Annotated in this window: 102 protein-coding genes, 1 pseudogene and 1 riboswitch (2 of these 104 running past the window's edge); of the genes and pseudogenes, 61 read left to right on the forward strand and 42 right to left on the reverse strand. The window is 56.7% G+C overall.

Annotation, left to right across the window (positions count from 1 at the left end):
- The 6 genes from AC2FI8_RS07930 to AC2FI8_RS07955 all read right to left on the reverse strand — a co-directional run.
- On the reverse strand, window positions 1–521 hold the 5' portion of the coding sequence (locus tag AC2FI8_RS07930; RefSeq protein WP_496778289.1) for a trans-3-hydroxy-L-proline dehydratase. It extends 505 nt beyond the left edge of the window; the window shows 521 of its 1,026 coding nt (coding positions 1–521); it begins with the start codon at window positions 519–521; its stop codon lies beyond the left edge, outside the window.
- A gap of 9 nt (window positions 522–530) precedes the next feature.
- Window positions 531–1,769, reverse strand: coding sequence for an NAD(P)/FAD-dependent oxidoreductase (locus tag AC2FI8_RS07935; RefSeq protein WP_496778291.1), 1,239 nt, complete (start codon window positions 1,767–1,769; stop codon window positions 531–533).
- A complete protein-coding gene (locus AC2FI8_RS07940) occupies window positions 1,766–2,698 on the reverse strand; it encodes a 4-hydroxyproline epimerase (RefSeq protein ID WP_496778293.1) in 933 nt (310 codons plus the stop codon). The genes AC2FI8_RS07935 and AC2FI8_RS07940 overlap by 4 nt, the downstream gene beginning before the upstream one ends.
- Window positions 2,689–3,648, reverse strand: a complete 960-nt coding sequence (locus AC2FI8_RS07945) for a dihydrodipicolinate synthase family protein (protein WP_496778295.1) — start codon at window positions 3,646–3,648, stop codon at window positions 2,689–2,691. Before AC2FI8_RS07945 ends, AC2FI8_RS07940 begins: the two co-directional genes overlap by 10 nt.
- 134 nt (window positions 3,649–3,782) lie before the next feature.
- Window positions 3,783–4,841, reverse strand: a complete 1,059-nt coding sequence (locus AC2FI8_RS07950; protein ID WP_496766392.1) for an ABC transporter ATP-binding protein — start codon at window positions 4,839–4,841, stop codon at window positions 3,783–3,785.
- Window positions 4,838–5,644, reverse strand: a complete 807-nt coding sequence (locus AC2FI8_RS07955; protein WP_496778297.1) for an IclR family transcriptional regulator — start codon at window positions 5,642–5,644, stop codon at window positions 4,838–4,840. Before AC2FI8_RS07955 ends, AC2FI8_RS07950 begins: the two co-directional genes overlap by 4 nt.
- A gap of 150 nt (window positions 5,645–5,794) precedes the next feature.
- Between AC2FI8_RS07955 and AC2FI8_RS07960 the strand changes: the two genes are divergently transcribed.
- From AC2FI8_RS07960 to AC2FI8_RS08005, 10 genes are all read left to right on the forward strand, one after another.
- A complete protein-coding gene (locus AC2FI8_RS07960) occupies window positions 5,795–7,054 on the forward strand; it encodes an ABC transporter substrate-binding protein (protein ID WP_496778299.1) in 1,260 nt (419 codons plus the stop codon).
- 96 nt (window positions 7,055–7,150) lie between these two features.
- A complete protein-coding gene (locus AC2FI8_RS07965; RefSeq protein WP_170559897.1) occupies window positions 7,151–8,074 on the forward strand; it encodes a carbohydrate ABC transporter permease in 924 nt (307 codons plus the stop codon).
- A gap of 1 nt (window position 8,075) precedes the next feature.
- The gene (locus tag AC2FI8_RS07970) at window positions 8,076–8,924 is read left to right on the forward strand and encodes a carbohydrate ABC transporter permease (protein ID WP_058271994.1); all 849 of its coding nucleotides are present in this window, start codon (window positions 8,076–8,078) and stop codon (window positions 8,922–8,924) included.
- Window positions 8,925–8,946: 22 nt separating this feature from the next.
- Window positions 8,947–10,287 carry an alpha-glucosidase/alpha-galactosidase gene (locus AC2FI8_RS07975; RefSeq protein WP_496778301.1) on the forward strand — a complete coding sequence of 447 codons (1,341 nt, stop codon included), beginning with the start codon at window positions 8,947–8,949 and terminating at the stop codon, window positions 10,285–10,287.
- 26 nt (window positions 10,288–10,313) lie between these two features.
- The gene (locus AC2FI8_RS07980) at window positions 10,314–12,023 is read left to right on the forward strand and encodes an IlvD/Edd family dehydratase (protein ID WP_496778303.1); all 1,710 of its coding nucleotides are present in this window, start codon (window positions 10,314–10,316) and stop codon (window positions 12,021–12,023) included.
- A complete protein-coding gene (locus tag AC2FI8_RS07985) occupies window positions 12,023–12,790 on the forward strand; it encodes an SDR family NAD(P)-dependent oxidoreductase (protein ID WP_496778305.1) in 768 nt (255 codons plus the stop codon). Before AC2FI8_RS07980 ends, AC2FI8_RS07985 begins: the two co-directional genes overlap by 1 nt.
- A gap of 4 nt (window positions 12,791–12,794) precedes the next feature.
- The gene (locus tag AC2FI8_RS07990) at window positions 12,795–13,688 is read left to right on the forward strand and encodes a 2-dehydro-3-deoxygalactonokinase (RefSeq protein ID WP_496778307.1); all 894 of its coding nucleotides are present in this window, start codon (window positions 12,795–12,797) and stop codon (window positions 13,686–13,688) included.
- Window positions 13,685–14,290: a 2-dehydro-3-deoxy-6-phosphogalactonate aldolase gene (locus AC2FI8_RS07995; protein ID WP_496766368.1), complete on the forward strand. Its 606-nt coding sequence runs from the start codon at window positions 13,685–13,687 to the stop codon at window positions 14,288–14,290. Before AC2FI8_RS07990 ends, AC2FI8_RS07995 begins: the two co-directional genes overlap by 4 nt.
- A complete protein-coding gene (locus AC2FI8_RS08000; RefSeq protein WP_496778309.1) occupies window positions 14,287–15,147 on the forward strand; it encodes an SMP-30/gluconolactonase/LRE family protein in 861 nt (286 codons plus the stop codon). Before AC2FI8_RS07995 ends, AC2FI8_RS08000 begins: the two co-directional genes overlap by 4 nt.
- Window positions 15,144–17,060, forward strand: a complete 1,917-nt coding sequence (locus AC2FI8_RS08005; RefSeq protein WP_496778311.1) for a beta-galactosidase — start codon at window positions 15,144–15,146, stop codon at window positions 17,058–17,060. Before AC2FI8_RS08000 ends, AC2FI8_RS08005 begins: the two co-directional genes overlap by 4 nt.
- A gap of 37 nt (window positions 17,061–17,097) precedes the next feature.
- Here AC2FI8_RS08005 and AC2FI8_RS08010 read toward each other — a convergent pair whose 3' ends face one another.
- The 9 genes from AC2FI8_RS08010 to AC2FI8_RS08050 form a co-directional block, all read right to left on the reverse strand.
- Window positions 17,098–18,363 (reverse strand): ABC transporter permease, encoded by a 1,266-nt coding sequence (locus AC2FI8_RS08010; RefSeq protein ID WP_496778313.1) that lies wholly within the window; start codon window positions 18,361–18,363, stop codon window positions 17,098–17,100.
- The gene (locus AC2FI8_RS08015) at window positions 18,360–19,280 is read right to left on the reverse strand and encodes an ABC transporter permease (RefSeq protein ID WP_108859642.1); all 921 of its coding nucleotides are present in this window, start codon (window positions 19,278–19,280) and stop codon (window positions 18,360–18,362) included. The genes AC2FI8_RS08010 and AC2FI8_RS08015 overlap by 4 nt, the downstream gene beginning before the upstream one ends.
- Window positions 19,281–19,291: 11 nt before the next feature.
- Window positions 19,292–20,404 carry an ABC transporter ATP-binding protein gene (locus tag AC2FI8_RS08020; protein WP_496739067.1) on the reverse strand — a complete coding sequence of 371 codons (1,113 nt, stop codon included), beginning with the start codon at window positions 20,402–20,404 and terminating at the stop codon, window positions 19,292–19,294.
- Between the two features lie 118 nt (window positions 20,405–20,522).
- The gene (locus AC2FI8_RS08025; RefSeq protein ID WP_496766357.1) at window positions 20,523–21,647 is read right to left on the reverse strand and encodes an extracellular solute-binding protein; all 1,125 of its coding nucleotides are present in this window, start codon (window positions 21,645–21,647) and stop codon (window positions 20,523–20,525) included.
- 457 nt (window positions 21,648–22,104) lie between these two features.
- On the reverse strand, window positions 22,105–23,187 hold the full coding sequence (locus AC2FI8_RS08030) for an ABC transporter ATP-binding protein (RefSeq protein ID WP_496778315.1): 1,083 nt from the start codon (window positions 23,185–23,187) through the stop codon (window positions 22,105–22,107).
- Between the two features lie 3 nt (window positions 23,188–23,190).
- Complete coding sequence (locus tag AC2FI8_RS08035; protein ID WP_496778317.1) at window positions 23,191–24,846, reverse strand: alpha-amylase family glycosyl hydrolase; 1,656 nt, start codon at window positions 24,844–24,846, stop codon at window positions 23,191–23,193.
- 9 nt (window positions 24,847–24,855) lie between these two features.
- On the reverse strand, window positions 24,856–26,004 hold the full coding sequence (locus tag AC2FI8_RS08040; protein WP_496778319.1) for a carbohydrate ABC transporter permease: 1,149 nt from the start codon (window positions 26,002–26,004) through the stop codon (window positions 24,856–24,858).
- Window positions 26,005–26,008: 4 nt separating this feature from the next.
- A complete protein-coding gene (locus AC2FI8_RS08045) occupies window positions 26,009–27,016 on the reverse strand; it encodes a carbohydrate ABC transporter permease (RefSeq protein WP_170418733.1) in 1,008 nt (335 codons plus the stop codon).
- Window positions 27,017–27,082: 66 nt separating this feature from the next.
- Window positions 27,083–28,351: an ABC transporter substrate-binding protein gene (locus tag AC2FI8_RS08050; RefSeq protein WP_282169574.1), complete on the reverse strand. Its 1,269-nt coding sequence runs from the start codon at window positions 28,349–28,351 to the stop codon at window positions 27,083–27,085.
- A 216-nt stretch (window positions 28,352–28,567) separates the two neighbouring features.
- Between AC2FI8_RS08050 and AC2FI8_RS08055 the strand changes: the two genes are divergently transcribed.
- The 7 genes and pseudogenes from AC2FI8_RS08055 to AC2FI8_RS08085 all read left to right on the forward strand — a co-directional run bounded on the left by AC2FI8_RS08055 (window position 28,568) and on the right by AC2FI8_RS08085 (window position 34,496).
- Window positions 28,568–29,599 (forward strand): LacI family DNA-binding transcriptional regulator, encoded by a 1,032-nt coding sequence (locus AC2FI8_RS08055; RefSeq protein ID WP_058276651.1) that lies wholly within the window; start codon window positions 28,568–28,570, stop codon window positions 29,597–29,599.
- Between the two features lie 3 nt (window positions 29,600–29,602).
- Window positions 29,603–30,904: pseudogene (locus AC2FI8_RS08060) on the forward strand (GH1 family beta-glucosidase); the annotation flags it as partial.
- A 42-nt stretch (window positions 30,905–30,946) separates the two neighbouring features.
- Window positions 30,947–31,927 (forward strand): glucokinase, encoded by a 981-nt coding sequence (locus AC2FI8_RS08065; RefSeq protein WP_496778524.1) that lies wholly within the window; start codon window positions 30,947–30,949, stop codon window positions 31,925–31,927.
- A gap of 37 nt (window positions 31,928–31,964) precedes the next feature.
- The gene (locus AC2FI8_RS08070; RefSeq protein ID WP_496778321.1) at window positions 31,965–32,891 is read left to right on the forward strand and encodes a carbohydrate kinase family protein; all 927 of its coding nucleotides are present in this window, start codon (window positions 31,965–31,967) and stop codon (window positions 32,889–32,891) included.
- 17 nt (window positions 32,892–32,908) lie between these two features.
- Window positions 32,909–33,574 carry a D-lyxose/D-mannose family sugar isomerase gene (locus AC2FI8_RS08075; RefSeq protein WP_496778323.1) on the forward strand — a complete coding sequence of 222 codons (666 nt, stop codon included), beginning with the start codon at window positions 32,909–32,911 and terminating at the stop codon, window positions 33,572–33,574.
- A gap of 165 nt (window positions 33,575–33,739) precedes the next feature.
- Complete coding sequence (locus AC2FI8_RS08080; RefSeq protein WP_496778325.1) at window positions 33,740–34,015, forward strand: hypothetical protein; 276 nt, start codon at window positions 33,740–33,742, stop codon at window positions 34,013–34,015.
- A gap of 10 nt (window positions 34,016–34,025) precedes the next feature.
- Window positions 34,026–34,496, forward strand: a complete 471-nt coding sequence (locus tag AC2FI8_RS08085; RefSeq protein ID WP_496778327.1) for a phage holin family protein — start codon at window positions 34,026–34,028, stop codon at window positions 34,494–34,496.
- Between the two features lie 6 nt (window positions 34,497–34,502).
- Here the strand turns inward: AC2FI8_RS08085 and AC2FI8_RS08090 are convergent, their stop codons facing one another.
- Window positions 34,503–35,672 carry an acetate/propionate family kinase gene (locus AC2FI8_RS08090; RefSeq protein WP_058272065.1) on the reverse strand — a complete coding sequence of 390 codons (1,170 nt, stop codon included), beginning with the start codon at window positions 35,670–35,672 and terminating at the stop codon, window positions 34,503–34,505.
- Window positions 35,665–37,059, reverse strand: a complete 1,395-nt coding sequence (locus tag AC2FI8_RS08095) for a bifunctional enoyl-CoA hydratase/phosphate acetyltransferase (RefSeq protein ID WP_496778330.1) — start codon at window positions 37,057–37,059, stop codon at window positions 35,665–35,667. Before AC2FI8_RS08095 ends, AC2FI8_RS08090 begins: the two co-directional genes overlap by 8 nt.
- Window positions 37,060–37,253: 194 nt before the next feature.
- A riboswitch (cobalamin riboswitch) is annotated at window positions 37,254–37,459 on the forward strand.
- A 101-nt stretch (window positions 37,460–37,560) separates the two neighbouring features.
- Here AC2FI8_RS08095 and AC2FI8_RS08100 point away from each other — a divergent pair.
- The 13 genes from AC2FI8_RS08100 (at window position 37,561) to AC2FI8_RS08160 (ending at window position 49,914) form a co-directional block, all read left to right on the forward strand.
- Window positions 37,561–37,917 (forward strand): DUF1636 family protein, encoded by a 357-nt coding sequence (locus AC2FI8_RS08100; protein WP_496778332.1) that lies wholly within the window; start codon window positions 37,561–37,563, stop codon window positions 37,915–37,917.
- A complete protein-coding gene (locus AC2FI8_RS08105; protein WP_496778334.1) occupies window positions 37,914–38,699 on the forward strand; it encodes an ABC transporter ATP-binding protein in 786 nt (261 codons plus the stop codon). The genes AC2FI8_RS08100 and AC2FI8_RS08105 overlap by 4 nt, the downstream gene beginning before the upstream one ends.
- Before the next feature lie 10 nt (window positions 38,700–38,709).
- Window positions 38,710–39,660 (forward strand): ABC transporter substrate-binding protein, encoded by a 951-nt coding sequence (locus AC2FI8_RS08110; protein ID WP_496778337.1) that lies wholly within the window; start codon window positions 38,710–38,712, stop codon window positions 39,658–39,660.
- Between the two features lies 1 nt (window position 39,661).
- Window positions 39,662–40,675 carry a FecCD family ABC transporter permease gene (locus tag AC2FI8_RS08115; RefSeq protein ID WP_282119344.1) on the forward strand — a complete coding sequence of 338 codons (1,014 nt, stop codon included), beginning with the start codon at window positions 39,662–39,664 and terminating at the stop codon, window positions 40,673–40,675.
- A gap of 149 nt (window positions 40,676–40,824) precedes the next feature.
- On the forward strand, window positions 40,825–41,340 hold the full coding sequence (locus AC2FI8_RS08120) for a ferredoxin-type protein NapF (protein WP_496778339.1): 516 nt from the start codon (window positions 40,825–40,827) through the stop codon (window positions 41,338–41,340).
- Window positions 41,337–41,630, forward strand: coding sequence for a chaperone NapD (locus tag AC2FI8_RS08125; protein WP_496778341.1), 294 nt, complete (start codon window positions 41,337–41,339; stop codon window positions 41,628–41,630). The genes AC2FI8_RS08120 and AC2FI8_RS08125 overlap by 4 nt, the downstream gene beginning before the upstream one ends.
- A complete protein-coding gene (gene napA / locus AC2FI8_RS08130; RefSeq protein WP_496778343.1) occupies window positions 41,627–44,119 on the forward strand; it encodes a nitrate reductase catalytic subunit NapA in 2,493 nt (830 codons plus the stop codon). Before AC2FI8_RS08125 ends, napA begins: the two co-directional genes overlap by 4 nt.
- A 27-nt stretch (window positions 44,120–44,146) precedes the next feature.
- On the forward strand, window positions 44,147–44,965 hold the full coding sequence (gene napG, locus AC2FI8_RS08135) for a ferredoxin-type protein NapG (RefSeq protein WP_496778345.1): 819 nt from the start codon (window positions 44,147–44,149) through the stop codon (window positions 44,963–44,965).
- On the forward strand, window positions 44,962–45,879 hold the full coding sequence (gene napH, locus AC2FI8_RS08140; RefSeq protein ID WP_496778347.1) for a quinol dehydrogenase ferredoxin subunit NapH: 918 nt from the start codon (window positions 44,962–44,964) through the stop codon (window positions 45,877–45,879). Before napG ends, napH begins: the two co-directional genes overlap by 4 nt.
- Window positions 45,880–45,891: 12 nt before the next feature.
- On the forward strand, window positions 45,892–46,329 hold the full coding sequence (locus AC2FI8_RS08145) for a nitrate reductase cytochrome c-type subunit (protein ID WP_496778349.1): 438 nt from the start codon (window positions 45,892–45,894) through the stop codon (window positions 46,327–46,329).
- Between the two features lie 29 nt (window positions 46,330–46,358).
- A complete protein-coding gene (locus AC2FI8_RS08150) occupies window positions 46,359–47,060 on the forward strand; it encodes a NapC/NirT family cytochrome c (RefSeq protein ID WP_496778351.1) in 702 nt (233 codons plus the stop codon).
- A gap of 14 nt (window positions 47,061–47,074) precedes the next feature.
- Window positions 47,075–47,332: a hypothetical protein gene (locus AC2FI8_RS08155; RefSeq protein ID WP_108859619.1), complete on the forward strand. Its 258-nt coding sequence runs from the start codon at window positions 47,075–47,077 to the stop codon at window positions 47,330–47,332.
- A gap of 194 nt (window positions 47,333–47,526) precedes the next feature.
- Window positions 47,527–49,914, forward strand: coding sequence for a fatty acid cis/trans isomerase (locus tag AC2FI8_RS08160; protein ID WP_496778353.1), 2,388 nt, complete (start codon window positions 47,527–47,529; stop codon window positions 49,912–49,914).
- Window positions 49,915–50,228: 314 nt separating this feature from the next.
- Here AC2FI8_RS08160 and AC2FI8_RS08165 read toward each other — a convergent pair whose 3' ends face one another.
- Window positions 50,229–50,840 (reverse strand): TetR/AcrR family transcriptional regulator, encoded by a 612-nt coding sequence (locus AC2FI8_RS08165; RefSeq protein ID WP_496778355.1) that lies wholly within the window; start codon window positions 50,838–50,840, stop codon window positions 50,229–50,231.
- A gap of 747 nt (window positions 50,841–51,587) precedes the next feature.
- On the opposite strand from AC2FI8_RS08165, the gene AC2FI8_RS08170 reads away from it, so the two are divergent.
- The 7 genes from AC2FI8_RS08170 (at window position 51,588) to AC2FI8_RS08200 (ending at window position 59,286) form a co-directional block, all read left to right on the forward strand.
- Window positions 51,588–52,652 carry a hypothetical protein gene (locus AC2FI8_RS08170; RefSeq protein WP_496778356.1) on the forward strand — a complete coding sequence of 355 codons (1,065 nt, stop codon included), beginning with the start codon at window positions 51,588–51,590 and terminating at the stop codon, window positions 52,650–52,652.
- A gap of 208 nt (window positions 52,653–52,860) precedes the next feature.
- Window positions 52,861–54,279 (forward strand): MFS transporter, encoded by a 1,419-nt coding sequence (locus tag AC2FI8_RS08175; RefSeq protein WP_496778358.1) that lies wholly within the window; start codon window positions 52,861–52,863, stop codon window positions 54,277–54,279.
- 170 nt (window positions 54,280–54,449) lie between these two features.
- The gene (locus tag AC2FI8_RS08180) at window positions 54,450–54,722 is read left to right on the forward strand and encodes a hypothetical protein (RefSeq protein WP_496734766.1); all 273 of its coding nucleotides are present in this window, start codon (window positions 54,450–54,452) and stop codon (window positions 54,720–54,722) included.
- 18 nt (window positions 54,723–54,740) lie between these two features.
- The gene (locus AC2FI8_RS08185; RefSeq protein WP_496778360.1) at window positions 54,741–55,172 is read left to right on the forward strand and encodes a DUF2141 domain-containing protein; all 432 of its coding nucleotides are present in this window, start codon (window positions 54,741–54,743) and stop codon (window positions 55,170–55,172) included.
- 165 nt (window positions 55,173–55,337) lie between these two features.
- Window positions 55,338–57,110, forward strand: coding sequence for a DUF1800 family protein (locus AC2FI8_RS08190; RefSeq protein WP_496778362.1), 1,773 nt, complete (start codon window positions 55,338–55,340; stop codon window positions 57,108–57,110).
- A gap of 4 nt (window positions 57,111–57,114) precedes the next feature.
- A complete protein-coding gene (locus AC2FI8_RS08195; protein WP_496778364.1) occupies window positions 57,115–58,497 on the forward strand; it encodes a DUF1501 domain-containing protein in 1,383 nt (460 codons plus the stop codon).
- A 252-nt stretch (window positions 58,498–58,749) separates the two neighbouring features.
- A complete protein-coding gene (locus tag AC2FI8_RS08200; protein ID WP_496734772.1) occupies window positions 58,750–59,286 on the forward strand; it encodes a TetR/AcrR family transcriptional regulator in 537 nt (178 codons plus the stop codon).
- A 26-nt stretch (window positions 59,287–59,312) separates the two neighbouring features.
- On the opposite strand, the gene AC2FI8_RS08205 is transcribed toward AC2FI8_RS08200, so the two are convergent.
- The 3 genes from AC2FI8_RS08205 to AC2FI8_RS08215 all read right to left on the reverse strand — a co-directional run bounded on the left by AC2FI8_RS08205 (window position 59,313) and on the right by AC2FI8_RS08215 (window position 62,481).
- The gene (locus AC2FI8_RS08205; protein WP_496778366.1) at window positions 59,313–60,374 is read right to left on the reverse strand and encodes a 2Fe-2S iron-sulfur cluster-binding protein; all 1,062 of its coding nucleotides are present in this window, start codon (window positions 60,372–60,374) and stop codon (window positions 59,313–59,315) included.
- Between the two features lie 83 nt (window positions 60,375–60,457).
- The gene (locus AC2FI8_RS08210; RefSeq protein ID WP_496724809.1) at window positions 60,458–61,333 is read right to left on the reverse strand and encodes an ABC transporter six-transmembrane domain-containing protein; all 876 of its coding nucleotides are present in this window, start codon (window positions 61,331–61,333) and stop codon (window positions 60,458–60,460) included.
- A complete protein-coding gene (locus tag AC2FI8_RS08215; protein WP_496778368.1) occupies window positions 61,330–62,481 on the reverse strand; it encodes an aromatic ring-hydroxylating oxygenase subunit alpha in 1,152 nt (383 codons plus the stop codon). The genes AC2FI8_RS08210 and AC2FI8_RS08215 overlap by 4 nt, the downstream gene beginning before the upstream one ends.
- A gap of 326 nt (window positions 62,482–62,807) precedes the next feature.
- Here AC2FI8_RS08215 and AC2FI8_RS08220 point away from each other — a divergent pair, with 326 nt between their 5' ends.
- Both AC2FI8_RS08220 and AC2FI8_RS08225 read left to right on the forward strand, forming a co-directional pair.
- Window positions 62,808–63,872 (forward strand): patatin-like phospholipase family protein, encoded by a 1,065-nt coding sequence (locus AC2FI8_RS08220; protein WP_496778370.1) that lies wholly within the window; start codon window positions 62,808–62,810, stop codon window positions 63,870–63,872.
- A gap of 222 nt (window positions 63,873–64,094) precedes the next feature.
- On the forward strand, window positions 64,095–65,006 hold the full coding sequence (locus tag AC2FI8_RS08225) for a LysR family transcriptional regulator (RefSeq protein ID WP_496778372.1): 912 nt from the start codon (window positions 64,095–64,097) through the stop codon (window positions 65,004–65,006).
- Between the two features lie 28 nt (window positions 65,007–65,034).
- Here the strand turns inward: AC2FI8_RS08225 and AC2FI8_RS08230 are convergent, their stop codons facing one another.
- On the reverse strand, window positions 65,035–65,613 hold the full coding sequence (locus AC2FI8_RS08230) for a TetR/AcrR family transcriptional regulator (RefSeq protein WP_496778374.1): 579 nt from the start codon (window positions 65,611–65,613) through the stop codon (window positions 65,035–65,037).
- Window positions 65,614–65,806: 193 nt separating this feature from the next.
- On the opposite strand from AC2FI8_RS08230, the gene AC2FI8_RS08235 reads away from it, so the two are divergent.
- Window positions 65,807–66,994 carry an aromatic ring-hydroxylating oxygenase subunit alpha gene (locus tag AC2FI8_RS08235; RefSeq protein ID WP_496778376.1) on the forward strand — a complete coding sequence of 396 codons (1,188 nt, stop codon included), beginning with the start codon at window positions 65,807–65,809 and terminating at the stop codon, window positions 66,992–66,994.
- 174 nt (window positions 66,995–67,168) lie between these two features.
- On the opposite strand, the gene AC2FI8_RS08240 is transcribed toward AC2FI8_RS08235, so the two are convergent.
- Window positions 67,169–68,719, reverse strand: a complete 1,551-nt coding sequence (locus tag AC2FI8_RS08240) for a class I adenylate-forming enzyme family protein (RefSeq protein ID WP_496778378.1) — start codon at window positions 68,717–68,719, stop codon at window positions 67,169–67,171.
- 108 nt (window positions 68,720–68,827) lie between these two features.
- Complete coding sequence (locus AC2FI8_RS08245; RefSeq protein WP_496778380.1) at window positions 68,828–69,325, reverse strand: flavin reductase family protein; 498 nt, start codon at window positions 69,323–69,325, stop codon at window positions 68,828–68,830.
- A gap of 186 nt (window positions 69,326–69,511) precedes the next feature.
- Here AC2FI8_RS08245 and AC2FI8_RS08250 point away from each other — a divergent pair, with 186 nt between their 5' ends.
- Window positions 69,512–70,951, forward strand: a complete 1,440-nt coding sequence (locus AC2FI8_RS08250) for a coniferyl aldehyde dehydrogenase (RefSeq protein WP_496778382.1) — start codon at window positions 69,512–69,514, stop codon at window positions 70,949–70,951.
- 111 nt (window positions 70,952–71,062) lie between these two features.
- Here the strand turns inward: AC2FI8_RS08250 and AC2FI8_RS08255 are convergent, their stop codons facing one another.
- The 5 genes from AC2FI8_RS08255 to AC2FI8_RS08275 form a co-directional block, all read right to left on the reverse strand.
- A complete protein-coding gene (locus AC2FI8_RS08255; protein ID WP_496778384.1) occupies window positions 71,063–71,764 on the reverse strand; it encodes an ABC transporter ATP-binding protein in 702 nt (233 codons plus the stop codon).
- Window positions 71,764–72,528 (reverse strand): ABC transporter ATP-binding protein, encoded by a 765-nt coding sequence (locus tag AC2FI8_RS08260; RefSeq protein WP_496778386.1) that lies wholly within the window; start codon window positions 72,526–72,528, stop codon window positions 71,764–71,766. The genes AC2FI8_RS08255 and AC2FI8_RS08260 overlap by 1 nt, the downstream gene beginning before the upstream one ends.
- The gene (locus AC2FI8_RS08265) at window positions 72,525–73,811 is read right to left on the reverse strand and encodes a branched-chain amino acid ABC transporter permease (protein WP_496778387.1); all 1,287 of its coding nucleotides are present in this window, start codon (window positions 73,809–73,811) and stop codon (window positions 72,525–72,527) included. Before AC2FI8_RS08265 ends, AC2FI8_RS08260 begins: the two co-directional genes overlap by 4 nt.
- Window positions 73,808–74,764 (reverse strand): branched-chain amino acid ABC transporter permease, encoded by a 957-nt coding sequence (locus tag AC2FI8_RS08270; protein ID WP_109311132.1) that lies wholly within the window; start codon window positions 74,762–74,764, stop codon window positions 73,808–73,810. Before AC2FI8_RS08270 ends, AC2FI8_RS08265 begins: the two co-directional genes overlap by 4 nt.
- An 81-nt stretch (window positions 74,765–74,845) precedes the next feature.
- Window positions 74,846–76,090 carry a branched-chain amino acid ABC transporter substrate-binding protein gene (locus AC2FI8_RS08275; protein ID WP_496778388.1) on the reverse strand — a complete coding sequence of 415 codons (1,245 nt, stop codon included), beginning with the start codon at window positions 76,088–76,090 and terminating at the stop codon, window positions 74,846–74,848.
- Window positions 76,091–76,468: 378 nt separating this feature from the next.
- On the opposite strand from AC2FI8_RS08275, the gene AC2FI8_RS08280 reads away from it, so the two are divergent.
- The 11 genes from AC2FI8_RS08280 (at window position 76,469) to AC2FI8_RS08330 (ending at window position 88,727) form a co-directional block, all read left to right on the forward strand.
- Entirely contained in the window at window positions 76,469–77,302 is an 834-nt protein-coding gene (locus tag AC2FI8_RS08280) for an FAD binding domain-containing protein (RefSeq protein ID WP_496766281.1), read from the forward strand.
- The gene (locus tag AC2FI8_RS08285; RefSeq protein WP_496778390.1) at window positions 77,295–80,045 is read left to right on the forward strand and encodes a molybdopterin-dependent oxidoreductase; all 2,751 of its coding nucleotides are present in this window, start codon (window positions 77,295–77,297) and stop codon (window positions 80,043–80,045) included. The genes AC2FI8_RS08280 and AC2FI8_RS08285 overlap by 8 nt, the downstream gene beginning before the upstream one ends.
- Window positions 80,035–81,528 (forward strand): 6-hydroxynicotinate reductase, encoded by a 1,494-nt coding sequence (locus AC2FI8_RS08290; protein ID WP_496778392.1) that lies wholly within the window; start codon window positions 80,035–80,037, stop codon window positions 81,526–81,528. Before AC2FI8_RS08285 ends, AC2FI8_RS08290 begins: the two co-directional genes overlap by 11 nt.
- A gap of 6 nt (window positions 81,529–81,534) precedes the next feature.
- A complete protein-coding gene (locus AC2FI8_RS08295; RefSeq protein ID WP_496739110.1) occupies window positions 81,535–82,398 on the forward strand; it encodes a UPF0280 family protein in 864 nt (287 codons plus the stop codon).
- Window positions 82,391–82,972: an amino acid synthesis family protein gene (locus tag AC2FI8_RS08300; RefSeq protein ID WP_113788527.1), complete on the forward strand. Its 582-nt coding sequence runs from the start codon at window positions 82,391–82,393 to the stop codon at window positions 82,970–82,972. The genes AC2FI8_RS08295 and AC2FI8_RS08300 overlap by 8 nt, the downstream gene beginning before the upstream one ends.
- On the forward strand, window positions 82,969–83,550 hold the full coding sequence (locus tag AC2FI8_RS08305; RefSeq protein WP_113788526.1) for an amino acid synthesis family protein: 582 nt from the start codon (window positions 82,969–82,971) through the stop codon (window positions 83,548–83,550). Before AC2FI8_RS08300 ends, AC2FI8_RS08305 begins: the two co-directional genes overlap by 4 nt.
- A gap of 88 nt (window positions 83,551–83,638) precedes the next feature.
- Entirely contained in the window at window positions 83,639–84,853 is a 1,215-nt protein-coding gene (locus tag AC2FI8_RS08310) for an ABC transporter substrate-binding protein (RefSeq protein ID WP_496778394.1), read from the forward strand.
- Between the two features lie 67 nt (window positions 84,854–84,920).
- A complete protein-coding gene (locus AC2FI8_RS08315; RefSeq protein ID WP_496778396.1) occupies window positions 84,921–86,765 on the forward strand; it encodes an ABC transporter permease in 1,845 nt (614 codons plus the stop codon).
- Complete coding sequence (locus tag AC2FI8_RS08320; protein ID WP_496778398.1) at window positions 86,762–87,535, forward strand: ABC transporter ATP-binding protein; 774 nt, start codon at window positions 86,762–86,764, stop codon at window positions 87,533–87,535. The genes AC2FI8_RS08315 and AC2FI8_RS08320 overlap by 4 nt, the downstream gene beginning before the upstream one ends.
- Window positions 87,528–88,229 (forward strand): ABC transporter ATP-binding protein, encoded by a 702-nt coding sequence (locus AC2FI8_RS08325; protein WP_496778400.1) that lies wholly within the window; start codon window positions 87,528–87,530, stop codon window positions 88,227–88,229. Before AC2FI8_RS08320 ends, AC2FI8_RS08325 begins: the two co-directional genes overlap by 8 nt.
- 72 nt (window positions 88,230–88,301) lie before the next feature.
- On the forward strand, window positions 88,302–88,727 hold the full coding sequence (locus AC2FI8_RS08330; protein WP_108859585.1) for a MarR family winged helix-turn-helix transcriptional regulator: 426 nt from the start codon (window positions 88,302–88,304) through the stop codon (window positions 88,725–88,727).
- Here the strand turns inward: AC2FI8_RS08330 and AC2FI8_RS08335 are convergent.
- Complete coding sequence (locus AC2FI8_RS08335; protein ID WP_496778402.1) at window positions 88,722–89,834, reverse strand: CaiB/BaiF CoA transferase family protein; 1,113 nt, start codon at window positions 89,832–89,834, stop codon at window positions 88,722–88,724. The genes AC2FI8_RS08330 and AC2FI8_RS08335 overlap by 6 nt on opposite strands.
- A 269-nt stretch (window positions 89,835–90,103) precedes the next feature.
- On the opposite strand from AC2FI8_RS08335, the gene fdxA reads away from it, so the two are divergent.
- Both fdxA and AC2FI8_RS08345 read left to right on the forward strand, forming a co-directional pair.
- Window positions 90,104–90,433: a ferredoxin FdxA gene (fdxA, locus tag AC2FI8_RS08340; RefSeq protein WP_496778404.1), complete on the forward strand. Its 330-nt coding sequence runs from the start codon at window positions 90,104–90,106 to the stop codon at window positions 90,431–90,433.
- Between the two features lie 9 nt (window positions 90,434–90,442).
- Window positions 90,443–91,249, forward strand: coding sequence for a ferredoxin--NADP reductase (locus AC2FI8_RS08345; protein WP_496778406.1), 807 nt, complete (start codon window positions 90,443–90,445; stop codon window positions 91,247–91,249).
- A 75-nt stretch (window positions 91,250–91,324) separates the two neighbouring features.
- Here the strand turns inward: AC2FI8_RS08345 and AC2FI8_RS08350 are convergent, their stop codons facing one another.
- Both AC2FI8_RS08350 and AC2FI8_RS08355 read right to left on the reverse strand, forming a co-directional pair.
- Window positions 91,325–92,095: a crotonase/enoyl-CoA hydratase family protein gene (locus tag AC2FI8_RS08350; RefSeq protein WP_496778408.1), complete on the reverse strand. Its 771-nt coding sequence runs from the start codon at window positions 92,093–92,095 to the stop codon at window positions 91,325–91,327.
- Window positions 92,096–92,104: 9 nt separating this feature from the next.
- Complete coding sequence (locus AC2FI8_RS08355) at window positions 92,105–92,866, reverse strand: SDR family NAD(P)-dependent oxidoreductase (protein WP_496778410.1); 762 nt, start codon at window positions 92,864–92,866, stop codon at window positions 92,105–92,107.
- 208 nt (window positions 92,867–93,074) lie between these two features.
- On the opposite strand from AC2FI8_RS08355, the gene AC2FI8_RS08360 reads away from it, so the two are divergent.
- From AC2FI8_RS08360 to AC2FI8_RS08375, 4 genes are read left to right on the forward strand one after another with little or no spacing between them, the layout of a single operon-like run.
- Entirely contained in the window at window positions 93,075–94,919 is a 1,845-nt protein-coding gene (locus tag AC2FI8_RS08360) for a feruloyl-CoA synthase (RefSeq protein WP_496778412.1), read from the forward strand.
- Complete coding sequence (locus AC2FI8_RS08365; protein ID WP_496778414.1) at window positions 94,916–96,544, forward strand: acyl-CoA dehydrogenase family protein; 1,629 nt, start codon at window positions 94,916–94,918, stop codon at window positions 96,542–96,544. Before AC2FI8_RS08360 ends, AC2FI8_RS08365 begins: the two co-directional genes overlap by 4 nt.
- A gap of 16 nt (window positions 96,545–96,560) precedes the next feature.
- Window positions 96,561–96,974, forward strand: coding sequence for a Zn-ribbon domain-containing OB-fold protein (locus AC2FI8_RS08370; RefSeq protein WP_496778416.1), 414 nt, complete (start codon window positions 96,561–96,563; stop codon window positions 96,972–96,974).
- An 11-nt stretch (window positions 96,975–96,985) separates the two neighbouring features.
- Complete coding sequence (locus AC2FI8_RS08375; protein ID WP_496778418.1) at window positions 96,986–98,134, forward strand: acetyl-CoA acetyltransferase; 1,149 nt, start codon at window positions 96,986–96,988, stop codon at window positions 98,132–98,134.
- Between the two features lie 204 nt (window positions 98,135–98,338).
- Here AC2FI8_RS08375 and AC2FI8_RS08380 read toward each other — a convergent pair whose 3' ends face one another.
- From AC2FI8_RS08380 to AC2FI8_RS08425, 10 genes are all read right to left on the reverse strand, one after another.
- A complete protein-coding gene (locus AC2FI8_RS08380; protein WP_496766248.1) occupies window positions 98,339–99,508 on the reverse strand; it encodes an amidohydrolase family protein in 1,170 nt (389 codons plus the stop codon).
- Between the two features lie 287 nt (window positions 99,509–99,795).
- The gene (locus tag AC2FI8_RS08385) at window positions 99,796–100,932 is read right to left on the reverse strand and encodes an LLM class flavin-dependent oxidoreductase (protein ID WP_496778420.1); all 1,137 of its coding nucleotides are present in this window, start codon (window positions 100,930–100,932) and stop codon (window positions 99,796–99,798) included.
- 141 nt (window positions 100,933–101,073) lie between these two features.
- Window positions 101,074–102,843 carry an acyl-CoA dehydrogenase family protein gene (locus AC2FI8_RS08390; RefSeq protein WP_496778422.1) on the reverse strand — a complete coding sequence of 590 codons (1,770 nt, stop codon included), beginning with the start codon at window positions 102,841–102,843 and terminating at the stop codon, window positions 101,074–101,076.
- 12 nt (window positions 102,844–102,855) lie between these two features.
- Window positions 102,856–105,153, reverse strand: a complete 2,298-nt coding sequence (locus AC2FI8_RS08395) for a 3-hydroxyacyl-CoA dehydrogenase/enoyl-CoA hydratase family protein (protein WP_496778424.1) — start codon at window positions 105,151–105,153, stop codon at window positions 102,856–102,858.
- Window positions 105,154–106,335 (reverse strand): acetyl-CoA C-acyltransferase, encoded by a 1,182-nt coding sequence (locus AC2FI8_RS08400; protein WP_496778426.1) that lies wholly within the window; start codon window positions 106,333–106,335, stop codon window positions 105,154–105,156.
- 23 nt (window positions 106,336–106,358) lie between these two features.
- Window positions 106,359–108,008, reverse strand: a complete 1,650-nt coding sequence (locus AC2FI8_RS08405) for a long-chain-fatty-acid--CoA ligase (protein ID WP_496778428.1) — start codon at window positions 108,006–108,008, stop codon at window positions 106,359–106,361.
- Between the two features lie 38 nt (window positions 108,009–108,046).
- The gene (locus AC2FI8_RS08410) at window positions 108,047–109,435 is read right to left on the reverse strand and encodes an amidase family protein (RefSeq protein ID WP_496778430.1); all 1,389 of its coding nucleotides are present in this window, start codon (window positions 109,433–109,435) and stop codon (window positions 108,047–108,049) included.
- Window positions 109,436–109,461: 26 nt separating this feature from the next.
- Window positions 109,462–109,839, reverse strand: coding sequence for a nuclear transport factor 2 family protein (locus AC2FI8_RS08415; protein ID WP_496778432.1), 378 nt, complete (start codon window positions 109,837–109,839; stop codon window positions 109,462–109,464).
- A gap of 48 nt (window positions 109,840–109,887) precedes the next feature.
- Window positions 109,888–110,535 (reverse strand): 3,4-dihydroxy-2-butanone-4-phosphate synthase, encoded by a 648-nt coding sequence (gene ribB, locus AC2FI8_RS08420; protein WP_496778434.1) that lies wholly within the window; start codon window positions 110,533–110,535, stop codon window positions 109,888–109,890.
- Between the two features lie 10 nt (window positions 110,536–110,545).
- On the reverse strand, window positions 110,546–111,679 hold the full coding sequence (locus AC2FI8_RS08425; RefSeq protein WP_496778436.1) for an LLM class flavin-dependent oxidoreductase: 1,134 nt from the start codon (window positions 111,677–111,679) through the stop codon (window positions 110,546–110,548).
- 179 nt (window positions 111,680–111,858) lie between these two features.
- On the opposite strand from AC2FI8_RS08425, the gene AC2FI8_RS08430 reads away from it, so the two are divergent.
- The 3 genes from AC2FI8_RS08430 to AC2FI8_RS08440 all read left to right on the forward strand — a co-directional run.
- The gene (locus tag AC2FI8_RS08430) at window positions 111,859–112,830 is read left to right on the forward strand and encodes a TetR/AcrR family transcriptional regulator (protein WP_496778438.1); all 972 of its coding nucleotides are present in this window, start codon (window positions 111,859–111,861) and stop codon (window positions 112,828–112,830) included.
- A gap of 262 nt (window positions 112,831–113,092) precedes the next feature.
- Window positions 113,093–115,189 (forward strand): hydantoinase/oxoprolinase family protein, encoded by a 2,097-nt coding sequence (locus AC2FI8_RS08435; protein ID WP_496778440.1) that lies wholly within the window; start codon window positions 113,093–113,095, stop codon window positions 115,187–115,189.
- Window positions 115,189–115,343, forward strand: the start of a protein-coding gene (locus AC2FI8_RS08440; RefSeq protein ID WP_496778442.1) for a hydantoinase B/oxoprolinase family protein. 1,498 nt of this gene lie beyond the right edge of the window; the window shows 155 of its 1,653 coding nt (coding positions 1–155); its start codon is at window positions 115,189–115,191; its stop codon lies beyond the right edge, outside the window. The genes AC2FI8_RS08435 and AC2FI8_RS08440 overlap by 1 nt, the downstream gene beginning before the upstream one ends.

Genomic DNA, 115,343 nt, shown 5'->3' on the forward strand with positions numbered 1-115,343 from the left:
AAACTGTCGCCTCCAAAAGCCGTATCAACAGTCAGCGTGCCCAAACCCGGAACCTCTAACGGGACAGAGAGCTTACCCGCAAAACTGGGAAGGTTTTGCACGTGGATCCGTTCTGCCTTACCGTCTCGGCATTCAGCGCGCACGCGAACCAGGCCTCCGGGCGCTTCGAGCGTCAGATTGGTTTCAGGCTCTTGCATCGGGATGATCCCGCTATCCAGCAAAACCGTCGCAACACAGATTGAGTTTGAGCCGGACATTGGCGGAGTGTCCTCGGGCTCCATGATGATAAAGGCGGCGTCGGCATCCGGGTGTTTGGGCGGAACCAGAAGATTGACGTGCCGAAATACACCGCCTCTCGGTTCGTTCAGTACGAAGTTTCTTAGCGTCTGATCGTTGGCAATATGCGTTCGTTGTTCCCAGATCGTGTCACCCGGCGGCGGTGAGACGCCGCCAACTATAACATCGCCGACCTCGCCTTCGGCATGGGCCGACACGACATGAATGGTCTTGATACTGCGCATATCCCCTCCTCAAAACCGGGTGGCGGCGTAAGGCGACAATGATATTGGTGGGTCTTGCCCATCGACCAGCGCCCCGACGAGTTCCGCAGTTCCCGCAGATTGGGTCAGACCCAAATGCCCGTGCCCAAAGGCGTAAATGACATCCACCGATTTACGAGACGCGCCGATCACCGGAATGCTGTCCGGCAAGGATGGACGAAACCCCATCCATTGCGTGCCACCTTCGGTTTTTAATCCAGGCAGGAACGCCGCCGCCTTTTCCAACAAAATATCGGCGCGCTTGAAGTTAGGCGGCAAGGTTAATCCACCCAGTTCGACCGCCCCCCCTACGCGCACGCCGCCGTTGATCTTGCTGGCAACAAAACCGTGGCGCGAGAATGTTAGGTGCATACGCAAATCAAATGCGCCTTCCGGCAAAGTCGTATTGTATCCACGCTCGGTTTCCAGTGGGATGCGATCGCCCAATGTTTGCGCTATGTGATGAGACCAAGCACCCGCGGCAATCACCACTTTGGCCGCATCAATTGTTCCGTTCGCGCATGCGACGCGCACACCATTTTCCAGCGGTAACAGCGTTCGGATATCTTTCCGTTCAATCTGACCGCCGCGACCCTGAAAAACCTCAGCAAGATGTTCGACCCATCGCTTCGGATCAACAGTGTTCAGCCAGTTCGGTGTAAACCCCGCATGGGTGAACCGAGGGCTGAGGCCCGGCTGCATCTCAGCAATCGCGGCCGGGCTTTCAAGCAGTTCAAATTCGATCCCGTGTTCGCGGCGCAAGTTCCATGTCGGCAAACTGGCGCGATATTCAGCCTCGCCTTCATACAACTGTATCTGCCCATCGCGTTGCAACAAGTATTCGGCGTCGACGTTTGGTATCAGCTGTTCAAGCGTAGTTTTGGATAACGCCATCAAACTGGCTTGTGCGCCGAGTAAGTTTTCATAGCGATCCGGTCGACTGGCCCGCCAAAACCGGTACATCCACGGTGCAATTTTCAAGGCGTAGGCCGGCGGGATAGACAGTGGGCCCAACGGATCCAACAACCACTTTGGAGCTTTTCCCATGATGCCGGGCGTGGCTAGTGGTTCGACCTCAGAAAAGGCAAAGGCACCGGCGTTGCCGGCTGATGTTTCGGCCGCGACGCCCTTACGGTCCAATACAAGGACGGAATGGCCGCGTCGTTGCAGTTCGAGCGCGGTCGTAATCCCAATTACTCCGGCACCGATGACAACGACTTGTGGGGTCATGTTTCGATCCCGGCTTTGAAAGGATCGTGTTCGTCGAACAACAACGTGGCCTCAGCCATGATAAAGGCCTGCCCGGTGATCGAGGGGATAACACCCCCGTTTGGCCCGGGCTGGTAAGACAATTGATAGGAACTGCCAATCACGCTTTGCTGGATGATCTCCTGACTCGGCGCCAAACGGCCGTCGGCCGCCAGACAGGCCAGCCGAGCCGAACTGCCCGTTCCACATGGTGAGCGGTCGTAATTGTCATCGGGGCACAGAACGAAATTGCGACTGTGTACCGCCGGGTCCGGTGAAGATTCCTGTAAGATGACATGGTCAATCGGTTCGCCATTTTCTCCACCAGCCCCTTGCGCGATCGAGGCTGCGCGGATGGCGATCGACATGTCCGTTAGGTTACGAATGTTCACGGGCTCGACCGGGATCGGGCTGGGGTCAACGATGAAGAACCAGTTGCCGCCATATGCAACGTCGCCTGTGACATGGCCATAGCCCGCGACATCCAGGGTAATGTCCTGATGAACCCTGCGGCTTTCAATGTTGGTCACGGTAACGGTGTTTGCATCGTGCAACTTGACCGTCACTACACCAGCGGGCGTTTCGATCCGGTGTTGGCCTACGTCGATTCGTCCCAGATGAGCCAATGTGACCGCCAAACCGATGGTTCCGTGCCCACACATGCCCAAAACGGCGTCGACATCGAAATAGATCACACCGGTCACGCATGTCGGATCAACCGGCTCGACCAGTAACGCAGCGACCATGGCTGGCTGACCGCGCGGCTCTAACATGACCGAGCGATAGAACGCCTCATGTTCGGTCGCTAGGCGACTTGCCCGCTCAGTCAAAGACCCGGATCCAAGTCCCGGCGCGCCATCCAGAATGACGCGCGTCGGTTCACCGCCTGTGTGACTGTCGATCACATGCATTCAGCGATCACCCCACCCTGCCTCGACCAATCGGCGAACCATGTTTGGAACAGATCATATTGCTGCTCGCAATAATTACGCTGTGCATCGGTCAGTTCATCCGTTTCGTTAAAGTGCAGACGGTATTCCTGCTCCCCGTTCAGGACCAGCAAGTGCTTGTAGTACAGCACCAAATCCGGGCCTTCGTCAAATCTGGAAAGCACTTGAATCGCCTCTGTGAGTTCCTGCGCACGTTGGCGGGCCTCGGCATGGCCTTGCGCCGCCTTTTTGGACAGGGCGGCCAGCAGCAATGCTTCGCGCGGCAAGGCTGTGCCTATTCCCGTGATCGATCCGGTTGCACCGCAATTTACGAAACCGTGGTAAACCTCGGTATCAACACCAACCATTAGGGTGACCTGATCATCCTGACTGGTGATGTTTTCAGCCGCATAGCGCAGGTCGTCTTTGCCACCGAACTCCTTGAATCCGATCAGGTTTGAATGTTCCGCGCGCAGAGCAAAGAACAGATCGGCCCGCGTAGCAAAGCCATAATACGGACTGTTGTAGATGATTGCCGGAACATCGGGGGCGGCTGTCAAGATCGCTTTGAAATGGTTCTTCTGTGCGGCAGGTGAACTGCCGCGAGACAGAACGCGTGGAATGACCATCAGGCCAACGGCGCCTACTTTTTGCGCATGGGCTGCATGGGCTACGGCAGACTTGGTGTTGATGGCGCCGGTCCCCACCACAACGGGCAAACCCGCATCGACCAAACGCTCGACACCTTCCATCCGCTGCGCATCTGTCAACAAGGGCCAATCCCCCATCGAACCGCAGTAGACCACCGCCGACATACCCGCCCCGATCATCTGCTTTCCTTTGTGCACCAAGGCATCAAAGTCAGGCGTCCGATCGGGTTTGCATGGCGTCATCAGAGCGGGCATCGTGCCGGTGAACACATTGGTCGACATTGGTAAATTCCTCGATGGCTGGGCGTTTACACACGCTTTTGGAATCGCCATAACGGATATTGGATACAAAATCCAGAAAAATTGAAAACGCGCCGGATCGATGATCGGGCGCGTTCAAATTACAAAATGAATTTTCAACGAAGCCGGTGACCTGTTTCGGGATCAAATAGCATCGCGCGTTCCGGCCGCACTGACAGCCCGATGCGCTCACCTTGCTTGCTGCGCTGATCTTCTCGTTCCTCGACAATCAGCTTATCGCCATTGGGCGTCAGCAGATACGTGTAGCTCACGCCGCCAAGCGCTTCGGTCAGATCAACCGTGCAAGTGTCGCCTGCCCGGTCCACTGTGATGTGCTCCGGACGTATGCCAAGAGTCACTTTGTTCATCCCAGCCGGTACGTTTACAGGCACATCCAACGGTTCACTAAGGGCCGGGTGCGAGACCTTCCCATCGACAATATCGCAATCAAGGAAGTTCATTGCAGGCGATCCGATGAACCCCGCTACAAACCGATTGTCCGGGTCCCGATACAAGTCCATTGGCGCGCCGACCTGCTCGATCCGGCCATCGCGCAGCACCACGATCTTGTCGGCCATTGTCATCGCTTCGACCTGATCGTGGGTCACATAGATCATGGTCGCGCCAATTTCATTGTGCAGTCGCGCAATCTCGACTCGCATTTCTACGCGCAGTTCCGCATCAAGGTTGGACAGAGGTTCGTCGAATAAAAACACCTCGGGGCCCCGCACGATGGCACGCCCGATGGCGACACGCTGGCGTTGCCCGCCGGACAAGGCCTTGGGTTTGCGCTTAAGGTATTGATCCAACTTGAGGATGTTCGAGGCGTCTTGCACTTTCTTGTTGATCTCGGACTTGGGTACACCATTCATGCGCAATCCAAAGCCCATATTCTCGGCCACGGTCATGTGCGGATAAAGGGCATAGGTCTGGAACACCATGGCCACGCCGCGCTTGGCCGGATCCATATGGGTCACGTCGCGTGCGCCGATATGGACTTGCCCTTCGGTCGTTTCCTCAAGGCCCGCTATCATCCGCAGCAAAGTGGATTTACCACAGCCCGAAGGGCCGACGAAGACACAGAACTCTCCATCTTCGATCTCCAGATCAATGCCGTGAATAACCTGCGTCTCGCCATACCGCTTGATCGCCTGGTTCAGAGTCACACCTGTCATGTCGCTTGCATCCTGTTTGTTTCGGCGCTCGGGCGGGTCTCGGGGAACCGCCAGGCCTGTGCTTCGGCTCCGATTTGTTCGGCCACACGGCGAACACGGGGAACCCAGGTTTCCAATTGGTCGAAATTCATCCGTTCGGTCGATCCGGTCACGGAAATCGCCCCCAACATCCGCCCGCCCGAGGTGAGGATTGGACAGGCAATGCAGATGATGCCGGGCTCATGCTCTTCGTCATCAACGGCATAGCCACGACTGCGGATCAGGTCGAGATCAGCGCGCAACGCCGCCTCGGATGACAGTGTTTTGTCGGTAAAGCGGTGGTAGCTTTGCTGAGACGCGGCGCGGTCCAGCGCGGCCTCATCCAGAAACGCCATCATGGCTTTACCCACGCCCGTGCAATAGGCCGGACCGACTTTGCCAGCCTGCGAATACATCTCAATCGGTTGGGCCGCATTGCGTTTATCCACATACAGCACCTGATTTGAATCGAGCTGCGCCAGATGCACCGTTTCCCCGGTTTCCCGGCTCAATGCGTCCAGAAACGGTCGCGCAATCGGCGCGAGCGAGCTTTGTGTCCACGCTGCATGAGCCAGCCGAACCAATCGCAACCCGGGCGTATATGTCTGTCGGTCCGGATCATACGACAGCATTCCCTGATTGGTCAGCGTTTGCAGGAACCGATACAGGGTCGCCTTGGGGAAATTGCTGCTTTCCAACAGCTCTGCGAATCGGACCGGACGCGCGAACGCCGCCACCTGATCCAGCACATCACATGCTTTTCCTATTGTTCCGTCACCAGCCACGGGTGCCTGTTCTCCTCCCATTAACCCATCGCAATCGACACGAGGGTCTTGACAAGACTAACCGAGTCGATGTGTAGTTTTCAATATATAAAACATGGTTTCATTATTTGGAACCACAAAGACATAAAATGGAAGCTAAGGGAGGAAACCATGCATTCCATGTACAAGCGCACTGCCGCCGCTTTGGCAGCCAGTGTCGCACTTGCGGCACCTGTTGCCGCCGAACTGACCGGCGAGCTGCGAATCTTTCTCGATACCTCCAACCCGGCGCCGCGCGCGACGATGGAGGCAATGATCGACCGATTCGCGGAACAGCATCCGGGTCTGGAGATCGAAATCACGGTAATCGACCGCGAGGCGTACAAGACCCAGATCCGCAACTTCCTGACTGCGGATACGCCGGACGTGGCGACGTGGTATGCGGCAAACCGCATGAAGCCTTATGTCGAGGCTGGCTTGTTCGAGGATGTGTCGGACCTATGGGCCGAGCCTGAGATCGCCGAGAACCTGGCGTCGACCAAGGGTGCAATGACCATCGACGGCAAGCAGTGGGGCGTCCCCTATACCTACTATCAGTGGGGCGTTTACTATCGCAAAGACATCTTTGACGAGCTGGGCCTGACCGAGCCAACGACTTGGGAAGAAGAGCTGGCGAACTGCCAGAAGATCGTCGATTCCGGTCGCGCCTGCTATACAATCGGCACTAAGTTCCTGTGGACCGCTGGCGGTTGGTTCGACTACCTGAACATGCGCACCAACGGGTTCGACTTCCACAACCAGCTTGCCAATGGCGAAATCAGCTGGGAAGACGACCGGGTCAAGCAAACCTTCGCCAACTGGAAACAGCTGATCGACATGGGCGCTTTCGTCGACAACCATCAAACCTATAGCTGGCAAGAGGCCCTTCCCTTCATGGTCAACGGCGAAGCCGCCGCGTACCTGATGGGTAACTTTGCCGTTGCGCCTCTGCGCGAAGCGGGTCTGACCGATGACCAGTTGGACTTCTATCAATTCGTTTCTATCAACCCGGATGTCGAACTGGCGGAAGATGCGCCAACGGATACCTTCCACATCCCGGCCAACGCCTCGAATAAAGAAGCTGCACGTGAGTTCCTGCGCTTTGCCGTTTCCGCGGATGAGCAAACTCAGATCAACAACGGCGCAAACCTGGGCCAGCTGCCTGTGAATGCCCAATCGTCAGTTGATGAAGACAAGTTCCTGCAGCAAGGCTTTGAGATGCTGTCCGCCAACAGCCCCGGCGGCGTCGCCCAGTTCTGGGATCGTGACGCACCTGCGGAAATGGCGAAGGTGTCGATGGAAGGCTTCCAGGAATTCATGGTCAAGCCGGATAATGCCGACCGTATCCTGTCCAAACTGGAACGCGCACGTCAGCGCATCTACGAGAACTAAACCGGTCTGGCCGGGCTTCTGCCCGGCCTGCACCACTTCGTGCGTAAGGCGGGTGCATACCCGACTTACACCTTTGACCTAAATCCGAGTGAGCACATGTCAGCCGTCGATGTCCCCGAACAGGAAAGCTGGTTCCACAGAAATCAACAGCGCATAGCGCCGTGGCTATTTTTGGCCCCGGGTCTGCTGTTCTTCATGGTCTATGTGATCATTCCGGTGTTCCAATCCTTCAATCTGTCTTTGTACGAATGGGATGGGCTCGGCGCAGCGGAGTATGTAGGCGTTCGCAACTACGAAGACCTGTATTGGGAATTTGTTGATCGTGACGCGTTCTATATTTCACTGAAGAACAACCTGATCTGGTTGATCATGTACCTGCTGGCGATCCCTGCGGGCCTGTTCATTGCACTGTTCCTGAACCAGACAGTCTGGGGCATTCGGCTGTATAAGTCGCTGTTCTTCTTCCCCTTCGTAATCTCACAAGTTGTCGTTGGCCTCGTTTTCACCTGGTTCTATGATCCGACATTCGGCCTGTTAAACGAATTCCTCGGCCTCTTCGGCTTCGGCCCGTTGAACGTGCTGGGGGACGAACGTTTCGTCACCTACGGCATCATCTTCGCTGGTCTCTGGCCGCAAACAGCCTACTGCATGATCCTGTATCTCACTGGCCTGAACGCTGTGGATCCTGAACAGATCGAGGCTGGACGTCTGGACGGTGCAAAAGGCGGGCGGATGCTGTGGCACATCATCCTGCCTCAACTACGCCCCGCCACCTTCATTGCTTTCGTTGTCACCATCATCGGCGCGCTTCGGTCTTTCGATCTGATCTCGATCATGACCCAGGGTGGCCCGTTCGGCTCGTCCCGTGTGCTGGCCTATTACATGTTCGAAGTCGCGCTATCAGAATACGGCTTCCGCATGGGTTATGGCGCCGCCATCGCGGTGATCCTGTTCCTGATCATGCTGTGCTTCATCGCCTATTTCCTGTGGTCGATGTACCGCGAAGAAAGGGGGCATTAAGATGTTTCCCAAACCCATCGAAAAACAACCCCGCGGGGCTCAGATCACCTACCAGGCGATGCTGCCCCTGGCACTGCTGCTGTGGCTCGGCCCCCTGTTGGCGGTAGCGCTGTTCTCGGTCAAGCCGGCAGCCGACTTTACCAACGCAAACTACTGGGGGATGCCGTCCAGCTTCGAGGGTGCCTACAACTATGGGCAGGTATTCTTCAACTCGGACATGCCACGCTATTTGCTGAACTCGTTCATGATCACCATTCCAACAGTGATCGGTGCCGTTGCGCTTAGTTGCATGACCGGGTTTGCACTGGGGATCTATAAATTCCGCTCAAACATCTGGATCTTTTTCATGTTTGTTGCCGGCAATTTCGTACCATTTCAGATCCTAATGGTTCCTGTGCGAGATCTGACACTAGAGCTGGGTCTCTACAACACCAAAACCGGCCTTGTTTTGTTCCACATTGCTTTCCAAACGGGCTTTTGCACGTTGTTCATGCGCAACTTTATCCGCGCCCTGCCCTTCGAACTGATCGAGGCGGCTCGCGTCGAAGGCATCAGTGAATGGCGCATTTTCTGGTACGTGGTCCTGCCGCTGATGAAACCGGCGATCGCGGCCCTCAGTGTGTTGATTTTCACTTTCATCTGGAACGACTACTTCTGGGCTGTTGTCCTGACACAGGGTGCGGAAAGCCAACCCGTGACAGCAGGTATAACCAGTTTTAACGCCCAATTTCGGGCGGCCTATCAATTAATGAGTGCCGGCTCCATCGTCGCGGCTCTGCCGCCGGTGGCCATGTTCTTCCTCATGCAGAAACACTTCATCGCGGGCCTGACCCTCGGTGCCGTAAAATAACGTCAAACCAAAGGTTTGCCACATGACCAAGATCACCTTTATCGGGGCGGGTTCCACGATCTTCATGCAGAACATCGTGGGCGACGCCCTGCTGACACCTGCACTGGCCGACAGCCACTTTGCGTTGATGGACATCGATCCCGTGCGCCTTGCCGAAAGCGAGGCCGTCGCCAGGGCGATGATCCGCTCTGTCGGAACAGGGGCATCTGTCTCTACGCATACCGATCGGCGCGCCGCGCTTGAAGGCGCCGATTTCGTCATCACCGCCTTCCAGGTCGGTGGCTTCAAACCCTGCACGGTGACGGATTTCGAGATCCCCAAACAATACGGCCTGCGCCAGACCATCGCTGACACCCTGGGCGTCGGCGGCATCATGCGAGGCCTGCGCACGGTTCCTGTGTTGTGGGACGTTGCACAAGACATGATGCAGCTCTGCCCAAACGCAACGCTGCTGCAATACGTGAACCCGATGGCGATCAACACATGGGCGCTGGCAGAACGTTTCCCGGCGCTGAAACATGTCGGCCTGTGTCACTCTGTCCAAAACACCGTTGAAGAACTTGCTCACGATCTGGACCTGCCCAAGGACGAGTTCCGCTACAAGGTGGCAGGCGTGAACCACGTGGCCTTTTTCCTGAGGCTAGAGCATGACGGGCGCGACCTCTACCCGGCATTGCGGCAAGGGTATGCCGGCGGGCAAATTCCCAAACCACCGCTTTTGATGCCACGTTGCCCCAACAAGGTGCGGTATGAGGTGATGGAACATCTGGGCTATTTCTGCACGGAAAGTTCAGAACACTTGGCGGAATACGTTCCATGGTTCATCAAAGATGGCCGCCAGGACCTGATTGAGCAGTTCAGCATCCCTCTGGATGAATACCCAACCCGTTGCGAGGAACAGATCGCCAGTTGGAAAGAACAGGCAAAGACCCTGACTGACGGGCGTGATATTGAAGTGATCCGAAGCCATGAGTTCGCCGCTGACCTGATGAATGCGATCGTGACTGATACGCCCTACGTGGCGTATGGGAACCTGCCCAATACTGGACAGATCCCTCAACTCCCCCTTGGCGCGGCTGTCGAAACACCTTGCCTTGTCGACACTAACGGTGTCCAACCTTCGGTCGTAACAGATATTCCGCCCCAGCTGATCGCGCTGATGCGCAGCCAGATCAACGTGCAGGAACTGACCGTGCGGGCATTGGTTGAGCAGAACCCAGAATACATTTACCACGCCGCTATGATGGACCCGCATACGGCCGCTGAACTGGACCTGCGTCAGATCCGCAGCTTGGTTAGTGACCTGTTGGTGGCACATGCCGATTGGTTGCCAGATTGGTGCAAACCCGCCAAGGCGGCCTGATCCCAATTTTAGAAGGCTGAAAAACAATGACAAAAAAACGCCGCTCTCAGCATTGGTATGGCAAGCTGGACAAGGATGGCTTTATCCACAGATCTTGGATGAAGAACCAAGGCTTTCCTGATCACGCGTTCGATGGTCGCCCGATCATCGGTATCTGCAACACCTGGTCGGAACTCACGCCCTGCAACTCGGGCCTGCGCGATCTGGCCGAGGGCGTTAAACGCGGTGTGTGGGAGGCCGGAGGTTTCCCGGTCGAATTCCCGGTGATGTCACTGGGTGAAACCCAGATGAAACCAACTGCCATGCTGTTCCGCAACCTGCTGGCGATGGATGTCGAGGAATCTATTCGCGCCTATGGCATCGACGGCGTAGTCCTGTTGGGTGGTTGCGATAAGACCACGCCGGGGCAGCTGATGGGGGCCGCTTCGGTAGATCTGCCCTCTATCGTGGTCAGCTCTGGCCCGATGTTGAACGGGAAGTACCAGGGAAAAGACATTGGTTCGGGCACGGATGTTTGGAAATTCTCAGAAGCTGTACGCGCTGGTGAGATGACACTGAAGGACTTCATGAATGCCGAGTCCGGCATGTCCCGCAGCGCCGGGGTCTGCATGACCATGGGCACGGCCTCGACCATGGCGTCGCTGGTCGAGGCAATGGGCATGTCCCTCCCGACCAACGCCGCCCTACCAGCAGTTGATGCCCGCCGGATGGCGCTGGCGCACCTGACCGGCAAACGGATTGTCGAGATGGTGGACGAAGATTTAAAACCGTCGGACATCCTGACCAAGGAAGCGTTCGAAAATGCCATTCTGGCCAATGCGGCCGTTGGCGGCTCGACCAATGCAGTGGTGCATTTGCTCGCGCTGGCGGGCCGCGTGGGCGTAGACCTGACGCTGAAAGACTTTGAAATCGGGTCGGAAATCCCGCTGCTGGTGAACTGCATGCCCTCAGGGAAATACCTGATGGAGGATTTCTGTTACGCGGGCGGTGTGCCCGTGGTTCTGAACGAGTTGAAACCCTTTCTGCGCCCTGCAAAAACCGTTCTGAACAAAGATATCTCGGCGCATTTTGAGGGGGCAGAATGCTTTAACCCCGACGTCATCCGCCCCTTCGACGATCCGGTGAAGCCCGCCGCGGGATTGCGCGTGCTGCGCGGAAACCTCGCGCCCAACGGGGCCATTGTGAAACCTTCGGCCGCGACGGATACGCTGCTGGAAACCGAAGCTGAGGCCTACGTTTTCGAGAACATCGAGGATTTGAAAGCCAATATCGACCGGGATGATCTGCCAGTGACGTCCGAAACCATTCTGGTCCTGAAGGGCTGCGGCCCAAAGGGCTATCCCGGCATGCCCGAAGTCGGGAACATGCCAATCCCCGGAAAATTGATCAAAGAAGGCGTGCGCGACATGATCCGTATCTCGGATGCGCGCATGTCAGGCACTGCATATGGCACCGTGATCCTGCATTTAAGCCCCGAGGCGCAAGCCGGAGGCACCTTGGCCCTTGTCAAAACCGGCGATCGTATCCGCGTGTCCGCCAGCAAGGGCGAATTAGAGCTGCTGGTCGATGAAAAGGAACTGGAAACCCGCCGTGCCACGTGGCAACCGGACGATCCGCACTACACGCGCGGTTACGCGAAACTCTATATCGACCACGTGCTACAGGCCGATAAAGGCGCGGACCTTGATTTTCTCGTTGGCAAAGACACGCGCCTTGTAACCAGAGAGAGCCACTGATGGACAATCCAGCCACATTCCACGACCTCAACGGCGCGTCGGTCTATATCACCGGCGGCGGCTCTGGTGTAGGGGCAGCTCTGACGGATGGGTTTTTGGCCCAGGGCGCAAACGTTGCCTTTATCGGCCGCTCGGACGCCAGCGCATTCGTTGAGGAAATGCGAGACAAACATGGCCGCGCGCCGCTGTTCATGCAGGGCGACATGACGGATACCGAATTGCTGCGCGCCACAATGCAAAAGGCTGCCGAGGCACATGGACCTTTGGATGTGTTGGTCAACAACGCCGCTAACGACAAGCGTCACTCGCTTGAGGAAACCACCGCCGAGTTCTGGGACTGGATGATTGAGGTGAACCTCAAGGCCTACTACTTCGCCTGTCAGGAGGCTGCGCGCCAAATGGCTGGCAAAGGGGGTTCAATCGTCAACTTCAGCTCGATCAGCTACATGATGGGGAATGCGGGGTACCCAATCTATACGACGTCGAATGCCGGGATCACCGGGATGACGCGATCTTTGGCGCGCGAATTGGGCCCGCAAAAAATTCGTATCAATGCGCTGGCTCCCGGATGGGTTTTGACACAAAAGCAACTTGACATGTGGGCGACGCCGGAAGACCTGGCGGCGCATTTGGAGCGCCAGTGCCTAAAAGAACACCTGACGCCCGAAGACATGATCGCACCGACATTGTTCCTGGCCTCGGATGCCAGCCGCGCGATGACCGGACAGTGCATGGCCGTCGATGGCGGCGTTGTAGTAACGGGGTAAAGCCATGAATGCAGAGTGGATAGCCGTCGACTGGGGAACATCCCAACTGCGGGCCTGGGCTATGCAGTCCGACACCGTACTGGCGCAAAGGCAGTCTGACCGCGGCATGGCGCGTCTGAGTAGAGATGACTTCCAATCTGTCTTGCTGGACCTTATCGAAGATTGGTTGGGCGCTGAACCTGTCGATGTTGTGGCTTGCGGCATGGTCGGTGCGCGGCAAGGCTGGGTCGAAGCCCCCTACTCGGCCGTCCCGTCAGCGCCACTGCCTGATGCGCCTATACGGGTACCCGGTACCGATGCCCGGATACGCGCATTCGTGGTGCCTGGGCTGAAGCAGAACGCACCGCCGGATGTGATGCGCGGCGAGGAAACTCAAATTTCTGGCTTTCTGGCAACCCGCCCGAACTGGGACGGGGTTATCTGCCTGCCCGGGACGCATTCAAAATGGGTTCAGATCAGCGCAGGAGAAGTCGTGAGCTTTCGAACGTTCATGACAGGTGAGATGTTTGAGCTTCTCTCCGAGCAATCAGTGCTCAAGCATTCGGTCGGTGACGGCTGGGACGCCGATGCCTTTGCAGAAGCTACGGCAGACACGTTGTCAAAACCCGAACAATTGGCTGCACGTCTGTTTGGACTGCGGGCGGCGGATTTGTTGCACAATCAGGACAAGGGGACAGCCCGGGCAAAATTATCCGGGCTCTTGATCGGGGCTGAACTGGGCGCAACACGCCCCTATTGGTTGGGGCAGCAGCTGGCAATCATCGGCGCTGAAGGGATTTCCCAAATCTATGCGGGCGCGTTGCAACTGCAGGGTGCTTTCGTGGACACCGCTAGCGCAACCCAATGCACATTGGCAGGCCTGTCGCAGGCCCGTAAACTAACGAGGCAAACCGCATGAACCGCCCCATCATCGCCATATTGCGTGGCTTGCAACCGGCAGAAGCCGTCGATGTGGGTCATGCCCTGATCGAAGCCGGTATCGACAAGATCGAGGTTCCGTTGAATTCGCCTGACCCGCTGAACAGCATTGAATCGTTGGCCAGCTCATTCGGCGATCAAGCTCTGATCGGCGCTGGCACGGTTCTGACCCCCGAACAGGTCGAAGCCGTTGCGCAAGTTGGCGGTAAGCTGATCGTTTCCCCGAATTATGACGCCGAGGTCATTGTGCGTTCTGTCGCACTAAACATGCAAAGCTGGCCGGGCGTCTATACCCCGACCGAGGCGTTTGCGGCACTTAAGGCTGGCGCGACGGGATTGAAACTGTTCCCGGGTGTCACTGCCGGGCCAAGTGGATTGGCCGCACTGCGACCTGTATTGCCATCGGGGACTTTGGTCTATGCCGTTGGTGGCGCTGGACCTGAGAACTTCGCCGAATGGATCAAGGCTGGGGCAGACGGGTTTGGCATCGGATCGGCCCTGTTCAAACCGGGGATGTCCGTCGCGGAAATTGCCGGTCAGGCCAAGCGGATCGTCGCTGCCTATGACGAGGCAGCTGGATGAGCTTTGTTTTTGACGACCGTCCATGTGAGTTAGGCGAAGGGCCCCTGTGGCATCCTGAACGCAAGCAACTGTTCTGGTTCGACATCATCAACAAACGTCTGATGACGCAGACAGCGGGCGAGCAACACAGCTGGCAGTTTTCGGAACATGTCTCAGCGGCAGGTTGGGTGGACCGGGATACAATAGTGATGGCATCGGAAACCGGTCTGTGGCGGTTTGGTTTGGACAGCGGTCAAAAAGACCTGATCGTCTCGCTTGAGGCGAACAACCCGGACACCCGCTCCAATGACGGGCGCGCAGACCCGTGGGGCGGGTTCTGGATCGGGACGATGGGAAAGAACGCTGAAAAGCAGGCTGGCGCGATCTATCGGTACTGGCAGGGTGAGCTGCGCCTGCTTGTGCCCGAGGTCACAATCTCGAACGCGATCTGTTTTGCCCCAGACAGGTCCTGCGTCTATTACACCGATACAGTCACACAACAGGTCAGGCGCTGCTCGCTGGAGGCTGAGATGGGCTGGCCCGAAGGCAATAGCGCGGTGTTTCTCGACTTGCGCGCTGATGGCCTTTACCCCGATGGTGCTGTGGTCGACGCAGAAGGCAATATCTGGATCGCCCAATGGGGGGCAAACCGTGTCGCCTGCTATGACCCGAACGGACGGTTTCGGCATGCGGTCTCGTTTCAGGCCGCACATACATCTTGTCCCGCCTTTGGCGGCGACGATCTGACAACGCTGTTTTGCACCACTGCCCGTCAGGGGGTGGACGCAGACACTGTTAAAACACAACCAACCAACGGCATGACCTTTGGCGCATTGGACGCAGGCACAGGCCAGGCAGAACACAGAGTCCTTCTATGAAACCAGAACTTGGTGTTTGCTATTACCCGGAACATTGGCCCGAGGCCATTTGGGCCGAAGACGCGGCTCGAATGGTCGAAACTGGCATAAGCTGGGTCCGGATCGGTGAGTTTGCCTGGAGCCGAATGGAGCCGGTTCCAGGCGATCTGCAGTTGGATTGGCTGGACCGTGCAATCGAAACGCTTGGGGCGGCTGGGCTCAAGGTTGTGCTGGGGACACCCACTGCGACACCTCCGCGTTGGATGCTTGAGAAATATCCCGACATGCTGGCAGTGGATGCGCAAGGAAACCCCCGCAAATTCGGCTCGCGCAGGCATTATTGTTTTAGCCATCCGGGTTATGTCCAAGAATCCGTCCGCATTGCCCGGATCATGGGCGAGCGCTATGGGCAAAACCCGAATATTGCTGCTTGGCAAATCGACAATGAATATGGCTGCCACGATACGACCGTCAGCTACGGCCTCGCCGCTCTGCATGCCTTTCGGCTTTGGCTAAAGGATCAATACGGCAAAATTGACGTGCTAAACGAGGCATGGGGCAACATATTCTGGGCGATGGAGTATCGCGATTTCGACCAGATTGATCTGCCTAATCTGACAGTGACCGAACCCAACCCGGCGCATGTTCTGGCGTTCCGGCGTTTCAGTTCGGATCAGGTCGTTGCGTATAACAAAGCCCAGGCAGATGTACTGCGCGCATTGACCGATGCACCTTTGTTGCACAACTATATGGGCCGAGTGCTGGATTTCGATCATTTCAAGGTTGGCGAAGATTTGGATATCGCCACATGGGACAGCTATCCAATCGGTTTCCTCTCTGATCGGCTTGAGGCGGATGAAGCCCACAAAACCGCCTTTCTTCAGCAGGGCGATCCAGACATGCAGGCTTTTCATCATGACCTGTATCGCGCGGTCGGCCACGGGCGTTGGTGGGTGATGGAGCAGCAACCCGGCCCGGTGAATTGGGCCCCGTACAATCCGGCACCACTACCCGGAATGGTTAAGCTGTGGTCCCTAGAGGCAGTGGCGCATGGTGCAGAGGTTGTCAGCTATTTCCGCTGGCGGCAGGCGCCGTTTGCGCAAGAGCAAATGCATGCGGGGCTGCTGACGCCCAACAACCGCCCTGCCCCGGCCCTGACCGAAGCAAAGCAGACTTCGGACGCGTTGTCAGAAATAGGCAACGTTGTGCAAACACGGGCCCAGGTGGCCATCCTGTTCGACTACGCCTCGGATTGGGCTTGGTCGACACAGCCTCAGGGCGCGGGATTTGACTATTTTCGTCTGGTTTTCTCGGCTTATCGCGCCTTGCGGCGGGCGGGTTTGTCTGTGGACTTCGTGTCCTCAACCAACATTCCGCGTGTTGGCTACAAGTTCATCCTTGCTCCTGGGATAGCCACCATGAGCGACAATTTGGAGCGTCAATTGGTGGAGGCCAGTGATCTGCTCATCCTGGGTCCACGCAGCGGGGCTATCACACATGATTTCCAGATTCCCCGGGCACGACCCGGTCTGAGCGGTCTGAACTGCGACGTCGATTTGGTCGAGACACTGCCGCCTAACATCCGCCGTGGCGTTGAAGGCGGCGGCGCGGCGCAACATTGGATCGACAGGGTTTCGGGGGCTGCCTCCAATTTGCTGACATTTGCAGATGGCACCCCTGCGCTTTTGGGTGAAAATCGTCTTTGGTATCTGGCAGGTTTCCCGGATGACACATTGTGGGACCGGGTCGTTGAAATGGCCGCGCGCAAAACCGAGTTTACCCTATATCCGATGCCCAAAGGGTTGCGCCGTCGCGAGACGGCCACGCATGTTTTCCTAATAAATTACAATGCGCAACCGGTCGCATGGAACGGTGACGTCGTTGACGCCTGTGACGTTGCTGTCACGCAGAAAGATGCGCCCGAAGAGGAATAACCTCTCCGGGCGCTCGTTTTGGATTTAGCTTCAAAACCTACTGGTCAGTCTGCAGGCTGTTGGGGTCGAACACGCCCCCAAAGCCACCGTTGTTTGAAGGCGGAGTTTCAGTATCAGAACTCTCCTCCTCGGCGTCCCCACCAAGAGTATTCGGCGCGAAGACATTGCCAAAACCACTGTTGTTGGATGGTTTCGGTGTGGATTGCTGCGCACCACCTTGTTCGGCTTCTTCGGCCTCGCGCTTCTTACGCTGTTCTTCGCGCTGCTTGCGCAGCTCTTGAATGCGTTGTTCCGCTTCCAGGCGTTTCTGCTCTTTCACATTGGCGATGCATTGGCCGGGGTTGTAGGCCGTTGCGGTGCCAACGACAGTGATCGTCGCAACCGCAAACACAACCAGCAGGACAGCCGCCATGTTGCCAGCAAAGAAGCTGGGCAGCTTAATCTTGCCGGCCAGCTCCTCAACTGTGGCGCTCTTGCGGGCTGCGGCCACCAGCTCCTGACGCTTCAACTTGGCTTCGTTCAACAAGGCAAAGAACACTGTCAGCGCCACGATGATGAAGGCCAGGGCCGAAATGGCGGGCGTAATGCCGTAGCGCACCTTTTGGGCCAGTTCGATCGTCAGCGTCGGGTATTCACCAAAGGTGAAAGTGGTCGTGTTGTAGTTCTCGAACGAAGCGAGGAACGCCAGCACTGCAGCCGACGCGATCGCAGGACGCATGAAGGGCAACAGGATCTTGCGGAAAGCCTGAGCATGCGTTGCACCAAGGTCCAGCGCCGCTTCGGTCAATGCCACATCGTAACGCTGCAGGCGCGCGACAAGAACCAGCATGCAATAGCTTGCAATGAAGGTAGATTGGCCGATTACCGTCAGGAAGATACCGTTGGACAGGAAGCTATCTGCACCCAGTCCCAGCATCCGGTTGATCCGATCCCAGAATACCAAAGTCGAAATGCCCAGAACAACACCTGGGATCAAGATCGGAGCGATGATGATCGTATAGTAGGTCGCCCGCAACTTAGGCCAGATCTGCGTCAGCATCAGCGCACCGGCCAGACCCATCGCCACCGAAAGAACAACCGTTCCGGCGCCAATGATCAGCGAGTTCTTGATGCCGTTCAGGATACGCTGATCCTGAAATAGCTCGCCGAACCACTGGAAGGTCAGACACTCCCACGGAGTCATGCGCGGGAAGGCCGACGAATTGAAGGCCGTGACCGACATGATCACCAGCGGGCCCAGCAAGTACAGGAGGAAGATGACCAGATAGACCCAGATGCTTACACGAAGGAAGGAATTGTTCATTTCCCGATATCCCCCATGTTCACCTTGAACAGGCGCATCATCGCCAGCACGAACAGAATACAGGTCACCAAAAGAACGATGGCGTAGGCGGCACCCTGCGGCCAGTCATTGTTGTCATTGAATTGCTGGTAGATCAGCTGCGTAAACCACAGGCTGGACGGTCCGCCCAGGATTTGTGGCGCGGCCAGCGCACCGGCGCTTAGCATGAACACCATGGTACAGCCCGAGCTGATGCCCGGTTTGGCGTAAGGAATAACCACACGCCAGTGAATCCGCCACCATGGCGCACCAAGATCGCGCGCAGCCTCGATCTGGTTTTTATCCAGACTTTCGATCACGTTGTACATCGGGAAGATCATCAGCAGGATGTAGGCATAACCCAGACCGGCATAGAGCGCGATGTCGTTGCGAATAAAGTCAAACGGCGTATCCCAGATGCCCAGCCCCACGAACAGCGTATTTAAAACACCGGTCTCACCAAAGATGATCCGCAGGGCAAAGGCGCGCAGAATCTCGTTGATCCAGTATGGGATGATCAGCATGATCGCGAAGATGCGAATGTGGTTGCCCTTGGACTGGCCCAGATAATAGGCAATCGGATAGCAGAGGATCAGGTTGAAGACCGTCACACAGACTGCGGCCAGCAGTGTGCGAAAAAAGACCCTCAGGTCGACTGCATTATAGGACTGACTACCACCTTCGGGGCCATAGATCAGGTACTTGTAGTTCTCCAGCGTATAAACGTCCTTAGGCCCGCCAATCTCGGGCGGTGGCAGGTTCGGACGGAAGGAAAAATCCAGCATCGACAGCTGGGGCAGAATGATCAGGCCAATAGTCCAGAATAGGACAAGACCCAATATTGCGGCGCCCATGCCGATGCCGTTTCGGTTGAAGAATTCTTTCAGGAAGCCTGGCATAGAAGGCCCCCTTATTCTGCGGCCAAATCACCCGCCGGAACCAGAACCGCATTGCGGGTCTCATATTCCAACGTGATGTTTTGGCCTGTGTGGTCATCGAAGGATTGGCCGAGATTTGGCAAGGACACCTTGATCTCTTTACCGCCGTCACCTTCGGTGAAGATGTTGAAGACGTTACCTTCGAATTCTTCGTGGTTCACCCGCGCGGTAACAAAGTGATCGCCTGCCGCACCATCGGCGGCGATCGCAAAAGCTTCGGGGCGAATGAACATCATGGCGTCATCACCCACTGTCAGCTTTCCTTGGTTGGCGGTCGAGATGCGTGCAACCAGTTCACCAGACCGGTTCGTTGAAATCAGCGCTTCGTTCCCCATAACCTGTTTAATTTTGCCGCGAAATACGTTGTTTTCACCTACGAAAGAGGCCGCGAATGCAGTGTTGGGATCATTATAGATAGTCTTGCCATCGGCGATTTGATCGATCACGCCAGCCCGCATGACAGCGATATTGTCTGACATGGTCAGGGCTTCGCCCTGGTCGTGGGTGATATAGATGAAAGTGATGCCGACGCGCTTTTGAATCTCTCGCAGCTCGGTGCGCATATGCTGGCGCAGTTTGAGGTCCAGCGCGGACAACGGTTCATCCAGCAGCAGCACGTCCGGTTCCGCACAAAGCGCGCGGGCGATGGCAACCCGTTGGCGCTGACCACCGGACAACTCGCTTGGCAGCTTGTCACCTTGATCGGGCAGCGCGATCATGTCCAGCAGCTCATCGGCACGCTTTCGGCGTTCTTTTGCGCTTGCGCCGCTGATCTCCAATGAGAAGGTGATATTTTCCCACACTTTCATCAGCGGGAACAACGCGAGGTTCTGAAAAATCAGGGCGGTCGGGCGTTTGTTCGGACCAATGCCCCGCATATCCTTGCCGCCGATCAGAACTTTGCCTTCGCTTGGTTCAAGAAAGCCCGAAACTGCCCGCAGGATCGTTGTTTTGCCGCACCCCGAGGGACCGAGAAACGAAAAGAAATCGCCCCCGTTGATGTTCACGTTTGCATCCCTCACGGCAACAAAATCACCGAAACGGATCCACAGGTTCTCAAGATCTACACCGACCCCTGCACTCATTTTTGGTATCTCCGTCAGGTACAGTCCATGACCGCACCGAAATAGCGTCCGTCACGCCTTTGTGGCATGCGGGTTGATAGCCCTCCGCACAGTGGCGGAGGGCACCTTGTCAAAGCAATCAGGCGCTTTTGAACTTGTTGACGAACTCGGTCCGAGTTTCGGCATACCACGGAGCCTCAGCAGGCCATGGGTTCAGGTTTGCCAGCGAGTCGCCCGGATAGGCCTCAGCGAAGTTCTTCTTGTAGGTGTCGCCCGCATATTGGTCGGCACCCAGTACTGGCGAGTTGTACCCGTGGCTGTCGATGGCGACACCTGCAGGCTTGGCCTGATAGGCGAAATCGATGAAGGCATAAACCTGATCGATGTTCTGCGCACCGGTCGGCATCGACATTCCGTCGACCCATGCCATCGCACCTTCGACCGGAGCCTGATAGTGCACCGGCTCACCCGCTGATTTCAGCGCCAGCGGCGGACCATCCCAGGTCTGGCCGACAATAACGCCTTCGTTCAACAGGCCGTTTTTCTGGGTGTCGGCATCGTTCCAGATCAGCTTGATCCGGTTCTTCCGCTCGACGCACCAGTCAGTGATTTGGCCCCAGACCTTGCGCATGGTGTCTTCGTCGCCGTACGCGGCCCAGACAGAGCCAGGCTCCATCTCGCCAGAGGCTTCCATATACAGACCCGCACCCAGCATCATCGAATGCGCGCGGCCCATAGTCTTGCCTGCGTTTGCTTCGGACCAGACGTCCCCATAGGACGGGGCGTCTCCTTCGGGCAGCCACAGGTCGGTGCGGTAGGCAATACCTTCTGTACCCCAGATATGCGGCAGCCAGTGCACGCCGCTGTCAGCAAAGTTCCAGGCGTCAGTGCCGATCTGCGCCATCGCAGGGTTCACCAGATCAATCGGAACCTTGTTCATGTCGAAGGGCTGCAACAGTTCCAGCGGCCCCCACTGCAACGAGCGGTTGTTCGTCGGCGATACGATGTCAAAGCCTTGGCCCTTGGTGGCCTTCATCTTGTTGATGATTTCTTCGTTCGACCCGATACCGGTATAGTTCACCTTGATTCCGGTCAGAGTTTCAAACTCTTGCAGGAATGCGGGCGGCAGATAGTCCGACCACATCAGAATGTTGATTTCACCCGAAGATGCCAGAGCGCTTTTGCTGTAAAGCGGCGCAGCAAGGGCAGCCGCACCCGCGCCTTTCAGAATCGAGCGTCTGGAAAGGGTTTTCCGTTCAGCCATATTATGGTTCTCCCGTTATTGGACTGTGTTGTTTTGTTATTATGATTGCCACGCTAGAACTTTGCGGGGGCATTGTCAGGCCAAAAGTGACGGATTGGCAATTTCGTATGTCCAGATTGCGATTTAATCTAGCAAATATGGTTAGTTACCCCCTGGGATCGCAGTCACATTTTGAGACCGGAGCAGCTTATTTTGGCAATGTTTCGTAAGAAATTGACACGGCTGCCCGTCAAGCTCGGGACTAGGCTTTGGGCCGCAATTCAAAAGAGGAAAAGAGGTATTTGCCATGCCCGACCGAAAGAACTCACGTCAAAAACAGTCATAAACTGCATGCATTTGGAAACGCACACAGACCTCGGGACTTACCACTGCGGGGCACAGACAACGTTCCAAACTGTGCAGTAAGCGGCATTCGCGTACTGTGCCGCACCTTTCGATCATCATGCGCCGCTCGCGGTCACTTCCTCATGGACAGGCCCTGGTGAAACAAGTGAACCTTGCCCGGATCTGCCGAAACGGCAACGGTTTGGCCCCGCATGTTTTTTTGGACCCCCGGCAGTTTTGCGATTGTGGGGTCCTCCCCGTCCTTGGCGGCAAAATACAACAGCGTGACCTCGCCAAGTGCTTCGGTAAAGTCCACAATCCCTTCCATAATCGGATTGCTTTCAACGGGGTGAAAGTCTTCGGGACGCACTCCGATATTTACCTGTTTACCCTCGTCAGCCGCATCGGTTGGGATGCTGGTCACCGCGGTCCCACCACCATCCAGTTTTACGACGGTGCGCTCACCAGTCTGGGTGATGACCCCCGGCAACAGGTTCATCGCAGGTGAGCCAATAAATTGCGCGACAAACTCATTGTCAGGCGTTTCATACAGTTCGAGAGGGGTGCCGACCTGCGCGATCCCCTTGTTGGCCAGGACGACAATCCGGCTGGCCAATGTCATCGCCTCGACCTGATCGTGGGTGACATAGACCATCGTGCTGTCGGGCATTGCCTCTTTCAGACGCGCGATTTCAATGCGGGTCGCGACGCGCAGCGCTGCGTCAAGATTGGAAAGCGGTTCATCGAACAGATAGACCTTTGGATCGCGCACGATCGCCCGACCGATTGCAACCCGTTGCCGCTGGCCACCAGAAAGTGCCTTTGGAAGCCGATCCAGAAACGGTTCCAGCTGAAGGATACGGGCGGCGCGATCAACCGCCGCGTCGACCTCGGTTGACGGCATTTTGGCAATTTTCAATGCAAAAGCCATATTTTCGCGTACCGTCATGTGCGGATACAGGGCATAGCTTTGAAAAACCATCGCAATGCCCCGCTGCGCGGGCGGCACATCGTTCATCACCTGGCCTTCGATCTCAAGCGTTCCGCCAGTGATCTTTTCTAGCCCCGCAATCATACGCAGCAACGTGGATTTACCGCAACCCGAAGGCCCGACAAATACAATCAATTCACCGCGTTCGATGTCGAGGTTAATGTTCTTTAGGACATCGACATTGCCATACGTTTTGGCAACATCCGTGAGATTGAGTTCAGACATAACTTACCCCTGCACCCGAGCCATCAAACAGAATTGGGCCGCACCGAGGGTGATGGTCCCCGCCCCTCCGACGCCGCCCAACTCTTGCCCGATTGCCTGCCAGTTACCGTTGGGCAGTGTGATTTCCGCGCTGTCAGATCCCAAATTGAATGCGCAGAATATCTGTTGGGCATTGTCCTCACGCAAGAAGGTCAGGATCGGTCCAGACTGCGCCATCTCGCGCTGCTGGCCAGACATCAATGCGGAATGCGCGTGGCGCAACGCGATGGCACGGCGATAATGGTGCAACGTCGAATTTGGCTCTTGCTCTAACCGGTCAACCGCACGCTCGGCCTGCGTTTGGCTGACGGGCAACCAGGGGGCTCCAGTACTGAACCCAGACTGTTCGTCCTGCGCAGCCCAAACCATCGGAGTGCGGCAGCCATCACGGCCCTTGAACTCCGGCCAGAATTCTATGCCGTAAGGGTCCTGCAGATGTTCAAATGGAACATCCGCCTCGGGCAGGCCAAGTTCTTCGCCTTGGTACAAGCATGCTGACCCACGCAGGCACATCATCAGCACTGCATGTTGACGGATGGCTGCGTCGTCCAGCCCCCACCGCGACGCGTGACGCTGAACATCATGGTTTGAGAACGCCCAGCAAGGCCATGCATCGCCAGCCTTTTCTTCCAACTGATCAAACACCTGTTTGGCGTATGCGGCGGTCAAAGCGCGTTTTTCGAGAAACTCAAAAGCATAACACATATGCATGCGCTTATCGCCACTGGTATACTCACCCATGATCTCAAGACCGCGCTGCGCGTCGCCAACCTCGCCCAAACAAGCACGGCCTTCGTATTCGTCCGTTAGTGCACGCAACCGCTCGAGGAAGGCGATGTTTTCCGGCTGGCTTTTGGAATGAAGGTGATCCTGATGGTTATAGGGGTTCACCATGGGCGCGATCGAGGCATTGCGCTGATCCATCGGCAGGCCAGGGTTGCCGCGCAGTTGTTTGTCGTGGAAATAGAAGTTGATCGTGTCCAGACGGAAACCATCCACGCCCAAGTCCAGCCAGAACCGCGCCACATCCAGCAATGCATCCTGCACGTCCGAGCAATGGAAGTTCAGATCCGGCTGCGACGTCAGGAAATTGTGCAGATAGTACTGCAAGCGCCGGGAATCCCACTGCCATGCGGACCCACCAAAAATTGACAGCCAGTTGTTTGGCGGAGTGCCGTCGGGCTTGGGATCAGCCCAAACATACCAGTCGGACTTGGCATTTTCGCGACTGGACCGGCTTTCCTTAAACCATGGGTGCTGATCCGACGTGTGCGACAGCACGAGGTCAATCATCACCTTCAGCCCAACTGAATGCGCCTGATCCAAGAGTTCCTTAAAGTCCTCCATGGTTCCGAACATCGGATCAACATCACGATAGTCGCTGACGTCGTAACCGAAGTCCTTCATCGGTGATTTGAAGAAGGGCGAGATCCAGATTGCGTCGACGCCAAGCGAAGCGATGTAACCAAGCCTTTGGGTGATACCCTTGAGATCTCCAATTCCATCGCCGTTGCTGTCCTGAAAACTGCGTGGATAGATCTGGTATATCACTCCGCCCCGCCACCATTCGGCGGCTGCTTTGGTTGCTGTTTCGAGTTTCACGGTGTTCTGCACGTTCATCAGACGCCTCTACTTAACGGACCCGGCCAACAGACCGCGGACCAGATATTTTTGCATTGCGAAGAAAACAATCAGCGGGACGATGATCGAAACAAAGGCCGCTGTGGCAAGGATTTCCCAATTCCCGCCGCGCGTGCCTAAAAGCTCGACGATGCGGTTGGTCATGACGGTGGTCTGTCCGGATGCGTCGATCAGGAACACCTTAGCTACCAGCAAGTCATTCCACGTCCAGAGAAACTGGAAGATCGCAAAAGACGCCAGCGCTGGAAAGCTGAGCGGCAAGATCAACTTGGTAAAGATCTGAAACTCGGTCGCGCCATCGACCCGCGCGTTTTCGATCAGATCGCGGGGCAGACCCGCCATGTAGTTACGCAAAAGATAAATCGCCAGCGGCAACCCGAACCCGGTGTGTGCCATCCAAACCCCCAAATACCCTTTGCCAATCCCAATATTCAGGTGGAATTTCAGCAACGGGATCAGGGCCAGTTGCAGCGGGACAACCAACAGACCAACGACAGCCGCAATAAGCAACGCGCGCCCGGGGAAATCCATCCAGGCCAGCGCGTAGGCTGCAAAAGCCGCCACGAGAATCGGAATGATCGTTGCCGGTATCGTCACGGTCAACGTGTTGAAAAATGCGCGTCCCATACTGTCGGTGCTGTCTTCTGCCAGAAGAACCTTGTGATAATTGTCTAAGGTAAACTCAGGCGGCAATTCTGCAGTTACAAAAACACGCGATCCGCGGCTGCCGGTGAACTCGTCCGGGTTCTCCATGCGGTAATTCCCTGCAGCATCTACGGTGATTGTGCCGCCCTTTCGCAGCACAGCTGTTTCGCCGGGGGCAAAGGCATCGATCGCGCGAGAGCTGATCCCCCATTTTGAGATTGTCGCCTTCGTCCCTTCGTCAAACAGATTGCCTTCGATCACGTACAGCCCGTTTTCGAGTACCTGGGTATCCGGGGCCGCGCTGCGAAGGGTCAGGTTTTGTTCGGACGGGAACAGCGACCGCCACCAACCACTGGTTGCGATCTGGTCCGCCGTGCGGAAAGATGAAATCAGCAAGCCAAGCGTGGGTACCACCCACAGCACCACCAGAAAGAGAACCGAGGCATGGACGACCCAGCGAAGGGCGGGTTTGGTTCCTGCAATATCGCTCATTGCCCTACTCCATCTCTTTCCGTGCGTTGCGCACATTCCAGACGAGAATCGGAGCCACCAGGAGCATAATAACCATGGCCGAAGCGGACCCGACGCCCCAGTCATTCGCTCGGAACAGCTTGTCGTACATGTAGTTGGCAAGAACCTGCGTCTCCCATTGGCCGTTGGTCATGGCGAAGACGATGTCAAAGACCTTGAGGACAGTAATGGTGATCGTGGTCCAGACGACAAGGATAGTAGTTTTGATCTGCGGCACTTTGATCCGAAAAAAGATCTGGAACGGATTGGCGCCATCCAAAATTGCGGCTTCAATCGTTTCTTCGGGGATACCACGCAAGGCGGCCGACAGGATGACCATTGCAAAACCAGTCTGAATCCAGATCAGGACAACCATCAGCAAAAAGCTGTTCCAGAACGGTATCGTAAGCCACGTCTGCGGCTCGGTCCCGCCAAAGAAAATATACAGCGCATTCAGCATTCCGATCTGATCTTGTTCGGCCGGACGTGTGTCATAGACCAGCTTCCAGATAACCGATGCCCCAACAAACGAGATCGCCATAGGCATAAAGATCAGCGACTTGGCCAGATTCCCCCAACGAATGCGGTCAGTCAGCTGTGCCACCAACAGGCCAAAGGCCGTCGACATTGCAGGCACAATGATCAACCAGAACATGTTGTTGCGCATTGCTTCCCAAAACTTGGGCTCCTTGGCCATCTGGATATAGTTGTCCAGCCCAACCCATTTGTAGCCGCCGCCCGGGACGCGGTCCGTCAGGGATAGACGCAGGGTTTCGACAACCGGATAGGCCAGATACAAGCCCAAAGCAGCCAGCGCTGGGAACAGAAACAACCAAGGCCGGATCATGTTCGCGCGGTTGATATTGCGGCCAGCATTCGGCCCCCGAGGCGGGAAAAGAACTCTGTCCAGAAACTGATTGGATAGATAGAAATAGCCCACGCAACCTGACACGCCGATGGCGATGGTCAGCAGGCCTTGAAATGCCGGGTGCATGCCGCTCTCCCTTGCGACGATAGGTTCGGGCAACCCGGCAGAGCGGGTTGCCCAATCTCAGACGCTTTAGTCCAGCGCGTCCCACGAGGACTGAATTTCGTCGGCGACGTCCTGGGCAGGTGTTCCGCCCGTATAGTCGACCATTCCAGTCCAGAAGGTGCCTGCACCCACGCCGCCCGGCATCAGGTCGGAACCGTCAAACCGGAAGGTGGTGGCCCCCAGAAGAATGTCATTCATCTTCTTCAGCGTTGGGTCTGAGAAGACCGAGGTATCGACGCCTTTGTGCGGCGTCAGGAACCCGGTCAGAGCCATCCAGGCTTCATGCGCCTCGGGCGTTTCCAGGTATTTCATCAGCGCATGCGCGCCCGGGCTGTCATTGGTAATGGCCCAAACTGTGCCGGCCCCAAGGACCGGGCTGCCGAGGTCTTTGCCTTCATAGGCCGGGAAGTAGAAAAAGTCAGCATCCTCGCCCACAACCGTACCTTCGGGGAAGAAGGCGGGAATGAACGAGGCCTGACGGTGCATGTAACACTGCGGAGGCGAGCTGAACATACCCTTCGGGCTGTCGCGGAAGTCAGTTGTTGCAACCGCACCGGCTCCGCCGGCCACGTAATCATCGTTGCGCGCAAACGCTCCGAATTCTTCAATCGCGGCGACAACCTTAGGATCGTTAAATTTCAATTCGTTGGCGACCCAGGCGTCATAGTCTTCGGGCGGCAACGTGCGCAGCATCATGTCTTCAACCCAGTCAGTCGCTGGCCAACCGGTGGCTCCGCCGGACCCCAGCCCGATGCACCAAGGCGTTTCGCCATCTGCAACGATCTGATCGGTCAGCGCCTTCAGCTCCTCCATCGTGGCCGGGATTTCATAGCCGGCGTCTTCGAAGTTCTCCGGCACAAACCAAACCAGCGATTTCACGTCGACCTTGTAGAAAAACCCATACAGATGGTCCTGCCCGTCCGGGCCCTGATAGGTTCCCAGATCCACCCACGACTGACCGGCCGCATAGTTGTCGCGAATCCAATCCGCAGTTCCTTCACTCAGGGGCGTCAGGAATCCCGCCTTGGCCATATCTGATGCCAGACCGGGTTGGGGAAACACCGCTACGTTGGGCGCCGATCCGGCTTCGGCATCAATTCTGATCTGCTGCTCAAAGCTGTCCGAGCCGACATAGCTGTACTCATGCCCGGTCGCTGCGGCAAAGCCGTCCAAAACCTTTTCGACATTTTCCTGATCAGGCCCCAGCCACGGACCGAACACGGTGACCTTGTCGGCATACGCCGCGCCCGCCATCAGGGCGAACGTGGCCGCGCCTGCATAAAGCGAGTGTTTCATGAAGTTTCCTCCCAACTTTGCTCGCGCCTTTGAGACTCATTTTCAAAGCGCTTTGGATAGTGCACTTTATCCGCTAACATTCAATTTTTGTCAATAATCTGTTTACTGTTGCCTATATTATTAATATTCAGGGCAGTGTCAGCAAGATGTGGCAGTCGGGTGGGAAGCGCCCGCAAATCTGAAAATGATCAAATTTGAAGGCGCTTTGAGGCGAAGATGAATCTAAAGCAGCTCTCAGAAATCCTTGGTTTATCTCAAACCACTGTCAGCCGCGCGCTGAATGGTTACCCCGAGGTGAACGAGGATACGCGCCTGCGCGTTCAAGCCGCCGCTGCCAAGCATGGCTATTGGCCGAACAGCCGGGCCAAGGGGTTGGCAACAGGGCGCTCGATGGTGATTGGGCACGTGATTCCCTCCTCATCCCAGCATGAAATGGTGAACCCGATTTTTGGTGATTTTGTCGCCGGTGCTGCACGCAAGTATTCGGATCATGGATATGACATGATGTTCACCAATGCAGATGACACCTCGATCGAGGAAGCCTATCGCAGTCTTTTCCAGCGTGGCGCGGTCGATGGTATTGTATTGCAAGGCCCCAAGGTCAACGAACACCGGATCGAGGTCCTAACCAGAATGGGCGTGCCCTTTATCGTTCATGGCAGATCAACCGGGGTGGACGTGCCCTATGACTGGATCGACGTGAACAACAAAAGCTCGTTCCTGCGCGCCACCCGGTTTCTGATCGACCTTGGGCATCGTCGCATTGCCCTGATCAACGGGCTTGAGGATATGGATTTCGCTCAACGTCGCCGCGACGGATATCTTGAAGCCCTGCATGAGGCAGGTCTGTCCCCCGACCCGGAATTGATGCGCAGCGCCGAGATGACCGAGGTTTATGGTCACCATGAAACCCGCGATATGCTTCGCCTGGATGACCCCCCTACGGCCATCCTGACAGCCTCTATGATTTCCGCGATCGGTGTGCGCCGTGCACTCAACGAAGCGGGGTTGAAGATGGGCAAGGATGTCTCGGTCATCGCCCATGACGACGATCTTTCCTATCTGAAGAACGGTCAGGACGTACCGATTTTCACCGCTACACGATCGTCTGTACGTAGGGCCGGAGAAATGGCGGCTGAAATGCTGATCGAACGCATTAAATCTCCGGAAGACCCGGTGAAAACTAGATTGCTGGAGGCCGAACTGGTAGTTGGCGGCTCAACCGGCCCCGCCCCAAACAGGTTCTGAAAAATGAAATACACTCGCTCGGACTTCCCCAAAGATTTTCTCTTTGGTGTCGCAACCTCTGCTTATCAAATAGAAGGCCACGCACAGGGTGGCGCGGGGAAAACCCATTGGGATAGCTTTGCGGCCTCACCCGGAAACGTGGTGCGAAACGAGAATGGAGATCTGGCCTGTGATCACCTGAACCGTTTTCCACAGGATTTCGATCTGGTGCGGGACGCGGGTTTTGATTGCTACCGGTTCTCGACAAGCTGGGCGCGCGTTTTGCCTGAAGGACGTGGTCCCGTTAATCAGGCGGGTCTGGATTATTACGACCGACTTGCCGACGCCTTGTTGGAACGCGGCATTCGGCCCTGTGCGACCCTTTATCATTGGGAATTGCCTTCTCCGCTTGCTGATCTGGGCGGCTGGCGTAACCGGGATATCGCAAGCTGGTTTGCCGATTTCACTGAGGTCATCATGGGCCGCATCGGCGACCGTATGTACAGCGTCGCCCCAATCAATGAGCCATGGTGTGTCAGTTGGCTGAGCCATTTTGAAGGACATCACGCGCCTGGAATGCGCGACATCCGCGCCACGGCTCGCGCGATGCACCATGTTCTGCTGGCTCATGGCCGCGCCATCGAGGCGATGCGTGGCCTCGGCATGTCCAACCTGGGCGCTGTGTTCAATCTGGAATGGGCCGAACCTGCCGATGACAGTCCAGCTGCGCGCAAGGCGGCTGATCTTTATGACGGGATCTACAACCGGTTTTTTCTAGGTGGTGTGTTCAAAAAAGCCTATCCGCAAAATGTTCTTGACGGGTTGGAACCTCATCTTCCGTCCGGCTGGCAAGACGACTTTGACACCATTGGTGCACCCGTCGATTGGTGCGGTCTGAACTACTATACCCGCAAACTGATCGCGCCTACCGATACCGTATGGCCAAGCTTGGAAGAAGTACCCGGCCCGCTTCCCAAAACACAGATGGGGTGGGAGATTGAACCCGATGCCCTGACCCGCTTTCTGACCCGTACGATGCGCGATTTTACGGGCGACTTGCCAATTTACGTAACTGAAAACGGCATGGCGAGCCCGGAACGCAAGCAAGATAACGATCGCATTAACTACCTCAACCAGCACCTTGGTGCGGTACAGACGGCGCTGGACGAAGGTGTTCCGGTCAAGGGCTATTTCATCTGGTCGCTGCTGGACAATTACGAGTGGTCCTTTGGCTATGAAAAGCGGTTCGGGTTGGTTGATGTCGATTTCGATACGCTCGAACGAACGCCAAAAGCCTCGTACAACGCGCTGAAATCGGCCTTGGCCGGTGGGTCTGTTTCCCTGCCGATGGCTCAGCCTGCCGGAACCATGCACGAGCACTGGAATCTTGTCGCGGACATCGGTGGCACAAATACACGACTGGGTGTCATCTCGAACGGACAACTGACGGACCTTCGCAAATACCCAACCGGGTCGTTGCAAGAGCTTCTGGATGCATTTCACAGCCTTCGTGACGAGGTTGGCACAGACCCACGCGCCGTCGTTGCGGCCGGAGCAGGTCCGGTCAAAGATGGGACAATCCGCCTGACAAATGCGCATCTTGATTTGTCCGAAAGCGACATCGGCAAGGCAACAGGCGCGCAACACACCTTTGTTATCAATGACTTCACCGCGGCCGCCTGGTCGGTCGCCGCAATCACCGGTGACCATGTCGAGGTCCTGCAAGGGGCTGAGACACCGCCGGTCGGAACCCGGCTGGTTGTCGGCCCCGGCACTGGCCTAGGCGTAGGCGCATTGCTGTATTCCCAGGGGCGATACCATACCGCGTCAGGCGAAGGTGGCCATGTCGGGCTGTCCCCACGCCACGAGGATGAGGTCGAAGTCTTCAAAGCGGCACGCCATATCGCGCCCGAATGCTTCTTTGATGACAGCCTAGTGCTCGAAGCGGAAATGTTCCTCAGCGGCACCGGCATTCCCATTCTGTACCAAGCCGCCAGCATGGCTGCTGGACAGACCGATGCTCCAAGGCGCAGCGCCAAGGATATACTGCAGGACGCGCTGGCGGAATCCGACCCGATTGCGGTCAAAACTGCGCATATGTTCAAAACCCACCTTGGGGCTATTATGGGCGATCTGGCCGTCGCCTACATGCCGACAGGAGGTGTTTTCCTTGTGGGTGGTGTCGCCGAGAAAAACCGGTGGCTGTTCAAGGATGCGTTCCGGGATGCCTTTAACGCCGGTGGGCGGTTCAGTGACTTGCGGCGTTCAATGAACCTGTATGTGTCCGAGCAAGATGAATTTGGCATTGTTGGCGCTAACAATTTCTGTAAAAGTGCGCTCGCGCGGTAAACTGACCGCCTGACCCTGTTACAGAAAGGACCACGGCATGATTTTGTGCTGCGGTGAAGCCCTGATCGACATGATCGCCGAGCCAACCGTTTCTGGATCGCGAGGTTTCGTACCCCATTCCGGTGGTGCCGTCTTCAACACAGCCATTGCTTTGGGTCGGCTGGGCGCGCCGACGGGTCTGTTGACAGGCTTATCGACAGATATGTTCGGACAGCAACTGGCAGACGCGCTGCAAGCCAGCCATGTGGAAGCAAGCCATGTGATCCGATCGGATCGCCCCACGACACTGGCCTTTGTGCAGCTAGTGGACGGCCACGCCACCTACAGCTTTGTCGACGAAAACTCGGCTGGGCGCATGTTGCTGCCTGAGGACATGCCAAAACAGCTGCCGACTGTATCCGCCTTGTATTTTGGTGGGATCAGTCTTGCATGTGAACCCTGTGCGGACGCCTACGCGGCCCTGCTGGAGCGCCACGGATCAGACCGAGCAGTCATGTTGGACCCAAACATCCGACCCGGGTTTATTAAGGATCAATCACGGTATCGTACACGATTGAACCGTATGATCGCTCAATCCGACATCGTGAAAGTCTCGGACGAAGATCTGGACTGGATCGTTCCAGGGCCTGAAACACTGGCCGAGAAAGTCCCACTACTACTGCAAGCAGGACCTTCCATAGTTATCGTGACACGCGGCAGTGATGGGGCGTCAGGATATCTGGTGGACGGGTCCGAAACTTCGGTGCCTGTCAAAGCGGTCGAGGTGGTCGATACGGTGGGTGCCGGTGACACTTTCAACGCTGGCGTTCTGGCTGAGTTGGACCGTGCAGGTCGATTGACCAAGGCCAATCTTCGGACGTTAGACCCAGACGTCTTGCGCGCGGCGTTGGCCAAAGGTGCAGACGTCGCCGCCATCACCGTTTCCCGCGCTGGCGCAAACCCGCCCTGGGCGCATGAACTTTGACCCCCTGAGGGACCGAGATGAAAAGATCAGATATCAACAACATCAAAACCGAAGCCGAGGCCTTCATTCGCTCGTTCGGGGCCGTCCTGCCCCCCTTTGCCAACTGGTCGCCGGAACAAATGCGCAGCGCACAGGCACAAGGCATCCGTGACCGCGGCCTCGGGTGGGATATTACCGATTACGGCCAAGGCCGGTTTGATGAGCTTGGCCTGTTCCTATTTACCCTGCGCAATGGCGATGTGCAGGATCTGAAAAAAGGTCGCGGCATGCTTTATGCAGAGAAGCTTTTGGTTTCTCGGGACAAACAACTCTCCCCGATGCATCGCCACATCATCAAGGCCGAAGACATCATCAACCGGGGCGGCGGCGATCTGGTCATGGAGATTTATGCCTCGGACCCGGACGGCGGTATAGACCGGGATAACCCGGTGGTTGTTCCCAGTGACAACTGCCCTGTCACCATCCAACCTGGTGAGTTGCTAAGGCTGAAACCCGGTCAGAGCGTAACCCTGATGCCGGGTATCTGGCATGCATTCTGGGCGGAACAGGGCGACTGCCTGATTGGCGAGGTGTCAACTGTCAACGATGACCGGACCGATAATGTATTCGAGGATCCCATTCCGCGCTTTGCAACGATTGAAGAAAACTCAAAGCCCGATTTCTTGCTGGTATCGGACTATTGATAAACGGAAAGCGCGTGCGCCGGCTTGATCACATCCGGGCCGGGTGCTGATCGCTGCATCGGGATAACACCCTTTCCCGAATTCAAAAAATCGAATTAACATGGCCCTCGACAAAGGAAAAAGTCGCGAGCCTGATTTTTGCGCGACCATCGAAGGACCCAAGTGATGGTAACCAAAGCACAGCTAGAAGCCGAAGTCGCAGAGTTGCGGCGTCAACTGGCCGAACAATCCAGCGCACGAGAAAGCATCTCAGATTCGAACAGCGGCAAACAAGCTGATCCACACAAATCGATGACGGACGGAATTGTCGAAAGCCTGGATGAGTGGTCAACGCAATTAGAAGAAGTCATGACAGAGCTTGAGGAGTTTCCACATAAAAGGCCGATCCTATTCGCCCTTGGGATTTTCACGCTTGGCTATCTTCTAGGCCGTTCCCGGTAGGAGCCCGAACATGAACCGCATTTCACGCAACATTTCGATCATCCTGCGAGCCGAGCGACTTATTGCTCAAAGGCAACTGTCCGTCGCGGCAAAACGCACAGGCTTTTACGCTGCTGCCGGGTTAGCCGTTGGGCTTGCAGTAATCATGCTGAACGTCGCCGGGTTCTTTTGGCTGTCCGAGACCATGTCAAAGTCTCTGGCCGCGATCATAGTGGCCGGGGTGAACCTTGTTCTGGCCGTGATCCTCGCACTGGTCGCAAATTCCATGACCGCCGAAAGTGACACTTCGGCTGCCGTCGAATTGCGGGATATGGCGCTGCACGACATCGAGGACGAAGTCCGGGACAACTTCGCCGAGGCGCGCAACGCAATCGTAGGCCTAAAGCGCGATCCGATCGGGATGCTGTCACCCGATATTATCAGCACGGTTCTAGGCGTTCTGCTCAGATACGCGCGGCGTGGAAAAAACAAACCGGATTAGAAGCGATCATGCCATTCTCGCCGCTGCACGCGCGATCACCATCTCTTCGTTGGTGGGAATAGCCAGAATACGCACCCGGCTGAAATCAGTGGACAGAACCGTAGCGTTGTCGGCATTTCGGTTCGGGTCCATATCAATCCCGATCCAGCGCATCCCTTCGCAAACCATCTGACGGATACGGGCGGCATTTTCACCGATGCCTCCGGTAAAGACCAAAGCGTCGATGCCTTCCAGTGCGGCAGACAAGGCGCCCAGTTCACGGCGGATGCGGAAGACATAATACTCAATCGCCTTGCGCGCGTCCGGAGTGTCAGCAGCCAACAGGGTGCGCATGTCCGAGGACATGCCGGACAGGCCAAGCAAGCCGGACTTTCGATAGAGAAGCTCAGCGATTTCGTCTGCCTCCATCCCTTCTTGCTGCATCATGTAAAGCACGACCCCCGGGTCCAATTGCCCGCTGCGGGTGCCCATGGGCAGACCGTCGAGCGCCGAAAATCCCATGGTCGAGGCCACGGCCCGGCCGCCCGACACCGCACACATCGACGCGCCATTTCCCAAATGCGCAATGACGACGCGGCCGTCGTACAAACCCGGCGCAATTTCTTTCAGCTTTTGCGAGACGTAGTCATAGCTTAGCCCGTGAAACCCGTATCTGCGAACGCCCTTTTCGTAGAATCTTTGAGGCAATGCGAAGGTATCATTCACCCAAGGGTGTGTCCTGTGAAACGCGGTATCGAAGCACGCAATCTGGGTGGTACCCGGAAAGGCTGCCGCGGCCGCCTTAATACCCGCAAGGCTGTAGGGTTGGTGCAAAGGCGCGAAGGGAATGAAACCGCTTAGCGTATCAAAGACGTGCTCGTCCACCACGACAGGTTCCGAATAGACTGGCCCGCCGTGAACGACGCGGTGGCCCACGGCCCGGACGTGAATGTCCGGCAGGTATTCGCGGGTAAGTTCAAGAAACGCGCTGATGGCCTCGTCATGTGTTTTGGCTCCAGACAACTGACGGTCGACAGACCGCCCCCCTGCTGATTGGGCCAACAAGCGTGGTGCATCCCCCAACCGCTCGATCTGACCGCGCCAGCGCATACTGGGACGTCGGTCCTCGACCAGTTCGTAAAGCGCGAATTTCAACGAGGACGACCCGGCATTCAGCGCCAAAACATGTTCAGCCATGGATTTTGCTTTCATTAGCAATTGCATGCAGCGCCGCGACAGCACAAGACGCCAGCCGCGAAGCATCATCATCTGCCCGAGATGTCAGGATAATCGGTGCCGCAGCACCTATCACAACGCCGGCAGCCTCGGCATGAGAGATATATGTCAGCTGTTTGGCTACCATGTTGCCGGCTTCGATATTCGGAACAACCAGAATGTCTGCGACCCCCGCGACCGGTGAGGTGATGCCTTTTGTCCGCGCCGCGTTCAGATCAACCGCGTTGTCCATGGCCAAAGGACCATCGACCAGCCCGCCGGTGATCTGTCCACGCTCGGCCATTTTCGACAACAGCGCGGCATCGATAGACGACGGTAAATGCGGGTTGATGGTTTCAACCGCTGATAAGACACCAACCTTGGGCATCTCGATGCCAATAGAATGCGCAAGATGGATGGCGTTCTGAACGATATCGGCCTTGGTTTCGAGATCCGGTGCGATATTCACCGCTGCATCTGTAACCATGATGGGTCGAGACATGCCTGGCACGTCCATCACGAACACATGCGACAGGCGTCGCCCGGTCCTCAGGCCGTTTTCGCGGCGCAGAACGGCGCGTAGAAGGACATCTGTGTGCAAGTGACCTTTCATCAACATCCGGGCCTTGCCTTCAACGACCAGCCCGACCGCGCGTTGGGCGGCCACTTCGTGGTCTCGCGCTTCAATGATTTCAACTCCGGACAAATCGGCCCCAAGCTGGGCGGCAGCGGCGGTGATTTTGTCCGGGTCGCCCACCAAAATCGGAGTAATGATGCCGTTTTCCAACGCGAGCAATGCCCCGCCTAGCGAATTCGGCTCTTCCGGGGCGACGATCGCTGTGGGCATCGGGTCCAGAGGACGTGCCTTTTCCAACAAAGCGTCGAAGTGCCGGTGACGCTGAACGATCAGTCCCGGTACCTCGACCGAGTCGAAGGTCAAATGCCGCGATGGTGGCGTGACCTGTACGGTGCCGCTTAGGATCAATGCGTTATCCCCGACCCGGCGCACTTCGGCGGAACAGGTCAGGTCGCCGTCTTCACGCTTTTCTGTAACAGCCACAAAGGCAGTCAGTTCTTCGCCTGCCAAAACCGAAGCATGAAAACTCAGATCCGCCCGACGTGTTTGCGTACCGGCCCCCGGCAAGATGTTCCCAATGACTGCGGCCACCAGACCAGCAGGCCACAAAGCGGGCGCGACAGCCTCGGGGCGCCCATCTCCATCACCGTCATAGGCTGCCAGGTTCAGCGGGTTGTGGTCGCCCGAAGCCGAGGCAAACGCGTACAAGTCGTCCACGGTGCACAATCGGGTGACCTGCGCCTTGTCGCCTACCTTCAGTTGAGAATAGGTTCTGTTTTCTTGAATTTTCATCTTGCCTGGCTTTGTTTTTGAATGTGCGTTCGTCGTTTCAAACATTGGATGTTCGCCCCCCCCGGAACCAGAACATATCCACCTTTGCCCCTACATTTCTGCGATGCAGCGTAGTCAGATCGTTGGCAAATGACAAATGACCTCTGTGCGTAGGGCGCTGAGTATTATCGCTTGACCCAAAATCGGAACTCGGGCAAGCATCACCGCGATGGTTCCCTATGGTTCGCCAAGGGATGAAAAGGGAATACGGTGAGGTTGCCAACAAGCGCCAAGTCCGTGACTGCCCCCGCAACTGTAAGCGGTGAGCGACGCCAAATACCCACTGACCCCAAATGGGTCGGGAAGGATGGCCAAGCCACGACCCGCAAGTCAGGAGACCTACCATCCGATGTTCAACCAACCCGGGGCGGGGCGTCCTGGAAGGAGGCTTTATGACACGTCTAAGACGTGATGACATGATTGGCACCTTCTGTCCGCGCTTGGCAACAGGCGGAGTGGGCCATGTCGATCAGTACTGATCACTTCCTTCTGATTTGCGAGACCTGCGAGGGTTCTGACCGGGCGGGTTCATTGCGCGCTGCGCTTGCAGGCAAGCTTCCATCCAGTTTTGGCATCCGCAGCGTTTCCTGCATGGCCGGTTGCGGTCGACCCACAACCGTCGGGTTTCAGGCAATAGACAAAGCGCAGTACCTTTTCGGTGACATCCAATCGGCTGAGGACGTGGACGCCCTGACCGAATTTGCGCATCAATACCACCGCAGCACCGACGGGTGGACCAACGCATCGCAGCGCCCGCCTGCCCTTCTTGAAAAGACCCTGGCGCGCCTGCCACGGCTAAAACTGGAGACAAGCGCATGACCTGCGGAGCTTTCCTTGAGGCGCGCGGGCTGGAGTTTTACGCCCTGAACGGCGACGTACTGCTGCAAAACGTCAATTTCGAACTGAATGAAGGGGCAACTCTGGCAATTGCTGGCCCAAACGGTGCGGGTAAGACAACGCTGCTGAATCTTTTGTGCGGCGGTGAAGAGATTGTGCTGGGGGACGTTTTGGTAAAGGGGCGCAGCCTTCGGCAGCTTTCGGCGATGGACCGCGCCCGAATGATCGCCGTGGTCAGTCAACAGGAATCGCCGGACGGGCGTTTGTTTCTGCGCGACTACGTGGCCCTTGGGCAAATCCCGATCCGCGCCGATCGATCTGCGGCTGAGCACGCCTTGGAATTGGCCCGAATCCTGAAACTGACCGGACTGGTTGCCCTCGCTGACAAGCGGATGGCCGTATTATCCGGGGGGGAACGCCAGCGCGCTCATATCGCAAGGGCGTTAGCGCAGAACCCGTCGCTGCTGTTTTTGGATGAGCCGACGAACCATCTGGACCCGGACGCCAAGGGACGCATGCTGTCGCTGGTGGCTGAGCTGGGCATTACGGTGGTCATGATCGTCCATGATCTGGTCATGATCCCGGAATTCGCGACCCATGTCGCGTTAATGAAATCCACACGCCTGACCGGTTTCGGCCCAGTGCACGAAGTGCTGACACCCGAAAGGGTCCGTGAAACGTTCGGTGTCGATTTTCTTAGCTTTCAGCATGAAGGCCGCATGATCCCGGCACTGGATATCCGAAGAACCACTACCTCAAACTAGGGAAAGTAACATGAACAAAACTCTCTGGTGCGCTGCACTGATCAGCGGCATTGCAAGTGCCGCAACAGCGCGCGAGATCACCGTCGACAATTGCGGCGAGCCGATGGTGTTTGAAACTCAACCCGAGCGGCTGGTCGTGCACGACATTAACATGACCGACATGGCTTTTGCACTGGGTTTGCAGGACAAGATCGTGGGCCTGACGGGCATCACCGGCTGGTACAAAACCAGCCCCGAGTTTGAAACCTTGCGCGGCGACATCCCGGAACTTGCGCCCAAGTATCCAACAGTAGAAAATCTGGTCGCGGTCGAACCCGACCTTTTCTTTGCGGGCTGGTACTATGGGATGAAGCCGGGCGGTGACGTGACCCCCGACACGCTTGCGCCGTTTGGCATCAAAACGATGATCCTGACGGAAAGCTGCGTACACCTGGATAAGGATCGCCCCGAAGCCAGCATGGATTTGCTGTTCACCGACGTCCTTCGCTTGGGCAAAGTAATGCACGTTGAAGACAAGGCAGAAGAGCTGGTTTCCGGCTGGAAAGAGGAACTGTCCGCGATTCAAACACAGACGGCCGACCTGCCGAAGCCCCGCGTTTTCCTGCTGGACGGCCCCGCCGATGCCCCGTTTACGGCTGGTAAGTTTGCCATTCCCGACGCGATGATTGCTGCCGCTGGCGGCGAGAACGTCACCCATGACATGGACACCAGCTGGGGACGTTCCTCGTGGGAGGCTGTTGCCGCTTCGAACCCGGAATTCCTGGTTTTACTTGATTATCAAACTGGAAATGGCGCCGCAGATACCTTCAAGTTCCTAAAGGACCATCCCGTGATGTCTCAGACGGACGCGGTCAAGAACGAACGCTGGATTGGTCTGCGCTACGAGGAACTGACACCCGGACCGGCAAATATCGAAGCAATTTCGAAGATGGCCAAAGCCATGCACCCGGGCCTGAACTGATATGGGCCGACTTGGCCTTACACTCTTGCTGGGGGCGGCTGTATTGGCCGCCCTTTTGCTAACCTCGACGGTCTACGGGACCACATCCATTCCGGCCTCTGACGCACTGGCGGGTGTCTTATTGGGCACGGGGATGGTGGAAGGGGAAATGTCTCCGCTCCACCGCATCGTGTTTGACCTGCGCTTACCACGCGCGCTGTTTGCCGCCGTGATCGGTGCCGGGCTGGGCATCGTCGGCGTTGTCCTGCAAACCACCACACGCAACGATCTGGCGGACCCGTTTCTGTTCGGCCTGTCCTCTGGCGCTGCGGCGGGAGCAGTCTTTGTCATTACAGTAACCGGAGATGTGCTGGGCTTTTGGACCCTGCCACTGGCCGCGTTTTTTGGAGGGCTTGTCGCGTCAGGCATTGTGCTGGCTTTGGTTCATGGGCTGCGCACAAGCGCGCCCGAAAAACTGATCCTCGCGGGGCTTGCAGTTTCGTTTTTGTTTTCAGCTATTACCAATTATCTGATTTTCGCGGGCGACAGCCGTGCGGCCCATTCTGTTATCTTTTGGATGCTTGGGGGTTTGGGTCTTGCCCGGTGGGAGACATTCCCTCTGGTCTGCGCAGGTTTAGCATTGATCCTCGCCTATGCGATGTACCGCAGCCGCTGGCTTGATGCGCTGCTGACTGGTGATTTGACGGCCGCCACCCTAGGTGTGCCCGTTCAAGGCTTGCGGTTCCGGATGTTCTTCGTGGCCGCTCTTGCGACTGCTGTGTTTGTGTCCGTTGCGGGTGTGATCGGTTTTGTCGGCTTGATGGTTCCCCACATCGCGCGCGGTATCGCAGGGCCATTGCACAGCCAGCTTGTGCCTACCGCCGCCATTGTTGGGGCAGCGTTGCTTACAGGATCGGATATACTGAGCCGTCTGTTGCTTGCCCCGCAAGAGCTGCCTGTTGGTATTGTCACGACATCGCTGGGATCGGTTTTTGTCTTTCTTCTGTTGATCCGAACCGCTCGACCTCGGCGCTGATCGCCAAAGGTCGCATAGGTGCAAAAGTTAAAGTTTCCCAAATGACTAATAATAATCGGGCAAAATGACCTAAATCAAAAAAGAACCCCACAGATCACGGTATGCGATACACTCGATTACAGGAATCGAGTGTAGCCAGGTCGCATGCAATGCAACAATTGACCAGCCGACGCGCGTTTCTAAGCGCCAAAATTAGACCAGAGGACGGCAATATCGCCAGACCTCCGGGCTCGGTTGAGCTGTGCTTTGTTGAAACATGCAGCAAATGTGGTGATTGCGCAGATACTTGCCCCGAGGATGCGATCATCATCGGGGCAGATGGATACCCCCGGTTCCAGCCAACTGATAATCCCTGCACCTTCTGCGGTGACTGCGCCCGGATTTGTCCAACCGAAACGTTAATGTTTGACCGTTTGCCAGATTGGCCATGGCGCGCCGCGCTTACAGCGGCCACGTGCCTATCCATGAACGGCGTCAGTTGTCGCATCTGTCAGGACAATTGCGAACAAGGCGCGATCCGCTTCAAACTGATGACCGGTGGCCGCGCAGAGCCAGTGCTTGACCTTGATACATGCAACGGCTGCGGGATTTGCCCAAGTTTATGTCCCGCCGATGCCATTGCGCTTGAACGCCAATCTCAACCACAAATGGAAACTACTCAATGAACATCTGCGGTTGTCTTGCCCATGTCGCACCTGATCACACAAGCGCAGCAGCGCGGGTGATGAGGGACACACCGGGTGTCGAAATTCACGCCGAAACAGACGATGGGCGATTTGTTGTCGTTGTCGAAGACACGCCATCACGCCTTGCGTCCGAGATCATCATGGATCTGCACCAGATCCCGGGCGTCATCTCACTGACACTGACTTATCACCATTTCGAGGATCCCGCGGACGCCCGTCCGCAGCCCGATGCCCCAAGCCCAACCCCCAGCCGGAGGCCCACGCAATGACACATTCTGAATCCCGTCGGACTTTTCTCAAGGCCTCTGCGGCCGCAGCAACGGCGTCAGCCGCTGGTATTCCGCTGGCGGCCGGTCAAGCCAATGCCCAGGCCGGAGCGCCGGACATCCGGTGGGACAAGGCGGCTTGCCGGTTCTGTGGTACAGGCTGCTCTGTTCTGGTTGGCACCAAAGAGGGTCGCGTCGTTGCGACGCAAGGCGATCCTGACGCGCCTGTGAACCGCGGGCTGAACTGTATCAAGGGCTATTTCCTGTCCAAGATCATGTACGGCAAGGATCGACTGACCACGCCTTTACTGCGCAAGACCAACGGCGAATACGACAAAAACGGCGAGTTCGAGCCGGTCAGCTGGGACGAAGCGTTCGATGTCATGGCCGCAAAATGGAAAGAGGCGCTGGCCAAGAAAGGCCCGACCAGTGTCGGCATGTTTGGTTCCGGCCAATGGACGGTTTGGGAAGGCTATGCGGCCTCCAAACTGATGAAAGCCGGGTTCCGGTCTAACAATATCGACCCCAACGCACGACACTGCATGGCATCAGCCGTTGTAGGCTTCATGCGGACGTTCGGCATTGATGAGCCGATGGGGTGTTATGACGACTTTGAGTACGCGGACACCTTCGTGCTGTGGGGCTCGAACATGGCTGAGATGCACCCGATCCTGTGGTCGCGCCTGACAGACACGCGCCTGACCAAGCCGGGATGTGAGGTGCATGTGCTGTCCACTTTCGAACACCGCTCGTTCGAACTGGCGGACAACGGCATTGTTTTTGAACCGCAAACCGATTTGGCGATCCTGAACTACATCGCCAACTACATCATTCAAAATGGCGCGGTAAACGAAGACTTCGTCAAGAATCACGTCAACATCACCAAAACCGCCACCGATATCGGCTATGGCCTGCGCGACACCAACGCGCTGCAACAAGAAGCTGAAAATCCGAACTCGGGCAAGATGGATCCGATCAGCTTTGAAGAATACGCCGAAGCCGTCGCGCCCTACACGCTGGAATATACCTCTGAACTGTCTGGTGTCCCTGCAGACAAGCTGGAGAAACTGGCCCAGCAATATGCCGACCCCAACCGTAAAGTGATGAGCTTGTGGACCATGGGCTTCAACCAGCACACCCGTGGGTCCTGGGTGAATTCGCTGATGTATAACGTGCACTTGCTGGTGGGAAAGATTTCCGAACCCGGAAACTCACCGTTCTCGCTGACGGGTCAACCGTCGGCCTGTGGTACGGCGCGTGAGGTGGGGACCTTTGCCCACCGTCTGCCGGCGGACATGGTTGTTACGAGTGATAAGCACCGCGAAATCTGCGAAACCGCATGGAACATCCCCGAGGGCACTATCCCGCCCAAGCCCGGCTTCCACGCCGTGTTGCAGCACCGCAAACTGAAGGACGGCGAACTGAATGCCTATTGGGTCCAGTGCAACAACAACATGCAAGCCGCGCCCAACATCAACGAAGAAGGCTATCCTGGTTACCGTAACCCGGAAAACTTCATCACAGTCTCGGATCCTTACCCAACTGTCACCGCAGTTTCGGCCGACTTGATCCTTCCCACGGCCATGTGGGTTGAGAAAGAAGGCGCCTATGGCAACGCCGAACGCCGTACGCAATTCTGGCGTCAACAGGTGCAGGCACCGGGTGAGGCCAAGTCGGACCTGTGGCAGCTGATGGAATTCGCGAAACGTTTTACCATCGAAGAGGTCTGGGGCGAAGAGCTGCTGGCCAAGATGCCCGAGCATCGCGGCAAGACCATGTATGACGTGCTTTATGCCAACGGTAAGGTCGACCAGTTCCCGCTGTCGGAAACGGCGGAAGGGTTCCACAACGACGACGCTGAGCATTTCGGATTCTACGTTCAGAAAGGTCTGTTTGAAGAATATGCCGATTTCGGACGCGGCCACGCGCACGACCTTGCTCCGTTCGAGATGTATCACGAGGCCCGTGGCATGCGCTGGCCTGTCGTCGACGGCAAGGAAACACTCTATCGCTTCCGCGAAGGGTATGATCCGTATGTGCCGGAAGGCGCAGACGTTAAGTTCTACGGCTACGAGGACGGCAAGGCCAAGATCATCTTTGCCCCCTATGAGCCCGCCGCCGAGGAACCGGATGAGGAATTCGATCTGTGGCTATCCACCGGTCGTGTGCTGGAACACTGGCATTCGGGTTCGATGACCCGCCGCGTGCCCGAACTGCATCGCGCGTTTCCGTCAGCCGTTGTCTACATGCACCCGGAGGACGCCAAGGATCGCGGTCTGCGCCGTGGGCAAGAGATCGTACTCTCCACCCGCAGGGGCGAGGTGACCAGCCGGGTTGAAACGCGCGGCCGCAATAAGGTGCCACGCGGATTGGTCTTTATGCCATGGTTCGACGAGCATCAGCTGACCAACAAGCTGACGCTGGACGCAACCTGCCCGCTGTCGAAAGAGACCGACTACAAAAAATGCGCCTGTAAGGTCGAGCGCGCGTAACGGACAAGCGAGGCAAAGGCCGTCCCCATGCCCTTTGAAGGTAAACCTCTTTCGCCGCAACGGCGTCGCTTCCTGCAGGATGCGGCGCGTGCGTCGGGTGGCTGCGTGGTCGCCGGGTCAATGTTGGCCTGGCTCGCCCGCGATGCCCGCGCGTTACCGGCCGAAGCGTTGCGCCCCCCCGGCTCGCTACCAGAAGAGGCGTTTCTGTCTGCATGCATTCGCTGCGGGCTTTGCGTGCGGGATTGCCCTTACGACACATTGAAACTGGCAGAATTGGGCGTGGATGCGGTTGCTACCGGGACTCCCTATTTCACAGCGCGGGACGTGCCTTGTGAAATGTGTGACGACATCCCTTGCGTGGCCGCCTGCCCCACCGGTGCATTGGATCCGGCCCTCGACAATATTGATGATGCCAAAATGGGTGTTGCCGTCCTTGTCGATCAGGAGAACTGCCTGAACTTCCTCGGTCTGCGCTGCGATGTCTGCTATCGCGTCTGCCCCGTGATTGATGAGGCAATCACGCTGGAAACGGCCCATAACGAACGTTCAGGCCACCACGCACTGTTCATCCCGACAGTTCATGCGGACCACTGCACAGGCTGCGGCATGTGCGAGAAAAGCTGTGTTCTGCCCGAGGCCGCGATCAAGGTCCTGCGTGCGCGTTTGGCCCGCGGCAGCAGTGCCGATCACTACCGCAAAGGCTGGGAAGAGAAAGAGGCCAAAGGCGGTCCCCTTGTTGAAGGCCTCATCGATCTGCCGGACCGACTGCCCGGACCGGGCACCGACAACCTTGCCGCACCGGGCGGGTTCGCACCTGCATACGATTTGCCGGGGGTCGGACAATGAGTGCACGCACACATATGCCGGCCGGAATGGAGGCCATCGAGGAAAAAGGTTGGGTGCGCGCCCACAAATACCTGCTGCTGCGCCGCGCAAGCCAGCTGTTCTTTTTGACTGTGTTTCTTCTGGGGCCGTGGTTCGGCATCTGGATCGTGCAAGGCACGCTCGCGGGTTCTTTGACGCTGGGCGTGCTGCCGCTGACCGACCCATTTATCTTACTGCAAAGCGCGATCGCCGGACACTGGCCGGAATGGACGGCCCTGATCGGGGGTGTAATCGTTCTGGTCGCCTACGCTCTGATTGGTGGGCGCGTCTATTGTTCGTGGGTTTGTCCGATCAACCCAGTCACCGATGCGGCCAACTGGTTGCACAGACGTTTGGACCTGCCGAAAGGCTGGCAGCCCAAGCGCAACACCCGCCTTTGGATATTGGCCACCGTCCTAATCGTCTCGGGCGCTACAGGCATGATCGCTTGGGAGCTGGTCAACCCGATCACCATGCTGCATCGCGGTCTGATTTTCGGCGCGGGGTTCGTCTGGGCCATGATCATTGCCATCTTCGTGTTCGACCTGTTCGTTTCGCGCCACGGCTGGTGCGGTCACATCTGTCCGGTTGGCGCATTTTACGGCCTGATTGGCGCGAAAGGCCTGCTGCGAGTTAGCGCTGCGAACCGGGCAGCCTGCGATGATTGCATGGATTGCTATGCCGTTTGCCCAGAAAATCAGGTCATATCTCCTGCGCTGAAGGGTAAGTCGGGTTCCACACCACTGATCCTTTCCCCTGACTGCACCACCTGCGGTCGTTGCATCGACGTATGCACCGTCGACGTTTTCAAATTTACTCACCGGTTCGACGACAAGATCGCCGCACCTGCCGATCCAGTTCCCGCGCCCGATCCGCGCGCAGCCAGACCTATCTGAGGGAGTGCCAAGATGAACAAGCTAACCCGAACAGGCCTTACAGCCCTTATCCCCGTTTTGCTTTTGGGCGGATTCGCCCTTGCGCAATCAGCTCAGGTAGAAACCCTGCGGGGTGCCGATGTGGATGAACTGATCCCCTTGGAACAGATCCACAAGAACGTCGAAGGGCGCATGCAGCGCAACTATCGCCAACAACCGCCGCTGATCCCGCACTCGGTCGAGCAATATCAGATCGACACGCGCACAAATCAGTGCCTGTCCTGCCACGACTGGACCAAAGCCGGCGAACGCAACGCCCCGACATTGTCGATGACTCACTATCTGGATCGCGATGGCAACGAGTTGGATCACATCGCAGGCACCCGTTATTTCTGCAACCAATGCCACGTGCCACAAGCAGACGCACCGCCATTGGTTGACAACGTCTTTCAACCGTCCTCGGGCAATTAATCCAACGCAAGAATGAAAGGAGCACCGATATGGCAGACTCTCCTGAAAAACGCGGTTGGATTGGCCGCCTCTGGAACTGGATCTGGACCCCAGCGGTTGCCTTTAGCTCGGGTTTTCTGATCCTTGCAGGCTTTCTGGCTGGCATCCTGTTCTGGGGCGGCTTCCACTGGACGCTTGAACTGACTAACACCGAAGAGTTCTGTACCTCGTGCCACACGATGGAGACGAATCTGGGTGAGTATCGCGAGACGATCCACTACAACAACCACTCCGGTGTGCGGGCCATCTGTTCTGATTGCCATGTGCCGCATGAATGGAACCACAAGATCAAAGCCAAGATCATGGCGGTCAAGGACGTCTATCACGAGCTGGCAGGCACGATCAGTACACCCGAGAAATACGAAGAGCATCGTCTGAGCATGGCGACCGCCGTCTGGAAGAAGATGAAGGCCTCCGACAGTCGCGAATGCCGGAATTGCCACAACTTCGACTATATGGATTTTACATTGCAGGAAACGCGCGCTGCCTCTGAGCACCAACGCGCCATTGATGAAAACATGACCTGTATCGATTGCCACCAGGGCATCGCCCATAGCCTGCCACCCGGCTATCAGGAGCGGTATCAGGAAGTGACCGAAACCCTGGCCAGCAAAGCGCAGGGTTCGTTGCAACAACAGGCCGCAGCTGACGGCGATGACATCAAATCATTCCTGAGTACTCGGGCAGACTGAAAAAGGGACGCGACATGCTGGAAATTCTGGGAACAATCGGGGCCAACGTCATCAGTCTGCCGGGTATCCTTGGGCTGGCCCTTGGAATGATGACTCGCCGCGTTTGGCTGGGTGCATTGATGGGGGGCATTGTCGGGGTGTTGGCGACCTTCGTTTTCGCCCATGGTTCATTTGCCGCGGTCGATACATTCGAGCTGTTGATTGCTATTGGCATTGGCCTTTGCGCCGGTAGCGTGGGATCGGCCATACGCATCAAGGGCGCAACGGTCTGACATTATTGGCGAACTAAGCTCCCAATAAATCTACTTTGCCGCATGTGAAACTGCGGCAAACACGCCCAACGATGCCTCAACGTAAAAGTTCAGGAAACGCGACAAACGAAATCAATTCAGTAGTATAAACCTGTTAGGGCCTATGGGCTTTGCGTGATGGTCAATAAAATCAAACCATTCAGACGGGGGCATCTATGCTGCGAACATTACAATATTTGCGTTTTTTGACCTTTGTTTTAGCGGCTTCGATTGCATTTACGTTTGCTGACCAAAGTTTGGCCCAGTCAGATGCAGCAGCACCCGGCGCGACCATTGTCGACAAGCAGGAAAATGCAGACTGGGCCGACGTGCAGGATATCCTGAACCACCGCTGCGTGGTCTGTCACAGTTGCTACGACGCGCCCTGCCAACTCAAGCTGACATCCCCTGCCGGCCTTTTGCGCGGCGCTAGTAAAGAGGCGGTCTACCACTCCGAACGACTAAAAGATGCGCAACCAACGCGGCTTGGAATCGACGCGCACACAATTCCTGGGTGGCGGGATCTTGGGTTCTTTTCCGTTCTTCCGTCATCCGAGGTAACCGGCGCGGGTGGATCGGTGTTAGAGCGCTCCATTAAGCTCGGCAGGCAAGCTCGTTTGACGGCTAACGCACCTGTCCCAACCCAGCTTGGTTTGTCGATTGATCGCCCCCTGACCTGCCCTACAACACAGGAATTCGACGCCTTCAGCACGGCAAACCCAAGGGCGGGAATGCCCTACGCCACGGCCCCACTGAGTGAACAAGAATACCAGACCCTCATGTCATGGCTTAAAAATGGTGCGCCCTTGCCATCGGCCACACCACAAATCCCTCAGGACATTCAGGATCAGATCACAGAGTGGGAGGCCTTTCTGAACGCGCCCGACCTGCGCCATCAATTGATGAGCAGATATGTATACGAACATCTGTTTCTGGCGCGCCTCCACTTTCCAACCGACAATCCAAGACAGTTTTTTCAGCTGGTGCGGTCCGCCAGCCCACCGGGATCAAAGATCGAGATCATCGCGACACGCCGTCCTTTCGATAGTCCCGGCGCAGGGCCGTTCTATTATCGCCTGCAGGCATTCGACGAAACAATCGTGCACAAAGATCATCTGGTCTATAGTTTTGGTCCGGATCGTCTGGCGCGATACCAGCAGCTATTCCTTGATCCGGCCTGGTCCGTCACCGAGTTGCCTGCGTACGGAGAAGACGAAGGCGGCAACCCCTTCAGCACGTTTGCCAACATACCGGCCCGCAGCCGTTATCAGTTTCTCTTGGACGACGCGTTGTTTTATGTGCGCAGCTTCATCCGCGGACCGGTCTGTCACGGCGAAACCGCCGTTGACGTGATTGAAGACCGGTTCTGGGTCAGTTTCCTTGATCCGGATGCCGATCTGTCCGTCACAGAACCCAGCTTTTTGGCGGACGGGGCGGCCTTTCTGGAATTGCCGGTGAGTACTGCAGATATAGGGTTCTTGGGGGACCTTCACGGAATGTCCCACGAAAACCAGATCAAGTATCTTGAGTTTCGGGATGCCCGATATCGCAACAGCGCGGCGCACAAAAACGGGTTTGGATATGACGCAATCTGGGATGGCGAGGGCACCAATCCGCAGGCGCTGATTACCGTGTTTCGGCATTTCGACAATGCCTCTGCCATGACCGGGTTCCACGGCGGCATCCCCGAAACCGCATGGGTTATCGATTATCCGGTGTTCGAACGTATTTATTACGACTTGGTCGCAGGCTTTGATGTTTTCGGTCGGCTCGAACACCAGCTTTCAACCCGGTTATACATGGACGAGTTGCGGATGGAGAGTGAGGACACTTTCCTGAACTTCATGCCGCGCGGTGACAGGCAAAGGATGCACAAAACCTGGTATCAGGGGGCACTGGCCGAGCTGCACACCTATTGGCACCGGCGTCGTGTCGATGACAGTTTTCCGACTGGCATAGATTTTGGAACGGACACGCCAAAGCAAGAGTTCCTTCTGGAGCTTCTAAATCGCGGCAACGGTCTTTGGGCTGTCGAGGACACGATCAACAGATGCAAAAGCGCCGACTGTTCGAATGGGAGTTCAGAAGTTGTGGATAACTTGCGGGCACTCGCGGATCATACAGGCGATTGGGTCAGGTATCTGTCAGATGTTTCCCTGCTTTTGGTGGACAACGAAGATGGGTCCACGTCTCTCTATTCGCTGCTCCACGATAAGGCCCATTACAATGTGGCGTTCTTGTTTGAAGAAAAAGATCGCAGGAATCCGCGAGCCGACGTGCTGACCATTCTGCCGGGGGTGATCGGAAGCTATACGAATTTTTACTTTCGACTTCAGGAAGCCCAGCTGGCGTCCTTTGTAACCGACGTCAAATCGGTGCGGTCGCAGGCCGAATGGATCGATATCGTAGCCACCTATGGGCTGCGCAGGACAAGCCCGGGGTTTTGGGAAACCAGCGATCAGGTGATGACCATGTTTCTGGCAAGCGACCCCATTCAGGCAGGCGTGCTGGACCTGAACCGATATAAGGACCCTCGATCCGATAGCGATCTTGAAAACAACTAAGTCAGCCCATTGCAACAGGGGCGCCTGATCATTCGCACTCTATCAACGTGACGCAGAAAGAATGCCTAACACCTAGGCCACGTCATCGGACCAAACTGAAGTAGCAGTAAGCACAGCAAACGCGGTTAGTGCAGCATTTTTAAAGCCAATGCGGCCTCGTTTGCTTAATTTTCTTTCATGACAATATACTCCATGCAAGAGCTCGGTCAGCCCTAGGTAATCGGCGGGAAATCTTGTCTTCAACCCGATCGGAAATAGAACGAAAATACGCCCCGGAAAGCAAATTGCGAGACGGCGGAGTATTGGTCCGTAGCTTACTTTTCACCCGTCAGGTAACCTATAATGCGTTTTAGGTGCCGCGCGATGTCCTCGGCCGTGATTGGCATCCCAGCTATGCTTTGCTGGATGTAATACCGAAAGGCGCCGTCCAGCATCACATAGATTTCAACACCACGCACATCATCGACAGCAAATTTCCTTCCGAGCTCGTCACAAATTGCGACAAACCGGGCCTCGACGTCAGCAACTCGCGGCCTGAGCTGGCTATCGAACATAGCCTGATTGCGGATGTCATACCAAAGCCTGTGCAGATGCGCATAGTTGATGATCGAATGGGCAAACAGCTCGATATAGGCACCGCGCGCCTCGCGTGGGCTGAGTTCTGCATCTAGAATCTCGTTCAGCTGTGACGTGAACCGGTCGACCGACAGATCTACGCAATACAACAGCAACCCCTCTTTTTCGGGAAAATAATACTGTATTTTGCCCAGCGACACACCTGTCGAGGCCGCGATATCCCGCAAGGTGGTGTTGGCGTACCCAGCCCGCGCAATTGTCGCAATCGCGTTCTCGGCAAGTTCGCGTCGCTTCTGTTCTCGGTTCCTGTCGCGCTGTTTGGCCCGATTCTCTGTCAAATTTTGCGTCATCGGCCTTTCCTAGCGCAAATCCCGCAAAAGTGTGAGCGGAACCTTGGTGTTTGTGAGAACTGGATCAAAGCCCTGAAAATACAACGTTCGCCACGAAAGAATATTCCAATTCAAACGTACAATACAAACGTATTGAAAAGATGTCAGCTATGTGCAACAAATAACTGTCATAACCGACAAACAAATAGCCAGCAGGCAAGCAACAGGGGCAAATCCATGACCAATCCAGAGTACATTCGGGTCGTTGGTAGGGTTCGCGCAGAACAGTTGTTCCGAAACGCGGCGCAGACCCAGGAGGAGCGCGCCAATCAAAACTTCTAAGCAACGAGGAGGTGTCAGCCCGGGGCTACTCGCACCGCAATAATCAGACCAAAAACCCGGCCTAAGACTGGGCTGCAAAAAACGACAGGGACTATGAAAATACGCGCAATCGGCTTGTTTGCCGAACCAATTGGTATTGCCTGCTGCAAAACGGCCCGCTTCAGAGGCGCGGCATTGCATTCAGACGGAAGACCACATTCCCGCATCGCATGCAATTGCGACGGCCACACGCTGCGCGCCTCCCTACTGCACCGCAAACAGTTCCACAGGCCAGAAACGCAATCATTTGAAGACACATCACACGATGGTTGCACGACCATGCGCAAACCACGGCGCTTTCAACAGGCCGAAGCGCCCTTGCGCCACGGTCATATCAGATCCCCTCGGCAAAATTAAAGAAACAAAGCCGAGGAAAGGGAGGGAAGAATGAAGAAAATCGCAACTTTGGCATTGGGCGCAGGCTTGATTTCAGGCCCAGCATTTGCTGGCGGAATCGAGGGGTTTCCGTCGGCAAACCGGTTCCTTTTTGAGCAGGGCCGATATGTCGAGATCACCGGAGGATGGGCCGATTCAAAAACCGAAGGCACTGAATTCGGCCAACCGACCGGTGACGTCACACCCAGCATCAGCGGCCTATCCCTGGCTTACAAACAGGACGTAGGCGACAAATGGGCAGTCGCAATCCACGGCTTCAACTCTATCAACTATAAGCTACTGTACCCAACCGGTACGGGTGCTCCGTCTGCTGGCACCAACGTCCGATATCGTGGCACCGAAGTCGCGCTTATGGCGCGGTACAAGTTCAATGAAAATTTCAGTGCCTTTGCTGGGGTGCGCTTTGAAAAGTTGAACGACTTCAGCGGTGCCTTGATCAATCCTTCACTTAGCTACTCGCTGGACTCCGAAGGGGATTTCAATCCTGGCTTCCTCGTGGGTGCTGCGTATGAGATCCCGTCGCTCGCGTTTCGCGCCGACCTGACATACTACTCGGAAATCAAACACGATCTGGACGGCGTCGAACAGTTGCAACCTCTTGCTCCAGCTGACGTGACCACGCAACTATCCACTCCTCAGACGGTCGCCCTGAACGTACAAAGTGCAATCAGCGGTCCTTGGGGCGCCTTCGGGTCGGTCCGTTGGAGGAACTGGGATGACGTCAGCGTGGAGTCTCCAGCCCTCGGCGGTCCGCTTGCGGAATTCGCGGAAAACTCGATCGATTACCAAATTGGCGTCGGATACTTGCTGAACCCGAAGTGGTATTTCTACGGCATTCTATCTCGGTCGCAACCTGAAGGCGGTTTTGTTGGCTTTGACTATGAAGGCGGCGGCAAAGGTATCACGCTTGGTGCCGTGCACTCGATTGGTCAGACCCGAATTCTGGTTGATGTCACATATGGTACGCTTGGCGATGTGAACGAACCTGACGCTGGCCTACAGATCCGGGATGTTTCCGGGACCGCTGTACGTGTGAGCCTGTCGCATAACTTCTGATCAAGCACCCGACCGCCAACGCGGTCGGGATTGACACTCCACTACGCGAATGGCCACGGCTTGTTGCCTGTTGCTTCGGCGGTCATTTGCTTCTCAAACGCGGTCGTTAGGTACCGTTATCTAACACCTTTGACAAAAAACGATCCTTGTGATCTGATTTGAGTGATCGATCACTCACCGTCTTGCTGCAAGTAGATCCGGAGGAAAAATGAATACCAATACTGAAAGCCCGCCGGTCGGCATGCAGCTGTTTTATGGGGTGGGCGGCATAGCCAACGGCATCTTGTCGAACGGGCTGAGCTTTTTCCTGCTTATCTACTACAATCTGGTCATCGGCATTCCGGCAGAGACGGTGGGGTTTGCGCTTTTCATTGCTCTGATGTTCGACGCTGTATCCGATCCTGTTGTCGGTTACTTGTCAGATAACACGCGTTCTCGGGCCGGCAAGCGCCACCCGTTCATCTACACGGCGATCATTCCTGTCGCACTCCTGTTCTGGTTTATTTGGAACCCACCTGCAGCACTGACCTCAGAGACCCAGCTGTTTTGGTTCCTGCTGATCACAACGATCCTTCTGCGGACGGCGATGACGTTGTTTGACGTGCCACACAACGCGATGGTGCCAGAGTTGACCAAGGACTATGGCGGACGAACCATGTTGTCTGGCCTCAAGGTCTCGGTCACCTGGATTGCCGGTCAGATCATGGTCATCGCGATGTATGTGATCTGGTTGGTTCCGACCGACACGATGCCTTACGGCATCCTCAACCAGGCCGGCTATCAGGAAGCTGGCCTTGTCGGTGCAATCCTCATAGCGCTGGCTATCACTGTCACCGCATTGGGCACGCGCAAATGGCAGAATAGAATGCTGGATATTTCGCATGTGGCGACCTACAGCATCTCTGGATTTTTCAGACAGTTTTTCGCAGCGTTCAAGCTGCCTGCACTACTTGCCATCTTTGTCAGCTCGGCCGTTTTCGCGGTGGGCGCCGGGATCGGAGCAGCTTTGTGGACCTACCTGACCTCGTTCTTTTGGGAGCTGAACAATGACCAAATAGCTCTGATCCTGATGGCCAACCTGATCGGCGCTTTGATAGCGGGCGTAACCCTGAAACCTATCGCACGATCCGGCGACAAAAAATCGAGCGCCATATACTTGTCGATCCTCTCGGCAATTGTCGGTGTCGCCCCTTACGTGCTGCGTGAAATCGGGTTCTTCCCTGCAAATGGCACCGAGCTTCTGATCTGGTTGCTGTTTGCTCACGGCATTCTGCAAATCATCCTGATTGTCTGGACCACATCCCTGCTGACGTCGATGACCGCGGACGTCGTTGAATTGGGTATCAGCCAGAACGGTTTCCAGAGCGAAGGGATCATCACATCGGTCATCACATTCGTGCTTAAGGCGGGCACGGCTGGCGGGTTAGCGATCTCCGGAATGTTTCTGGCATATGTTGGCTTTCCGGAAGCGCCAGACCAATCGAACCTGACCCCCGAGGTCTCCCGTGCACTGGGATGGAACTATGCCTGCCTTAGCCTCTTCATATACATGGCCTCGATTGTTGCCCTGATGTTCTACCGGTTGGACAAGGCGCAGTTCGACCAGCTTCAGGCAATCCATGACTAAAGAGTTGGCACGTCGCCCGCGTGGACGGAACTTCAACTGATCTGCAATGGCGGCAAGCCAGAATGTTACACAGCCTCTTCAAAGCCACGCAGTTTTGTGAGGCATAGGTATCCCTTCGTCGTGCCCACTTTGATGCGGGCACAAACCCAGAAAATAGATAGAGAAGTTCAATGCAATACCTCAAATCCCACCCTTTTTCCTGGATCATCTTCTTATGCTTGCTGTTGGCAACATGGTTTCAGATCTACGCAATCTGGGGGCTGCTGTTCATGTGGTGGGCTGCCTCATCCTTTATGACAGGCCAGGCCTTTTTGATTGAGACAATCGACAGCCAGGAAAACCCGCCGCTTTTCTACGCCATCACGATCATGTGGTTCGCCTTCGGGCTGCTTTACGTCGTGCAGGATCTCGCATGGCGTCTGTTTGGAATTTACATCGGTTAACTGTTCAGGAGAAACTCAATGACCAAAACTGCATTCATCGCTGGCCTTATGGCTCTTGCAGCATCTCAGGCGGCGGCTGGGGATATACAGATCGATATCTCAGGAGTCGATGCTGGACGCGGAGGCGTTATTCACATCCTGGCCTTTGACGATAAGACCGCGTTCGACCAAAGCCAGATGGCGAAAATCGTGGGCTACGCGAAGATCCCCGCCTCAGGTAGCACAGTTTCCGGAACGCTCGAGAACCAGAAACCCGGACAGCTTGCGATCATGATACACCACGACCAGAACGACAACGGCCAGTTCGAGATGAAAGGGCCGATCCTGCAAGAAGGTTGGGCATATTCCAAGGGCGCGGGCGTCAGATCGTTGCCGGCGTTCGAAGACGCGGCGATTGAATACGATGGCAATACCTCATCGCTTGGTTTGAAAATGAATTACGCAAACTAAAGCTACCTTGCAAATTTGACCCCAACTGCCCCGGAAACGGGGCATTTTTTTGCGGATATCGAATTCTTCGGGTTGAAACGGCGGGGCTAAGTTTTATTTTGTCTCACATGACAGTTTATGCCAATCCCAGTTGCTGTCGTCAGATCTAAAGGACCGCCATCCACCATGAAGTCATCCTTGGAAGACACCAGTCGATTCTTGATGCAGGCCACGCTTGGGGCCGATCAGAGGTTACTGCATCAAGTTAGCAAGACCGGCCCGGAACGCTGGTTGGATGATCAGCTGAACGCCTCGATCGGTAACAAAGGGCCGTTCGAAAAATCCACTCGCAAGATTTGGAAGAGCTTCCGAAAGCGCCTAAAGCGCGCGCATGGCGAATGGGCGATCAACGGCGACGGCAACAACCCCGCCCTGCCCTATAAATGGTATTTCCACATGGCCTGGTGGAACCACACCCTATCGCAACGCGACGACCTGCTGCGCCAGCGTGTTGCGCAGGCACTGTCCGAGATCCTGGTCATCTCGGACGCGTCATCGCTGGAGCTGGATGCCATCGGGATGGCGAATTACTATGACCTGCTCTATAAGCACGCGTTCGGCAGTTATTCAGACCTTCTGTACGATGTGTCGATGCACCCGATGATGGGTATCTACCTGTCGCATATGACCAATCAAAAGGCGAACGAGGCCAAGAACATCCATCCGGATGAAAACTATGCGCGTGAGATCATGCAGCTGTTTTCGATTGGCTTGTTCGAGCTGAACCCCGATGGCACGGAAAAACTGGATGCCAGTGGGGATCCGATCCCGACCTATGACAATCGCGACATCAAGGAACTGGCTCGGGTCTTCACCGGCTTGCTGCCCGCAGCCTATGAATACGAGTGGAACACGTCGTTCTGGGAAGACAGCTATAATGGTTATCCAGTTCAGTTCGATGATGGGGTCGAAAAGGCCTATAAGACAGTGCCCTTCATTGACGCGACCAAACCGATGATCGTGGAAGAAGCCTTTCACGACCGCGGCGCAAAATCCCTGCTGAACGGTCGTCTGACCTTGCCCGGCGATCAGTCCGGCCCGAAAGAAATTCGTTCGACCATCGACCAACTGGTTGCCCACCCTACGACCGCGCCGTTTATCGCAACCCATCTGATCAACCGGCTGGTCACATCCAATCCCTCGCCCGCCTATGTCGAAGCGGTGTCGCAGGCATTTGGCTCAAACGGAGATCTGAAAAGCGCGGTGCGCACAATCCTGACCTACCCATTGACCAATAAGGTTGCCGCTAAACGTCTTCCTTCGGCATACAAATCCCCGACAAAAGTAGTTCAGTCCCAAAAGCTGAAATCGCCCCTGCATCGCGTCACGCAGGTTCTGCTTGCGTTTGGAACACATAACCAGACCGGCAAGCTGTGGCTGCTGGGTGATGACATTCAAGAGGCGCTGCAGATGCATCCACTGTCCGCGCCCACTGTGTTCAATTTCTACAAACCCGATTTCACCCCGCATGGCGCATTGCAGAAGATGGGCCTTCGCGCGCCCGAGTTCGAGCTGCACACGGCCGCGACCTCGGTCGCTTATGTCAACAACATCTACTATTGGTTCTTTGGCGGCTACTTGCCGCTGGTCTCGACTCAGATCGGCACGGGCCCTGAACAGATGATGGTGATGGAATTTGACCCCGATACACTAAGGGCCAATTCCAAGAACGCGCTGCGCTTCGACCTGAGCGAAGAGATCAAAATCGCACAGAACCGAGGCCGTCATGATGAGCTGATAGATCGGATTTCGGTCCTATTGACCGGTCGGACTGATGCCGAAGTGCGCAAACGGATCAAGCAGGCCTATGTGCAGTATGCGGACAATCCCGAATGGGTGGTGCAGACCATCGCCTTCATGATTGCCGTTTCCCCAGAATTCACCGTGCAGGAGGCCTGAGCCCATGCTGATCAAATCCTTTACGCGCCGGCAGTTTTTGGCCTCGACCGGTGTTGCCGCAACTGGCGCAATGATGGGTGCCACCCTGCCCGGTTTGGCGCAAGCTGGGACGGGAATGATCAAGCCCGCCCGCAGGGCGCTTGTTTTTGTTATGTTGGATGGTGGCAATGACAGCTTCAACATGCTGGTACCAAATGACAAAATCGCGCACGGCCAATACTCGGAAACGCGGGCAAATCTTGCCCTTTCGCGAGGTGAGCTGCTGGACTTGGATACGCCCAAAGATCGGCTGGGCCGCAGCTTTGGCCTGCACCCGTCGATGCCCGAAATGGCCGAGCTGTTCGATCAAAGGCGCCTCTCTTTTGTCGCCAATGTTGGGCCCTTGGTCGAACAGGTCCGGAAAGAGCAGTTCTATGACGGCTCGGCCGCACTCCCCTTGGGACTGCTGAGCCACGCGGACCAGTTCAAACACTGGCAAACCTCGCGCCCGGATCTGCGTGTGAACGACGGATGGTTCGGGTTCTTTGCTGATGACCTACAGCCCTCAAAATCGGTGCACGAGATCGGAATGAACATCTCTTTGGCCGGAAACAACATTGCGCAGACCGGCACGATCGACTTGCCATATTCAATCACAGACAAGGGCAGCGTCGGTCTATACGTGAAAGAAGAGAAAAGTCCCCTCAACGACCTGCTTTTGGACTGTTTCAACCGAATGATGAATGCCGATCAAAACGGCGATCCCTTCCGCGAGACATATCTGAACCTGACCCGCGACGCGCAGTCCAAACACGAGACGTTTAAATCCGCAACCCGTGGGATCAAGATACCCCGCTCCTTCCCGTCTTCGGACCTCGCGCAACAATTGCGCATGGTCGCCAAGACGATTGCCGCCTCGGACCGGCTGGGTCACGAGCAGCAAACGTTCTTTGTACGCTATATTGGCTGGGACCATCATGATGAACTGTTGGCGAACCATGCCCGTATGCTGCGCGTATTGTCCGAAGCGTTGGGAGCGTTTCAGGCAACGCTTGACGATATGGGCTTGGCGGATCGTGTTGTGACGTTCACGGGATCAGATTTCGGCCGGACGCTGACGTCGAATGGCAACGGTACGGATCATGGTTGGGGGGGCAATACCCTGGTTATGGGCAATGCTGTCAAAGGTGGGCAGATTCTGGGGGATTACCCCGAACTTGGCCTGGCCAGCGAAAACGCGCTTGATGTGGGCGACGGCGTTTTGATCCCAACGACCTCGACCGATCAACTTTATGCTGACCTGTCTCTTTGGTTTGGTGTGCAACCGTCGGCATTGAACACTCTGTTCCCAAATCTTAATAGATTTGCGGATGTGGCAGGCGGAGAAAGGCTTGGGCTTTTCACCTAGACCCACCGCCCCAAAACACTTCGCCCTACCGGGACGCTTGAACATCGCTTGCGTTAGGTTGCCTGCTGGAACGGCGGGCGATAGCTCAGAAAACGTTGAAGAGCGGTAGATATTTTGGAATTAAATTGACTGTCAGTCTTGACAATCAATCTCAACTAAGATATCTCTAAAATTCCGTTCCTACGTAAGGGTCATCGCATGGGTCGCCCCTCTGTACAAGATCAACGAAAAAAAGAAGTCCTCGATGCATTTATGTCGTGCGTCGTTCGCTACGGCGTCGAAGGGGCCACACTTGAACATATTGCGGCACAAGCCGGGCTGAAGCGCCCACTGATCCGCCATCATCTTGGCAACCGCAAAGCAATGGTTCTGGCGCTAGGTGAGCATGTCGTCGAAACGTTCAGCAAACAGACCGAAACATTGCGCGTTGCGCTGGCCGAGAATCCCGATGTCCGCAATCTGATCGAGGCCCTGTTCAACTCTGACGGTGAGATGGATCCGCGGATCAACATTTGTTATCAGGCGCTCGTAAACTCGATTGAGATTTATCCAGAACTTCGCAAACCGTTGCTGGAATCGATGGAGGCCTTTTACAAGGTCGCGATAGATATCGTTCTTGCCTCACACCCAAAAGCCGACAAACAAGCCTGCGAGATCGTCGCACACGGAATCATAAACCTGTTTATCACCACGGATGCTTTCATTCCGCTTAAACCTCCGAAAACATGGGGTTATTCGTCCTATTTCGCTGCGCTGAAATTGGCTGAAACATTGGAAGAAAAAACCTGACAGCGACGGCCCGGCCAACGGCCGGGTCAATCGTAACTAACCGCAATCTTGTCTGTCGTGGCAACCGCCTGGCAAGACAGCACGGCACCTTTCGCGATCTCATTATCATCCAAAGCGGTTCGTGCCCGCATATGAACCGAACCCTTTTTCACCTTACACCGGCACGCCCCACAGACCCCAGACTGGCAGGAATATGGCGGCTTCAACCCAGCCTGTTGGGCAGCCTGTAATATCGTCTGACCAGATGCCATCTGAACCGATTGTCGCTGACCGTTCAGCGTTATGTCCACGATGGCATCAACGCCCTTGATACTGTCATCGGTTTCTTGCGCACCGCCGTAGCTTTCCATGTGAATCCGATTGGCAGGCACATCCAAAGACATAAGCGCGTCTTTAACCGCTTTGTTCATCCCGCCGGGACCACAGATGTAGTACTGGGCATTCTGGGCATAAGGCGGATTTTCCGTGATCAGCGCCTCGATCGCATCCTTGTCGATGACACCCCTACGCCAATAGGCGAAACTGGACCACATTGAGGGTTTGGACAGAAGGTGATGCACCGTCAGGCGTTCCGGAAACGTCTGCTGGTATTCGGCAAACTCGTCTTTGAACAGGATACTGTCCGCGTTCGCATTGCCATAGGCCAGATGTGCAACCGACCACGGTTCGGCCAATAGCACAGACTTAAGCATGGAATACAATGGGGTGATACCGCTGCCCGCCCCAAAGAAGTAGTGTGTGCGCCGTTCCTCCGGGTCTGTATCCAGACAAAAACTACCAAATGGCGGCATGACGTCGATCACATCACCCTTTTGAACCGTATCGTTGATATGGTTGCTGACGAGCCCCTTTTTCACCCGTTTGACGGTGATACGCAGCGGATCGCCTGAAACGGGCGAAGACGAGATCGAATAGCTTCTACGCACGTCTTCACCCTTGATCCAAAAGCGAAGGGTCAGGTGCTGACCGGCACGCCAGGCAAAGTCTTTGGCCAGATGTGGCGGCACGTCAAACATGACGGATTTGGCCTGCCCGCCGATCTCACTACGCGTTTCAAGCACCTCAAGCGGGTGAAAAACTCTGGTCATTTGAGCCTCCGAAATTCGTGCCGTGCGAAAGGGCAGGATGTGTGATGATACCCGATATGGGACGGGTGTTTGAATTAAACGTATTAGGCATTGGCACCCTGTTTCGATGCCGGTGCGTTGATCCGCTCGGTGATCTCGGACAAGCGCGCGAGGCTTTGCAGGACCATCGGTAAAATCACGACCGATTGCACAAACTCGAACGAATAGGTAACAACCGAGAAGATCTGCCCTGCCGTCGCCCCGCTTTGCGTCGCCGCAAACCACAGGTTGAAGGCCAGCATGCTGAGCAAGACAGCAAAAATCGCAGCATAGACAAGTGCCTCGGAATCCGACAACCGAACCTCATGCGTGCGCAATCGGAACAAGTGCTGGCCGATCTTTTTCAGATCCATGCTTTGCAACGCAGTCACCTGTCTTTCTGACTGGTGGTTCAACAGCCCATTCAGGCGGAAGAAGCGACGCGAAAACAGGGTAAAGATGATCAGGATAATCACAGCAGCGGCCCCTGCGGCGGTGGCAAGTGCCCCGTGAAAGGACATCAGAATACCAACCGAGACCAGAACCTGCACGACTGCACCCATCGATTCAGGGGCCTCATTCTCCAGAAAATCAACCAACTCGCGGGCCATCAGTACCCGCGCATTTAGCACCGAGACCTCGCGCCCCGCATCCCGTTTGGCCTGCGCCTTACCCAATTCGACGCGGATCGTGCCATAGGCCCGCGTGTCGTAAACACGCCGCAACGTCGACACAACCAGCAGCGCTGCCATCGCAACACCGAAATGGATGAACGACGTGTAGTCCCCATTCGACAGGCCGTCGATCGAATAGCCGATCAACAGGGGAAGGAAGATAAACAACCCCGTTTCAACCAGGGTCAGACCCCAGGTCGTTACGATTTTTGTGCGGAAGACCCGCAGCAAGGTCGCAATCGACAACCGGTCGTCGGGGTTGATCATTCTTCTTGCAACCAATCGCGAACGACCCTTTGGTGTTGAACCACGGGGCTTTCCCCAACGGCGGCTGGACCAACTTCGAAATAAGGCGAGGTCAAGGATTTCTGTTGCTGTTCACAGGCATAGATGTCCTCTTGCGTGAAATCGCCCGAGGCCATCGGATCGTTTTCATCATACGCATCATCACCTTCATATTTGCCTTTGATGCCAAAATTGTTCCAGAAGGACGCCGACCGGGTAGCCTGTTTCGAAAACTCCCAGCCCGATGCATTGGCAACACGCGTCCGGTTCAGAATCCGCGTCCTGTCCGGAGCAAGCGGGGTAATGATAAAGACGTTCCATACGTCCTCTGACGCGCCAATTCCGACCCCTGGAAACAGCATCGGCACCCATGCACCATTCTGATCTTCGGGAACGACCCGCGGCATCTGAAGCTTTTTGTTCTGATCTTTGGCGAACTCTTCGACCGGCGGCTCCCAAAAGATGTAGTGCGGCCCGTACCAACCATATTGCGCATTGGCGTGGTCATACATTTGTAGGGTGTTCGAATGAAGGTGGCTCAGATGGTAGACGTCGATGTAATTCTCGACAACGATCTTCCAATTGGCCTTGATTTCATAGGTGTTCGAGGTGTCCTCGTGTTCCACCAGCTCTTCTGGCACATGTGGTCCGACCTTATCGTCCACGTCGCCAAACCATTTCATGATCGACCCTGCGTTCGGGTCGGGATGCACAAACAACATACCTTTCCAGATATCGACCGAAGCAGGTTTCAGGCCAAGGCAGGATTTGTCGACGGACTTATATTCGCGATGCTCATCCGGGACTGAGATCAGGTTGCCCTCAAGATCATAGGTCCAGTCGTGATAGGGGCAGGTCAGCGCTTTTTGGGTCTTTCCCAGGGCGCGGATCAATTGGGTGCCCCGATGTCTGCAGATATTGTGGAAGGCCCGCAGCCTGCGATCCCTCCCCATGACGATGAACAAGTTGTTCAATCCCGCCTGAACCGAAAGATAATGGCCTGGCTCGGGCAAATCTTCCATAAAGCCAGCAAAACGCCATGTTTTTGAGAATATCTCTCGCTGTTCACGGTCGAACCACTCCTGCGATGTGTACGCTTCTGCAGGTAACTCATGGTACATTTGTGGCATGCTGTCCCCTCCCAGGGCCGTCGTCTTCACGGTTGGCAAGCTAAACGTTTTGACCTCAGCAACAGTGATTAACACATGCCCGATCTTACGGTGCTTTGAAACGAGATAGGCAAACAGCAAACAACTGTCAATGGTGACAATTTAAAGAATGAAATCAGCCGAAACATGTAAGCAATTTTTTGCGATGTCCGCCGTTTCGATCGGTGTCATCTCGCACATTACCTAACGATACAATCGGATTAAGGCGCCTGCAGAGATTTGGCACTCAACAAAATATGCTTAGCACTATACAGAGCGGCACCACTTTCAAGACGGACAATTCACCGATGCCCTCATTCAAGATTTGTGTCAATTTCGCCCTCGCGCTGATGCTAACCGCCTGTGCCAGTAGCTATGATCGGACAGCACTTACGCCGACGCCCGAGAATTACGAGACCTTTCTACCGGTTGGAATAACCCCGGACAGCCGGTATTTCGAGGATGATAGTCGCGACCGTCTGGCAACTCTCAATGCGGAAATGCGCAAGACGCTAGCACAGGTTCCAAGGGGACAAGGCCTTAACATTCTTGCGCTGTCAGGCGGCGGCCAGCACGGCGCTTTTGGGGCCGGCGTTCTAAATGGTTGGACCGACAAGGGCACACGCCCTTCCTTTGATGTGGTCACCGGAATCTCCACCGGCGCGCTAATTGCGCCCTTTGCATTCCTCGGCCCGGATTATGACAGCCGCCTGAAGCGGTTCTACACCGAAACCGCGACCCGGGATGTCGTGCGATTAGACGTTTCGGGTGCCGTCTTTGGGCGCGGTTTTCTGACCAAAGCAACGCCACTGAAAGCGGCAATCAAGCAAGAACTGACCGACGATCTGATCTGCGAGATCGCGGAGCAGCACAGATTGGGCCGCCAGCTTTTGATCGGCACCACCAACATCGACGCGGAACGTCCGGTGCTGTGGAACATCGGGGCGATCGCCCAAACCGACACGCCGGGCGCGCGGGATCTCATCCGGGACGTAATTCTGGCCTCGGTCTCGACACCTGTCGTGTTTCAACCCGTTACAATCAAGGTGACCAATGGCGAAGTACAACGCGAAGAACTGCATGTGGATGGCGGACTGACCCGCGAGATTTTTGCCTACCCATATGACTTGCAGATGCGTCAGCTGCTGCGGGACGCAGGGCTGAGCAATCAAAAAAACCGCATTTGGCTGATCCACAATAAAACGCTGGAACCGAGTTTCGATCCGTTGCCCGGAAATGCAACCGCTGTGGCTAACCGCGCGTTCGAAATGCTGATCCGTTCGCAAAGCCTTGGCAATATCGAAAGCATCCTGACCCTCGCGAACCGGGACGGGTTTCAAGCCAACATCACCTATATTCCCAAGGAATTTTAAAGAAAACCGCAGGAACCCTTCGACCCCGAATACATGACCGACCTGTTTGCGATCGGTTATTGGGCCGGACAGCATAAGGAAGGGTGGATCTATGATGCGCAGGAGTGGCAGTGACGAGGATTTTAGGCCCGAACACCTACTGAAGCAGACATTCAACAAGATGTTTGAACAAATCGCAAATAACTGCAAGATAACAGGGTAACTCATGAGCAGACCGCATAGATGGTAGCGCCACGCCGCCTTTTCCCCTCAATCTCATCACTCCGCGCCCTTGAAGCGCTGGATCGCTTAGGCTCGGCTTCTGCGGTCGCTGATGAGCTTGCCCTGACCCAAAGTGCCGTCAGCCGTCAATTGCAAACATTGGAAGCCCAGCTAGGTGTCGATCTGATCCGTCGGGATCGCAAACGCCTGCTGCTGACCCCGGTTGCGCAGGAATATGTAGCTGAAGTCCGGCAAGGTCTGAACCAGATCGCTCAGGCCTCGTTAAAGCTGCACGTGGCTCCTGTTGGTGGCACCTTGAACCTTGCGATCTTGCCGACGTTCGGAATGCGGTGGCTGGTGCCCAGATTACCGGAATTTGCCCGCATGCACCCGGAAATAACCATCAACATGTCGACACGTCTGCGTCCGTTCAGTTTTACCTCTGAACCCTTCGACGCGGCGCTGCATTTTGGTGAACCCGATTGGCCCGGCACGGATCGGCTGTTGCTGCGTATGGAAAGTGTATTGCCGGTTTGCGCGCCATCCTTGCTGCCCAAAGGCGCGCCGTCATCACCGCGAGATCTGCTGAAACTACCATTGCTGCACATCCAGACCCGGCCCCATGCCTGGCAAGAATGGTTCAGCCATATGGGGACAAGCCATCCCGACGCGTTGCCCGGAACGATTTACGATCAATACACAACGATCAATCAGGCGGCGGTTCACGGTCTCGGCGTTGCGTTACTGCCAAATTATTTGATCGAACCGGACCTCGCGACAGGCAAACTGATCGCAGCCTTTCCGGACGCGGTCGAGATGATGGGCGCCTACTATCTTGTTTGGCCGAAAACCAAGTCGGACGACCCGTCGCTGCGCAGCTTTCGTCATTGGCTGTCCACGCAGGCCCAAACCGAAGAGGGCCTGCCGCGCTGACGTCGTCGGATGCGACCCGACTTGGCAATTACAAAGTTTCCGTCAGCAATGAAGCCGCCCGCTTCAATTCAGTACGCCAATTTGACGGCGCATCAAGTGCGGCCAGTGAATCGAGGGACAGGAAGATCGTTGAAATGCCCTGCGCCACGGCCCTGACCCGTTCTGGTGTAGCGTCGGGCGACACGCGACCAAGGAACTTCTCAAGAACCGCCACAAAACGTGCCAGGACTTCCAGCAACGGCTCGGCAAGTTCGGGATGATCCCCGACTGATGCGGATAACCCCTGCCACGCAGCAGCAAGCCGCGGGTCGATCTCTTCATCTTCGGCAAAAAGGATTTCCAAGAGCTGATCGCCTGTTTCTATCTGTGTAAGATGACAGTCCAGCTCCAATGTCAGCTCGTTGAACGCGTCTGCGACATGCTGATTCAGCGCAGCGATCATCTGGTCACGATTGCCAAGGTAGTGCCGTAGCAATGGTCGCTTCACACCAGCCTCGGTCGCGACACGCTCTTGGGTGGCACCATCAAGCCCGTACCGGGCCACGCAGGTCATATAGGCATCAAGGATTTCTTCTGACCGTTGCGGTTTTAAGCTCGGGCGCGGCATGGCGTTTCCAATCCCTTCATCAGGCTCAGGACAAGAGCCTATGAAATCTTGATTAACCGCAATTTTTGCGGCCAATTTCTTCCAATTTTTCCACTTTAGTGAACGATCACTTTGCATTGACATATGGCGCCTCTACGGTTATCTGTCAACAATGACAATAATGAAAACTTAGCAGCCATTTGTGAGATCATTCATGCAACAGCCGAACCAAATGCCAGAGGTCGCCACCCAGGAATTGCCTCCCGAAGCCTACACATCGGATGAATGGTTGGCGCAGGAAAACAAGAAACTGTTTTCGCGCAGCTGGGTGTTTGCTGGCGTCGAGTCAAAGGTTGCCAATGCGGGCGATTACATGACGGCCAAGGCAGGGCACTTTACCCTGGTCGTAATCCGCGGAAACGACGGCGAACTGCGGGCGTTCCACAACATTTGTCGCCATCGCGGAACCGAATTGCTGGACCGCGGCTGCGGAAATGCGGGCAAAACGATCGTGTGCCCCTATCACTCGTGGACTTTTGGCCTGGATGGCGCGCTGCGTGGCATCCCTGACCAGAAGGCCTGTTTCCCGGACATCAACAAGAAGGAAAACGGCCTGCACAGAGCTTCGGTCGCGGTGTTCAAGGGCATTGTCTTTGCCAATCCCGAACCCGATCAGGACCTGTCCGATTGGCTCAGCGGATTGGAAGATGTCGTCTGGCCGCACGACATCACCAGCCCTGAACTGATATCTTACGGTGAACCTGTAACCTATGAAATGCAGTGCAACTGGAAAGTGTTCTTCGAGAATGCGATCGACGGATACCATCTGGCCTATCTGCACAAGAACACCCTTGGCGGCCCAACTCAGGACAAGAACATCTGGGACCCTTATGGTGACAATCAGGTTTGGTACTCGACCGAGAATGAAACCGTGCGTTCGCGTGTTCCGAATTTCGTGTCTACGCGCATGGACAAATGGAACGCGAAGAAAATCCCGCATGCTGAGAAAGAAGGCTATGGCGGCGTCTACATGTTGTTCCCGACGACCCTGATCGTGGCAAGCCCCTGGTCTTTTTCGATATCTGTGATGGAACCTGTAAGCGCCGGTGTGACACGGTTGCATGCTTATGTCTGGGCCGCAAAATCATGGATGTCGAGCCGCGGATCCGTCAAGGATATCCCAGGCTATGACAAAGTATCCGGCATGATCAAAAGCTCGCACTGGAAAGTGCATCCGCTGGAAACGCAAGACTTCCAGACTGAAGATGTATATGTCGTCGAGAAAATGCAGCGTGCGATGATGTCGCCCAAATACACGGTCGGCAAAATGGCCTCTGGTCCTGGGGCGGAATCTCCGCTGACCTACTTTCAGAGATCGGTTCTGCGGCACATAGAGGCGTAGGTACACGCGGCAAGCGATAGAGATTTCACCGGGTCGCTTGCCCAACCGAATGGCCTGCATCATTTGAGTTGGGCCATTGAAACGAAGAGGCTTGACCGCATTTCAACGATCAAGCCTCACACTGTTTTTCGAACTTTCATCCCCTGACCATGAGCATTCAGTCAGGAACGGTGCTTAAGCCGCACCGCTTTGATCGTCGCGGCAGCAAATCTCGATGATTTCGCGCTTTTGAATTTTGCCGGTCGTTCCTTTGGGCAATGCGTCCCAAATCTCGATATCTTTCGGGATTTTGAAGTTGGCAATCTTACCCCGGCAGTACTCACGCAGTTCTGCGCCACTAACAGCCGTATCAGAGTTCAGGGTGACAACGGCATGAATCCGATCCCCCCATTTCGGATCCGGCAGGCCGAACACACTGACTTCGTCGACTGCATCATGTTCAGCCAGACAGTTTTCGACCTCGACCGGGAACACGTTATAGCCGCCGGACTTGATGCGGAACTTTGCCCGGTCCTTGAGTTGGACGTAGCCCTCTGCATCGATAACAGCGATATCCCCGGTATGCAGCCAACCATCGCGGACGGTTTCCGAATACTCTACCGTCTGATTCCAATAGCCCGGGATCACGTAAGGCGAGTGAATCAGCAGCTCACCTGCCTCACCGCTGGGAAGGTCATTGCCCTGCTCGTCAACGACACGGACGTCCACGTAGAAAAGTGGCCGGCCCGCGCTTTCGAGACAATTGTGCCCGTCTTTCAAAGCGCGCTCATGATCCGTTGCGGTCAACATCATGCCCATGCCCATCAGCTCGGTCGTGCCAAACATCTGCAAGAACTTGCACCCGAAAGCCTTGAGCGCATCGCGCACTGTCGCGGGTGGAATTGGCGCAGACCCATACCCCAGCTGCCGGATCGACGAGCAATTGTATTGCGTAATCAGGCCGGAAGACAGCAGGTCGTTCAGCATCGTTGGCACCAGAACGCAGATCGTCGCCTGCTCACGGTCAATAAGCTTTAGCGCCGTTTCAGCATCCCATTCGCCGACAATGGCGCATTTGGTGCCGTGGAACATGTTACGCAGCAGGTGAATGATCGGAACGCCCGATGCCGGCATCGCGTGCAACCAGACATCGTCCGGGCCCGCACCTTCCGTCAGAGCGATTACACCCATCGACTCGATCATCAACGCGTGAGGATAGATCGCACCTTTCGGCAAACCGGTTGAACCGGTGGTGTAGCAGATCATCAATTGCTCATGCGGGGTATGGGTGAAAGCCCCGCGATCAGATGCCGCTGCGATCAGGGTTTCATAATCCCGCTCCAGCGTATGCTGGGCACCGACACCCACCAGCACAGGTTGGCGCCTGCTGAAGGTCAACGCGTCTCGGGCGATTGCAACTTTCGTGTCCTGCACGATCAGAACATCCAAGCCCGCGTCGTCAATAAGCGCGCCGATTTCGCGCGGGGCAAGGCGATAGTTCAGACCCACTCGAATCGCACCGGCCTTGGCGCAAGCGCCAATGGTTTCCGCAACCTCTATGCAGTCAGGCAGGATCACCCCAACCCGATCACCTTTGCGGACATCCAGCGACCGCAACGCATGCGCCAGCGCATCCGTTCGCTGGCCCAACTCGCGCCAACTGCGACGGCGGTCCAATTCCACATAAGCATCCTGATCCCCAAAGCGGTCTGCGTTTCGGTCGATCAGCTGTCCAAGCGTCGGCATTGGTGTCTCCTCCCGGGCATCATCACGGCAATTCTTAAGTTACGTGATTGTCGTTTTTTGGCGGCGTGGGGCGTGCGAAGTCAGGTGAAAATTCACTTTGACCCTACATCAGCCTTCCAGCGGTGTTAGTTTGTGAAATCCCTTGCGCCCATAAATAAGCGCCGACTTTTCCGGGTTCAGGTGAACTTCTTTCACCATACCGAAGAACACCGCATGTGTCTTCGTGTTTGCCCAGTTGTCGACCACGCATTCAAAGGACACGACGGACTCTTTCAAAACAGGCAGACCCAGATCCCCTTTGATCCATGTCCCGGCTGCCTGGAACTGTTGTTCCTTGTCCATTTTCGACGAAAAGGCACCGACAACCTTGGTCATGTCATCGGGTATGAGGTTTACGGCAAACTTTCGGTTGTCCATCACGACGCCATATGTTCGCGCTGTTCGGTTGATGCAAACCAACAAAGCTGGCGGATCGGCCGTTAGCGAACATACCGCCGTCGCCGCCATTCCAGCGCGCGAATCTTCGAATTCTGAAGTGATGATGGTCGTTGAGGCCGCCAGCAACTGCATACCGGTCTTGAACCTGTCTTCTGTGGTCAGGGTCATACTGCGCTCTTGCTAATTAGTGAACGATCACTTACCTTCCACATCGCCGGATAGATGTCAACGCAGACTTCGCAGCCCGGCGGCAAAGAAACGAAACCCGACCCTTGTGACCAAGGGGACAGAACGGGCACACAGACCAACAGGAAGGCGGTTGCGCACCGCAAAACCAACCGCAGGAGACGCGTATTGAACCAGCATAGCCCCAACCCCGCCGAGAGCCTCGCGACGCTTTTGGAGACACAAAAAGCCCACCAGGACAAACATGGCGCGCCAAACGCGGTTGAACGCAAGGATCGCATCACGCGGTTAATCGACCTGGTGTTGGATAATCGGCATGCCATGATTGACGCGATCTCGGCTGATTTTGGCAATCGGTCACAACATGAAACGATCGCGGCCGACATCGCTGGTACGGTGAAACAGTTAAAATTCGCGCGGGACAACCTTGGTCGCTGGATGCGCCCTGAGAAGGCAAAAGTCGAGTTTCCGTTGGGCTTGTTGGGCGCGCGCGGTCGCATTCATTACCAACCTCTGGGTGTCATTGGGATTGTCAGTCCCTGGAACTTTCCGATCTATCTGGCCATTGGCCCTATGGCCGAGGCCTTTGCGGCCGGCAACTCGGTCATGCTGAAACCGTCAGAGTTCACCCCCCGCACGTCCGACCTTTTGAAATCGCTGATAGAAGCAAACTTCGCCCCGCACGAAGCCGTGGTCGTGACCGGTGGCGTCGACGTCGCACAGGCATTCACTGCCCTTCCTTTTGACCACCTGCTGTTTACCGGCGCCAGCACCATTGGCCCGCACGTCCTTCGCGCAGCAGCTGAACATATGGTGCCGACGACGCTGGAACTTGGAGGCAAGAACCCCGCCATCATCGCCCCCAGCGCGGATATGAACCTTGCGGTCGCCCGGATTGCGGCGGGCAAAGGATTCAATGCGGGTCAGGTTTGCCTGGCACCGGACTATGTCTTGGTCCCACGCGCAAAGATGGAAGAATTCGCTACCCAGCTTGCGGCAAAACTTGCCGAGGCCTTTCCGACCCTGTCCGGCAACCCGGATGTCACACATATCGTGACCGATCGCCAATTCGACCGACTCAAGGGCCTTGTGGAGCAGGCACGCTCGGCAGGGGCGAGGGTCGTTCAGGTCAATCCGGCCAACGAAGATCTCTCAACCACAAATGAGAAAATTCTGCCCCCGACACTGATCGTCGACGCCGATCCGGCGCTGGACGTCATGCAGGATGAAATCTTTGGGCCGATCCTGCCAATCCTGCCTTACGACTCGCTGGATCAGGCCATAGGCTTTGCCAACACCCGTCCGCGCCCTCTGGCGGCTTACGTGTTTGCCAAGGACGCGGGCGAGCAGGAGCATGTGATGGAAAGCACCATTTCCGGCGGAGCGTGCATCAACGAGACCATCATGCATTCGACGCAGAACACCCTGCCCTTTGGCGGTGTCGGAAACAGTGGCATGGGCGCTTATCACGGCCTGCATGGTTTCAAACGGTTCAGCCACGCAAAGGCTATCTTCAAGCAGATCAACATGGATGGTGTCTTCAAGGCTCTTCGCCCGCCCTATGGCGAGAAGTTCTTTAAGACAATGGCACCGTTCCTGAAAAAATAATCTGGTGCACCAAAAAAGAAGGGAACTCCGCATTTACGAAGTTCCCTTCAATCCTTTTGCGGTATTGCTGACAGCGCGGCTTACTATGGGCAAGGTGCCTGTGGCACTGCCTCAGACCTCCAGCCATTCCTTCCGGATTTCGTCATTTTCGCGCAATGCCTGCGGAGTACCTTCGTAAACCATGTGCCCGTGACCCATGACGTAAACCCGGTTGGTCACACGCAAAGCGATGGTCAGCTTTTGCTCGACCAACAGGATCGAGACGCCACGCTCGGCAATCTGCAGCAGCAGATCCCCCACTTGCTCAACAATCTTCGGGGCCAGGCCTTCGGTCGGTTCGTCGATCATGATGAAATCGGGGTTGCCCATCAAAGCGCGGCAGATGGTCAGCATTTGCTTTTCGCCGCCCGACATAACCGAGGCATCCACGTCCGCACGATTGCGCAGGTTGGGAAACATCTCGAACATATCCTCGATACACCAGCGGCCATCGCCGTCCTTTTGGCCAGGTTTCAGCCCCAATATCAGGTTTTGGCGCGTTGTGAGACCGGGAAAGATATCCCGGTTTTCGGGCACGTAGCGAATCCCGGCCTTGGCAATCTCAAAGCTCTTGCGACCAGCGATCTCCTGGCCGCGGAACTTGATCGACCCATGTGGCGCGACCTCGCCCATGATCGCCTTGCAGGTGGTTGATCGCCCAACCCCGTTGCGCCCCAGCAGCGAGACGATTTCGCCCTCGCCCACTTCAAGGTTCACCCCCTGAAGAATGTGACTTTTTCCGTAATATGCGTGCAAGTCGGTGACCTGAAGCATTACACCGCCTCCTCTTCCAAACTTGCGCCCAAATAGGCTTCTTTCACTTTCACCGATGCACGCACGACGTCCGGCGTGTCGGATTCGATCACTTCGCCATAAACAAGGACCGAGATCTTGTCGGCCAAATCGAAGATCACGCCCATGTCGTGCTCGACGATCAATAGTGTCTTATCCTCGGTCACGTTGCGTATCAGATCGACGATCAGGTCAGTTTCTGAATGGCTCATCCCGGCGCAGGGTTCGTCCAGCAGAATGATATCGGCCCCACCAGCGATCGTGATCCCAATCTCAAGCGCGCGCTGCTCTGCATAAGCCAGCGTGCCCGCCAGTTCATTCCGGCGCGAGGTCAGATTGATTTGTGCCAGAATACCCTCAGCCTTTTCAGTCACATCCTGCTGCCGACCAATCATGTGCCAAAACGAATAGCGATACCCCATTGTCCACAACAACCCGCAACGAATGTTTTCGAACACGGTCATGTTGGGAAAAATGTTGGTGATCTGGAAAGATCGGCTGAGACCACGACGGTTGATCTCGAAGGGCTTCAATCCGGTGACATCTTCGCCGTGCAGAAACACCCCGCCCGAGGTCGGCGCGAACCGCCCGGTGATCAGGTTGAACAGGGTCGACTTCCCGGCCCCGTTTGGCCCAATGACCGCATGGCGTTCACCTTTTGCGATCTGCAGGTTCACACCCTGAATGATCTTGGCCAGACCAAAACTTTTTTCGAGGTTTTTCAGCTCAATAGCAGGAGCGCTCATGCCCGGTCCTCCGCATGGTTCGCATTGTCCCAGGCTTCACGGATTTCCGGCAAAACGCGGGACACAAGGAATAGTGAGATCGCGGCGATGATTACTGCAAACGCTATGGCCTGATAGCCGCCACTGTCAAAGGCAATGCCATAGAGGTGCATCTCGTGATCGCCGCCGTATCCATGGCGCTTGTGGAACAGAATCTCCAGAATGGCGGCCAGGGACAAGACACTCGTGATCGCGGGGATTGCCACCTTGAGATACGGCTTGATCAGCAATTTCAGTTTACCCAAGGCGAGCGGGCGTCGATGCATCGCAATCAACCCGGCAAAACCAGACGGGAAGAACATCACACAGGCCACGAACAAAATGCCCAGATACAGCGCCCACAATTCGGTATGCAGACCAAGTACCGTTTGCAGCAAGGTGAACACGACCGCGCCGATGATCGGCCCGACAAAGAAGCCGGCGCCGCCAATGAAGGTGATCAGCAGGATTGAGCCTGACGTTGCAAGGTTCAGGTTTTCTTCGGTCAAAATCTCAAAGTTGATCGCGAACAACGACCCGGCGACACCGGCAAAGAAGCCCGAGGCGCAGAAGGAAATCCAGCGAACGTTGCGTTGGGAATACCCCAGAAACTCGGCGCGTTCCTCGTTGTCGCGCACCGCGTTGGCGATCCGCCCGATCGGCGTGCGCGAGAACAGGTACATCAGCAGTGCCGCCACCAAAAGCCACACGACCGTAAGGTAATAAACCTCTTGCTGTGTAAGGAATTCATATCCAAACACTGGCGGACCCATGGTCCGGTCGCCCGAGATGCCTTCTTCGCCGCCAAAGAACACTACGATGATGACGGAACAGGCGGCGATCAGCTCTCCGACCCCAAGCGAGATCATGGCGAATACAGTGCCTGCCCGACGGGTCGAAAAACTACCGATCAGGAAGGCGAAGACCATGCCGAACAAGCCTCCGACAATCGGAAGAAACGGCAAAGGCAACCATAGCCCGTCCTCGACCATGTTCATCACGTGCATGGCGAAGAACCCGCCAAGACCCATATAGACCGCATGACCAAAGGACAGCATACCACCCTGCCCCAGCAACATGTTGTAGCTTAGCGCGAAGACGATGGTGATTGCCATCTGGTTCATGATCGTCAGCGCCGAACTGGATTGGAACACAAATGGCAGGCACAACAGGAACAAAGCGGCAAAAGCCCAGGGCATCACGCTTGATAGCGATATCAGCCGCGTAGTGCCCGCAGTTAAGGGCGTCTTACTAGCGATACTCATGATTCACGGTTCCCCATAAGACCTTGCGGGCGCAGAACAAGAACGATGATCATCAACAGGTAAGGCAAGATCGGGCCGAGTTGAGGCAGCGTCAGTGTCCAAAGGTCCTGCAGCGGATGATCCCAGATCATCTCTGGCTTGGTAAAGCCGATCGCGGTCAGCACCTGTTCAGCCGTGACGTCATAGGCGGTGGCAAAGGTCTGAAGCCAGCCGATAATCAGGGATGCAACCAAGGCGCCCCAAAGGGAACCCAGACCGCCGATCACAATGGTCACAAAAACGATTGAACCCAGCTGCAAGGCCATGCCGGGGAAAACACCCAGAACCGGACCAGCGATGACGCCGGCCAGCCCGGCCATCGCGGTTCCTACGCCAAACACGCACATAAAGACCAACGGTACGTTGTGACCCAGGTTCTGCACGGTTTCGGGATAGCTGAGCGCGGCCTGAATGGTCATGCCAATACGGGTCTTGGTCAGAATGTATAGCAGTGTCAGGAAGATCCCCATTGCGACGGCGATCATGAAAACCTTGTAGGCAGGGAAAGCATTTCCAGCGATAGCGAAAGCTGCAAAATCCAGCGCGGCAGGTTCCGAGAATGGAAGCTGACTTTTGCCCCAGAAGAATTGAATCGTTTCTTCAATCAGCAGCGCAAGACCAAAGGTAAAGATCAGTTCCGGCACATGCCCGTATTTGTGAACTCGTCTTAACCCGTATCGCTCGATCAGAGCTCCGATCAAACCGACAATCAATGGCGCGACAAGCAAGCCGACCCAGAACCCGGTGACGAGGCTGATCTGATAGGCGAAATAAGCACCCAGCATGTAAAAACTGGCATGAGCAAAGTTCAGAACGCCCATCATGGAAAAGATCAGTGTCAGACCGCTGCATAGCATGAACAGCAACAAACCAGTCACAAATCCATCCAACACGTTCACGAGGAACAGCGCCATTACGTGTCTCCCTGCATTTTATTGAGTGGTAGCCTAGCGGCCCGCCCGGATTTCGGACGGACCACCAGAGTGGTTAGAGGGTTATGGGCGCTTCATCTCGCACGTGGTGGACGAGTCATTGGACGCCAGTTCGACAACAGTTTCTGCGACCATACCACGGCCAGAATTGTCATAGTCGAACGCAGCCTCAGGTGTCTGCCCTTGAACGGTCACAGTCTGGATCGTCTGGTGATCGCTTTCACGCATCACGGTCTTGCCAGTGACAATACTGTCGTATTCCATACCTTCCAGCGCGTAGGCGATCGCCTTGATGTCCGTGGCGCTGCCAACTTCGTTGATCGCGGCTGCCAGCATCGGTGCGACATTCGCCATCTGAGGCTGACCGAAGTCCAGATCCGGGAAGCTTACATAGAAGGCTTCGATGAACTCCTGCGCTTCAGGAGTTGGGGCCGGATTGACCTGACCTGCTCCGACCAGCTTGACGATACCGTCGCCTTCTTCACCAAAGGCCGCGGTGATGCCCGAGGTCGCGCCATAGTAGGTGTAGATCGGCTTGTCGAAACCGGCACCCATGACCGCCTTGCCCAGACCGACCATATCGCCACCCCAGTTACCGGTGATCACGGCATCTGCGCCCGAACCAACAATCTTGCGCGCGTAGGGCGTGAAGTCTTTGACTTTGCCGATCGGGTGCAACTCGTTCCCGACAATCTCAATATCGGGGCGCTTTTCCTGAAGGAACCGCTGTGCGGCCGCAGCAACAGCCTTACCGAACGAATAGTCCTGACCGATCACATAGACTTTTTTGATATCCGGGTTGGCTGCAATGTCATCGGTCAACGCGTCCATTTTGATGTCAGCATTGGCGTCAAAGCGGAAATGCCAGAACTGGCACTTGTCATTGGTCAACGCCGGGTCAACGGCCGAGTGGTTGAGGAAGATAACCGGATCATCAGGGTTGCGACGATTGTGCTTGGCAACCGCTTCGGTCAGCGCGTTCGCCACACCGGATGATGCGCCCTGAGCGATGATGCGAATGCCCTGATCCATGGCAACCTGCAACTGGATGAGCGATTCCTTTGCGCTGATCTTATTGTCGAAAGGCACCATCTCGAATTCGGCATTCCCATCCAACAGCCCGCCAGGTTCGTTCACCAGCTCTTTGACGCTGTGGCGATAGATTGCCAGGCCTTGTGTGCCCGTCGTCGCAAATGGCCCGGATAGCGGATCAATGAAAGCGATTCGTACTTTTTCCTGTGCCGCAGCGGCCCCTGCAACAAGACCAGCAGCAAGTGCGGTCGCCATCATCAAATTGAACTTGTTCATTTCTTCCTCCCTATTGACACCAGGCGGTAGGTTTCAGCCCGTTGTAAGATCCACACGTGGGTGAGTGATCGATCACTATATTCATGACTGTTTGTTAGTGTGTCAACGAATTACTGACCGAATTTGGAACTTCTGGACATTCGTGAAACAAAATCGGCATTGCGCCGTCACATCGCCCAATTTCATCTCGCCTAGAGTGACTGCTCCTCAATTAGCTTTGAAAATAAGGGGAATGCTCAATCGACTGAATATCCGTGATCCAATCTTCTACCCGCGCTCATGATAAACAGAACTGGCCCAAACAAATCGTTGACATTTTTTTTGTTCGCGTAATATCATTTGTGTACTAACGAGAAATTTCTCATCAGGATAGACACTTTGCGGTATCTCTCTCCCAACACGCTCGATGATGCATTTGACTTGCTGACCAGCAATGATCTGACGGTTGTCGCTGGCGGCACTGACTTTTTCCCATCCCGGCAGCGTCATGAGCTGCAAACCGACATATTGGACGTCACACGCATCAATGGTCTTTCGGGCATCCAACTTGTGGATGACCGTTGGAGAATCGGAGCCACAACAAGCTGGACAGACATTGCCCGGGCCAATCTGCCCGTCGCATTTAGGGGCCTGCAAATGGCAGCGCGGGAAGTCGGTAGCCTGCAGATCCAGAACAGCGCCACGATTGCAGGGAACCTGTGCAATGCCTCGCCTGCCGCTGACGGCGTGCCACCGCTGCTGACGCTGGAGGCCAGCGTTGAACTTGGCTCGGCCCGTGGCTTTCGCGAGGTTCCGCTGTCAGAGTTCATCACTGGCGTGCGCAAAACGGCGCTGTCCGACGATGAGATTGTGACCGCGATCTACCTGCCCGATCCGCCCAAAGGGACTGTTGGACATTTCGAAAAACTCGGCGCGCGGCGATACCTTGTGATCTCGATCACGATGACTTCTGTCATCATCGGCCTAGATAAAAACCACCGGATCAACTATGCGCGCATCGCCGCGGGGGCTGCGTCAGCCGTGGCACAAAGGCTGGTACAGCTCGAAACCGATTTGATCGGGAAATCCCCTGAAACGGTTGAAGTTTCATCAGAGCATTTGGCACCGCTCAGCCCCATTGATGACGTCCGTGGAGACGCCGCATTCCGACTGGACGCGGTGGCAGAACAATGTGTCCGGGCAATCGCAGAAGCGGGACAACACCATGGATAAACGCGCTGATGAATTCACGACCGAATTCACCTTGAACGGCCACCCTGTCAGCGCGGTGCCGCGCGTGGGTGAACGCCTGTCGGAAATGCTGCGCGAGCGGCTGTCAGCACGCGACGTCAAGATCGGATGCAACGCCGGCGACTGCGGTGCTTGCACTGTACTGGTCGATGGTGATCCGGTCTGCGCCTGTCTGGTTCCGGCGCAACAGGCTGCCGGGCGGTCCGTGGAAACGGTGTCCGGGCTGACGCAGGATGATCAGATTGCCAAACGTTTGGCAGACAGCTTTCAGAACCACGGCGCGGCGCAGTGCGGAATCTGCACACCCGGCATGATGACCTCCGCCGTCGCTTTGCTGCGCGAGACACCTGAGCCAAACAATGAACAGGTCCAGGATGCCCTTGGCGGTGTTTTGTGCCGCTGCACCGGGTATCGCAAGATTATCGATGCCGTGGTCGCCGCTGGTGCGCCTGCCTTGCCAGCAGCAACACTGGGACACGCGGGCGACGCCATCTGGCGCGTGGATGGGCACAACAAGGTTACAGGCACAGAGCTTTTTGGCGATGATGTTGCCCCGGCAGGTACGTTGGAAATCTGTGTCATCCGTTCTCCTTACCACCGTGCCCGATTTACACTTGGCGATCTGGACACTTGGGCCAATAAGACCCCAGGGATCGAAGCGGTCCTGACTGCGGCCGACATTCCCGGGCGCAACAACTTTGGCGTTATTCCCGACTTTGCCGACCAACCAGTCTTCGCGGAAACCGAGGCTCGGTTCCGTGGCGAGGCTGTCGCCGCCATCATTGGCCTGCCCGAGGTTCTGGCAACCTTCGACCCAGCAGATTTTCCGGTAGCGTGGGAAGAAAGACCCGCCGCGCTGGATTCACTGGACGCCATGACGCCCCAAGCCGCGCAGCTGCACCCAGATCGCGACGGCAACGTTATGTGTGCCGGTTTCGTGAAATGCGGAACCCCAGAAACCGCGTTGGCCAACGCAGATGTTGTGGTCGAAGGCCATTTCCGCTCGGGCTTTGTCGAACATGGGTATATCGAGCCTGAGGCCGGGTTCGCCGAGATCGTGAACGGGCGGGTCGAAGTCCATGCCTGCACGCAAGCTCCGGTGATGGACCTGGACGCGCTGGAGATCATCCTGGGGATGCCGCGCGATCAGATCCGTATTGCCCCGACCGGGGTCGGCGGCGGGTTCGGCTCAAAACTCGATATATCGGTGCAGCCTTACCTGGCTCTTGCCGCGCTCAAAACCGGCAAGCCGGTGCGACTGACCTATTCCCGAACCGAGTCGATGCAGTCCACCACCAAACGCCACCCTTCCGACCTGCGGGTCAAGATCGGGGCAACTAAAGACGGTCGTATCAGTGGGATGACTTTTGATGGGCTGTTCAACACAGGTGCCTATGCCAGCTGGGGTCCGACGGTGGCCAACCGGGTGCCCGTGCATGCCTCGGGTCCCTACAGAATTGCCGACTACCGCGCCGAAGCCAAAGGCATCCATACGCATTGCCCGCCGTCGGGCGCATTCCGCGGCTTTGGCGTTCCGCAATCAGCCATCGCGCAGGAATGCCTGTTCGATGAGTTGGCGGACAAGCTAGGCATCGACGCGCTTGATTTCCGCATCAACAATGCCCTGGAAAACGGTGTCCCCACCGTTTGCGGACAGATTTTCGATCAAGGTGTCGGCATTCGTGCCTGCCTCGAAGCGCTGCGTCCCGCGTGGACCGAAGAAAATGCAGCGGTTCAGGCATTCAACGCAAGAAACAATACCTTGAAGCGCGGCGTTGGACTGGCGGCAGGTTGGTACGGGTGCGGCAACACTTCGTTGCCCAACCCGTCGACGATCAAATCGGGTATCCGGTCAGATGGCAGTTTGGTCTTGCACCAAGGGGCAATGGATATCGGCCAAGGGGCAAACACAGTGATCGCGCAGATCTTTGCCACAGCGCTTGGTGTTCCTGTTGCGCAGATCGAAATCATCGGGGCCGATACGGATGTCACGCCAGACGCGGGCAAAACTTCGGCCTCACGTCAGACCTATGTCTCTGGCAGCGCTTCACGTCTGTCTGGTGAATCGATGCGGGCGCAGATTCTGTCCCGCGTGAACGCCGGGCCTGACTCCGTGATCACTCTGAGCGCGGGTTTGATTGTGGTGGACGACAATGGGCAACATCACACTATCGACTTGACCGTGCTGGAGCCTGACGCAGAAGGCTACGTCCTGCGCGCCGAAGAAACCTATGACCCGCCCACAAAGCCGCTGGACGAAAACGGTCAGGGAATACCTTATGCGCAGTTTGGATATGCTGCGCACCTGGCGGTTGTCGAGGTGGACACAAAGCTGGGCACGGTGAAACCGATCAAATTCGTGGCCGCCCATGACGTTGGCAAGGCGATCAACCCGATGCTGGTCGAAGGTCAGGTACAGGGCGGTATCGCGCAGGGTCTGGGCATGGCGCTGATGGAAGAGTACCTGCCCGGCCGCACCGAGAACCTGCATGACTATCTGGTCCCGACCATTGGTGACATCCCTCCGATCGAAACGCTGATCATCGAGGAAGAGGATGCCCACGGCCCCTATGGCGCCAAAGGGCTGGGAGAGCACGTGCTGATCCCGACGGCCCCGGCGCTATTCAACGCAATCAAACGCGCCTGCGGCGTTCGGCTGACCCAAGGTCCCGCAACGCCAGCAAAAATGCGCGCAGCAATCAAGGAATTGACAGATGGCAACTGAGCGCACAACACCGGAAAAAATCCGCTGCGACGCCTGCCCGGTGATGTGCTATATCGCAGATGGCAAAATCGGGGCCTGCGACCGCTACGCCAACCATGGTGGCGATCTGGTTCGTCTGGATGCGCTGACCATCATCGAAAGTGCAGAAGACACTCGTCTGGTCCCGTTCCTGAAGGATGGCAAAGACCCCGAAGATTGGGACGGCGACATCGTGCAGGGCAAACGGCCCTTTGTGACCGCCGTCGGCGCGGGCACGACCTATCCCGACTACAAACCCGCGCCCTTCATCGTCAGCCAAGATGTGGCGGGCGTGGATATGGTCACCGTCGTGACCGAGGGGATATTCTCGTATTGCGGCGTCAAGGTGAAGATCGACACCGACCGTCATATCGGCCACGAACGCGATGTCGTCCGCGTAAATGGTGAGCCGGTCGGGCACGTCATGACCTCGGAATACGGATCCAAGATGTTGTCGCTGGGCGGCGTAGAGCACCTGACTGGCGGCACCAAAAAAGAGGGCCGGATCACCTGCGATGCCCTGCTTCGGCTGTGCAATCGTGAAGCCGTCGAGATGGTGATCGGTGATGAAGGACATGAGACCACGGTTGTTGTTCAGGCCGGCAAAGCGCCCATCATCAACGGGGTCGAGGAAAAACTGATGCGGGTGGGCTGCGGCTCGGCCACAATCGGGATGTTCGCCAAGCAGTGGATTGAACATGTGGATGACGTGGTGGTGGTCGACGACCACATTACCGGCGTTCTGTCCGAGCATCAGGCAGGCAAACTGCTGGACGTCGAACCCACGGGGATCAAAATCAATGGCCGTCGTTCTACTCCGGGTCGCTATTTTCAGGTCGCTGAGCCCGGCACCGGCTGGGGCGGTACGGATATCGAGGATCCGCTGAAAATTCTGGGCGATTTCAATCCGAAATTCGCGCGTGAAGGTATGAGCCTGTTGATGGTATCCACCACTGGTGAGCAATATGGCTATTTTGAACTGGATGCCGAGCTGAAACCTCAGCCCGTCGAGATTCCCCCGGCGCTGAAGGCGTCTGCTGAGCTGATTGCCGAAAACTGCGAACCTTCGGTCTGCTCGGTTCTGTTCATGGGCGGCGCAGGCGGCAGCCTGCGGGCGGGTGTCACGGAAAACCCGGTTCGTCTCACGAAATCGGTCAAGGACTCGCTTACCTTTGTATCCTGCGGCGGGGCCGAAGCTTACGTTTGGCCTGGCGGCGGCATCACCGTGATGGTGGACATTCTGGATATGCCCACAGGTTCGTTCGGATATGTTCCGACCCCGGCACTGGTCGCCCCCATCGAGTTCACAATGCGTGTCAGCGACTATGGCACGCTGGGGGGGCACATGGATGAGATCAAGCCAGTTGCAGATGTCATCTCGGACGAAACCCGCAAGGTAGATCAGTTCGAAAACCAGCCCGACCCTATGTCTTCGAACAATTACCGCTGGGCGAAAGGAGCATAAGGTCAGATGCAACCCATCTCTGCCATATTGCCGTGTGGCCGCAGATTGCATCTGCAACACGGCCCGATCGACCTGATCGTCGAGGCAGATGGCGCGCGCGATATCGCATTTGAAGCTGCCCAGTTACGGTTCCAATCCTTGCTGCAAGGCTTAGTGGATGAACTGGCTTTGTTGAAAACGCCCATGACGGCTGAATGCGCCCGCCCTCAAGGACGGGTAGCGCGCCGTATGGATGACGCTGCCCGCCCTCATACCAACGTGTTTGTTACACGCATGGCCGCAGTTGCCGGAGCCGTTGCAGACGAAGTACTGGCGGCCATGCTACAGGCCACGCCCCTGGATCGCGCGTCGGTCAACAATGGCGGAGACATCGCCGTGCATCTGTGCTCGAGTCAGGACTATAGCATCGCCATGAGTGGGCTTGACGGGTGCGACCTGGGCCGCATTGCTATCCGTGCAAGCGACAAAATTGGTGGCATTGCCACGTCGGGTCGCGGCGGACGTAGTCTGAGCCTTGGCATCGCCGACAGCGTTACAGTGCTGGCCAGCAACGCAGCAATGGCCGATGTGGCAGCGACTCTGATCGCCAACGCGGTTGATCTGCCCGGGCATCCGGCCATCCGGCGCCTTCCGGCCAATCAACTGCGCGATGACAGCGATTTGGGCGACCTGCCGGTTCCGGTTTCTGTCGGTCAACTCTCTGCCCAAGATATTCAAGATGCCCTGTCACACGGCCTGAATACTGCCGAGACCATGCTTGGACGCGGTTTGATCTCTGCCGCCCATCTGTCTCTTGGCTCTCACTCCTGCCAGACGGGCGCGTCCCGATTGGTGATCTCAACCACTCAGAAGGTTCCACAATATGCCTGACGTTCAACTGCGAAAAAAGCTGTTTTCGCTTGAAGAAATCTATCACGAAGGCGGACCACTGTCCGACACGCCGCTGGTGCGGGTCGCTGCGATGGCCGTGATCGCCAACCCCTTCGCAGGACGCTACGAACCCGAAATTCAGGGCTTTATGGAAGACCTCAAACCTTTAGGTTTGGAAATGGCGCAAACACTGATCGACATGTTGGGCGGTCCGGAAAACGTCCAAGGGTACGGCAAAGGGTCCTTGGTTGGCGAAGGCGGCGAGCTGGAACACGGCGCACTGTGGCATGCCCCCGGTGGTTACGCGATGCGGCAGTTGCTGGGTACAGCCAACGCGATTGTGCCTTCATCGAAAAAAGTTGGCGGCGTGGGTGCGCGGCTGGATGTGCCGATCACGCATATCAACGCCTCATATGTGCGCAGCCATTTCGACAGCATGGAGGTGGGTTGCAATGACGCCCCGCGCGCAGGCGAGCTGGCTTTCTCGCTGGTCATGACAACCGGGCCGCGGGTGCATTCGCGCTCGGGCGGGCTTGAGGCCTGGGACATCAAAGGAGAGGACGGCCTAAGATGACAAAGATCCGCAAAATCGCAGTCAACGTTGAAGAAACCCATATAGAGGCAGGGCGCCCGATCTCGCCCGCCACACGCAAGGCGGTGGCTGTGGCCGTGATCGAAAACCCCTTTGCCGGGCAATATGTCGAGGATCTGACCCCGCTGATGGAAACCGGGGCTGAGTTGGGCGCTTTGCTAGGCCGTCGTTGCGTCGAGGCCCTTAACATCACGCCGGAACAGGCTGAAAGCTATGGAAAATCGGCGATGGTCGGTGAGAACGGCGAGCTGGAACATGCCGCCGCCATCCTGCACCCCAAGCTGGGCGCACCACTGCGCAAGGAGGTCGAAAAGGGCGCCGCCTTGGTGCCTTCTTCCAAGAAGATGGGCAGCCCAGGGCAAGTACTGGACGTACCGCTCGGTCACAAGGACGCGGCCTATGTCCGCAGCCATTTTGACGGCATCGAAGTGCAGTTGAACGACGCGCCCCGCGCCAATGAGATCATGGTGGCAGTTGCGGTCACCGACAGCGGACGACCGCTGCCGCGTGTAGGCGGGCTGACGAATGAGGAGGCAGAAGGCAAAGACGGGCTGCGCTGAATGTAGCAGCTGCGCTCTTTAGGGCTGACAACACATTAAGAAGCCGGGATAACTGGCCGTGAACAATGATCATTGGGAGGAATTTGAAATGAATCTGATCAGACGCACGGTACTGGGCGCGCTTGCGGCGCTGCCCTTCACCGGTTTGACGGCTGGGGTCGGTCTGGCCCAGGACACAATCGTTTTGGGTGAGGTGAACAGCTATACCCGTCTGCCCGCCTTTACCGAGCCCTACAAGAAAGGTTGGGAACTGGCGGTCGAACAGATCAACGCCGCAGGCGGGATCGACGGCAAGCAACTGGAAGTGATCAGCCGGGATGATACCGGTGATCCAGCCACCGCAATCCGGATCGCCGAGGAGCTGGTCTCAAAAGACGGTGCAGTTCTAATCTTTGGCACCTTCCTGTCCAATATCGGTCTGGCGGTTTCCGATTTTGCCAAGCAGAAAGAGGTCCTGTTCATCGCGTCCGAGCCCCTGTCCGACGCGATTGTCTGGTCCAAAGGTAACAAATACACCTATCGCCTTCGCCCCTCGACCCACATGCAGGCAGCAATGCTGGCCGAACAGGCCGCCAAGTTGGATGCTGTGAAATGGGCGACTGTCGCGCCGAACTACGCCTATGGTCAGGATGCGGTGAAGGCCTTCAAATCCGAACTGACCAAATTGCGCCCCGATGTGGAATTTGTCGAAGAACAATGGCCACCGCTGTTCAAGATCGACGCGGGTTCCACCGTTCGCGCGCTTGAGGCCTCGAAACCGGATGCGATTTACAACGTGACCTTCGGCGGCGATCTGGCCAAATTTGTTCGCGAAGGTTCGCTGCGGTTCCTGTTCGAGGATCGCGACGTTGCATCATTGCTGACCGGAGAACCGGAATATCTCGACCCTCTGGGGGCTGAGGCTCCTGAAGGTTGGATCGTCACCGGATACCCCTCGACTGACATCACAACGGACGAGCATAAAGCGTTTGCTGATGCATATATCGAGAAGTTCGGCGAAGCGCCCAAAACCGGTTCTATCGTAGGATATAACTCGATCCTCGCCATCGCCGCAGCACTAGAAAAGGCCGATTCCACAGACACTGACGCCTTGCTAGCCGCGATGGAGGGCCTGACCGTCGACAGCAGCCCAACCGGCCCCTTCACCTTCCGCGCGGCTGACCATCAGTCCACGATGGGCGCCTATGTCGGCATGACTGGGACAGTCGACGGCAAACCATCGATGGTCGACTGGTCCTATGCCGACGGGGCAGATTATTTGCCCAGCGAAGACGACGCAGCAGCCTTGCGTCCAGCAGAATAAGCCGACGTTGGCGGGGCAATAGCTGCCCCGCCCCACAAAAAGAACACGAACAAGGGACGGTGGCCCGATGGGGTTCTATTTTGCACAGCTATTGACTGGATTGGCGAACGCTTCCTCGCTTTTCCTGATCGCATCCGGGCTTTCGATCATCTTCGGCGTCACGCGGATCGTGAACTTTGCGCATGGCTCGTTCTACATGGTCGGCGCCTATCTCGCTTACACATTGGTCACACTCTGGAGCGGCAGCATCCTTGGCTTTTGGGTCAGCGTCATTTTGGCGGCAATGATCGTCGGGGTGATCGGCCTGATCATCGAACTCACTATCCTGCGCCGCATTTACCACGCACCTGAGCTGTTCCAACTAGTCGCAACGTTTGGCGTCGTATTGATCTTTCAGGATGGCACGCTGGCGATCTGGGGCGCAGAGGACCTTTTGGGCCCGCGCGCGCCGGGATTGGATAGCGCGGTTCGCATCATGGGTGAACCAATTCCCGAATATGACCTCGCCTTGATCGCTATCGGGCCGGTCGTATTGCTGGCCATCTGGCTGCTGTTCCACAAAACCCGCTGGGGTGTTCTGGTGCGTGCCGCGACCCAAGACCGCGAGATGGTCGGGGCGCTAGGCGTCAACCAAGCCTGGTTGTTTTCGGCAGCATTCGTTCTGGGGTCATTCCTGGCTGGATTGGGCGGCGCGCTGCAAATCCCGCGCGAGGCAGTATCTCTGCAGATGGATCTGTCCATCATCGGTGAGGCCTTCGTCGTCGTTGTCATCGGCGGTATGGGCAGCGTGTCCGGCGCGTTTGTGGCGGCGGTTCTGATCTCGGTCCTGAACGCTTTTGCCATCCTGATCTTCCCGCAGATCTCAATCGTTTTGCCCTTCGTCATTATGGCGATTGTCCTGATCTTCCGCCCGCATGGTCTGTTTGGCAAACCGGGCAGCGAAAGGGGCGCACCGGAAGAACCGGACCAACCACTTGCGCTGATGGATCAGAAATCAGCAATGGTGCTGATGGCTGCGCTGTTGGTTTTGGCCCTTAGCCCCTTGTTCACTGCAGATTTCACCTCGGTCCTGATGGTCGATGTGATGGTCGCGACGCTATTTGCCGTATCGCTTCATTTCATGATGGGCGTCGGCGGCATGGTCAGTTTCGGACATGCCGCCTATTTCGGCGTTGGTGCCTATGGTGCCGCGATGGTGGTCAAATTCCTTGGGCTCGGCATGGTCTCGGCAATGCTTTTCGGCCCGGTTTGCGCGGCTATTGCAGCGCTGTTCTTCGGCTGGTTCTGTGTTCGGCTGTCTGGCGTTTACCTTGCCATGTTGACCTTGGCCGCAGCCCAGATCCTATGGGGTGTCACGTTCCAATGGCAGGAATTTACAGGCGGGGATGATGGCATCCTTGGTGTATGGCCTGCGAAATGGGCCAGCTCTGACAAGGTTTATTTTTACATCGCCTTCGTCCTTTGTATTGGCGGAATATGGGCGCTGCGTCGTGTGGCCTTCTCTCCGTTCGGCTATATCCTGCGCGGCATACGCGACAGCCAAACCCGGGCTGAATCGATTGGCATCGATACCCGGTTTCATCAATGGATGGGATTTGTGCTGGCGGGTGGCTTTGCCGGTTTGGCCGGGGTCGTCTTTGCATTCTCCAAGGGCAGCGTCTTTCCTGACAGCCTCGGCATCGCGCTGAGCATCGACGGTCTGATCATGGTTCTTCTGGGTGGCATTCACGCACTGGCGGGTCCGATCCTGGGGGCCGGTGCCTTTGTACTGATCGAAGATTGGGTCACGCGGTTAGACTATTGGCGTTTCATCTTCGGGGCCATCATTCTAATCGTTGTCCTAGTGGCACCTGACGGAATTGCGGGCGGTGTCCAGCGCCTGCTGCGCGGCCTGAAAGGAGGCCGCGCATGACCAACGTTCTCGAAGTCCGCAACCTGTCTAAATCCTTTGGCGGCGTGCAGGCCGTGAAGGGTGTGAATTTCGATCTGAAGGAAGGGGAATTCCTTGCCCTGATCGGTCCCAACGGCGCGGGCAAAACCACATGTTTCAACATGCTGAATGGCTACCTGAAACCGGATGCAGGCTCGGTATCCTTGCGCGGTCAGGCCCTGATCGGCCATCCGCCGCGCAAGATTTGGCGTATGGGCGTTGGTCGAACGTTCCAGATTACGGCGACCTTCCTGTCGATGACCGTTGTGGAAAACGTCCAGATGGCGCTGATCTCGCATCACCGCCGGGTGTTCGACCTGTTTTCCCGGGCGACGCGGATGTATGTGGATGAGGCAATGGCGTTGCTGGAACTTGTTTCGATGCAGGATCAAGCCGGGCGGGCATGTTCGGAACTGGCGTATGGCGATCTGAAAAGGCTGGAACTGGCGATTGCCCTGGCGCATGCGCCCGCCCTTCTGCTGATGGACGAACCGACGGCGGGTATGGCACCGTCCGAACGGCTAGCCCTGATGGCGTTGACCGCGGAAATCGTGGCCGAAGGCGGCGTGAGTGTGGTGTTCACCGAACATGACATGGACGTTGTTTTTGCCCATGCCCATCGTATTCTGGTGCTGAACCGGGGTGAGTTGATCGCCGAAGGCACAGGGTCTGAAATCCGCACCAACCCGTTGGTCCAAGAGGTATATCTGGGCGGTGGCTCAGTCTTTGAAGCGGAGAGCGCCCATGCTTGATGTCAAAAACCTTGGGGCCTGGTACGGCCGTGCGCAAATCCTCAACGGTGTTTCGCTGAGCGTCGGCGAAAACGAGGTGGTTGCGCTGATGGGCCGGAACGGCGCGGGCAAGTCGACCACCATGAAGTCCATCATGGGATTGGTGCGTCACATAAATGGCACCATCCGCTATGCCGAACGCGAGGTTCAGGGGAATACCCCTCATGCGATCTGTCGCCTTGGCATGGGTTATGTCCCCGAAGACCGTCGGATTTTCGGGGATCTGACCATCGAAGAAAACCTCGAAGTCGGACGCCGCGAACCACGTCCAGATGCACCCGAATGGACACAGGAACACTTGTTCGATCTGTTCCCAAATCTGGCTGAGCGTCGCAAGAACCTGGGCAAGCAACTTTCGGGTGGAGAACAACAGATGCTGACCATCGCCCGTACATTGATGGGCAATCCCAAGCTGGTCTTGTTGGATGAGCCATCAGAAGGGATTGCGCCGGTCATTGTTGAACAGATGGCCCGCGTGATTGCGGAACTGAAACGAGAGGGGCTGTCGGTGCTGATCAGTGAACAGAACCTACACTTTGCGCGGATCGTGTCGGACAGGGCTTATATCATCGAAAAAGGCGAAATGCGGTTTGAAGGCAGCTTTACTGACCTCGACGAAAACCCAAAAATTTCAAATACCTATCTTGCAGTCTAATACCTTGGTCTTGCGGGAAGGACATGGCTTTGATTATTATAGTACGAACAATTGAATCAGGCAGGAGCCGTCATGACGGAATCCATTGAAAGCTATGCGCTTGACGAGCAGGTCGGCTACCTTTTGCGGCTGGCCAATCAGCGCCACGCGTCGATTTTTCAGTCACACACATTGGACGGCCTGACGCCCACGCAGTTTGCTGCGCTGATCCGTATTGCCGATTTGGGCAAGTGCTCTCAAAACCGGTTGGGGCGGCTGGCGGCAATGGATGTTGCGACGATCAAAGGGGTCGTTGATCGCTTGCGTCAAAAGGGATTTGCGGTTGTCGAGCCCGATCCGGACGACAAGCGACGCACACTGATTTCGCTATCCCCCGAAGGCGAGGCCATGGTCGCGCGCATGAAGGATGTTGGTCAGCAGATCACCAACGAAACGCTCAAGCCGCTGACGGCCGCCGAACAGCGCAACCTGATTCGGATTTTGCGCAAAATCTCATGATTTGAAGGGCCGTTTGGCCGACGCCTTGTCCAACTGCAATTCAGACCGGGAAAACCGGATCGGAGTGCGCAGACCGGGCACACCTTCTGGGTTAATCTGCATCTCGCGATGCTGAATCTGCGGGTCGCTTAGCGCCTCGTGAACTGAATTGATCGGGCCACCAGGCACGCCGTGTTGTTCAAGGGCCGCCAACAGATCGACCTTGGTCCATTTCAGGCAGGAACTCGTCAGCAGTTCAGTCAACGCTGCGCGATTTTCCACACGGTCCGCGTTGGAAAAGAACCGGGTGTCGTCGATCAACCCCGACAGGTCCAGTATTTCGCATAGGCTTGCATATTGCCGGTCGTTTCCACAGGCGATGATGATGTGTCCATCCGCCACCGGAAACACCTGATAAGGCACGATATTGGGATGAGCATTACCCAGTCGCGTTGGGCACACACCCGAGGCCAGATAATTCATCGCCTGATTGGCCAGAACGCCCGTCATGCAATCCAGCAGGCTCAGATCCACGTGTTGTCCCTGCCCCGAACGCTCTCGTTCAGCAAGTGCAGCCTGAATGCCGATTACCCCGTAGAGGCCTGTGAAGATATCTGCAAAGGCGACGCCGATCTTTTGCGGCTCTCCCTCGGGGTCGCCTGTCAGGTCCATGATCCCGCTCATACCCTGGATAAGAAAATCGTACCCCGCCCGATGGGCATAGGGCCCATCCTGACCGAACCCAGTGACGGATGCGTAAACAAGTCCAGGGTTGATCTGTTTGACGCTATCATAATCCAGGCCGAATTTCTTCAACCCGCCGACCTTGAAGTTTTCGATCAGCACATCCGCATCGCGGATCAGATCCAGCAACTTGGCCCGATCACCCGCATCCCGGAAATCCAATGCAATACTGTCCTTGCCCCGATTGGCGGCGTGAAAATAGGCGGCTGTCTTATCGCCATCGCGCTCGATAAACGGAGGGCCCCATTTTCGGGTATCATCCCCCTCGGGGCTTTCGACTTTGAGCACATCCGCCCCCAGATCAGCCAATGTCTGCCCGATCCAAGGCCCGGCCAGAATGCGGGCCAGTTCGATCACTTTCAGTCCGTGCAAGGGGGTGCTCATGGGTTGAACCTTTCAAAACTCTGCTGCGATCGGCCAACTTGTGTCCGGGATCGAATCCTGCATCTCCCCAACAGCATAGGTCCGATGTTTCGACAACCTGCTTGTCAGTCATGCCACCCTGCCGAAGCGCAGTATTTTCGTTAGTACACTAACTTTTTTCACATTTGGGTCAAGAGTCCGACACAGGAAAATTTCATTCGTACAGAAACGTATTGACAGGCACGTAATTCTCACGAATATTCATTCGTATACTAACGAATAGGCGCTCCATGACTTACGTCGTCACCGAAAACTGCATCAACTGCAAATTCACCGATTGTGTGGAGGTTTGCCCCGTGGATTGTTTCTACGAAGGGGAAAATACACTGGTCATCCATCCGGACGAATGCATCGACTGCGGCGTGTGTGAACCGGAATGCCCCGCCGACGCAATCCGCCCGGACACCGAGAATGGGATGGAAAAGTGGGTCCAACTAAACGGCAAATACTCAGAGGCGTGGCCCATCATCACCGAAAAGAAAGACCCGATGCCTGCCGCGGACGACTGGAACGGCAAAGAAGGCAAGCTTGCGCTCTTGTCGGATGCCCCGGCAGAATAGGAGACTAATATGTCGCTGGATTCTACGACCAAAACTGAATTCCCCATTCCGGCGGGCGTGTTCGCCCAAACCGTTACCGAAGTGAAGCATTACACCGACCGGCTGTTCAAATTCCGCATCACGCGCCCGGCTTCATTCCGGTTTCGGTCAGGTGAGTTTGTGATGATTGGTTTGCCGAACGCGGAAAAACCCGTGTACCGCGCCTATTCCATCGCATCACCCAACTGGGACGAAGAGATCGAGTTCTATTCGATCAAGGTCCCCGACGGCCCGCTGACCGAACACCTGCAGAAGATTCGCGAAGGCGACACAGTTCTGATGCGCAAAAAGCCCACAGGCACGCTGGTCAATGACGCGCTGTTGCCGGGTAAACGGCTTTGGATGTTTTCGACCGGAACCGGCATTGCGCCCTTTGCGTCGCTGATCCGCGACCCCGAAACCTATGAGAAGTTCGACGAAGTAATCCTGACCCATACCTGTCGGGAACAAGGCGAGCTGGACTATGGCAAGGAACTGGTTGCGGCGCTCAAATCCGATCCGTTGGTGGGCGAGATGGCGCAGAATTTGCGGCACTATTGCACCCTCACGCGTGAGGACTATCCGTTCAAAGGTCGGATCACCGACCTTATGGCATCGGGCAAAGTATTCGATGATTTGGACCTGCCGCCAATCTCACCTGAAACAGATCGCGGAATGATCTGCGGCTCGATGGCGATGCTGCAGGATACCAAGGCCGCGCTGGAAGGGTTCGGTCTAGAAGAGGGCGCGAACAACAAACCTGCAACTTTTGTGGTCGAACGCGCTTTTGTCGATTGACCAACCGGGGCTCTGCCCCGCCCTACACCGGGGTCTGGTGAAACGCTCTCACACCAGATCCCGCGTGTCTCGGGACTACTGATTGTCCCGCTTTCCTGTCTTGTTCAGAAACGCCTCCATCCCGGCCCGCGCTTCGGGTGAGGATTGGGCAATCGCCGCAGCCAGACTTTCGGTAAAGAAGCCATCACTGGCCGACATGTCATTGATGCGCGTGATCGCCTGCATCATCATGTAATTTGACAGTGGCGCATTCTCGGTCACACGCCGGGCCAGCTCCATCGCTTTGTCGAACACGGATCCGTCCGGCTCAACATAATGCGCCAGCCCCAGTTGCAACCCTTCGTCCGAGCCATAGCGGCGACCGGTCAGCATCATCTCCATCATCCGGCTGGCCCCGATGATCCGGCCAACACGTACCGTTGCGCCGCCGCCGACAAAGATCGCGCGGCGTCCTTCTGGCAGTTCATAAAACGCATCTTGCTGCGACACCCGAATGTGGGCGGTCATGGCCAGCTCCATCCCGCCGCCCAGAACACCACCGTTCATTGCGGCGACGACCGGAACCCGTCCGTATTCGATTTTGTCGAAAATCCGGTGCCACAGGCGGCATTCATGCATCGCCCCTGCGGCGTCGCGCATCGAATGTTCCAACAGGTCCAGCCCGGCACAGAAATGCTGACTGGAGCTGCGGATCACAACGGCTCCGATCTCATCGGGAAGGGTGTCGAAATAGTGCTCGATCTCGAACAGCAGCCCGTGATTGATCGCATTGAACTTGGCAGGTCGATCCAGCGTCAGGATACCAACCGGGCCGTCTGTCTCTGGGGTAATATGTGTATATTCCATTGCAAAGCCTTACTTGGGTTCCAGACGGATCGCGCCGTCCAGACGCACGCATTCACCGTTCAGCATGGTGTTTTCGATCATGTGCCCTGCTAGGCGCGCAAACTCAGCCGGCTGTCCAAGACGCGACGGGAAGGGAACCTTGGCACCCAGACTGTCCTGAATCTCTTGCGGCAGCAAATCCATCATCGGGGTCGAGAAGATACCTGGTGCAATCGCCATGACCCGAACGCCAGAACGCGCAAATTCCCGCGCCGCGGGCAAGGTCAGGCTGGCCACCCCACCTTTCGAGGCTGAATATGCCGCCTGCCCGATCTGCCCCTCAAAAGCCGCCGCCGACGCGGTGTTGATGATAATCCCCCGCTCGTTATCCTCAAGCGGTTCATTTTGCATGATCCGCTCAGCTGCCAGGCGCATGACATTAAAGGTGCCGATCAGGTTGATCTGAACCGTTCTGACGAACCCGTCCAGCGCCGCCGGGCCGTTGCGCCCTACGATCCGCTCGCCATGCGTTACGCCGGCACAATTGACGACAACACGGGGCAAACCATGGGCGGCAGTTGCCGTGTCCAGCGCCGCAGCAACCTGGGCCTCTTTGGTGACGTCGCAAGGCGCGGCAACTGCCCCCATCTGCTTTGCGGCCTCGTCCAGCTTGTCGCCGGGCAAGTCGAACAGGGCCACTTTCGCCCGGCATGATGCAAGATATTCGGCCGTCGCGAACCCCAACCCCGAAGCACCGCCAGTCACGATTGCGGATGCGTTTTCGATTCTCATTCCATGTCTCCCTGTGTGCCCCGTACGCCATGACGCAACGAAATCAGGCTTCGGTCTTGCGCGATTTCCTGATGCATCATACCCGTTAAATCAGAACTTAGTGAACGATCAATAATACATTTGCATACTAACAAATTTTTGGATAGCCTGATTTTCAGAATATGCATCATGTCGCGTCCATGGCGGCCAGATGACAGGGAGAGGAAAGATGAGCATTTCAGCCCGGCAAAGTGAAGACGGTGTAGTGCCTATCCAAAAATTCGCGCCTTCAAAGGTGTTGCGAGAAGACCTAAGCGATGGCGCCTTTGTTTTGCGCAGCCCATACCCGCTGAATGTGGATGTACAGTGCGTTTCTGAATATCTGGAACGCTGGGCGGAAGAAGCACCCGATCGCCTGTTTCTGGCCGAACGTGGGCCAGACGGTGAATGGATCAGCGTCACCTATTCCGAGGCTTTGACGCAAACCCGCTCACTAGCTGCGTTTCTTCTGAACAAGGGACTGGGTAGAGATCGCCCGCTTTTGATTCTGTCAGGCAACTCGGTCCGGCACGGTCTGCTGATGCTGGCTGCTATGCATGTGGGCATTCCGGTAGTGCCGGTTTCTGTCCCTTACTCTCTGTTCGACGAGTCGCTGGCCAAACTGCGCCATATCGTCCGGACCACCAATCCCGGTATGGCCTATGCCGATGATGCCAAGGGCTTTGCCCATGCTTTTGAGTTTCTCGCCTCGGAAGGCATCGAACAGCTGTCGGACGATGGCGCACTGACATTTGAACACGCCCTGGAAGCCACAGCTGACGAACCGGTTGCCCAAGCGCGGGCCGTGATTGACCATGACACGCTGGCCAAGATTCTGTTCACTTCCGGCTCGACCGGGTTGCCCAAGGGCGTGATCGTAACGCAGCGCATGATGTTGGCCACTCAAGAAGCCGTGGTGCAGATTTGGCCGTTTCTGGAAAGCGCCCCACCTGTCGTGGTTGATTGGCTGCCCTGGAACCATACGTTCGGCGGCAATTTCAATTTCAACATGATGCTGCGCAACGGCGGCAGCTTCTATGTTGATGATGGCAAACCCGTGCCGGGTGAAATCGAAAAGACAATTCGCAACGTGCGCGACGTATCGCCCACTCTGTTCTTCAACGTCCCGCGCGGTTTTGACATGCTTTTGCCGGTCCTGCGCGAGGACACAGCCTTTCGCAACGCTTTTTTCAAGCGGCTTGACCTGATCTTTTTCTCTGGTGCGGGGCTACCCGACCATCTTTGGGAAGGTCTGGAACAATTGGGCCTGCAGGAAAGGGGCGAGAAAATCCCGTTTGTAAGCGCCTGGGGCCTGACCGAGGCGATGATGGCCACATGTGTGCACTTCCCCATCGAAAAGGCAGGAGTCATCGGGGTGCCGGGTCCGGGATCCGAGCTGAAGTTTCTGCCCAATGGTGGCAAGCTGGAAATGCGGGTCCGCGGACCGCATGTGACAACAGGTTATCTGAACAACGCCGAAAAAACCGCCGAGGCGTTTGACGAGGAAGGGTACTTCCTGACTGGCGACGCGGGACGCCTGCAAGATCCAGATGACCCATCAAAGGGCATCGTATTCGATGGCCGCATCTCTGAGAATTTCAAACTGATGACCGGCACTTGGGTCGCCGTCGGCAACTTACGCGTTGCATTGCTGCAGGCCCTCAGCCCGATTGCCTCGGATGCCGTCATTACCGGTCATGACCGGACCGAAATTGGTGCGCTGCTGTTCCTGAACGTAGATGAATGCAAAGTCCTGACCGGACGGGGCGACACTTTGGCTGGCTATGCCGACGATCCGGCAATACGCGCCTTTCTCACTGAAAAGCTGGCTGCATACAATGCCGGGCAAACCGGCAGCGCCACACGCGTGAAGCGCGTTCGCATCGAACACGACGCCCCGTCAGTTGAAAAGAACGAGATCACCGACAAAGGCTATATCAATCAACGCCTTGCGCTAGAGCTTCGGGCTGACGCGGTCACTAGCTTGTATGATGGAGCTGCGGATGTGATCGTATCAGGAAAGGCCGCCACATGATCGACTACACCGCCTCTGAAGCCGAGATTGCATTCGTCCTCAAGCATATCGGTCGGCCCGAGCGGCTGCCAGATTGGAGCGACGATCTGGCCGAGGCCGTAATCCCAGCCTTAGGCCGCTTCATCAACACCGAAATTGCCCCTTTAGACATGATCGGCGAGGAACACGGCGCGCGTTTGGAAAATGGCCGGGTGCGGATGCCACCAGGCATGGTTGCCGCCTATAAACGCTATGCCGATGCCGGTTGGCCGGGCCTTTGTGCGCCTGAAGAATTTGGCGGGCAAGAACTGCCACACATTCTGGGCGCGGTTCTGGCGGACATGCTGGCTGGCGCGTGTATTTCCTATGAGATGGTGCTGAGCCTGGCGCAGGGCTGCATTCGAACTCTGAATGCCTCGGGCAATGACGATCAAAAGGCGCGGCTGTTGCCGCCGCTGGTGTCCGGTGAATGGATGGCATCGATGTGCCTGACCGAACCGGATGCGGGGTCAGATCTGGGTCGGATCAAAACAACCGCTACGCCCGATGGTGATGACTACGTGCTCAGCGGAACAAAAATCTTCATTTCGGGCGGTGACCACGACTATACCGACAACGTCTTGCATCTGGTGCTCGCGCGCACCCCGGATGCGGCACCGGGGGTCAGGGGTCTTAGCCTGTTCGCCTGCCCTGCCGTGTTACCCGATGGGACACGTAACCGGGTTCAGACCGTGCGGATCGAAGAAAAGATGGGGATGCATGCATCACCCACTTGTCAGATGGCGTTCGACGGCGCAAAGGCCGAATTGTTGGGCCATGAAGGCCAAGGTCTGGCCGCCATGTTCACCATGATGAATGCCGAGCGCCTGGATGTGGCCCTGCAGGCCGTGGGCCAGATGGACGTGGCCTTTCAGCGTTCGCGTTTGCATGCCGCAGGTCGGCACCAGGGAACGACATCAGAAGGCACGGCGCTGATCACCAAACACGGTGACGTTCAGCGGATGTTGCTGGATATCTACGCCTACACGCTGGGATGCCGGGCGATGGTCTATCGCACTTTTGTGGATATGGATTTGGGCATTGATCAGGGGTTGCTGGATATCCTTACTCCGACCTGCAAGGCCTTCGCGACCGACGCAGTCAACGCGGCCTCAAGCCAGGCAGTGCAAATCCACGGCGGCTATGGATTCTGCAAGGAATACCGCGTTGAGCAGGTCATGCGCGACAGCCGCATCATGGCGATTTACGAAGGCGCCAACGGCGTTCTGGCGACCGGAGTGGCCCGCCGCGCGATCCGCGCAAATGGCGGTGCGGCGGCGCAGGCTTTTGCCGACATGGCCTCAACAGGCCCCAGCTCGATCGAGCTGGTCGATGCGATCGACGCCTGGAAAACCGCAACCCAAGCCATGCAAAGCTATACGGATATCGGTCCGTCGGTCTCGGACTATATGCGGCTGACCGGGTTGGTATATTTTGGTCGCGCCTGGGCGGATCTCGAGGCCGCCGCGGACAATGCCCCGGAGCCCGAATTGTTGCGCGCCACTGCGGCCCATGTCCGGGCGCGCATCCTGCCGGAAGCCGGTTTGTTGCGGCACCGCATCCTTAATCCAGAACCCACGCATTCTGCGGCGATCTTTGCCGCGTGAACATCAAGGACGACACATGACTGACTTTACTCTTCCCGAAGCCAGCCCTCAGGCCGACGCGGCATTCCGTGCCGGTCTGGCCGCTGGAAAATTTCTGATCCAGCGCTCAAAAACCACCGGTGAATACAACTTCTACCCACGCGTCCTGTCCCCCACCACCGGAGCAGACGATCTGGAATGGGTCGAAGCCTCGGGCCGCGGCACTGTCTTTGCCTCGACCATCATCCGGCGTCCGGCAAAATACGGCGGTGACATCAACAACGTGCTGATTGATCTGGATGAGGGTCCGCGCATGTTCAGCCGAGTTGTGGACGTGGACAACGAAGCGATCACCATCGGTATGAAAGTACAGGCCGTTGTCATGACCCCCGACTTCGGACCCAACGCAAAATCCGGCGAAGCCGCCGTGTTCTTCAAGCCCGCGGAGTAAGGAATTCAATCATGGCACATGCACTTCGCGGCAAATCCGCAATCGTTGGCAAAGGCTATTGGGGCCTGGGCAAAACGCCCAACACCTCACCAATGGAACTGATTGCCAAAGCAACGCAGAACGCGCTGACCGATGCAGGCATGGACCTGTCCGAGATCGACGGCGTCTGTGGCGGCACCTTCTACCACTTCTTCCCCACCCTTTCGATCGCCGAGTATCTGGGCATCAAGCCAACCTGGGCGAACTCGGACATGGTGGGCGGGTCATCCTTCATGTCCTATCTGGTCGAAGCGACCATGGCGATTCAGTCCGGTCTTTGCAAGAACGTGCTGATCTGCTACGGCTCGAACGCGAAATCCGCGCGCGATCTCAACGGGTTGATTGAAACCCCGCAATGGGAACGCGCCTATGAACCAATGGTGCCGGTGCCGGGATATGCCTTCACCGCGCAACGCTATATGAACGAGTTCAACGTACCCAAAGAGCATTTCGGACATGTCGCCATCTCGGCCCGGAAATGGGCTCAGCTGAACCCCGATGCGACAATGCAGGATGACCTGACGATGGAGGAGTATCTGTCCTCGCCCATGGTTGCCGATCCACTGGCGGTTCTGGATTGCTGCCTGATGTCGGATGGCGGTGCCGCGATCATCGTGACCTCGGCCGACCGCGCAAAGGATTTTCAGGAAAAGCCCGCCTATTTCCTTGGGGGCGGCAATGCCATTTCCCACCGCGAGATCAGCCAGGCTGCCACGCTGACCACAACCTGTGCCGCGGAAAGTTCGAAACGCGCGTTCGAGATGGCCGGCGTCACCACCAAAGACGTGGATGTCGTCGAACTTTATGACGCCTTCACCATCAACACGCTGCTGTTCCTCGAGGACATGGGCTTTGTAAAGAAAGGTGAGGCGGGGGCCTTTGTAGCCGATGGCAACATCGCACCTGGTGGCTCGCTGCCAGTAAACACCAATGGCGGCGGGTTAAGTTGCGTACACCCCGGCATGTACGGCCTGTTCTGTCTGATCGAGGCTGCAACCCAAATCCGGGGCGACGGTGGCGATCGTCAGATCGACGATGTAAATGTCGCGATTGCCCATGGCAACGGCGGCACGTTCTCGAACGAGTTCACGACCGTTCTGGGCAGCGAAGCTGCGCTTTAAGTGATCAAAGTGGGGCGCAATTGCGCCCCCAAAGCTTGAGATTTTGCTAATACGATAAAACGCAACCTGCCGAAGACGTACCCTCGGCAAGGGTTATTTAGCGTCTGAAGCAGACAATCCAAGTTCGTTTTGTTGGTAAAGCCCTAAGCCCGACCGCCAATCTGGCGGCCGGGTTTAGGCTTCAAACCTACGTTTCTCGTGTCTTTAAAGTACAGGTACGCGCGCTGCAGGAGGGGTCGAGCGCGACCGTCCGGTACGCATCTTACCATCAATCATAACAGCCCCAACTCCGGGGATGTTGCCGACGGCCATTCCTTCCAAAACGTTCTTACCGTCCGATCCCTCTGGGCGGTCCATGAACACCAGATCGGCTGGACGGCCAGGTGCCACGATCCCTTGTGCAAGACCCCGTCTCTTTGCCACGTTTCCGGTGCCACAGCACCACGCCTGTTCGGCAGGCAATCCGCCAATACTGGCCAACAGAGTTGCCATCCGCAGCATTCCGTTCGGCTGTACGCCGGACCCTGCTGGGGCATCCGTTCCAATCAGGAAATCGGCAAGGCGTCCTTCGGCCAGAGCGCCTTCCAGTGTCACAAGTACCGATTTCTCGTTACCATTGTGTACGGCTTCAAGCGCCCCTTTCGCGTGACGGCAAAGCTCTCGGATTTCATCCTGCGAAATTGAGGTTGGTCCGCCATTGATATGACTGACTACGTCCGGTTGCGCCTCTAGCACATCTGCAGCTCGAACATCGTGAGAGCCCGCAATCGAAGGGCCGCCAGTATGCATAATGGTTTCAATTCCCAATTCCCGACACCAGCCAGTGACGCGTGCCGCGTCAGGGCCTTTGGCTACTGTCCCAAGGCCGATCTCACCAATATGCCGGATACCGGCCGCCTTTATTGCCGCATAGAAATCGCGATCAAAATCAAGTTCAGGCACTGGCGCTCCCGCCAAAACCTTGGCACCGGACGGGCGGAAATTTGAATAGCAACGTTGTGCCACCATCGCCAATGCCTTGACGCCTTCGGCATCCTTGGGGCGACCGGGCAGATGGACTTCGCCCGCGGAAATAAAGCTTGTGACGCCGCCGTTAACATTCATTTCGATCCAGCCGATCTGGCTTTGGCGTGGGGTCCAATCGCCGAAAACCGGGTGGCAATGGCCATCAATCAGGCCCGGTGCGACCGCACAACCAGAGGCATCGATGATGCGATCCGCATCGCTGGCCTCAAGGCCCACAATCTCTCCGTCTTCGATGAGAAGGCTATCACTGTCCGCAATAGGCGAGTCCAGATCACCGGTCAGAAGCAAACCGATGTTGCGGATTAGTGTGCGACCCTGTTCCGGCGTGTCTTTTGGTGCGTCAGCCATCTGATCCCCCATTTGGCGTGTGATTTCTGGTTCATATTTGGATCAAAAAAAGCACGCCAAGTAACCGTTCGGCCGTCGTGCTTCCTTCAGACATTTTCATTAGTATACCAGCGATATTTAAAGGCCTGTGTCAAGGCCTTCTAGTTGGCGCTACGCCGGGATTGGCTACCCTTGAGCGGTTGATTGACCAGAGCCAACCAATCCTCGCCTGTCAGATAGAAACCTACATTCCCCAAGCCGCAGTTTAGTACCGCGGCTTGGGGGTTGTTGGCCCCTTTTGCCCCGGTTCAGGAAAACGCTTTGATGACTTTGGCGTAGTTGTCCAGCATCTCAAGCTCTTCATCCTGCGTGAAGTATCCGACGTGATGCCAGACGACGAATTCTTCGGTCCCGTATTTCTCTTTCAATGCACCAACCTGATCAATCACCTGGTCTACGGTGCCTTTCCAGACCCGACCCATCGGCACATGATATGGCGGGGCGTTATAGGCGAAATTGAACAGTTCCTCGAAATCGCGATAGTGCCGTTCGGCCTGCGCGTCGGTCGATCCGATGGTCAAATGCCCGCCCAAAACCAGAGTGTTTCCAACCGTCAGATCGGTATGGCCATGGTGGTGCGCTTCTTCCAGATAGATCGGCATCGTCATATCCATGAACTCATCCTTGGACACAAAAGACACCAGCTTGGCGCCTTCCTTGGCCCAGAACTTCGCTGTCTCCATCGACCACGAAAACGGCACGTAAAGCGGTGGAAAATCCCGCCCGTCGGTCCGCTTACGCGGGCGCGGAACAATACCCATTTTGCGCAACGTGCCATTATCGTCCACCGCGCCTTCGCCTCCATACTTTGCATTCGGGGGGAAGGGCCACGTGATGTTGTCCGCAGGGATGTTCCAAAACTCACCATGATGACTGAAGGTTTCGTTGGTCCAGGCCTTTTTGACCACGGCCCAACTTTCCTCCATCAATCGACGGTTCCGGGCATCTTCCTTGGATCGGTCAGATTGGGTTGTTGTGATATCAAGATGCTGCGCCAGTGTATTCAGCCAGCGCGGCGTGTTGCCTCGAACAAACCCACAGAACAATCGGCCACCAGACATGTGATCGATCATTGCAAGATCCTCGGCTAGACGCATCGGGTGATGCGCCGTCAGCGCCATACCCACCTGCCCCACCATCAGATTCCTGGTGTTTGCAGCGATGTGCATGTTCCACAAAAGCGGATTGGTCGTGGTTTCGATTCCTTCCACCTGAAAGTGATGCTCGGTCATGCAAAACCCGGCATACCCATTTTCGTCGGCAAACTTCATCTGCTCGGTTGTCCGCTCCAACAGCGTTTCATACCGATCCGGGTCCGAGCCGGGCAGAACGACATCTTCGCCCTTTGAACGCATGTAGGGTTGCACAAGGATATGGGATTTCATGGTATTACCTAAGGTTAGTGACCGATAACTAAATACTATTCTATGACCTCTCAGCGGAACTTGATTTGGGTCAAGAAACGCAAAAAGGGCGCCCTGTTTCCAGAACGCCCTTTAGAACCGCTGTCTGTGAAGAAGGAGGAGTTACAGACAGCGATCAGCCCGACACACAACGCCGGGTTCACCGGCCTGCATGATCAATTCGTGGCTGACAGCGCGGGGCAATGCCCGCGCCATGAAGGCGCGCGCTGCATCCACCCGATCCGCATAGTATTCTGGCGATTGAGAACCTGCTGCAGCGGTGGCCACCCGTGCAATCCGGGCGGACATCCAGGCCGATACGCTCAACGCCACGATTTCCAGATAGTCGCACGCCCCGGACAGCACGTCACCTTGCGCCGTGCCCAGCACCCAATCGGTCGAGCGCCCAAGCCGGGATGCCGCATCGCGCAAGTTATTCTCTAAGTCAGAGAGGTCGTCGCCCAGTTTGCCCGCCTCGTCCAGCATATCGGCCACCAGACCCTTGATGACGGCACCATTGTCGCCGCGCACCTTACGCATAACCAGATCACGGGCCTGAACAGCATTGGTACCTTCGTAGATTTCAGTGATCCGCACATCACGCACCAGCTGTTCGACGCCGTAATCCTTGATGAAGCCATGCCCGCCATGCATCTGCACAGCCTCATTCGCCATTCGTGATCCCATGTCCGAAAGGTAGGACTTGATGACCGGCGTCAGTAGCGAAAGGCGCGCGTCTGCCGCTTTGCGCTGCTCGGACGTAGCGGCACGATGAGCTTCGTCCAACAGGCCCGCTCCGAAATAGGCTAGCGCACGGGCGGCGTCCATTTCGCCCTGGGCCGTCAGCAGGCGGCGGCGTACGTCCGCATGGGCAATCAGCGGATCTGCAGGACCGTTCGGGTTCAACGGTTCCCCGTCCGCGCGCCCCTGAAGACGTTCGTGGGCATATGTCGACGCGGTTTGCACAGCGGCCTCAGCCACGCCCAACCCCTGCAAGCCGACCGACAGGCGCGCGGCGTTCATCATTATGAACATCGCGGCCAGGCCTTTACCCTCGTCACCGACGATCCAGGCCTTGGTGTCTTCAAACGAAATCGCGCAGGTGGGTGATCCGTGGATACCCATCTTGTTCTCGATCCCGGCAATGGTGATCGTGTTTTGCTGGTCCGTCGTGTTGTTGTCCGCATCCAGCATGTATTTTGGTGCCAAAAACAGTGACAGTCCACGCGGTCCGGGCTGAGCGCCCTCGACCCGCGCCAGGATCAGATGGGCGACATTTTCCGACATGTCGTGGTCGCCCCAGGTGATGAAGATCTTGTTACCGGTGATGGCATAAGATCCGTCATCATTTCGCACGGCCTTGGTGCGGATCAGGCCCAGATCGGTGCCGCAATGCGGCTCGGTCAGGTTCATGGTTCCGGCCCAGTTGCCGGACGTCAGCTGAGGGCAATAGACCGCCTTTTGTTCGTCCGATCCATAGGCCATCAGCGCTTCGACAACGCCGAAGTTCAGTTCGTGGATCAGGGCAAAAGCCAGATTGGTTCCGGCCATCCCTTCACGCAGGGCGGCATGCAGGACGAAGGGCAGTTGTTGGCCACCATATTCTTCCTCCAGTGCCAGCGCGTTCCAGCCGTCTTCGCAGAATACCTTATAGGCATCACTAAACCCGGGGGCGGCATGGACCTGACCGTCTTCCAACCGCGCACCCGGGCTATCGCCCGCCTCATTGCAGGTTGCCAGATTGTCGCGCACAAACCCGTTGATCGCGTCAACGACCGCAAAGAACGTATCTTTGTCGCAATGCTCATATCCAGGCAGTGCCAGCGTTTTGTCGAGGTCAAGAACCTCGTCCAACAGAAAAGTAATGTCCCGCTGCGGGAGTTGATAGTCCATACCTATGATCCCTCAGTTTTTGAGCGGCTTGCCGGTCGTCATGGTGTGGCGCATTCGTTCGATTGTCTTATCCTTTCGGATCAGGCGCATCATGCCTTCGGCTTCCAGCCTGTGCAGCGCTTCTTCATCCAGAACGCCGCCCTCACCCCCGGCCAGTACGTGCGCCGTTTCACGCGCAATCTCGACCGTGTAGGGCGCGTCTGGCATAGCCTCGGCCAGTGCGGCCAGTTTGAGCTCCAGCGCGGCATTGATAGCGGCGGCATCCAGCGTGATCTCGGCCTTTGGCGCGGGTTTGTACCCGTCAGCCAGCGCCAGAGCCGCCGCCTTGGCCTCGGCCAGAAGGCGGTCGCGGTTCATGACAACGCCGTCCGTCGCGCGCAGATAGCCCGCGTGTTGCGCCATCGGGGCAGAGCCGGTCATCAGCGCCACAGAAATCACATCGAACGCAGCCTCGGCCCCTTTGACCGGATCACCCAACTCCGCCGCCTTGAGCAGCAACAGGGCTGTGGTTCCGCCCCACGCAGGCAGCAGGCCAACATTGGCCTCGACCAACCCGATATTGCTTTCCAAAGCGGCCATGACCCGATCCGAGTGCATTAGGATTTCGCAGCCGCCACCAAGGGCCAGACCACAGGCGGTCGAGACAACCGGGAACGGCGCGTACTTGATCTTGCGCATCGTGGCCTGACCGATGGCCAGTTGCCCTTCGACCAGATCCAATTCCCCCGCATCAGCACGATCCAGCGCTTTTTTTAGGTTCGCGCCCACAGAAAAGTGGTTGCCGTCCGACCCGATGACCATCGCTTTGAAGTCTCGGCCTACAACGTCCAGTGCTTCGCTCACACCTGTCATCACCTGATCATCCAAAGCCGCATTAGGTGCCGTGATCGTCAGCAGAGCGACACCATCACCCATATCGCGCAGCACAACAGCCTCGGTCTGGAACACCGGAGCATCCGTCAGGTCCGATGCAAAGATCACGCCGGGCCCACGCGGCACATCTGCCTGTTCGCCCGAAGGCAACAGCACGTTACGGTCACGGCCCTGACCTGAATAAATCCCGCCGCGGTCAGCGGCCCGCGCCAGCAAGGGCGGCACATTCTGACCTTCTGCCTTCAAGCGAGCCACAATCTTGTCCGCACCAATCTTGTCGATCAACTTGAATGGGCCCATGCGCCAATTATATCCTAGCTCCATCGCTGCATCGATATCCGCCGGGTTGGCGGTAATCTCGGGCACGCAGTAAGCTGCGTAAGACAAAGTCGGCCCCATTACGGCCCAGGCATAGTCACCCAACCGATCACCGGCCTGATCAATGAAGTCGACACCAAAGCTTTTGGTCAGCTCCGGGCCCTTGGCCTGTGCACGATACTCCAGCGTTGCCAGATCGACGGCTTCGGCGACTGGCTTGCCATTGGCGTCCTTAGATCTGCGATAGAAACCCGCACCGAACTTGCGACCGGCCAAACCCTTGGCGGCCATCTGATCGAACAGCTTCAGACCGTCGGTATGGAATTGCTGCGGATCATCAGCGTCGAGCAGATTGCGCATAGACAGACGCGATTTCCCCATCAGGTCGATACCGATCAGGTCCATCAACGCGAATACACCCGTTCCGGGCACGCCGAAGGGACGGGCCAGCACTGTATCAGCCTCTTCAACTGTGATGCCACGCGCCACGGCCTCGCGGGCAGCGGCGTTCATCCACAGCCCGCCCAGACGGTTGGCGATGAAACCGGGGCGGTCGTTGCAGGGCACGACGGTTTTGCCGAGGCGTTCATCGCTGAACGCACGCGCACGTTCCGCAGCAGCCGGATCTGTGTCCGGTCCGGTCACAAGCTCAATCAGGCGCATATAGCGCGGCGGGTTGAAGAAATGCACGATGATGAACCGCTTGCGCAGGCTTTCATCCATCTGGCTGACCAGATCGGCCAGCGGAATGGTCGAGGTGTTCGAGCTCAGCAGCGCGTCCTCGCGAAGGTAGGGTGCAATTTTCGCATAGAGCGCGTGTTTGATGGCGAGGTCTTCCAGAACAACCTCAACCACCCAATCACAGGTCGAAAGCTGATCCAGATCATCATCCAGATTGCCCGCTGTCAGTCGGGCCGCATAGGCCGGATCGGCCAGTTGCGGCGCGCGGCCCTTGGTCATGCGTGCAATGGCACCTCTAGCCAACATCGAGCGGTCTTCGGCATCCTTTGGTACGATGTCCAGCAAAACGACTTCGGCACCGGCATTGGCGAAATGGGCGGCAATGCCTGCCCCCATCACGCCCGAGCCGATGACAGCAACTTTTTTGATCGCAGTCATTTACAGAACCTCGAACAGACCAGCAGCACCCATGCCGCCGCCGATGCACATAGTGGCAACGATGTACTTCGCGCCGCGTTTCTTGCCCTCGATCAGCGCGTGACCGACCATACGCGTGCCCGACATACCATACGGGTGGCCCACGGAAATCGCGCCGCCATCGACGTTCAGGATCTCATTCGGGATGCCCAGCTTGTCACGGCAATACAGGGCTTGCGATGCAAAGGCCTCATTCAATTCCCACAGGCCGATATCATCCATCTTGAGGTCATTGCGTTCCAGCAATTTCGGCACTGCAAACACCGGGCCGATCCCCATCTCATCGGGCTCACAACCCGCGACGACGTAACCCATATAGCGACCCAGCGGCTCGAGCCCGCGCTTTTCAGCCAGCTTTTCTTCCATCACCACCTGCGCCGAGCCACCGTCGGACAATTGCGAGGCGTTACCAGCCGTGATCCACTTGTCCTCGCCCATGACTGGAGTGAGACCTTGCAGGCTTTCCAGCGTGGTCGAAGGACGGTTGCACTCGTCCTGGGTCAGCGTGACCTCTTCATAGGTGATCTCGCCGGTTTCCTTGTTCTTGTTCGCCTTGGTGACCGTGATTGGCACGATCTCGTCATCGAACTTGCCCGCAGCCTGCGCCGCGGCTGTGCGTTGCTGCGATTGCAAGGCAAATGCATCCTGCGCCTCGCGAGTGATGCCATAGCGTTCGGCTACTTTATCGGCGGTCGCGATCATCGGATCGTAGAACCCACGAATGTTCTGCGCGATCCAGTCCTCTTTCAGGCGATAGGTGTTATCGCGACCCATCACCAGGGAAATGCTTTCTGCTCCGCCGCCAACGACAACGTCACAGCCGTCCACCATGACCCGAGAACACGCGCGCGTCAGGGCCTCAAGACCGGACGAGCAGAACCGGTTGATGGTTTGGCCCGATGCGGTCACGGGCAGACCGGCGCGCATGGCGACCTGACGGCCAAGATTGCCGCCATTTGCACCTTCGGGGACGGCATTGCCGATGATCACGTCCTCGATTTCAGACGCGTCAACACCGGCGCGTTTGACCGCCTCGGCGACAGCATGGCCACCATAAACGGCGGGGTGAGTGTCGTTGAAAGCACCACGAAAGGCTTTGCCAATTGCAGTACGGGCGGTCGAGACGATTACAGCAGAACGCATTAGATTGATCCTTGAAGGAAGTATTAGATGTCAGTGGGCAGCTTGTAGTCGGCGTATTGCTCACGCAGATGCAGCTTTGAAACTTTGCCAGTCGCGGTGTGCGGAAGCTCGGCCTGGAACACCACGTCGTCGGGCGTCCACCACTTGGCGATCTGACCGTCATACAGTTCCAGAATGTCCTCGCGGCTGACATCCGATCCGTCACGCTTGACTGCAACGATCAATGGGCGTTCGTCCCATTTGCGGTGCTTGGCGGCGATACAGGCGGCCTCCAGAATGTCCGGGTGGCTCATCGCGATGTTTTCCAGATCGATCGAGGAAATCCACTCGCCGCCCGATTTGACCACGTCCTTGGTTCGGTCGGTCAGGCGCAGATAGCCTGTCGGGTCGATCGCCGCCACATCACCGGTGATGAACCAACCGTCCTCGGTAAAGGCATCGGCACCGGCCCCACCCCAATAGCTTTCAGCAACCCAGTGGCCGCGCACCTGCAACATACCCGAGGCAACGCCGTCATGTGGCAGCAACGCGCCTTCATCATTAACGATGCGCATCTCGACCCCATAAAGCGCACGGCCCTGTTTGGTTTTCAGCGCAAGGCGGTCGTCGATTGGCAGTTTATCCTCGCCCCATTTGGGCACCGAAAGCGTGCCGACGGGGCTCAGCTCGGTCATACCCCAGCCATGCACCACGTCGATACCGTGGCCTTTTTCGATCTGCTCGATCAGTGACAGAGGTGCCGCTGAACCTCCCATCATCGCGCGTTTGACTGTTTTTAGCCTGGCGCCCTGCTGATCCAGATATTCGAACAAGCCCAGCCAGACAGTTGGTACACCCGAGATCATCGTGACCTCTTCGTCGTCCATAAGTTCGCGCAGCGGGGCCGGATCCATGCCCGGTCCGGGCATAACCAGTTTGGTGCCGTTCATCAGGGCCGCATAGGGAATACCCCAGGCACAGGCGTGGAACATCGGCACCACGGGCAAAGTGGCATCACGCGAGCTGAGCGCAAGCCAGTCGCCGCCAGACACGCCCATGGCGTGCAGCACGGTCCCACGATGGGAATACAAAACGCCTTTGGGATTGCCTGTTGTGCCAGATGTGTAACACAGCGCCATGGCCGCGTTCTCATCCAGTTCGGGCCAGTCATAAACCTCGGGCTTGCCCGCGATCAGAGATTCGTAGTCAAGGACCAGGGTCTTCATCTGCGGCACCTGATCCGGGCCAGACAGGCTGAACCAGGCCTGAACGCTGGGGCAGCGGGCCGAGACAGCATCGATCAGCGGCGCAAAAGTCGTGTCGAAGAACATTTGCGTGTCTTCGGCGTCGTTGATAATAAACGCGATCTGATCGGGATGCAGGCGCGGATTGATCGTGTGGCAAATCGCACCGATGCAAGCCAATGCATAATAGAGTTCCAGATGCCGATTGTTGTTCCAGGCCAGCGTCGCGACGCGGTCACCCGGCCCCACACCAAGTTCGGTCAAAGCGTGCGCCAGTTGTTGGGTCCGTCGCCCCATATCCGCAAAGCTGTAGCGATCAATCGTCATGTCCGAGTTGCGCCAGACAATCTCCGCCTCGGGATGCGCACGCATGCCATGACGGAAAATGCTGGTCACCGTCAGTGGCATCGTCATGATCTGACCGGGAATCGTCGTTTTTTCTGCGCTCATTTTTTGCCTCTCAATGTGTTTTTCTGCATCTGCGTCCGTCACAGAGGCGCAGGCGGCATTTCTCCGATGTCCCGTTCGATCCGCCACGACATCTGCAAAACACCCAGATCGTCAAAGCGGCGTCCGACCAGCTGAACACCGATCGGCAGCCCGTTACGGTCCAATCCGACCGGAATACTGGATGCCGGTTGCTCGGTCAGGTTGAACAGGAACGTATTGGCCCAGCTTTCGAACGGCATATCGGGGTCAGACCCCGGCAGGTCGGCAGCAAAAGCGGTGTCCGGTGTCGATGGCAGCAGGACAAAATCATGGCCGTCAATCAGCGCCAACGCACGTTCGCGCAACGCCTGCGTGTGATCGAAATTCCGCTGATGCTCAACAGCGGACAATGCGCGTGCATCGTTGGTCCAGTCGCGGATATAGGGCGTTTTCACCTGTTCGGCCTCGGGTTGGCGCATCAGCTCGGACAGAGTACGTATTTTATAGAACGCTTCGGCGGGTTCCCAGTCTGTTCGGCTGAACGGTGCGGTTTCAAGATAGGTGATCTGAACACCCATATCCCGCAGAACTTGCGCCGTCCGTTCCAGCGCTGCCTGAACATCTTCCGCCACCGGTTCGCCCAAGCCCAGCTCTGGGATAACTAGAACCGACATGCCTTTGCGGTCGCCGCGCGTCAGGCGCGAGACATAGTTCACGCCGTCCCGTGCCAAAGCCGCGAAATCGCGCGTATCCTCTCCGGTCAGAACATTCATATGCAGCGCGACGTCGCCAAAATTGCGGGCCAACGGCCCCGCTGTGATCGCCGGGCTGTTGCAGACGTAATAGGGCACACGCCCCTGGCTGGGTTTCAGCCCGGCCAGCCCACAATACGAGGCTGGCAGGCGGATGGACCCCACGATGTCAGTGCCAATCGAAACCGGCTCTATCCCAGCGGCAACACTGGCCGACGCGCCCGAAGATGATGCGCCTGTTGTGCGCGATACATCCCATGGATTGCGGGTAACCCCATGCTTTGAGCTCACTCCGCCGGCAAGAATGCCATAATCACACATGGTATTCTTGCCCAGGATCACGGAACCGGCCTCACGCATGCGTGCGACCGTGGGATGATCGGTTGTGCTGACCGATGCCTCACCCGCCGCTGATCCGCGATAGGCGGGCATACCGATGCAATCCATTGCGTCTTTGACGGTCGTCGGCACGCCATCCAGTGGTCCCATTGGTATGTTGTCGTGCCAACGTTTCTCGGACGCCCGGGCCGCTTCAAGCGCACCCTCGGCATCCACGTGGTAAATCGCATTGATCCTAGGATTAACCGACTCAATACGGGCCAGCGCAGCTTGCGTGACCTCGACCGGAGACAGCTCCAGCCGGGCAAAGGCCTGCACCATGGCACGCGCCGAAAGTTGGGAATAGGGGGCGGTCATTCGGGGGCTCGATCAGATAAAGGGGATCAGTCTTCGGTGCGCTGGACGTAATAGACTTTGGCCGCAATCTTCCAGCCCTCGCCGGTGCGGACCAGCGACAGGTAGTCGATGAAGTATCGCGGCTGCACGGTGCAGTCGATCTTGACAAAGGCCGTGTTTGGCCCTGACTGGTCGATCGAGATGGTGTGACCATAGACCGGATAGCCTTTGGATTTTGGGCTTTCGCGACCGCCGATGACCTCTTTGTACTTTTCCAGCGTCATGTGGACATAGCTGCCATCCTCGTTGGCGCAGCAAAGATCACATTCCGGCAGAAACATCTGGTCGGTCTTGCTGATGTCTCCATCATGCAGGTTTTCGATATACGCCTGCATCAGGGTTTCGATCTCGGCAAATGCGGTCATAGGATATCCTCGGTCATGAGTGTCTTGAAACGCAGGTGGGGTTGGATGTCAGGCGGCCTTGTCGGCAAGCAGGTCCTGGCGATACCGTTTGAGGTCTTCGATCGTGCCGACCTTAAGGCCGTGCCGGGCCCCAAATTCCAACAGATCCGGCAGGCGCGCCATTTCACCGTCATCATTCATGATTTCGCAGATCACACCGGAATCCCCCTGCCCGGACAGGCGGGCCAGATCAACTGCGGCTTCGGTGTGGCCTTCGCGTTCCAGCACACCGTGCGGCTTTGCTACCAATGGAAACAGATGCCCGGGCGAAACCAGATCTTCCGAAGAGCCGTTGTCGGATACCAAAAGTGCGATGGTCCGCGCCCGATCGCTGGCGGAAATGCCGGTGGTCGTGCCTTCTTTCGCGTCCACCGAAATGGTGAACGCCGTATGATGCGGATCCGTGTTCAACGCTGTCATGGGGCCAAGGCTGAACTGCTCGGCCCGCTCGGGCGGAATGGCCATGCAGATCAAACCCCGACCAAAGCGTGCCATGAAGTTTACCGCGGCCGCATCCGCGCAGGCGGCTGGAATCACCAGATCGCCCTCATTCTCGCGGTTTTCATCGTCGACAAGAATTACCATACGGCCTTGTTCGCAATCCGTAATGATCTCTTCGATGGGCGACAGCTGATAAACTTCATGCAGATCGAACACGGTCTTCCCCTTATCCGTTCAGAGGCTTGATGACGCCTTCGGCAAATTCGATCAGAGCTTCCTGCTCGATCTCGTCGCCAAAGTAGTTCACGTGGTGCCAGACAAAGAATTCGTCGATCTGATAGCGCTCGGCCAACTCACCGACCTGGTCCAGAACCTGTTGGCGCGAACCGTCCCAGACGCGGCCCAGCGGAACGTGATAGGGCGGCGCGTCGTAGGCCGAGAACCACAGGTTGTCGAACATTTCGCGGTACTGTTTGGTCTTGGCCGGAGTCTTGCCCATCATCAGATGCGCACCCAGAGCCAGAACGTCGTTGTTGGTGGTTTGAGGCAGCCCGTTTTCATGCGCTGCCTTCAGGCAGTTCTCAAGGATCACCGGCATGAATTCTTCTTTGTCGGCAGTCACGAAGGACACCATTTTGGCCCCTTCCGACGCCCAGAACTTGGCGGTTTCCATCGAATACGAGAACGGCGCGTACACTTTCGGGTGCGGCTTTTGCAGCGGCCGGGGAACGATGCCCGATTTGCGCAGGATCTTTTTGCTATCAACCGGGCTGTCACCACCCCAGAGTTTGGTTGGATTGAACTCCCACTCGACATTCGACGGGAAATTCCAGAATTCGCCCTGATGTTCGGTCAGGTCGTCCGTCCACAGCGACTTGATCAGACGCCAGTTTTCGTACAGCGCGCGACGGTTGCGCTGGTCGGCCTCGGACTTGTCAGATTCAGCCGAGGTGATGTCCAGGTGCTGCCCCATGGTCGCCGTCCAGCGCGGCGTGTTCCCGCGCGAGAAGCCTGCGAAGACGCGGCCGCCGGTCATGTGGTCCAGCATAGCGATGTCTTCGGCCGTCTTGATCGGGTTCATCGCGGTCAGGTTCATCCCCAACTGACCAACTTTGAAGTTCTTGGTGTGCTGGGCGATGTACATGTTCCAGAACAGCGGGTTCGTGGTGCATTCAACGCCTTCGACCTGCATGTGGTGCTCAGTCAGGCAGAAGCCTTCATAGCCAAGCTCCTCAGCAAGGACCATCTGATCACGCATCGTGTGCATCATCTTGTTGAACCGCGCAGGGTCACGTCCAGCAAGCTGAGTGTCCTCGCCATGCTGGCGTGCGAATGGAATGGCGAGAATCTTGAACTTCATGCAGGCGTCCCTCGGTGTGTGATTGAACGTTCACTAACATTCCCATACGGCCGGCAATTTCGTCAAGCCCCGAATTGTTTTTCCCTACGTCGCAACGGCACTGCGACGATTTCCAACTAGACAACACATAGGGATTTCAACATGTTGCCCTCAGGTAGAGTCCTATGGAGGCAAGCCGCGTGTTTTTGTATTCCGCTGCGCAAGTTGATGAATTTATTAATAAATCGCAGCTAGATGGCGTGTGCGTTGCGTTGGCGATTGATGCTGCACGCGAGGAGCTCAAACGCCTCGGAGACACTTTGCATCCAACACTGGTCAACACTTCGGCCACGAATCTGGCAACCGCGGGACAGGGGCAAATCGAGGCTCAGGCCATCCGCATGTCGCCAGAGGATTCGCTGCTGACCACATACCGTGTCTCGATCGTTCAGGCCGGACGCAATCCCGGTGAAGCCGCCACGCTGATGGAAGTGACCTGCACATTCTCAGTCGAAGCGCAACTGGCGGAAACGCCAAAATCCACTCAGGCTGAAAAGCCGCCCCGCGCCCTGTCCGACACCGCCGAGGAACGGCGGCGGCAGATCTTTGAAGGCGCGTGCAAGGTGATTGCCAAGCATGGGTTCGGCAATGCTTCGATGCGCGAGATTGCCAAAACATCCGGGCTGTCGGTTCCGCTGATGTACAAGTACATCAAGGACAAGGATGACATACTGCACCTGATCACTACGATGTGCATGCAGGACATCATCGACTTTTTTGATACCGGAGAACTGTTCACCGGCTCCGCCGATCAGAACCTTGAAAAAGCGGTTGACCGGTACATCGATTACATTGGTGAAAATCGCCGCTATATCAATCTGGTCTATTCGGAGACACGGTCCATGTCTGCCGAGAACCGCGCGCGTGTATTTGATATGGAGCGTGAATTCATGGGCCGCTGGAAAGGCATTCTGGACAAAGGGGTCGAGCAGAAAGTGTTCCGCCCCATGAACACAGAGTTGATGGCCAACTATCTGTATTTCCTGTGCAACGTCTGGTCACTCCGGCATTGGAGCATCGGAAAATTCCCGGAAAGCGAAATCCGAACCAGCCTGAAGGCGCTCATCATGGATGGTGTTTTAGTCAAAGCTGCTCCCTCCAAGAAATCCTGAGCGAACCATCGACCGATCTGGTTGGTTGATGCACAAACGCTTAGGCAATCAAGATGCAAATCTCTGTCGCTTCCAGGCGATTTGGTCGCAAATTAACTTGCGACACGTCTTGGGCGTGTCAAACTGCGCACATGACACCGCTCTCTAGTCCGAACCCTCTGGATCGCCGCGCAACCGGTTGTGACCTCGTCGTCTGTGGATGATGGCAGGCGCTCTGCGCCTTTTGCCCTCTGCCCAGACAACGGACAATTCGGACACCCTCATGACATCTCAAACCTTACGCCTGGCCATTGATATCGGCGGCACCTTTACCGATACGGTGCTCGTCTCGGACGATGAGACCATATTGGCTTCGACCAAGACGCTCACGACGCACCAAAATCCTGCAGATGGCGCGATGGAGGGCGCAAAACGTGTCATGGCGGAATCCGGCCGGTCGTTGAATGAAGTGACAAGTTTCATCCACGGAACGACGCTGGCGACCAATGCACTGATCGAACGTCGAGGCGCCGTTGTGGCAACTGTGACGACCGAAGGGTTTCGCGACATTCTGGAAATCGCGTATGAGCGGCGATATGCGCAATATGACATCAACCTGAAAAAGCCGGACCTACTGGTACCACGCGAACGGGCGCTGACCATTCGCGAAAGAATGGCTGCCGATGGGAATGTGTTGATCCCGCTGGACGCCAGTTCGATAGACGCACTGTTGGCCGAACTGGATACCACCGGTGCGGAAGCGGTCGCAATCTGTTTGATGCATGCCTATGCCAACCCGTCGCACGAACGCAGGCTGCGCGACATACTGGCCGAACGGCGCCCTGGCCTGACAATTTCAATTTCCTCTGATGTTAGCCCCGAGGCGCGCGAGTTCGACCGGCTTTGTACCACGGTCGCCAATGCCTACATCCAACCCCTGATGGAAAGCTATCTGGCGCGCTTTGCCTCACGGTTTCAGGAGGAAGGCGTGGCCTGCCCGATCCTGATGATGACGGCAGGTGGCGGCATGTGCACCGTTCAAACCGCCTCACGCTTTCCGATCCGGCTGGTCGAAAGCGGCCCCGCAGGTGGGGCTATTTTGGCGGCCCGGATCGCGGCGCGGGCTGGGATTGACGAGGTGCTGTCTTTCGACATGGGCGGGACGACTGCGAAGCTCTGCCTGATTGACAATGCACGGCCTCAAACCTCGCGCCAATTCGAAATCGCGCGGGCCGCGCGGTTCATCAAGGGATCGGGCATGCCGGTACGTATCCCTGTGGTCGAAATGATCGAGATTGGCGCGGGCGGCGGCTCAATCGCCGGGGTTGACCGTCTGGGTCGGTTGACTGTGGGTCCAAAATCGGCCGGATCAGAACCCGGTCCGGTAGCTTTTGGGCGGGGCGGCACAGAGCCAACCGTGACCGACAGCGACATTACCTTGGGCTATATTGTGCCGGACACATTTGCCGAAGGGTTTATCAAGATCGCCCCCGAAGCGTCTGAAGCTGCGCTGAACCGGGTCATCGCCGCGCGTCTGGGCACGAACGGCACTGCGGCAGCGGACGGCGTCAGTCGCATCGTCGATGAAAGCATGGCCAGTGCGGGCCGAATGCATGCGGTGGAGTCGGGCAAGGACCTCGGTTCGCGCACAATGATCGCTTTCGGCGGCAACGGCCCCCTGCATGCAAGCCGTGTGGCCCGATCCGCCGGGGTCCGTCGCATCGTGATCCCGCCCAATCCAGGTGTTGGATCCGCGGTGGGGTTCCTGTTTGCTCCGGTCAGTTTTGAGATCGTCAGATCAAGTTATTCTCTACTTGAATCCCTGGAACTGGAGCGGGTCAACGCCCTGTTTTCCGACATGATCGACGAGGCAAACCGGGTGGTTGCCCAAGGCGCGGGTGATGCACTCACCGAAACCCAACGCACGGCTTTCATGCGCTACAATGGTCAGGGCCACGAGATCGAGATTGCCCTGCCCGATCGCGACCTAACATTCGAAGACATAAAACCGCTGACCGATGCGTTCGAGGCGGAATACCGTAAACAATTCTCGCGTCCCGTGCCCGGGATGCAAATCGAGATCCTGAACTGGGCGGTCCGCGTCGCAACCCCAGATGCGGATGTTCCAGATTTGCCGGAAACGCCAGTTCTGACAACTATCACACCAGCCCAAACCCGCCCCATCACCTGCGATGTAGATGGTCAGATAAAGCAGGCTGGTTTTGTGCCACGCGACAGTCTGAGCCCCGGCGACCGGGTTTGCGGCCCAGTGCTGATCACGGAACCGCAGACGACGACTTTGGTCTCATCAGACTTCTCGGCGCATGTGGATGCCATTGGAAACCTCATCCTTATCCAAGATCCGAAAGGAGGTGTATGATGACTGCCGATCATTCCCCCGCCCGCCTGCAAGTCATGTGGAACCGCCTGCTTGCCGTGGTCGAAGAACAAGGTCAGACCCTGATCCGCGCCGCATTCTCACCCATTGTGCGCGAATGCGGCGACATCTCTGCCGGGATCTTTGACGCCGAGGG

It is taken from the genome of Ruegeria sp. CDSB029, assembly GCF_059611125.1.

What these genes read in the sequence shown, in the direction of transcription:
- AC2FI8_RS07935 (WP_496778291.1), bottom strand. Translation starts at nt 1,769, where the DNA reads ATGACCCCACAAGTCGTTGTCATCGGTGCCGGAGTAATTGGGATTACG.
- AC2FI8_RS07940 (WP_496778293.1), bottom strand. Translation starts at nt 2,698, where the DNA reads ATGCATGTGATCGACAGTCACACAGGCGGTGAACCGACGCGCGTCATT.
- AC2FI8_RS07945 (WP_496778295.1), bottom strand. Translation starts at nt 3,648, where the DNA reads ATGTCGACCAATGTGTTCACCGGCACGATGCCCGCTCTGATGACGCCA.
- AC2FI8_RS07950 (WP_496766392.1), bottom strand. Translation starts at nt 4,841, where the DNA reads ATGACAGGTGTGACTCTGAACCAGGCGATCAAGCGGTATGGCGAGACG.
- AC2FI8_RS07960 (WP_496778299.1), top strand. Translation starts at nt 5,795, where the DNA reads ATGCATTCCATGTACAAGCGCACTGCCGCCGCTTTGGCAGCCAGTGTC.
- AC2FI8_RS07965 (WP_170559897.1), top strand. Translation starts at nt 7,151, where the DNA reads ATGTCAGCCGTCGATGTCCCCGAACAGGAAAGCTGGTTCCACAGAAAT.
- AC2FI8_RS07970 (WP_058271994.1), top strand. Translation starts at nt 8,076, where the DNA reads ATGTTTCCCAAACCCATCGAAAAACAACCCCGCGGGGCTCAGATCACC.
- AC2FI8_RS07975 (WP_496778301.1), top strand. Translation starts at nt 8,947, where the DNA reads ATGACCAAGATCACCTTTATCGGGGCGGGTTCCACGATCTTCATGCAG.
- AC2FI8_RS07980 (WP_496778303.1), top strand. Translation starts at nt 10,314, where the DNA reads ATGACAAAAAAACGCCGCTCTCAGCATTGGTATGGCAAGCTGGACAAG.
- AC2FI8_RS07985 (WP_496778305.1), top strand. Translation starts at nt 12,023, where the DNA reads ATGGACAATCCAGCCACATTCCACGACCTCAACGGCGCGTCGGTCTAT.
- AC2FI8_RS07990 (WP_496778307.1), top strand. Translation starts at nt 12,795, where the DNA reads ATGAATGCAGAGTGGATAGCCGTCGACTGGGGAACATCCCAACTGCGG.
- AC2FI8_RS07995 (WP_496766368.1), top strand. Translation starts at nt 13,685, where the DNA reads ATGAACCGCCCCATCATCGCCATATTGCGTGGCTTGCAACCGGCAGAA.
- AC2FI8_RS08000 (WP_496778309.1), top strand. Translation starts at nt 14,287, where the DNA reads ATGAGCTTTGTTTTTGACGACCGTCCATGTGAGTTAGGCGAAGGGCCC.
- AC2FI8_RS08005 (WP_496778311.1), top strand. Translation starts at nt 15,144, where the DNA reads ATGAAACCAGAACTTGGTGTTTGCTATTACCCGGAACATTGGCCCGAG.
- AC2FI8_RS08010 (WP_496778313.1), bottom strand. Translation starts at nt 18,363, where the DNA reads ATGAACAATTCCTTCCTTCGTGTAAGCATCTGGGTCTATCTGGTCATC.
- AC2FI8_RS08015 (WP_108859642.1), bottom strand. Translation starts at nt 19,280, where the DNA reads ATGCCAGGCTTCCTGAAAGAATTCTTCAACCGAAACGGCATCGGCATG.
- AC2FI8_RS08020 (WP_496739067.1), bottom strand. Translation starts at nt 20,404, where the DNA reads ATGAGTGCAGGGGTCGGTGTAGATCTTGAGAACCTGTGGATCCGTTTC.
- AC2FI8_RS08025 (WP_496766357.1), bottom strand. Translation starts at nt 21,647, where the DNA reads ATGGCTGAACGGAAAACCCTTTCCAGACGCTCGATTCTGAAAGGCGCG.
- AC2FI8_RS08030 (WP_496778315.1), bottom strand. Translation starts at nt 23,187, where the DNA reads ATGTCTGAACTCAATCTCACGGATGTTGCCAAAACGTATGGCAATGTC.
- AC2FI8_RS08035 (WP_496778317.1), bottom strand. Translation starts at nt 24,846, where the DNA reads ATGAACGTGCAGAACACCGTGAAACTCGAAACAGCAACCAAAGCAGCC.
- AC2FI8_RS08040 (WP_496778319.1), bottom strand. Translation starts at nt 26,004, where the DNA reads ATGAGCGATATTGCAGGAACCAAACCCGCCCTTCGCTGGGTCGTCCAT.
- AC2FI8_RS08045 (WP_170418733.1), bottom strand. Translation starts at nt 27,016, where the DNA reads ATGCACCCGGCATTTCAAGGCCTGCTGACCATCGCCATCGGCGTGTCA.
- AC2FI8_RS08050 (WP_282169574.1), bottom strand. Translation starts at nt 28,351, where the DNA reads ATGAAACACTCGCTTTATGCAGGCGCGGCCACGTTCGCCCTGATGGCG.
- AC2FI8_RS08055 (WP_058276651.1), top strand. Translation starts at nt 28,568, where the DNA reads ATGAATCTAAAGCAGCTCTCAGAAATCCTTGGTTTATCTCAAACCACT.
- AC2FI8_RS08065 (WP_496778524.1), top strand. Translation starts at nt 30,947, where the DNA reads ATGCACGAGCACTGGAATCTTGTCGCGGACATCGGTGGCACAAATACA.
- AC2FI8_RS08070 (WP_496778321.1), top strand. Translation starts at nt 31,965, where the DNA reads ATGATTTTGTGCTGCGGTGAAGCCCTGATCGACATGATCGCCGAGCCA.
- AC2FI8_RS08075 (WP_496778323.1), top strand. Translation starts at nt 32,909, where the DNA reads ATGAAAAGATCAGATATCAACAACATCAAAACCGAAGCCGAGGCCTTC.
- AC2FI8_RS08080 (WP_496778325.1), top strand. Translation starts at nt 33,740, where the DNA reads ATGGTAACCAAAGCACAGCTAGAAGCCGAAGTCGCAGAGTTGCGGCGT.
- AC2FI8_RS08085 (WP_496778327.1), top strand. Translation starts at nt 34,026, where the DNA reads ATGAACCGCATTTCACGCAACATTTCGATCATCCTGCGAGCCGAGCGA.
- AC2FI8_RS08090 (WP_058272065.1), bottom strand. Translation starts at nt 35,672, where the DNA reads ATGGCTGAACATGTTTTGGCGCTGAATGCCGGGTCGTCCTCGTTGAAA.
- AC2FI8_RS08095 (WP_496778330.1), bottom strand. Translation starts at nt 37,059, where the DNA reads ATGAAAATTCAAGAAAACAGAACCTATTCTCAACTGAAGGTAGGCGAC.
- AC2FI8_RS08100 (WP_496778332.1), top strand. Translation starts at nt 37,561, where the DNA reads ATGTCGATCAGTACTGATCACTTCCTTCTGATTTGCGAGACCTGCGAG.
- AC2FI8_RS08105 (WP_496778334.1), top strand. Translation starts at nt 37,914, where the DNA reads ATGACCTGCGGAGCTTTCCTTGAGGCGCGCGGGCTGGAGTTTTACGCC.
- AC2FI8_RS08110 (WP_496778337.1), top strand. Translation starts at nt 38,710, where the DNA reads ATGAACAAAACTCTCTGGTGCGCTGCACTGATCAGCGGCATTGCAAGT.
- AC2FI8_RS08115 (WP_282119344.1), top strand. Translation starts at nt 39,662, where the DNA reads ATGGGCCGACTTGGCCTTACACTCTTGCTGGGGGCGGCTGTATTGGCC.
- AC2FI8_RS08120 (WP_496778339.1), top strand. Translation starts at nt 40,825, where the DNA reads ATGCAACAATTGACCAGCCGACGCGCGTTTCTAAGCGCCAAAATTAGA.
- AC2FI8_RS08125 (WP_496778341.1), top strand. Translation starts at nt 41,337, where the DNA reads ATGAACATCTGCGGTTGTCTTGCCCATGTCGCACCTGATCACACAAGC.
- napA (WP_496778343.1), top strand. Translation starts at nt 41,627, where the DNA reads ATGACACATTCTGAATCCCGTCGGACTTTTCTCAAGGCCTCTGCGGCC.
- napG (WP_496778345.1), top strand. Translation starts at nt 44,147, where the DNA reads ATGCCCTTTGAAGGTAAACCTCTTTCGCCGCAACGGCGTCGCTTCCTG.
- napH (WP_496778347.1), top strand. Translation starts at nt 44,962, where the DNA reads ATGAGTGCACGCACACATATGCCGGCCGGAATGGAGGCCATCGAGGAA.
- AC2FI8_RS08145 (WP_496778349.1), top strand. Translation starts at nt 45,892, where the DNA reads ATGAACAAGCTAACCCGAACAGGCCTTACAGCCCTTATCCCCGTTTTG.
- AC2FI8_RS08150 (WP_496778351.1), top strand. Translation starts at nt 46,359, where the DNA reads ATGGCAGACTCTCCTGAAAAACGCGGTTGGATTGGCCGCCTCTGGAAC.
- AC2FI8_RS08155 (WP_108859619.1), top strand. Translation starts at nt 47,075, where the DNA reads ATGCTGGAAATTCTGGGAACAATCGGGGCCAACGTCATCAGTCTGCCG.
- AC2FI8_RS08160 (WP_496778353.1), top strand. Translation starts at nt 47,527, where the DNA reads ATGCTGCGAACATTACAATATTTGCGTTTTTTGACCTTTGTTTTAGCG.
- AC2FI8_RS08165 (WP_496778355.1), bottom strand. Translation starts at nt 50,840, where the DNA reads ATGACGCAAAATTTGACAGAGAATCGGGCCAAACAGCGCGACAGGAAC.
- AC2FI8_RS08170 (WP_496778356.1), top strand. Translation starts at nt 51,588, where the DNA reads ATGAAGAAAATCGCAACTTTGGCATTGGGCGCAGGCTTGATTTCAGGC.
- AC2FI8_RS08175 (WP_496778358.1), top strand. Translation starts at nt 52,861, where the DNA reads ATGAATACCAATACTGAAAGCCCGCCGGTCGGCATGCAGCTGTTTTAT.
- AC2FI8_RS08180 (WP_496734766.1), top strand. Translation starts at nt 54,450, where the DNA reads ATGCAATACCTCAAATCCCACCCTTTTTCCTGGATCATCTTCTTATGC.
- AC2FI8_RS08185 (WP_496778360.1), top strand. Translation starts at nt 54,741, where the DNA reads ATGACCAAAACTGCATTCATCGCTGGCCTTATGGCTCTTGCAGCATCT.
- AC2FI8_RS08190 (WP_496778362.1), top strand. Translation starts at nt 55,338, where the DNA reads ATGAAGTCATCCTTGGAAGACACCAGTCGATTCTTGATGCAGGCCACG.
- AC2FI8_RS08195 (WP_496778364.1), top strand. Translation starts at nt 57,115, where the DNA reads ATGCTGATCAAATCCTTTACGCGCCGGCAGTTTTTGGCCTCGACCGGT.
- AC2FI8_RS08200 (WP_496734772.1), top strand. Translation starts at nt 58,750, where the DNA reads ATGTCGTGCGTCGTTCGCTACGGCGTCGAAGGGGCCACACTTGAACAT.
- AC2FI8_RS08205 (WP_496778366.1), bottom strand. Translation starts at nt 60,374, where the DNA reads ATGACCAGAGTTTTTCACCCGCTTGAGGTGCTTGAAACGCGTAGTGAG.
- AC2FI8_RS08210 (WP_496724809.1), bottom strand. Translation starts at nt 61,333, where the DNA reads ATGATCAACCCCGACGACCGGTTGTCGATTGCGACCTTGCTGCGGGTC.
- AC2FI8_RS08215 (WP_496778368.1), bottom strand. Translation starts at nt 62,481, where the DNA reads ATGCCACAAATGTACCATGAGTTACCTGCAGAAGCGTACACATCGCAG.
- AC2FI8_RS08220 (WP_496778370.1), top strand. Translation starts at nt 62,808, where the DNA reads ATGCCCTCATTCAAGATTTGTGTCAATTTCGCCCTCGCGCTGATGCTA.
- AC2FI8_RS08225 (WP_496778372.1), top strand. Translation starts at nt 64,095, where the DNA reads ATGGTAGCGCCACGCCGCCTTTTCCCCTCAATCTCATCACTCCGCGCC.
- AC2FI8_RS08230 (WP_496778374.1), bottom strand. Translation starts at nt 65,613, where the DNA reads ATGCCGCGCCCGAGCTTAAAACCGCAACGGTCAGAAGAAATCCTTGAT.
- AC2FI8_RS08235 (WP_496778376.1), top strand. Translation starts at nt 65,807, where the DNA reads ATGCAACAGCCGAACCAAATGCCAGAGGTCGCCACCCAGGAATTGCCT.
- AC2FI8_RS08240 (WP_496778378.1), bottom strand. Translation starts at nt 68,719, where the DNA reads ATGCCGACGCTTGGACAGCTGATCGACCGAAACGCAGACCGCTTTGGG.
- AC2FI8_RS08245 (WP_496778380.1), bottom strand. Translation starts at nt 69,325, where the DNA reads ATGACCCTGACCACAGAAGACAGGTTCAAGACCGGTATGCAGTTGCTG.
- AC2FI8_RS08255 (WP_496778384.1), bottom strand. Translation starts at nt 71,764, where the DNA reads ATGCTTCAGGTCACCGACTTGCACGCATATTACGGAAAAAGTCACATT.
- AC2FI8_RS08260 (WP_496778386.1), bottom strand. Translation starts at nt 72,528, where the DNA reads ATGAGCGCTCCTGCTATTGAGCTGAAAAACCTCGAAAAAAGTTTTGGT.
- AC2FI8_RS08265 (WP_496778387.1), bottom strand. Translation starts at nt 73,811, where the DNA reads ATGAGTATCGCTAGTAAGACGCCCTTAACTGCGGGCACTACGCGGCTG.
- AC2FI8_RS08270 (WP_109311132.1), bottom strand. Translation starts at nt 74,764, where the DNA reads ATGGCGCTGTTCCTCGTGAACGTGTTGGATGGATTTGTGACTGGTTTG.
- AC2FI8_RS08275 (WP_496778388.1), bottom strand. Translation starts at nt 76,090, where the DNA reads ATGAACAAGTTCAATTTGATGATGGCGACCGCACTTGCTGCTGGTCTT.
- AC2FI8_RS08285 (WP_496778390.1), top strand. Translation starts at nt 77,295, where the DNA reads ATGGATAAACGCGCTGATGAATTCACGACCGAATTCACCTTGAACGGC.
- AC2FI8_RS08290 (WP_496778392.1), top strand. Translation starts at nt 80,035, where the DNA reads ATGGCAACTGAGCGCACAACACCGGAAAAAATCCGCTGCGACGCCTGC.
- AC2FI8_RS08295 (WP_496739110.1), top strand. Translation starts at nt 81,535, where the DNA reads ATGCAACCCATCTCTGCCATATTGCCGTGTGGCCGCAGATTGCATCTG.
- AC2FI8_RS08300 (WP_113788527.1), top strand. Translation starts at nt 82,391, where the DNA reads ATGCCTGACGTTCAACTGCGAAAAAAGCTGTTTTCGCTTGAAGAAATC.
- AC2FI8_RS08305 (WP_113788526.1), top strand. Translation starts at nt 82,969, where the DNA reads ATGACAAAGATCCGCAAAATCGCAGTCAACGTTGAAGAAACCCATATA.
- AC2FI8_RS08310 (WP_496778394.1), top strand. Translation starts at nt 83,639, where the DNA reads ATGAATCTGATCAGACGCACGGTACTGGGCGCGCTTGCGGCGCTGCCC.
- AC2FI8_RS08315 (WP_496778396.1), top strand. Translation starts at nt 84,921, where the DNA reads ATGGGGTTCTATTTTGCACAGCTATTGACTGGATTGGCGAACGCTTCC.
- AC2FI8_RS08320 (WP_496778398.1), top strand. Translation starts at nt 86,762, where the DNA reads ATGACCAACGTTCTCGAAGTCCGCAACCTGTCTAAATCCTTTGGCGGC.
- AC2FI8_RS08325 (WP_496778400.1), top strand. Translation starts at nt 87,528, where the DNA reads ATGCTTGATGTCAAAAACCTTGGGGCCTGGTACGGCCGTGCGCAAATC.
- AC2FI8_RS08330 (WP_108859585.1), top strand. Translation starts at nt 88,302, where the DNA reads ATGACGGAATCCATTGAAAGCTATGCGCTTGACGAGCAGGTCGGCTAC.
- AC2FI8_RS08335 (WP_496778402.1), bottom strand. Translation starts at nt 89,834, where the DNA reads ATGAGCACCCCCTTGCACGGACTGAAAGTGATCGAACTGGCCCGCATT.
- fdxA (WP_496778404.1), top strand. Translation starts at nt 90,104, where the DNA reads ATGACTTACGTCGTCACCGAAAACTGCATCAACTGCAAATTCACCGAT.
- AC2FI8_RS08345 (WP_496778406.1), top strand. Translation starts at nt 90,443, where the DNA reads ATGTCGCTGGATTCTACGACCAAAACTGAATTCCCCATTCCGGCGGGC.
- AC2FI8_RS08350 (WP_496778408.1), bottom strand. Translation starts at nt 92,095, where the DNA reads ATGGAATATACACATATTACCCCAGAGACAGACGGCCCGGTTGGTATC.
- AC2FI8_RS08355 (WP_496778410.1), bottom strand. Translation starts at nt 92,866, where the DNA reads ATGAGAATCGAAAACGCATCCGCAATCGTGACTGGCGGTGCTTCGGGG.
- AC2FI8_RS08360 (WP_496778412.1), top strand. Translation starts at nt 93,075, where the DNA reads ATGAGCATTTCAGCCCGGCAAAGTGAAGACGGTGTAGTGCCTATCCAA.
- AC2FI8_RS08365 (WP_496778414.1), top strand. Translation starts at nt 94,916, where the DNA reads ATGATCGACTACACCGCCTCTGAAGCCGAGATTGCATTCGTCCTCAAG.
- AC2FI8_RS08370 (WP_496778416.1), top strand. Translation starts at nt 96,561, where the DNA reads ATGACTGACTTTACTCTTCCCGAAGCCAGCCCTCAGGCCGACGCGGCA.
- AC2FI8_RS08375 (WP_496778418.1), top strand. Translation starts at nt 96,986, where the DNA reads ATGGCACATGCACTTCGCGGCAAATCCGCAATCGTTGGCAAAGGCTAT.
- AC2FI8_RS08380 (WP_496766248.1), bottom strand. Translation starts at nt 99,508, where the DNA reads ATGGCTGACGCACCAAAAGACACGCCGGAACAGGGTCGCACACTAATC.
- AC2FI8_RS08385 (WP_496778420.1), bottom strand. Translation starts at nt 100,932, where the DNA reads ATGAAATCCCATATCCTTGTGCAACCCTACATGCGTTCAAAGGGCGAA.
- AC2FI8_RS08390 (WP_496778422.1), bottom strand. Translation starts at nt 102,843, where the DNA reads ATGGACTATCAACTCCCGCAGCGGGACATTACTTTTCTGTTGGACGAG.
- AC2FI8_RS08395 (WP_496778424.1), bottom strand. Translation starts at nt 105,153, where the DNA reads ATGACTGCGATCAAAAAAGTTGCTGTCATCGGCTCGGGCGTGATGGGG.
- AC2FI8_RS08400 (WP_496778426.1), bottom strand. Translation starts at nt 106,335, where the DNA reads ATGCGTTCTGCTGTAATCGTCTCGACCGCCCGTACTGCAATTGGCAAA.
- AC2FI8_RS08405 (WP_496778428.1), bottom strand. Translation starts at nt 108,008, where the DNA reads ATGAGCGCAGAAAAAACGACGATTCCCGGTCAGATCATGACGATGCCA.
- AC2FI8_RS08410 (WP_496778430.1), bottom strand. Translation starts at nt 109,435, where the DNA reads ATGACCGCCCCCTATTCCCAACTTTCGGCGCGTGCCATGGTGCAGGCC.
- AC2FI8_RS08415 (WP_496778432.1), bottom strand. Translation starts at nt 109,839, where the DNA reads ATGACCGCATTTGCCGAGATCGAAACCCTGATGCAGGCGTATATCGAA.
- AC2FI8_RS08425 (WP_496778436.1), bottom strand. Translation starts at nt 111,679, where the DNA reads ATGAAGTTCAAGATTCTCGCCATTCCATTCGCACGCCAGCATGGCGAG.
- AC2FI8_RS08435 (WP_496778440.1), top strand. Translation starts at nt 113,093, where the DNA reads ATGACATCTCAAACCTTACGCCTGGCCATTGATATCGGCGGCACCTTT.